Genomic DNA, 115,343 nt, shown 5'->3' on the forward strand with positions numbered 1-115,343 from the left:
AGATGCATAAAATAATTTGATTTTATTTTTATCTATAGACCTTTTTTTGCCTGTCTTATGTATTAGACTGTCATAATAAACTTCATCAAAAATGGTACATTGTATTCCAAGTTGTTTGACAGATTCTCTTATAATATCTTGTTCATGTTGTCCCATTAAATCAAGGGAAGTTTGAATTTTACTTTTGATTTTGTTTATTAAAATCTTTTTTACAGCTATGCTATTTGATAGACTAGGTCTTATTATAAAGATATCTTTTTGCATAGCATGACTTGGTGTTTCATAATTTGATTTAAGACTTGAGTTACAAGCAATTAAAATAGTTAAAATTATAAATGATATTATTTTAATAAACAAAATTTTTTTCAAAATATTCCCCCTTATTTTAATACTTACAAGCAACTTACAATCACTTATTATTGCAAATCAAACATCAGCAACATTATTATTTTATCATTATATTTACACTTTTTTTACATCTAAAATTTGACTAATTTGATATGACAGTTCTTCTGCTTTATCTGCTAATTTTTTAAATTTATATTTATACTTCATATTATTTATATAATTTTTTAAATGGATAGCATCACCATCTTTAATATTATCTTTATTATTTTGAAAGTCTTTATAAATTGTCATTACATATACTTTACCAGCATCTCTTATTTTTTGAAGTTCATCAAATTTATCTTTAAGTCGTTGCAAATCTTTTAAACTTAAGTAATAAAGATCTTTTTGTTTTTGAGATAATGGTATTAATGCAATTTCAAAATAATTGTGGGCATATTTTTTAAATGAAGTTAAAATATCTTCTATTAATACATTATATTCCGTATTAACATCATATTCATTTTGTTTATAAGTAATATTGATATTTGCTTTTTCTGCCAACTTATTTAGGATTATCTCAAAGTTAATAATAGCAAGTCGTCGATACTCCAATGCTAAATAAATTAACTTTCTGGAACTTCTGTTGTTACGACTTGCATAAACCTCGCCATTATAGTAATCTTTGGCTATCTTAAATACTTGTTGATTATCAACACCATACAAAACATGATCTTCTATCCAATCATCATTCTTTGTATATGTCTGCAATGTATATTTAGATCTTATAATTTTGTCTCTCAATTTAGCTACTATAATTTTTTTTTGTCGAATTTCATCTGTATGTGCATTTTTAGTATAAATTTCCAGATTATTTCTTATATTTTCTGCTTCCCTTAGCTCTTCTTTTAATTTTTTAAATGATTCAATATTTTGCTTGCATGTTAAAGTAGTTATTGCAATTAAATTGATTAAAATAAATGCACCAGACAAGTTATAACGCAAAATATTCTCCTTATGTTTTAAAACAAACTAACTATCAGTTATTATGATCCAAGAGCACTTGTTTCTAGGCATTATACATCTATTAAAATTTAATATCAAGAATAAAATTTATATTTTATTTTAAATTATAATTTTCAACTTTCCCAATGAACATTTTTAAACTTTGAGATATATCTAAAAATTTTTGATCATACATAATTTTTTTAATATATTCCATTAATTTCGTAATTTCACCAGTTCTGATTTCGTCTTTATCATCTTGAAAATCCTCATAAATTTTCTTTACAAATATTTTGCAATAATCGTTTATTTTTCTACGTTCATCAAATATATTGTTTAGTGTTTTGATATCATCAAGTGTTAAGGAATCAATTTCTGATTGTTGATTTTCTGATATATCAAATGCAGTGTGAAAGTATAATTCAAAATATTGATCAATATTAGATAATATTTTTTGTAATAAATTTTTCACTTCTTCATTCTGTGACACAAATTGTAAACTCATTTTAGATGGAAACTCAGACTCTAATACAATATTTTGAGCCATTTTGTTAAGAAATTCACCAAGAGATCTAATATAAGCGTCATTATAATCAAATAGTAGATAAATTTTATGCCTATATTCTTGACTTTTCTGATCAGAGTATTTTAAATATAGTGTTTCAGCCAAATCAAATGCATAACTATGATTATTGCTATCATGCATTCCAAATTGATCAATAGGTTCATTGTAATAATTATTTTTGTATAAGATTAATGATTTTTGAATATCTTGAATTTTCTGTTTTAGTTCAATTTTTGCTTCTTCAAGCTCAACTTGTTGTTGTCTTTGTTGCAAATTTTGTTTTGCTTGTTCTTCTATTCTTTTCTTTTCTTTTGTTAAATCTTCTTTGTGAGTTTTTAAATCTTGTTCTTTTTGAGTTAGTTCCTTTAATTTGCTAATTGTACTTATTGCTAATGAATCTATTTTATCTAGTATTACGTTTGTCTTTAATGCTGTGCTTTTTTGTTGTCCTGATATCTCACTCACTTCTACTTTATTTTTTCTCGTTTGTTCTATTGTTTGCAATTCTATCTCTCTTAATGCTTGTTCTAGTTTTGCAACTCTCTCAAAATTTGCCTTACAAGTCAAAATAGTAACAGCAATTAATATGAAGATAATAGGTATTTTATGACTCAAAATATTCTCCCTATTTTCAAAAACAAGTTATCTATCGATAATTATTATTTGATCAATACTTATCAAATGGCATTATACATTTGTTAATGTTTAATATCAAGATTTCAAAAAATTTAAGCAGAGTTTTATCAAATTTCATCCACAATTGTTTTGAATCTTTGAACAAGATTTCTCAGAATAACATTGATATATAACAATTGCAAAGTATGTGTAACTACATTTATTTTGAAATTGTGCAATTCATTTTTATGGTAATCAAAACGGATTTCATTCAAATAATCTTCAAAATCTTGATTTTGTTTTTCAAGATCACCAAATATTTTTTGCAATGTACTCAATTGTTCGATATTTAACAAATTAAGATTGGCCTGTTTATCATACAGTGTAAATATTGCGATTTCATAATAATACTTAGAATGATCAATTATTGCACCAAGGATATTTTGTGCAATGCTCTTATAATCAATATTTTTTAATGAATGCAAAATATCACCATATTCTTGAATATTTTGCCTATTGTACTTAAAAAGTAAGTAAATTTTTCTTCTATTATTAGAATTATGATCATCTGCAAGACTTATACTCTTATCTAAGGCATCTTCTTTGTTATAACTGATATAATTAAATGGTCGATCGTTTGTAACCTTATCTGTCATTTTAAAGTGATCATCAGGTTCAGGCCAATTGATATCTCTGTATATATTTAATAATGTCTGTTTATCTAAAATTTTAAGCTTCAACTGATTAATGATATTTTGTTTTATAATAAGGTTCTCTTCTCTTGTTGTCTCCTCTTGCTGTTGTTTTATTGTTAGTCGTATATGTTCTATTTCTTGATTTATATCATTCAATTTTATTTGTCTTAAATTTACAAGTGCCTGTTTTATGTTCTCTTCTGTTGCCTCTTCTTCTTTGGCAATTTTCTGTGCCTCTAATTCTGCTTCTGCTTCTATCGTTTTTATTTGAATGTCTAATTCCGTATTTGCTTTTATCTCTTGTGCTTTTAATGCTATTTGTTTAGCATCTTTTATTATTTTTATTGCCTGTTCCAACTCCTCAATATTCTTCAGATTCATCTTACAAGTTAAAGTAATAACAGAAATTAATGTAGATATAATAGATAATTTATGTCTCAAAATATTCTCCTTATTATAAAAAAATTCAATTCATCAATCTTTAATCAATTTAATGCTAGCAAAATAATTATCTAATTATCCCCTTAGTTATTTTTCTGATACATGCCTTAATATTCTTGATGTTTTCTATGGTATTGCAAATGTTATACTATAGACTCCTTTTGATACTTTTGTTCTTAGCTCTTCTTGTCGTCTCATTCTATCTTGTACTGTTTTTTCATCTTCTGGAATTAATGTTAGTGCCCTTTTTAATACTTCTTGTGATTCCATTTTTTCTTTTGCCTCTCTTCGCTTAAGTTCTTCCCTTACTTGACGTGCTTTTTGGTTTATATTTTCATAGGTCAAATTTGAATCACATGCAATTAAATTTATTAAAGCTAATATAATAAAAAGACTATTTTTCAAAATATTCTCCCTATTTTTCAAAATAAACTGATTGTTTATATTTAAACATTAATTAAAATCATCATTAAATGACATTATATGGCTGTTGCATCAGGATGTCAAGTTTAACTTTACACAATATTATAATAATTATCTATAGTAATTCAATAAATAACCAAGGAAGAATTTCCCTTGGTTTATGCATTTATATTTATTGTATTTAATTATTTAATTAATGTAAAATTAGTCTTTAGTAGACCTCATCCAAGACCTTCTTAATTTTTTTATAAATCTTTATAAGATCATCAAATTTAGTCTTAAAGTCTTCATTAAACGTATCTCTAAGATATGGCCATAGATCGTGTTTCGAATCTAAACTATATGGCTCATACTTCTTAACATCATTTACAAATCGTTGTATTACATTAGTTCTTAATTCTTGTTTTGCCGATTCAATTTCATCCAATTTGCTTTTTAAGAACCTTACACCTTTTAGCGATAATGCAAAATTAAGTTCACCTTCTCTACCTAATAAAAATTGATATACATCTACATAATAAGCTCTAGCATAATCTCTTAAGTTTTCAACTATATAGATTTTTTTTTCAATGATTTCATCAATAGTTTGCTTATCATAAGATGATCTATTAAAAATATCATAAGACAATTTGCCATAAACATATGCAAAAGGTTTAAAAAGATCATCATTATATTCAAGAGCTAGATAAAATTCTTTCTGTAATTCGAAGTTGTCTCTTGCTAAATATTCACTCTCAACACCGTAATTTGCCTTTAGATCACAAAATAAAGTAGAGATAACTCCCAATTTATACTTAAAATCAACAACCTGCGTTTTTGCATTACTATTAGCAAAAATCGGTATTATTAAAAAATAACCATCAAACTCTGGAATAATCAACCTCTTTCCCACCTCAGTTCCAGAAAAATAATTTTTTTTTAATATTTCTTTTACTTCTACAGGAATTTTACCTTCAATCTCTTTAATTTCTTTTTCTTTTTGCATACTTTCTTCTGGAGTTTCATTATCAGGATCCCTAAAATAAGAATCAAACTCTTCACCATCAACAGGATCAACATCATCAGGATCATCAGGAGCAGAAGAAACACCAGGAGCAGGAACAGCAGGAGCTCCAGGAGCAGAAGCAGCAGGAGCAGCAGGAGCAGGAGCACCAGGAGAGTCAACAGAAATTCCAGAATCAGTTAAACCTCTAGGTGTAACACCAAATGATGGTTTTTTAAAAGGCACATCCACTCTTCTTTGTCTCATAACACTAGCAACAGGCGCATACTTTTTTTTGGGCCCACACGATACCAGTAATACACTTATTAAAACAAATATAAACGCTATAAATAGAATAAAATTTTTGTGTTTCAAAATATTCTCCCTATTATAAAATTAAAAATTTCATCATTAATCTTTAAACAATCAACTAAAAAATTTATAATTTTATATATTATTTGATAATAATATTAAAAAATATATATATACATGTCAAATTGAAACTCTACACAATATTATAATAATTATTTATAGTAATTCAATAAATAACCAAGGAAAAATTTTCATTGGTTTATGCATTTATATTTATTGTATTAAATTATTTAATTAATTTACAATTAGTCTTTACTAGACATTATCCAAGATATCCTTAATTTGTTCAGAAATCATTATAACAGCATCATATTTAGTCTGAAAGTCGTCATTAAACGTATCTCTAAGATGTGGCCATACATCGTGTTTTGAATCTAAACTATATGGCTCATACTTCTTAACACCATTTACAAATTGTTGTATTACATTAGTTCTTACTTCTTGTTTTGCCAATTCAATTTCATCCAATTTGCTTTTTAAAAACCTGACACCTTTTAGCGATAATTTATCATTAAGTTTATCTTCTTTATCTAATAAAGATTGATATACATCTACATAATAAGCTTTAGCATAATCTCTTAATCTATCAACTATATTATGCTTTAGTTTCAATATTGCCAACAAGGTTTGTTCATCATAAGATGATCCATTAGAAACATCATAAGATAATTTGCCATAAACATATGCAAAAGGTTTCAAAAGATCATCATTATATTCAAGAGCTAGATAAAATTCTTTCTGTAATTCTAAGTTGTCTCCTGCTTCTTCTTCCAAATATTCTAAAGCATCATAATCTAAACTACCATACTGACATGCAAGGCCCCAAAATAAAGTAGAGAGAACGCCTAAATTACGCGAACCCTGGCCAAGATCCTTTTGACTAAAAAAATAACCCAAATGTTTTATTAAAAAATGACCATTAAACTCCGGCACAATCAATTTCTTACTCACATCAGTTCCAGCAAGAACATGTGTTTTTAATATTTCTTTTACTTCTACAGAAATTTTACCTTTAATCTCTTTAATTTCTTTTTCTTTTTGCATACTTTCTTCTGAATTTTCATTATCAGGATCCTTAAAATAAGAATTAAACTCTTCATCATCATCAAACTCTTCACCATCAACAAGATCTTCACCATCAGCAGGACCAGTTAAACCTCTAGGTGTAACACCAAATGATGGTTTTTTAAAAGACATATCCAAATTTCTTTGTCTCATAACACTAGCAACAGGCGCATACTTTTTTTTGGGCCCACACGATACCAGTAATACACTTATTAAAACAAATATAAACGCTATAAATAGAATAAAATTTTTGTGTTTCAAAATATTCTCCTTATTATAAAATTAAAAATTTCATCATTAATCTTTAAACAATCAACTAAAAAATTTATAATTTTATATATTATTTGATAATAATATTAAAAAAAATATATATATGTCAAATTGAAACTCTACACAATATTATAATAATTATACATAGTACTTCAATAAATAACTAAGAAAGAATTTCCCTTGGTTTATGCACTTAATATTAATTGTATTTAATTAAATAATTAAATACAATTAATATTTATTAAATTTTATCCAAGATATCCTTAATGTCTAAAGCATGCCTTATAACAACATCACACTTAGTATCAAAGTCTTCATTAAACGTATCTCTAAGATATGGCCATACATCGTGTTTCGAATCTATACTAGATAGCACATACTCCCTACAACCATCTACAAATTGTTGTATTACATTAGTTCTTAACTCTTGTTTTGCCAATTCAAGTTCATTCAATTTGCCTTTTAAGAATCTTACATTTTTTAGCGATAGTTTATCAAGTCTATCTTTTTTAGCTAATAAAGATTTATATACATCTATATAATAAGCTTTAGCATAATTTCTTAATCTTTTAACTATATTGTTTTTTACTGTAAGTATTTCATCCGTGTTTCGTTGAGCATACGATAATTTACCATAAACATATACAAAAGGTCTCAAAAGATTATCATTATATTCAAGAGCTAAGTAAAATTCTTTTAGTAATTCAAAGTTATCTCCTTCTAAATATTCCAAAGCATCATCATACGTAAGGCCCCAAAATAAAGTAGAGAGAGCCCCCACGGGATACTCAGCCCGAACAAGCCACTTCTCTTCACCAACAAAATAACCAAACGTTTTTACTAAAAAATGACCTTGAAACTGTATAATAATCAATTTATCATTTATCTCCGTTCCAACATGATCATGCATTTCTAATATTTTTTCTAATCCAAAAGGAATATCACCTTTAATCTCTTCAATTGCTCTTTCTTTGTACATTCTTTGTACTAAAGTTTCATCATCAACTAGAGAGTCAACTATAGGAACAATAGGTTTCAAAGGATCAGTTAAAGCTTTAAGAACAACACCAAATGGCAATTTTTGAGAAGCTCCATCTTCTTTTCTCTTCTTTATAACACTAGCAATAGGAAAATACTTTGTTGGTCCACACGATACCAATAATATACTTATTAAAATAAATACAAATATTCTAAATAGAATAAAATTTTTTCTTTTCAAAATATTCTCCCTATCATAAAATATAAAAATTTAATTATTAATCTTTAAAAATAAACTTAAAAAAGTGATAATTTTGATATTATTTAATAATAATATTAATCATATGCATACGTCAAGTTTGCTATATATGATATTATAATAATTATATATAGTACTTCAATAAATAACCAAATAAGAATTTCCCTTGGTTTATGCATTTATATTTGTTTCACTTAATTATTTAATCAATTTACAATTAATTTTTACCAAATATTATCCAAGATCTTTTTAATTTCATCAGCTAAAGCTACAACAACATCACATTTAGTATCAAAGTCTTCATTAAACGTATCTCTAAGATATGGCCATACATCGTGTTTCGAATCTATACTATATGGCTCATACTGCTTACAACCTTCTACAAAGTTTTGTATTATTTTGGCTTTTACTTCTTCTTTAGCAATTTCAATTTCACTCAATTTGCTTTTTAATAATCGTATCTCTTCCAAAGATAGTACATTAAGTCTATTTGCTTTACTCCTTAAAGTTCTATATACATTTATATAATAAGCTTCAGCATACTTTATTAATCTTTTAACTATATTGTTTTTTACTGTAAGTATTTCATCCGTGTTTCGTTGAGCATAAGATAATTTACCATAAACATATACAAAAGGTCTCAAAAGATTATCATCATATTCAAGGGCTAGGCAAAATTTGCGCACTAATAGAGTACCTTTATATGAGGCAAGATATTCTGTTGAACCAGTTGAATCCTCATATGTAAGTTTAAAAAATAAACTACGAGGCATGTTTAAATTATATAACCTATTATACAACAGATCTATTGCACGAAAACCAGAAAAGGCTGGAATAATATTACTCCTACTCCAAGCCTCATAATGATTTAAAAAACCATCATATGTTGACAGATGTTTTGCTACGCTAAGAATTCCACTTTTAATCTCTCCAATCTTTTTTTGTTTTTCTTTTTGCATCCTTTGTTCTGGGGTTTCATCAGCAGGATCAACATCATCAGGAGCAGGAGCACCAGGAGCAGCAGGAGCATCGGGAGCAGGAGAAACACCAGGAGCATCGGGAGCAGGAGAAACACCAGGAGCATCGGGAGCAGGAGAAACACCAGGAGCATCGGGAGCAGGAGCACCAGGAGCAGGAACAGCAGTAGCACCAGGAGCAGGAGCAGCAGGAACAGCAGTAGCACCAGGAGCAGCAGTAGCACCAGGAGAGTCAACAGAAACTCCAGAATCAATTAAACCTTTAGATGCAACACCAAATGGTGATTTTTTAAAAGGCACATCCACTCTTCTTTGTCTCATAACACTAGCAACAGGGACATACTTTTTTTTGGGACCACACGATACCAGTAATACACTTATTAAAATAAATATAAATATTATAAATAGAATAAAATTCTTTCTCTTCAAAATATTCTCCCCCATAATACAAAAATTAATTATTAATCTTTAACACCCAATCTAAAAATTGACAATTAACTTTACAATGTTAGATATTACTTAATAATAACATCTAACATATTTATATATCAAGTTTAAACTTGATATAATATTATAATGATTATTTATAGAATTTCAATTAATCCTTTACCGGAATCTTCTCAAAGATCTCTTTAATGTCAGCAGCTAAAGCTATAACAGCATCACATTTAGTCTCAAAGTCTTCCTTAAACTTATCTTTAAGATATAGCCATACATTGTGCTTCGGGCTTAAACCATATGGCTCATACTGTTTACAACCATTTACAAAATTTTGTATTACATCAGTTCTTAATTTTTGTTTTGCCAATTCAATTTCACTTAATTTGCTTTTTAATAATCGTACATCTTCCAACAATAGTAAATCAAGCCTATCTTTTTTAGCTTCTAAGGCTTTATACACATCTATATAATAAGCTTTAGCATAATTTATTAATCTGCTAACTATACTGTTTTTTAATTCAAGTATCTTATCCTTGTTTTGATAAGCATCAGATAATTTATTAGCAACATCATAAGACAATATACCATAAACATATGCAAAAGGTTTTAAAAGATCATCATTATATTCAAAAGCTAGGTAAAATTTACGCCTTGATTTTAAATCTTTACTATATTTAAGCTTGTAAAATAAATTATAAAATTCACCTAAATCATATGTATCAAAGTAATTACCTAATGGCAATTTTATAATAACACCAAGTAAGCCTGGCACAATCTTCCTACGCTCCCAATCGACAATATCATATTTATTATCATTATGTAATTTTAATACTTGTGCTACTCCACCAAGAAACTTACTTTCAATCTCTTCAATTTCTTTTTCCTTTTGCATCCTTTGTTCCAAAGTTTCTTCAACATATTGCAGCGTAGCTCCGTCCTGAGATCCATCAGTAAGCAATTCTTCCTTTTTTGGACCACACGACACCAATAATAAACTTACTAAAATAAATATAAATATCATAAATAAAATAAAATTTTTTATTTTCACAATATTCTCCCTGTTATAAAACATAAAAAATTTAATTATCAATCTTTAAAAATTTATTTAAAAAAAGAATATTTTAAGTATTATTCTTAATTAAGAATAATACTTAAAATATTCTAATGTCAAGTTTAAATTTAATATAATATCATAATAATTATTTATAATGCTTTAATGAATAACCAAGGAAAATTTTTCCTTGGTTTAGCAATTTAATAATTAATTATCTAATCAATTTATAATTAATGTTTTACTGAATCTTATTTAAGATAACTTTAATTTTCTTAGCATGAGCCATAACAACACTATATTTAGAAGCAAAGCTTTCATACTTTTCTTTAAAATATAACCACAAATTGTCAAAGCTGAGATTTCTTACTGTGGTCTCTATAGATTTAAATACTATAGTGTCAAAATTATTGCTATCTGCTGCAAGTTTTAGTATTACCTTATCTATTAATTCTTTTTGCGATGATTCAAGTTCAGTCAATTTGGTTTTTAATAGTCGCAAATTCTTAAGCGATAATGTATCAAGTTTTTTTTCTTTGGCTTTTAAAGTTTGATATACATCTATATAATAAGCTACAGCGTACCTTCTTAATCTTTTAACCATATTGTTTCTCAATAAAAATGTTTCCTTACTAAATGCTGGATTAGACGAAAGCCTATCATAGATATATATAAAAGCTATCAAATAATAATCATTATATTCAAGGGCTAGATAAAATTCTTTTCTTCGTGCTTTGTCTGTATATGGAACACTACCTGAACCATCGTTATATCTAAGTCTGTAAAATAAACCATGAGGAGTACTTAGTAAATATTTTATTTCTTGCTTACCGTTTACACCGTTTACTCTGTCTACCATTTCTACTGACGGTACCCGAAAGGACAATTTTTGATCCTCCTTATCCCAAGTTCCACGACCATGTGTGTTTAATATTTTTAATACTTTGCTAGGAATTTTATTTTTAATATCTTTAATTTCTTCTCTTTTTTGGATTTTTTGTTCTGGGGTATCTTCATCATCTGTATCTTCATCATCTGTATCAACATAATATGCATCATCATTAGCTTCAAGCTCAAAAGTCTCAGGAGGAGCAATAGGCTCAGGAGAAGCAACAGGCTTAGGAAAAGTAACAGGATTAAGAGGGGCAACAAAATCAGGAGGAGCAACAGGCTTAGCAAGGCCAAAAAGCTTAGCAACTAAATACTTTTTTGGTCCACACGATACCAATAATAACAATATTAAAATAAATACAAACATTATAAATAAAATAAAATCTTTGCGTTTCAAAATATTCTCCCTATTACATAAAATTTAATTATCATTTTTTAATAATTAATTTGAAAATTGGTAATTTATTTTATACCTTTAACTATTCTTTATCATAATAGTTGTAATATTCTAATGTCAAGTTTAAATTCTATACAATATTATAATAATTATCTATTAATAATTATATATAGGCACTTTGATAAATAACCAAGGAAAAATTTTCCTTGGTGTTTAAATTAATGTATTATTTAATATTTATTACTTGATTTATAATTAGTCTTTACTAGAGATACGTCAACACACCTACAATTTCAGACGCTATCTTTAAAATAACACCACGTTTACTGTCAAATTCGCCGCGGTGTGTGTCTTTTTGCCAATATTCTATTATTTCGTCAGGAAGGGTATCATCACTTTTTAGATTATGAGTTGGTTCTGATGAATTAATTGATGTATCTTTATTATAATCATTTATAATTAATTGTATTACGTCATATAATTCCTGTTGTTCTTTTTCAAGTTCTAAAAATGCAGTTTTCAACCATTGCAACTGTCCTAAAGTTAATGCATCAAGTTGATTTTGTTTTTCTTTTAAGACACTATATACATCATAGTAAAATCTAGCATAAGATCTTACATCTTCCAAAAACTGTTCTAATTCTGCTTCATTTTTAGCAGCTAATTCGTCCGTAGCAACTAATTTATTGACAACACCTGCAAAAGCTTTAATAAAATTAGCATTATACTCACAAGCCAGATAAAATTCTCTTCTTACTGCTTTGCTTTCCTGCGCCCTAGTTTCATCCGTTGCATCATTATATAAGAAAAATAAGAATCTATCTTCAATAAATACGTCATATTTAACTCTAGTAAATAATTGATTGGCACCTTTAAGATTATATCCTGCCGCATCCTCATCCCAATTTTCATCATCATGCGTTTCTAATATTTTTAATACCTTATCAGGAATTTTAATACTTTCAATTTCTTTTTGTTTCAAGATTTGCTCATCATTTACAGCTCCACCTCCATTTCCAGGATTAGTTACACCTTGAGGCCCTCCAGGCAATAGAGGCTTTGTCAAAGGCCCATCTACTCCGTTTCGCCTTACAGCACTAGAAACAGGAGTATACTTTTTTTTGGGTCCACACGATACCAATAATAACAATATTAAAATAAATACAAACATTATAAATAAAATAAAATCTTTGCGTTTCAAAATATTCTCCCTATTATATAAAATTTAATTATCATTTTTTAAAAATTGATTTTAAAATAAATAATTCATTTTATATTTTTAACTATTACTATATCATAATAGTTACAATATTCACATATCAAGTTTTGCCTATATACAATATAGTAATAATTATATATAGGCATTTTGACAAATAACCAAGGAAAATTTTCCTTGGTGTTTAAATTAAGGTATTATTTAATATTTATTACTTGATTTATAATTAGTCTTTACTAGATATCCTTCAACAAATTTTCAATCATAATCGCTGTATGTATAACACGACCACGTTTCTTGTTAAAGTCGCCATGGCGTGTGTCTTTTTTCCAATATTCTATTATCTCGGAAGGAAGGGTATCATCACTTTTTAGATGATGAGTTGGTTCTAATAAATTAATTGATGTATCGTTATTATAATCATTTATAATTAATTGTATTACCTCAAATAATTCCTGTTGTTCTTTTTCAAGTTCTAAAAATTTAGCTTTCAACAATTGCAACTGTTCTAAAGTTAATGAATCAAGTTTACTTTGTTTTGCTTTTAAGAAAAGATATGCATTATAGTAAAATCGAGCATAAGATCTTACATCTTCCAAAAAAAACTGTTCTAATTCTGCATTATTTTTAGCAGCTAATTCGTCCGTAGCAACTAATTTATTGACAACACCTGCAAAAGCTTTAATAAAATTAGCATTATACTCACAAGCCAAATAAAATTCTCTTCTTGCTGTTTTGCTTACCTTTGCCCTTTTGTCATCCGTTGCATCATTATATAAGAATTTCCCACTAACTACTTCATATTTAACTCTAGTAAATAATTGATTGGCACCTGTAAGATTATATCCTGCCGCATCCTCATCCCAATTTTCATCATCATGCGTTTCTAATATTTTTAATACCTTATCAGGAATTTTAATACTTTCAATTTCTTTTTGTTTCAAAATTTGCTCATTATCTCCAGTTCCAGTTCCACCGTTAAGTCCTCCATTTACAGCTCCAACTTGAGACCCTCCAGTTACACCGTTAGTATTAGTCCCTCCAGTTACACCGTTAGGTCCTCGCCTCACAGCACTAGAAACAGGGGTATACTTTTTTGGTCCACACGATACCAATAATAACAATATTAAAATAAATACAAACATTATAAATAAAATAAAATCTTTGCGTTTCAAAATATTCTCCCTATTATATAAAATTTAATTATCATTTTTTAATAATTAATTTGAAAATTGGTAATTTATTTTATACCTTTAACTATTCTTTATCATAATAGTTGTAATATTCTAATGTCAAGTTTAAATTCTATACAATATTATAATAATTATCTATTAATAATTATATATAGGCACTTTGATAAATAACCAAGGAAAAATTTTCCTTGGTGTTTAAATTAATGTATTATTTAATATTTATTACTTGATTTATAATTAGTCTTTACTAGAGATACGTCAACACACCTACAATTTCAGACGCTATCTTTAAAATAACACCACGTTTACTGTCAAATTCGCCGCGGTGTGTGTCTTTTTGCCAATATTCTATTATTTCGTCAGGAAGGGTATCATCACTTTTTAGATTATGAGTTGGTTCTGATGAATTAATTGATGTATCTTTATTATAATCATTTATAATTAATTGTATTACGTCATATAATTCCTGTTGTTCTTTTTCAAGTTCTAAAAATGCAGTTTTCAACCATTGCAACTGTCCTAAAGTTAATGCATCAAGTTGATTTTGTTTTTCTTTTAAGACACTATATACATCATAGTAAAATCTAGCATAAGATCTTACATCTTCCAAAAACTGTTCTAATTCTGCTTCATTTTTAGCAGCTAATTCGTCCGTAGCAACTAATTTATTGACAACACCTGCAAAAGCTTTAATAAAATTAGCATTATACTCACAAGCCAGATAAAATTCTCTTCTTACTGCTTTGCTTTCCTGCGCCCTAGTTTCATCCGTTGCATCATTATATAAGAAAAATAAGAATCTATCTTCAATAAATACGTCATATTTAACTCTAGTAAATAATTGATTGGCACCTGTAAGATTATATCCTGCCGCATCCTCATCCCAATTTTCATCATCATGCGTTTCTAATATTTTTAATACCTTATCAGGAATTTTAATATCTTTAATTTCTTTTTGTTTCAAGATTTGCTCATCATTTACAGCTCCACCTCCATTTCCAGGATTAGTTACACCTTGAGGCCCTCCAGGCGATAGAGGCTTTGTCAAAGGCCCATCTACTCCGTTTCGCCTCACAGCACTAGAAACAGGAGTATACTTTTTTGGTCCACACGATACCAATAATAACAATATTAAAATAAATACAAACATTATAAATAAAATAAAATCTTTGCGTTTCAAAATATTCTCCCTATTATATAAAATTTAATTATCACTTTTTAACAATTGATTTTAAAATAAACAATTCATTTTATATTTTTAACTATTACTTATCATAATAATTGTAATATTCTAATGTCAAGTTTAATTCTATACAATATTATAATAATTATCTACTAATAATTATATATAGGCACTTTAATAAATAACCAAGGAAAAATTTTCCTTGGTGTTTAAATTAAGGTATTATTTAATATTTATTACTTGATTTATAATTAGCCTTTACTAGATATCCTTCAACAAATTTAAAATCATAATCGCTGTATTTATAATATTACCACATTTCCTGTTAAAGTCGCCACGGAGTGTGTCTTTTTTCCAATATTCTATTATCTCGGAAGGAAGGGTATCAATACTCTTTAGATTATGAGTTGGTTCTGATGAATTAATTGATGTATCGTTATTATAATCATTTATAATTAATTGTATTACGTCATATAATTCCTGTTGTTCTTTTTCAAGTAATAAAAATGCAGTTTTCAACGATTGCAACTTTTTTAAAGTTAATACATCAAGTTTACTTTGTTTTTCTTTTAAGATACTATATGCATTATAGTAAAATAGAGCATAAAATCTTACATTTTCTACAAACTGTTCTAATTCTGCTTTATTTTTAGCAGCTAATTCGTCCGTAGCAACTAATTTATTGACAACACCTGCAAAAGCTTTAATAAAATTAGCATTATACTCACAAGCCAAATAAAATTCTCTTCTTAATGCTTTGCTTTCCTTCGCCCTTTTGTCATCCGTTGCATCATTATATAAGAATTCATCTCCACTAGCTACTTTATATTTAACTCTAGAAAATAATTGATTGGCACCTTTAAGATTATATCCTGCCGCATCCTCATCCCAATTTTCATTATCACGCGTTTTTAATATTTGTGATACCTTATCAGGAATTTTAATATCTTTAATTTCTTTTTGTTTCAAGATTTGCTCATTATCTACAGCTCCAGTTCCACCTTGAGACCCTACAGCTCCAGTTCCACCTTGAGACCCTCCAGCTCCAGTTCCACCTTGAGACCCTACAGTTACACCGTTAGTATTAGTCCCTCCAGTTACACCGTTAGGTCCTAATCTGTTTCGCCTCACAGCACTAGAAACAGGGGCATACTTTTTTTTGGGCCCACACGATAACAATAATAACAATATTAAAATAAATACAAAAATTACAAATAAAATAAAATCTTTACGTTTCAAAATATTCTCCCTATTATAAAAATTTAATTTCTAATAATTGATTCAAAAATTAATAATTCATTTTAAACTTTTAACTATTACTATATCATAATAGTTACAACATTTACATATCAAGTTTTGACTCTATACAATATAGTAATAATTATATATAGGCATTTTGATAAATAACCAAGGAAAATTTTTCCTTGGTTTATGAATTTCATATTTATTTTTTTAATTATTTAATCAATTTATAATTAATCTTTACTGAATCTTATTCAAGATCTCTTTAACTGAACCAGCCCGCTCTATAACTTCATTACATCTAGATTGAATTCCAGCTAACCTGCTTTGAAGAGAAAATAAGTCGATACCACGCTTGAGATAATTTTTTAATTCCAATTGTTCCTTGGTAAGTGCTGCCAATCTGACTTTCAACAACTTCAAATGTTCTAAAGATAGTGTATTAAGTTTATCTTGGTTCTTTTGTAAAAAATCATACACATCTACATAGTAAGCTTTAGCACACTTTCTTGACTTTTTAAGTAAATCTCCGAATAATCCTGTAACTAAAGGAACGAAATATAATCCCTCAAAAATACCTACAGCAGTTCTAACCAAACCAACATTATACTCAAAAATTAGATAAACTTCTTTTCTTGCTTCTATGCTTTCCTTAGAAACATCTCCGGGCGTTGTACCATCATATAAAAATTCCTTTCCACCAACTGTTTTATATGAAAGTCTGCTAAACGCGAATTTGATTTCACTAACAGAAAGGAACATCTTAGATTCATCCAAAGCCGTATTATTATAATTTTTCAATACTGCTGATATTGAAGGAGTAATTTCCTTTTTAATAACTGAAATTTCTTCTTGTTTTAGTCGTTCCTCTTCTTCTTGTTTTAGTCGTTCCTTTTCTTCTTGCTTTAGTTTTCGTTGTCTTGCCTCTTCTGCCAGTTTTCTTTGTTCCTCTTCTTCTCGCTTTAGTTCTAGTTCTCTTTCATATGCTTCTAGTTCGAATTGTTCCTCTTCCTCTTGCGCCTGTTTTCGTTGTCTTACCTCTTCTGCCAGTTTTCTTTGTTCCTCTGCTTCTCGAATTCGTTGTTTCTCTGCTTTTTGTATCTGTTCTACCTTTTCTTTCTGTATTCGTTTTGCCTTTGCATAATCAACAGTCTTACCTCTTGGATCACAAGCTATTAGTAATAAACTTATCAACACAAATATAACAAAAACTTTTTGTTTCAAAATATTCTCCTTATTATTTAATTATAAAATAGCTAATTATTGATAACCAAGGAAAAATTTTTCTTAGTGATGTTGAATGCAAAAACATTCAACATATATTTACTTAAATTATAATTAACATTAATCTCTTACTCGATCCCAATTAATATAGATCTAATTTCAGAAGATAAACTTAAGATATTATCACATCCAGAGTGAATTTTCTTTAATTTTACTAGCGCAGAGCCTAATGTTTCACCTGCTTTATCAGGTGTGACATCATTTTTCAATTTCATTTTTGCCTCTTTAAATGCTAGCAATCTGGTTCTCAACAATACTATATCTTCTAAAGATAGTGTCTTAAGTTTATTTAGGTTATTTTGTAAGACATCATATACATCTATATAGTAAGCTGTAGCACACCTCCTTATTTTTTTAAAGACCGATTCTAAAATCCCTAATGAATCAGAACCTTTAAGTTCCTTATTAAGAGCATCTGCCAAAGATTTAATCAACTCATCATCATAATCAAGAAATAGATAAATTTCTCTTCTTGCTGCTTTACTTGATGCAGCATCATCGCCAAGTGTCGTACCATCATATAATAATGACTTTCCATTAACTGTTGCATATACAACTTTGTTAAATAATTGACCGGAACCTTTCAAATTATATCCTTTCCCATCTTCATCCCAACCTGTATTATAATGCGTACTTAATACTGACATCACTGTACTAGGAATTTCATCTTTAATGCCTGCAATTTCTTCTTGTTTCTGTTGTGTCTCTGCATCATAAACAGGAATTTCTCCGTTTTGACCACAAGCTATTAGCAATAAACTTATTAAACTTATTAACATAAATATAATAAAAACTTTTTGTTTCAAAATATCTTCCTTATTATCTAATTACAAACTGGCTAATTACTGATAACCAAGTAATTTCTTACCTTGTTTATATTTAATTTAACAGTGTTTTAAATATATTTAATTGATTTATAATTAACATTAATCTCCTAATTAGCCCTAGTCAAGATCTCTTTAATTTCACCACCTAGCCTTATAATCTCATTACAAATAGAATCAAATTCAGCTGACAATGTGTTCCAATATTCTAATACTTCATCAGCGGTGATGTTAACCGGAATTATTGCGTTTGGATCAGACAAATATCTTCTAGTAATTAAATATTCATTTCTAAGTGGTCGTACTACACGAACTATTAATTTTACTCTTGCTGTTTTCACTTCTCCCAATTTGATACTCAACGATTTTAATTCTGCTGCAGAGAGTGACTCAAGGTTATCCAGTTTCTTTTCTAAGGTATCATATACATCTATATAATAAGCTTTGGCAGCATTTCTTATCTTGATAAAGAAATCTTTTAATTTGTCTTTATTTTTTGTAAGTAAGTCCACAGTCCCAATTAATTTACTAGCAAACCCTCCCAAAACCCAAATAAAATCGTTATCATAGCCTAAAGCTAGATAAACTTCTCTTCTTTCTGCTTTGCTTTCCTTCGCCCTATTGTCATCCATTAGATCATAATATAAGAATTCCGTTCCATCATTAGCTACTCTATGTGGAACTCTCGAAAATACTGAAATAATATGAGTAAAATCAGCAATTTCACCGTTCCAATTTGCATCATTATGATAGCCTAATACTTTTTTCACATCACTAGGAGTTGCATTTTTAATGATTTCAATTCTTTCTCGTCTTTCCGCTTCTTCTTGTTCTGATTGTAGTTGTGTCTCTGCATTATCTCCGTTTTGACCACAAGCTACTAGAAATAAACTAATTAAAATTATTAACATAAATATAATAAAAACTTTTTGTTTCAAAATATCCTCCTTATTATTCAATTATTATTAAATTACAAACTGGCTAATTAAATATAACCAAGAAAAATTTTTCCTTGGTTATATTTAATTTAAAAGTGTCCTAAATATATTTAATTGATTTATAATTAACATTAACCTTTGACCTTAATATTATCCAAGATTCCTTTAATTTCACCACTTATCCTCATAATCTCATCACAAATAGAATTAAATTCAGCTGATAATGTGTTCCAATATGTCTCTATTTCATCAGCGGTTAAGGTATTCACAATTTTTTTTGAGCCTGGATCAGCCAAACATTCTCCAATAATTGGATACTTATCTTTAAGTGGTTGCAATATCTTAGATACTAATTTTTCTCTTTCTGCTTTAAGTAAGGCCAAGTTGTCATGCAACGATTTTACTTCTGCTGCAGAGAGTACCTCAAGGTTACCCAGTTTCTTTTGTAAGGTATCATATGCATCTACATAATAAGCTTTGGCACAATCTCTCATCTTTTTAAAAAAATCTTTTAATGCGGCTTTATTTTTTGTAACTAAGTCCCTAGTCTCAACTAATTTCTCAATAAACTCTCCAAAAGCCCTAATCGAACCAAAAAAATAATTAAGAGCTAGATAAACTTCTCTTCTTGCTGCTTTGCTTTCCTTCGCCCTATCGCTAGACTTTGTATCATTATATGAGAATTCCGTTCCACCAACTACTTTATACGGAACTTTGTCAAACACTACACTAATAGCACGAAAATAACCGGGATGGTTTATATCAGCACTCCAATTTTCATTATTATGCTCTTTTAGTACTTCTATCACCTCACTAGGAATTCCATTTTTTTTAATGGTTGCAATTCTTTCTTGCCTCTCCTCTTCTTCTGATTTTCGTTGTGACGATGCATTACCAACAGGATCTTTTTCGTTTTGAAAACAAGCTATTAGAAATAAATTTATTAATATAAATATAATAAAAACTTTTTGTTTCAAAATATCCTCCTTATTATTCAATTATCATTCAATTACAAACTGACTAATTATTGATAACCAAGTAATTTCTTACCTTGGTTATATTTAATTTAACAGTGTCCTAAATATATTTAATTGATTTATAATTAACATTAACCTTTGACCTTAATATTATCCAAGATTCCTTTAATTTTACCACTTATCTTTATAATCTCATTACAAATAGAATCAAATTCAGCTGATAATGTGTTCCAATATGTCTCTATTTCATCAGCGGTTAAGGTATTCGAAATTTTGTCTGAGCCTGGATCAGCAAAATATTCTCCAATAATTGGATACTTATCTTTAAGTGGTTGCACTACATTAGATACTAATTTATCTCTTTCTGCTTTAAGTAAGGCCAAGTTGTCATGCAAAGATTTTACTTCTGCTGCAGAGAGCACCTCAAGGGTACCCAGGTTCTCTTGTAAGGTTTCATATGCATCTAAATAATAAGCTTTAGCACACTTTCTTATCTTCATAAAGAAATCTCTTAATTTGGCTTTATTTTTTGTAACTAATTCCGGAGTCGCAACTAATTTACTAGCAAAATCTCCAAAAGCACGAGTAAAACCGCTACTATAGCCGAAAGCTAGATAAACTTCATCCATTCCTGCCAAATCTCCATCATATAAGAACTCATGGCCATTACCATCTACTCCATTTTTATATGGAACTTTTTAAAACACTCCATTGATACCTTCAAAGATATAACCAGAGCGATAATAACGATCAAAATCACCCTTATCCACTCCAACATCCTTACGAAAATCTTTTAACATTTCTATCACCGCACTAGGAATTCCATTTTTTTTAATGTCTGCAATTCTTTCTTGCCTTTCCTCTTCTTCTGATTTTCGTTGTACCTTTACAGGATCAACAGGAGTTTTTAGTGGCACCTTTGCATTATCAACAGGATCAACAGGCTTTTTTCCATTTTGACCACAAGCTATTAGCAATAAATTTATTAAAGTTATTAATATAAATATAATAAAAACTTTTCGTTTCAAAATATTCTCCTCATTATCTAATTATAAACTAACTAATTATTGATAACCAAGGAAAATTTTCCTTGGTTATATTTAATTCAATAGTATTTATAAATATATTTTTAAATTGATTAATAATCAAAATTAACCTTTTACTGAATATTATCCAAAATATTTTTAATTTCACCACTTATCTTCACAATCTCAGCACAGTCATCATTAAATGTAGCTGACTTTGATTCCCAATATGTTTTTATCTGCTCAGGGGTGGTAGCATTACCTTTTAGATGAACACCTCCTGCTCCTGGACTACTGTTATTTAAATCACTTCTAACTTCGGCTATTACACCACTTATTAACTTCAATCTTCTTGTTTCAAGTTCTCCCAATTTGCTACTCAAAAATCTTGCCTCGTCTAAAGACAGTGAATCAAGTTTATTTAGTTTCTTTTGTAAGGTATCATGTGCATCTATATAATAAGCTTTAGCAAAATCTCTTATATTTCCAAAAAACTCTTTTAATTCGTTTTTATATTTTGTAACTAATGCCGCAGTATTAACGAATTTCTTAAAAACAGTTCCAAAATCCGAAATAAAACTTGAATAATAATTAAGAGCTAGATAAACTTCTTTTCTTGCTGCTTTGCCTTCAGCAGCAACATCGCCAGTCGCCGCTGCATCATTATATAAGACTTCAGTTACACCATCTACTTTATGTGGAACTTTACCAAACACGAACATGATATCAACAAAATCAGCGCCTTGCTCACCGTTCCAATTTGCATTATTATGATCATCTAATACTTTTTTCACATCACTAGAAGTTGCATCTTTAATATATTCAATTTCTCTTTTTCTTTGATCTTCCAATAATCCCTCTTCTCGTCTTTGTCTTTCCTTTTTTGCTTGTTCTAGTTTTTGTTGTGCCTCTGCAGTTTCTCCGTTCTGACCACAAGCTATTAGCAATAAACTTATTAACATAAATATAATAAAAACTTTTTGTTTCAAAATATTCTCCTTATTATTCAATTGATAAACTGACTAATTATCGATCACCAAGGAAAACTTTTCCTCAGTCATGTTTAATCCAATAGTATTTATAAATATATTTAATTGATTCATAATCAACATAAATTCTTACTAGATCCTACTCAAGATACCTTTAATTTGCTCACTTATACTTATAATCTTATTACGTCGAGTTTCAAAACCAGTCAACTTTTTGTTCCCATATTCCAATATCTCATCAACGGTGGTAGCAACATTTTTTAAATGATGATCTGCTGATCCTTCAACAATTGATTCATCGTTAATGTAAGCCCTAATAATTGGTTGTATTGCCTCATCTCTTAATTCCTTTTTTGCTTCTTCAAGTTCGATCAATCTGGTTCTCAACGATTCTACATCTGCTAAAGATAGTGTATCAAGCTTACCTAGTTTCTTTTGTAAAGTATCATATACATCTATGTAGTAAGCCTTAGCATACTCTCTTATCTTTAAAATCAGATCTTCCAATCTTCCTGTAGCTGCAGGAACTAAAGCTAATCTATTAATAACACTTGCAAAAGCTTTAATAAAATCACTCTTATACTCACAAGCTAAATAAACTTCTCTTCTTGCTGCTTTGCTTACATCAGCATCAGAATTAGGCGTTGTACCATCATATAAGACTGAGGTTCCAGAAGCTGATGTATATGAAATTTTGTTAAACAACTCATCAGCACCTTTAAGATTATATCCTGCAGTATCTTCATCCCAAGTTGCATTATGATGCACGCCTAATATCCTTAATACTGAGTGAGGAATTAAATTTTTAACTCCTTTAATCTCTTCTTGTTTTTTTGCATTTGCATCATCAACAGGAACCTCATTGTCTTGACCACAAGCTATTAGCACTAAGCTCAGTAAAATAAATATAACAAAAACTTTTTGTTTCAAAATACTCTCCTTATTATTAAAATAAAACAATTTATTCAAATTGTTTGCTATATGTTAATTAATAATCATTATTAACATATAGTTTATATTAATTTGACCTAGATATCAATATATTTTATTAGCTTTTTATATTATTTATTTAAACATCTTTTAAATTTTGGCTAAAATATCTTTAATATCATTACTAAGCCCTTTAATATTTTTAATTTTCATAAAATGCAATTTATAGTATTGATTTATATGAAGTATTAGTTTGATTTTATCGTTTTGAATATTATTTTTATTATTTAAAAAATCTCCAATAAGACTATTTGTAATATAATTCCAACCTTTTTTGAACATTGCTAATTGATCGAATTTATCTTTTAAAGATTGCAGAATATCAAGTTCTAAAGATTGAAGTTTATCGACTTTATTAAGCAGTAATCGAAATTCATCTACAAAGTAATTTTGAGCATAAATTATTGCCACATTTGTGATATCTCTAAGTAAATCCTTACTTTCATCATTAACTGTTTCGATTATTTTGTTGAGAATCATTCCAAAATTTTTAATTCTCGTCTCATCATACTCGAAAGATAAATAAAATATTCTTCGAATAAATAAATTTCTAGCATCATCTACTCTATAAATATTTAATTTATTGTCAAGAATATTAAATGCCTTACCATTCTCTTTCATACCAAATTGAGTGCTATCTTCAACCCAATTTTGATCATTGTGTAGATCGAGCACTGTTTTAATATAATAAACTTGTTTAATAATTTCATATATCAAAATATTTTTACGTTTTTCTGGATCCAAACTATCCAAAAAACTTCGCAAACCTACAATCCCTGTTTTTGGAAAAAAGCGTTTAATATCCGAACTGCAATTAGTTAAAACTAAAACTATAATCAAATTACTGATAAAAAAATAAATTTTCAAAATATTTTCCTTAATTTTAAAATTAAAATAATATTATCTATCATAACAAATAATATATATCTTTAAATGATATACATTATTAAAAATAATTATAGTCTTAAAAAATCTTTATTTCAAATCTAAAAAAAACAAAAGAGAGAATATATCTTCTCTTTTACAGTCATAATTTTAATTATTAATATATTTTGTATAGATTAATTTAATTCTTTTAAAATCTTATTGAGATCTCCCAATATAATGCCAATTTTTGGAATTTTATTTTTAAGTACATCTCCATATTGTTTTCTTATGTGTTCAATGAGTTTTTGACTATCAGTTTTAATGCCAATAACATCATCTTCATAATCTCTAATAATATTATTTACAGTATCTTGCCAGAGTAATCTTAACTGTGCAATTGACTTAAGTTTTATTTTTACTGTTATTAAATCTCTAAAATTTAGTAAATTAAATCTATTTTGATATTCTTTAAGTTTATCGATTGCTCTTTCAAATAAAAATTGAGAGTAAGCCCTTCCTGCATTTGTGATATCTACGTGCAATTGTCCTCTGTTAGCGCTATCGGAAGTTATTTGATTAAGTATTACTCCAAGTTGTCTAATTTTATCTTCATCATAATTCAAGGATGAATAAAATTGTCTTCTATTTTCTTGACTTTTAGGATCGTTGTAAGCCTTTTGACTAGGATTTCCTATAATAATTTTAAAAGCCCCATTTTTCATTCCAAATTGATCTGCAGGTTCATTCTCTTTAATATTGTTTTTATATAGTTCTATTAAATCAGTAACATTTTGAATCTGTTCTTTTAAAAACTTTATTATAATTTGCTTTTCTCTTTCTTCGGTCTCTTTTTTATATTCATTTTGTATTCGTGTTTGTGGTGATGCTATGTCATCTTTTTGTATTGATCTTCCATTTGATTGTTTATTTGGATCTGATTTACAAGAACTTAAAATAATGAATAAAAAAGATATACTAAAAAAATAAATTTTCAAAATATTCTCCTTCCTTTAAAATTTAACAAATGTTACTTAAAGAATTAATATTTTATCAAAAGATATCAATTCTTAATTGATAAAATATATTATATGATATTATATATCATATAAATCAAGATAGCAAAAATTTTCTTATTTCTAAATTTTATCTCATTAAAAGTGATGACATCTTAGGAAACAATTTTATATTGTTATTGAAACAAAAGATATACAGCAATCATTATAAAAATATTCTTTCATGTATAATCATTAGTAATAAAAATGAACAATCAATTTTGCTCTGAAAAACATAACTCTATTATTCCTGCTGCAGTACTTATAGAATTAGCCGCATCTTTGAGTGATGTTAAGGCTTCTTTAAGTTTATTTGGAGCTTTATCTAAATTTTCTAATAATTCCTCATGTACCCCATTAAAAAAATATCTACTTACATTTTTCATCATAACATTTATATATGTCTTCATAGGATCTTTGTCCCTAGACTCTATAACATATATTCTAAGTCCCGGGTAAGATCTATTAAACTCTTCTATTGCATCTCGTATTTCCAACTCTTTGTTATTATAAATTTCTTTTGTTGTTATATTTAATAATTGCTCTAGCAAAGATATTATTTTAACCCCACTATTTATGTTGCTATTGACCGCATTTGCTACAGGACCATTATATCCTGCACTTAATAATGTCCTAAACGCTATTGATATTTTTTCTGCAGACTCCCTAATTACTTTAATAAAATTTGGAATATCACTGACTTCTAATTTTGCTTTACCTTTAATCTTATGAAAATCATCAATATTTTTTCTAGAAATTTCAGAAGTTGCCTTTGCCTCATTAGCAATCTTAGCAAGCTCTTCTTTACTTAAAGCTTTAATTTCAGTTGTTGCCAATCCTGTAAGTTTGCTTACTTGCCCTACAATAGAATCTGCTACAAGCTTGGCATTTTCTTTTGCCAATTTCGTTTCACTCTCTGCCTTTAATTTATTATTGTTCAGCTTGCAACTTATTGGAATTATCAATACTACAACACTGATTATGCATATTGTTTGAACATACCTCATAAAAATATCTCCTTTTACAATAAAATATACTTCATAAATTTGACACTGCTAACAGATATTTTTTTATATTTTGTTTAATTTAAAAATACCAAAAAATAGTGTTTGGAAATAATAATTTGAAAGACAAACTAAATTATTTTGATTTAGATAATTGTTTAAAAAATAAATATAAAAACCCCTTAATACAAAGGGGGTATTTACATAATGTATAAAACATTGTGAGTAAACAATCTTCCTTTTGAAAAATTAAAGTATTTGGTAATTAATTATTAGTGCAATAATTAATTATTTCAAGTTTTTTCCCCAATTTTTATAACTATTTTTACATATAATTTTTAAATATAATATATTATAACACATAATAAACGAATTTTAATCTATGAAAGATAATTCATTACTCTATAAAAAAAATAATCTAAATCAACAAGTTCATTGGTATAAAGATAATAATTAACATATAATTCTTCTTTTATAGAGTTTATTGCCCTTTCTTGTTTTTTTCCTAAAGTATCTAGATCATTAAAGTTTAAAGATGAAAAGCTTTGATAAGAACCATCATTGATAGACTTTATTGTTACATGTAAATTTTTAAGAAATTGTTTAGTCTTATCATTTCCAAGTTTCCTAAATAATTGTTCCAATTTAGTCTTATTATACTTAAAGTCTAATGTCTTTTGAGGTTTATCTTTTACATCTTTCAAAAGAGCTGATTGAGCCTGTTTTAATGCATTTAAATGCTTATTATCTTGAATTAATTATTGAAAGCAAACTAAAGCCTGTTTTTGACCATCATAAAATATAATCTCATCACATTTTCCCTTCCTATTATTTCATAATGGCAGATAGACTTTTAAATTTAATCTATCTGCCATTCTATTTTAAATTAAAATTTTAACCCACTACTTTACATACCTAAAGTAGGTTTATTTACTGTTTTTTCTCTTTGCAAGCAATTCTTTTGCTTTCTTTAAAGATTCCTCTACTTCTGAGATTTTCACAAAACCTAAACCTGAGGTTTTAACATAAGCATCATAAGTACTACTTGTCTTCTCAACAGCTTTCACAAGATTGTATAATTCATATTCAGCAGTATATAAATCTTGTAATATATCAATAGCCTTGTAAAGCTCATCTTTTGTAATAAATTCAGCATAATCCTCTGATGCATCATCAATTAACTCGTCAGCAGTTTTAATTTTATCAAAAAGACTTTGAAGTTCTCTAGCTAGCTTTTCTTTACTAAATTGTTGTAGCTTTTCGTTAGCAACTTTTCTGTCTTTTTGTGTAGAATGTCCAGACATTCTCATTGTAGCTTGAAGCTCAACTTGATTTCTATCTTTTTTAATTTGCTCAATTACCTCAAGTACATAATCTATGTCTTTTTCAGCGCTATCTAATTTATCATTATATTCATACTCCGGACTATCTTCTTCTTCCACAATACTTCCACTATAAGACCCTGAGACTGTTGGAGATGATGAATAAGCATATTCAACAACAAAATCACTAAATCCACCCAAATTTGATCCTTCTTGTGAAGAAAGATATGTTGTACCGCTTAAACTGCTAGTAATAGCTTTGCCACTTAAATCACTTGTATTAGAACCTATAGTTGTACCTTTTGTCTCTTTTAATTCCTTACTAATCTCAGGAATAGAAGTGATATCAAGTGGTAGATTTTTCTCTTCTATTTGTGGGAATAAAACAGGCCCATAATTAGCAACACCATCTTGTTGTAATTGATCTAATTGTTCCTGTTGTCCTTTTTGTCTAGGCTTTCTAACAACCTTCTTTATAACCCTTTTAGTTGGCTTATCTGTCTTATCCATTTCATCAGAAAGAATCTTGTTGGTTTGCTCTTTATTATTCAATAAATATTGAACCCTATCGAGTAGACCAGCAGATTTTTTTTGAATATCTTCGTCAAATAATAAATCACAACTAATAAAACTTGTCATAATCAACATAAATAAACATTGTCTCTTTAACTTCACATTTTCCTCCTTGGTAAGAAAAATATATAGCAATAAGTATAAAAACAAAGAAAAAAGTGTCTATTTTTCAAAAAATTTGATAATTATCACTTTAATATTGAATTAAATGGTATTTACAAAAAGTAATAGTAAAATTTAAAATTATGGATTTTATAAAAATATTATATTAATTGTACTCCACTAACTTGCTTTTTGTATAAGTAATTGTGGACTCTTTTTTTAATTTTCTAAAATGCAATTCAAAAAATTCTCTCTCAGCTGCATTTATTGCTAATAAATCATTATAAATCTCATTGTGAGCTTTATATCTAGCCTCACTAATTTCTTTAAATTTGTTTACTAAATCAAGATAGATTAATTTATTTTTTTCAAATTTTGCTTGTTCTCTAGACATCAATGCTTGTTCCAAATTGTCCCAAGCTGTATTTACTGCAGAAAAAACTTCTTTTTTTTGCTCATCCAGTTTTTGCCATTTATCAAATTTTGCAGCATGCAATTGATATGCATTATATAATCTAGATTCACTCATTTTAAATTTTTCATTTATTTTATTTAAATATTTAGTCATTTGTTTTAGTTCTTTTATAAGTTTATCTTTAACTTTACGATCTTCAATAAGAATATTTCTATATTTGTTTATTAATTTATTTGAATCAACAAGCTTCAAATAAGCTTTTTTACTATTAGAATTTTCATCAAGCTTATCTCTTAATCTTCTTTTAAACAATATCCTCTTGAATGTTCTTTTTTCCTTAAAATCTTTATGGTATACCTTAGTTTCTAGCATTTCGTTATATTTAAGATTTTTTTCTGCTTCTGCTTGTCGTAATTCATCATATTTTTCAATCTCTCTCTCATTGTATTTATCCTGAAGAGTATCCATTAAATTTATTTTAACTGCATTTAGAGATAATAACGAATATTCATAAGCTTGGGTTACTTTATACAGAGTATTGATCAATTTGTAATATTCATCAGTTATATTAAAATAATCAATATACCTTTCATCTAAATGTCGACTGAGTATTTCATTATGATTATTGTCCTTAAGTCTTAATGTTTCTTGTTTCTTATCTACTGCATTGTTTAATTCACTTAAATCTTGAGACTCTACTAATGCATTTAAACTTAATATCAAGACTAGCAAAAAAATAAGAATGTTAAATCCTTTCATTTCACTTCCCTGCATAAAATAAAATACAACTTATTTTATACGTTTAGTACCATTAATGGTATCATATTATATAAATAAAATATATTATATATATAAATTACCCTGAAAATTTTATTTGAGGGTGGTCCAAGGAAATTTTATGAGAACGTATTTCATAACAGTTATTTTTACATTTTTTATTTTGTCTTGTGACAAACATAAAGTAAAAGATTTTGAAAAAAGTGACATTAAGTCTTTAACCAATCTTAGTGATGACTTATACATATCTAGAGAATATATCATGAAATACGAAGTATACAAACAATTACAAGATTTAAATGAAAAACGTCCTTTTATTGAATCTCTTGTCAAAAAATATGCAAATTCTATTGTGTTACAAATTCAAAAATTTGCAAAAGAATTTAGCAAACAGGAAGATGGTATTACGCCTACTGTTTTTGTATTTGGAGACTATGTTCAAAAGATTAACTCTGGATCTCAAATGGAATATTATGGTTCCTTTACTACTTCTATACAAGCCAAAACAATGGATTATTTAAAGATTAATTTTGAAGACACAATGATTGGAAATCCCTTATCGTTTTTACCCTCAGAACTTGATGAGAAGGGTAGATTTAACATATCATCAGAAACTAATTATCGTCCTTATTTAAGAGAAATATACGATACCGATATGTATCCAGTAATGTATAATCTTTATATATCTCATAAACAACCGTCAATTTATCTCGTAGGAAATAAAATATATAAAAAACAAAATGAAATAGGTAATAATATTTATTACAGAAAAACATTAAAACTTGATGTCATTAAAAATAGTAATGAATGGATTTTACAGCCTAAAGAAAAAGAAAATTGGGAAATAGATTTAAGCATAAATGATAGCCTGATTAACAATATACCTCCTGATTATGTTTATAAAATAAAATCTTATCACTTAGAAAATGAAATACATGAAGAAATGTTTAAATCGTATTTCACTGTACCCAATGTTTTTTTTAGACCCATGTGTCATATAAGCCAAAATGAAAAAGAACAAGTTGATAGATTTATAGAAGACAATTTAGAGTTTTTTACCCAAGAAATACACAGATATTCAAAAGATTTTTCTAAAATTGAAGATGGAATAAAAGAATTAAGGATTCTATCACGATATGAACAAGTAATACCTTTTCATGAAATTATTAATAACAATTATTTTCATATATATGCTGTCCTTTATAATATGTATTTTTTTAATGCTAATCCTAAAGTGCTTATTGTAGGTAATAAAAATCATAAAACGAAAGATAATTCTGGAACATTTTACAATAATGCTATTGTTCTAAATATTAATAAAAAATTTCATTATAAGAGCGTAAAGATTAGTCAAGAACCTCTCTTAGAGCAAGTACCAGTTGAACCTGTTAATTTAAATAATAATATTATTGATAAATGTGAATCATGCAAATTGTATCTTTCTGATGATGATTTACCTGAAATACGTCAATATTTATTTAAACAAAATATTTACCAGGAAATAAAAAATGCAAAAAAGGATCAACATATTATTGATTCTCTTATTAAAGAACAAGCAGATTCTCTACTAAGACAAATGAAAGCTATTATTGAAAAAATTTGTAAGAATGATATTGAAAAAATGTTTTTGACAATAAAAATTAATGGAGCATATGAACAATCAATCAAAGTTGCTGGACTTGAATATAAATTAAAAAATAATAAAGTACTTCAAAACCCAATTATCAATGTATCATATGAAGCAGACACATTTGGTGAACTAGGATATGCTTATATCTATCCTGTAATCTATAATATGTACATAAGTAAAAACAAACCTACTATAATATTTCTTATACCACAAAGATATTATACGGAAAATGTACGTCATATTTGGTATGCAGTATCAGTTGACAGGTCTACTTCTAAATGGACCTTACATCGCACCAAAAGGCCTTATGATAATAATTGAATGTCAACGTTAGTCAAAAAATAAGAATATTAAATCCTTTCATTTCACTTCCCTGTACAAAATAAAATACAACTCATTTGATACGTTTAGTATTATTAATGTTATTATATAATATATAAATTACCTTTCGAGATTCTATTTAATATTGATGTAAGGAAAATTTTATGAGAACGTATTTCACAACAGTTATTTTTATATTTTTTATTTTGTCTTGTGATAGACATAAAATAAAAGATTTTAAAAAAAATGACATTAAGTCTTTAACCAATCTTAGTGATGACTTATACATATCTAGAGAATATATCATGAAATACGAAGTATACAAACAATTACAAGATTTAAATGAAAAACGTCCTTTTATTGAATCTCTTGTCAAAAAACATGCAAATTCTCTTGTGTTACAAATTAAAAAATTTTCAGAAACATTTAGCAAACAGGAGGATGGTATTACGCCCACTGTTTTTATATTTGGAGATTATGTCCAAAAAATTAAATCTGGATCTCGAACGGGGTATTCTGGAACTATGGTTGCTCCTGTACAAGTCGAAATAGATGATTATTTAAAGAATAATTTTGAAGACACAATGATTGGAAATCCCTTATTGTTTTTACCCTCAGAGCTTGATGATCAAGGCAGATTTCACATATTATCAGAACCTAGTTATCGTTTTTATTTAAGAGAAATATACGATACCGATATGTATCCAATAATATATAATATTTATATATCTCATAAACAACCGTCAATTTATCTCGTAGGAAATAAAATATATAAAAAACAAAATGCAATAGGTAATAATATATATTATAGAAAAACATTAAAACTTGATGTCATTAAAAATAGTAATGAATGGATTTTACAGCCTAAAGAAAAAGAAAATTGGGAAATAGATTTAAGCATAAATGATAGATCTGTTAAAAACATACCTCCTGATTATGTTTATAAGATAAAATCTTCTCACTTAGAAAGTAAAATACATGAAGAAATGGTCAAATCGTATTTCACTCTGCCCGATATTCCTAGACCCATGCGTAATATACGCAAGGATGAAAAAGGACAAGTTGATCAATTTATAGAAGACAATTTAGAGTTTTTTACCCAAGAAATACACAGATATTCAAAAGATTTTTCTAAAATTGAGGATGGAATAAAAGAATTAAGGATTCTATCACAATACGAACAAGTAATACCTTTTGATGAAATTATTAATAACAATTATTTTCATATATATGCTACCTTTTATAACATGTATTTTCTTAATGCTAATCCTAAAGTGCTTATTGTAGGTAATAAAAACCATAAAACGAAAGATAATTCTGGAACATTTTACAATAATGCTATTGTTTTAAATATTAATAAAAAATTTTATCATCAAAGATTAAAGATTAGTCAAGAACCTCTCCTAGAGCAAGTACCAGTTGAACCTGTTACCTTTAACAATGATATTATTAATAAATGCGCATCATGCAAATTGTATCTTTCTGATGATGATTTATCTGAAATACGTCAATATTTATTTAAACAAAATATTTATCAGGAAATAAAAAATGCAAAAAAGAATCAACATATTATTGATTCTCTTGTTAAAGAACAAGCAGATTCTCTACTAAGACAAATGAAAGCTATTATTGAAAAAATTTGTAAGGATGATATTGAAAAAATGTTTTTGACAATAAAAATTAATGGAGCATATGAACAATCAACAAATGTTGCTGGACTTGAATATCAATTAAAAAATAATAAAATACTTCACAATCCAATTATAAATGCATCATATGAAGCAGATACATTTAGTGGACTAGGATATGCTTATATCTACCCTATAATTTATAATATATATATGAGTAAAAACAAACCTACTATAATATTTCTTATGCCACAAAGATATTATACGGAAAATGTACGTCATATTTGGTATGCAGTATCAGTTGACAGGTCTACTTCTAAATGGACCTTACATCGCACCAAAAGGCCTTATGATAATAATTGAATGTCAACGTTAGTCAAAAAATAAGAATATTAAATCCTTTCATTTCACTTCCCTGTACAAAATAAAATACAACTCATTTGATACGTTTAGTATTATTAATGTTATTATATAATATATAAATTACCTTTCGAGATTCTATTTAATATTGATGTAAGGAAAATTTTATGAGAACGTATTTCACAACAGTTATTTTTATATTTTTTATTTTGTCTTGTGATAGACATAAAATAAAAGATTTTAAAAAAAATGACATTAAGTCTTTAACCAATCTTAGTGATGACTTATACATATCTAGAGAATATATCATGAAATACGAAGTATACAAACAATTACAAGATTTAAATGAAAAACGTCCTTTTATTGAATCTCTTGTCAAAAAACATGCAAATTCTCTTGTGTTACAAATTAAAAAATTTTCAGAAACATTTAGCAAACAGGAGGATGGTATTACGCCCACTGTTTTTATATTTGGAGATTATGTCCAAAAAATTAAATCTGGATCTCGAACGGGGGTATTCTGGAACTATGGTTGCTCCTGTACAAGTCGAAATAAATGAATTTTTAAAGATTAATTTTGAAGACACAATGATTGGAAATCCCTTATCGTTTTTACCCTCAGAACTTGATGAGAAGGGTAGATTTAACATATCATCAGAAACTAATTATCGTCCTTATTTAAGAGAAATATACGATACCGATATGTATCCAGTAATGTATAATCTTTATATATCTCATAAACAACCGTCAATTTATCTCGTAGGAAATAAAATATATAAAAAACAAAATGCAATAGGTAATAATATATATTATAGAAAAACATTAAAACTTGATGTCATTAAAAATAGTAATGAATGGATTTTACAGCCTAAAGAAAAAGAAAATTGGGAAATAGATTTAAGCATAAATGATAGATCTGTTAAAAACATACCTCCTGATTATGTTTATAAGATAAAATCTTCTCACTTAGAAAGTAAAATACATGAAGAAATGGTCAAATCGTATTTCACTCTGCCCGATATTCCTAGACCCATGCGTAATATACGCAAGGATGAAAAAGGACAAGTTGATCAATTTATAGAAGACAATTTAGAGTTTTTTACCCAAGAAATACACAGATATTCAAAAGATTTTTCTAAAATTGAGGATGGAATAAAAGAATTAAGGATTCTATCACAATACGAACAAGTAATACCTTTTGATGAAATTATTAATAACAATTATTTTCATATATATGCTACCTTTTATAACATGTATTTTCTTAATGCTAATCCTAAAGTGCTTATTGTAGGTAATAAAAACCATAAAACGAAAGATAATTCTGGAACATTTTACAATAATGCTATTGTTTTAAATATTAATAAAAAATTTTATCATCAAAGATTAAAGATTAGTCAAGAACCTCTCCTAGAGCAAGTACCAGTTGAACCTGTTACCTTTAACAATGATATTATTAATAAATGCGCATCATGCAAATTGTATCTTTCTGATGATGATTTATCTGAAATACGTCAATATTTATTTAAACAAAATATTTATCAGGAAATAAAAAATGCAAAAAAGAATCAACATATTATTGATTCTCTTGTTAAAGAACAAGCAGATTCTCTACTAAGACAAATGAAAGCTATTATTGAAAAAATTTGTAAGGATGATATTGAAAAAATGTTTTTGACAATAAAAATTAATGGAGCATATGAACAATCAACAAATGTTGCTGGACTTGAATATCAATTAAAAAATAATAAAATACTTCACAATCCAATTATAGACGTATCATATGAAGCAGACACATTTGGTGGACTAGGATATGTTGATATCTACCCTATAATTTATAATATGTATATGAGTAAAAACAAACCTAGTATAACATTTCTTATACCACAAATACATTACGTAGAAAATGTACGTCATATTTGGTATGCAGTATCAGTTGACAGATCTGCTCCTAAATGGACCTTACATCACACTAAAGACCCCTATGCTAATTATTGATACGTTATAATTAGCAATGCAACTTATCAAGTATTGCCTTTATCTTTTCAATTAGCACGCTATTTTTAACTATCACATCAATAAAGTTGTAAATATTAAATTATTAATTTATAATATCAATTTATTAAAGAGTCATTAATTTATGACTTACTAATTATTTGTGTACACTTAACATTGCATAGTATACATACTATTAAGTAATGCTTATTGAATAAAAAGGAGATATTTTAGGTATGAAGAGTTTTTATATTAAATTCGGGTCGTTAGTTATTTTTATAATAAGTTGCTCCCAAGCTACTCAAGAAAATTTAGCTTGGAAGAAAGCATTTAGTACACAAAAATCAACAAACAGCACCTATAGTTTAAAGGTAAACAGGATGAATTAAACAAGCTAAGAAAAAGAACAAGAAACACAACAGAAACAATAAAAGAAAAACAATTAGAATTAGAAAAGAAAACACAAGAAGCAAAGAAACAAGACAAAAAAGCACAAGAAGCACAACAATTAGAATCAGAACTAGAATTAGCAAGAAAAAAACAAGAAGCAGAACAAAAAAGAAAAAAACAAGAAGAATTAAAGGAACAAATAGCAAAAAGGGGAATAATAGCAATAGAAGAAAAAATAGAAGAACTAAAATCAAAATTATTAAAAGCTCAAGAAGAAGAAGCATTAGCAGAAGAGGCATATAACAAGGCATATGATAAATTAGAAGAAGCAGAACAGACAGAAAATGAAGAAGAAAAAATACAAGCAAAACAAGAAGAAGAACTAGCATTATTAAAATACGAGGAGATGGAACATGCAAAATCTACAATAGAGCAAGAATTACAAGATACAGAAGAAACATTAAAAAATGAAGAGGAAATAAAGGAAAAAGAGACAATTTTGAATGAACTTTTTCAATTAACTTCACAAATTAGTAGTGATGATAACCCAAACAACAGTATCACGGACTCTAATATGCATGAAAAGTTTTATGCTTCCTATGATCATGGCATGGGAAGACCTTTGGTTTCTTTGCAGATTTTAAAAGTAAATCACTATTTCCTGCGTAAACGTTTCAATGACGAAGCTATCGTTACTGTTTTTAACTATAACAAAGATAGGCTATATCCAATATTATTGGGTGTAACTAGAATATATAATGCTTATCAAAAATTAAAGCAAAAAGGCTATTATACTAAGCAGGATGAAAATTATAAAAAAATGAAAGAATATGCAGATGTTACTAGTAATTTCCTATATAACATAAATTCAATGATACCAAACCTTAGTGGTTATAAGGCTACATTATCTAATGTATATCGCAATATTCACAAAATAAAAATAAATGCAACAATAGAAGAACTTTCAAATATAAAGGATCAGGTTGAGAAATATATACAAAAATTACTTGAAACAGCAAATAAAATACATAGACGTGTAAATTCTGTGAAATTTCAAGAGTTTAATGTATTACCAGAAACAGAAGAATATTATAAAGTCTTTAAGAGTATCAATGATGATGATGACCTTCAAAAAGAAATTAAGACTACAAATGATTATTTTTATAAATGTATGGCATATGTTAGGTCACTAATAAAAGAGTAATCACTCAAGAAAGTTAGACTACAGAAATGCTATAAATATTTTTTATAAAAATAACATTTAATGAATAAATTATGAACAAAATATAAAAGTACAAATTCTTTTGTACTTTTATATCAAATAGTATCTATAAAAATCAAAACATCTATTATCAAAAATCAAATTAATCAAACTGTATTAAAAAGCAATCAATAATATATTATCCGATATTAATATCATTAATTAAAAAATATTATTTAATTTATAATATTAATTAATCGTGATATATAATTTTCTATTGTAAATTACTGATAGTTTTAATTTGTAATTAAGAAAGTAGTCTTTTAATTAATTTTAATTAATTTAGATGGTGAGATACTTTATTTCATCTATATGTCATAAAGTATAAGCAATATTTGTCTAATTTTAAGTATTGGGTAATGAAATTAGGTCTTTATAGAAAGTAATGGATTTATATTTATTTAAACAAAATATTTACCAGGAAATAAAAAATGCAAAAAAGGATCAACATATTATTGATTCTCTTATTAAAGAACAAGCAGATTCTCTACTAAGACACATGAAAGCTATTATTGAAAAAATTTGTAAGGATGATATTGAAAAAATGTTTTTGACAATAAAAATTAATGGAGCATATGAACAATCAATAAATGTTGCTGGACTTGAATATCAATTAAAAAATAATAAAGTACTTCAAAACCCAATTATCAATGCATCATATGAAGCAGACACATTTGGTGAACTAGGATATGTTGATATCTACCCTATAATTTATAATATGTATATGAGTAAAAACAAACCTACTATAATATTTCTTATACCACAAAGACATTATATGGAAAATGTACGTCATATTTGGTATGCAGTATCAGTTGACAGGTCTACTTCTAAATGGACCTTACATCGCACCAAAAGGCCTTATGATAATACTTGATACGTTATAAATAGCAATGCAACTTATCAAGTATTGCCTTTCTATTTTCAATTAGCACGCTATTTTTAACTATCACATCAATAAAGTTGTAAATATTAAATTATTAATTTATAATATCAATTTATCCAAGAGTCATTAATTTATGACTTGCTAATTACTTGTGTACACTTAACATTGCATGGTATACATACTATTAGTAATGCTTATTGAATAAAAAAGGAGATATTTTAGGTATGAAGAGTTTTTATATTAAATTCGGGTCGTTAGTTATTTTTATAATAAGTTGCTCCCAAGCTACTCAAGAAAATTTAGCTTGGAAGAAGGCGTTTGGTATACAAAAATCAACAAACAGCACCTATAGTTTAAAAAGTAAACAGGATAAATTAAACAAACTAAGAAAAGGAACAAGAAATACGACAGAAAAAATAAAAGAAAAACCATTAGAATTAGAAAAGAAAACACAAGAAGCAAAGAAACAAGACAAAAAAGCACAAGAAGCACAACAATTAGAATCAGAACTAGAATCAGCAAGAAAAAAACAAGAAGAAATAAGGGAAACAAAATTACAAAAAGAAAAAACACAAGAAGCACAACGATTAACATCAGAACTAGAAACAGAACTAAAATTAGCAAGACAAAAACAAGAAGAAATAAGGGTAGCAAAAGCACAAGAAGCAGAACAAAAAAGAAAAAAACAATTAGAATTAGAGGAACAAATAGCAGAAAGGGGAATAATAGCAATAGAAGAAAAAATAGAAGAACTAGAATCAAAATTATTAAAAGCTCAAGAAGAAGAAGCATTAGCAGAAGAGGCATATAATAAGGCATATGATAAATTAGAAGAATTAGAAGAAGCAGAACAGACAGAAAACGAAGAAGAAAAAATACAACAAGCACAACAAGAAGAAGAACTAGCATTATTAAAATACGAGGAGATGCAACATGCAAAATCTACAATAGAGCAAGAATTAAAAGATACAAAAAAAACATTAAAAAGTGAACAAGCAAAATTATTATATGCACAATCAGGAATATTACAAGACGAAATAAAGGAAAAAGAGACAATTTTGAATGAACTTTTTCAATTAACTTCACAAATTAGTAGTGATAATAACCCAAACAACAGTATCACGGACTCTAATAGGTATGAAAAGTTTCCTGCCTCCTATGGTCATGGGCTGGGAATACCTTTGGTTTCATTCTCCATTTTAATGGAAGTAGATCGCCATTTCTTTACTCAATATTTCAATGACCAAGCTATTGCTGCTACTTTTAAATATAATAAAGATAGAATATATCCAATATTATTGGGTGTAACTAGAATATATGATGCTTATCAAAAATTAAAGCAAAAAGACTATTATACTAAGCAGGATGAAAATTATAAAAAAATGAAAGAATATTCAGATGTTACTAGTAATTTCCTATATAACATAAATTCAATGATACCAAGCCTTAATTATCAAAATATGTTAGATGATATATATCGCAATATTCACAAAGTAAAAATAAATGCAACAATAGAAGAACTTTCAAATATAAAGGATCAGTTTAAGAAATATATACAAAAATTACTTGAAACAGCAAATAAAATACATAGACGTGTAAATTCTGTGAGATTTCAACAGTTTAATGTATTACCAGAAACAGAAGAATATTATAAAGTCTTTAAGAGTATCAATGATGATGATGACCTTCAACAAGAAATTAAGACTACAAATGATTATTTTAGTGAATGTATGGCATATGTTAGGTCAATAATAAAAAGAGTAATCCCTCAAGAAAGTTAGACTACAGAAATGCTATAAATACCTTTTACAAAGATAACATAATATAATGAATAAATTATGAACAAAATATAACAGTACAAATTCTTTTGTACTGTTATATCAAATAGTATCTATAAAAATCAAATTAATTAAACTGTATTAAAAAAGCAATCAGTAATATATTATCCGATATTAATATCATTAATTAAAAAATATTATTTAATTTATGATATTAATTAATTGTGATATATAATTTTCTATTGTAAATTATTGATAGTTTTAATTTGTAATTAAGGAGGTAGTCTTTTAATTAATTTTAATTAATTTAGATGGTGAGATAATTTATGACATATAGATGGCATAAAGTATAAGCAATGTTTGTCTAATTTTAAGTATTGGGTAATGAAATTAGGTCTTTATAGAAAAAGGAGGAATTAATCTTGAAAAACATGATGATAAAGATATTAGTACTATTATTAATGGGACTGTTTGGGAGCTGTCATTTAAAAGGATTAGTGGATATAAGTACCGAAGAAGATGGAGAAGATATAAAATTTAAAATTCGCTTCAAAGAAAGTAATGAATTTGATCAAAATTCAAATAATAATAACGAAGAACTTACAAATTTGTTGGTTAACAAATTTGGATTGTCAGCTCAACAAATAAAAGCAATTCAACATTTACGCAGAATAGTCGTTGATTTTGATAAAGAAGATAAATATACTAATAATGAATTTTATCAATTTATAGACTGTCTTAAAGGATTAGAGCTAAAAGACTTAGCTGATAACATTTTATGTATTATGAATGAAATAAAAGAAGTGATTAAATTTATTGGGGCTGTAAAAAATGACAAGAAAAAACAAGAATTATTTCTAGAATTTAAACAAATCGAAGATGATTATATGTCAATAATAAGGGATTCTTATAGTAGACCTGTAATTAATAGAGCTGAAATTATAAAGATTTACAACCTAATTCAAAAAAATAAGTTTGAGACATTTAAATATCAACGTATAAGAGCAGTAGATTTTGCATCTACAAGAGAAAATAAAGAACTTATACGATATATAAAAGAAATCATTGATAATACCCAGCCTTCTGAGGAAACTGCTCAAATAAACAAAGATAGACATTATACTCGACTTATATTCAAAATAATTGAATCCGTTTATCTGAATGAAGATTTTTTAACATCTTTTAGTAAAAAGATTTCAGAACTTCGTAAAATAATAGATTCGGTTATGTTAGTAATTGATAATGAACAAGATACAAATAAGAAACAAGAGATGGAGACTCAATTTAATAACGCTAAGGAACAATATGAGTCTGATGTAGTAAACATATATATGAATTTTGATCATATGAAAGATCGCCCAGAGTGGTCACAATTTTTGGGACTACAAGAGCGTATTCTGCTGCATAAAAACGCTTTTAACAACATTATTACTTCTTCATAATTGATGTTTTAAATAATTATTAAAAAAATAAAGTCGATACATCAAAGCTGAATGCTGGTGTATCTGACTTTTTTATTTGTATTATAAGAGTTTATCACTTATGCTTTACAAAGTTAATGATATTATTAAAATTTATTACATTGGTATAAATCAATTTGTTATTCAAATTCATATAATACAATAATCTCATCGGTTATATGTTCAATCGATTTAAGCAGTTCTTAGTGTTGAATGCTAAATGCAGAAATATTGTTATTTTTAACTCATTTTTTTAGTTACATATTCAATTGATTTGCGTATTTCTTCAAGTTGAATAATAAGTTCAGCAATACTATTATCCATATCATTAATATCAATCATGTCCATTGAGGAAAAATATTGTTTTTTTGTTTTTCTATATATCTTTAATACCTCGCCTATATCCTTCATACGTTTATCAAGAACTTGTACACCTTTAGTATTGTATATGTACCAATTATCATATTCTTGTATATCTCCAAAACTCCCAGCCACATCCTTCATTGTACGTATGAGATGTATTACTTTGGCTGGATCTTTCCTTTTGAGCACTTTAAGAAAGTTATATGTTTTTGCAAACAAAGGTTCATATTCTTTTCCAAAATAACCATCTGGTGGATAACATTTAGTAGTATCAAAAATAACTTCACAATAAACTCTAAAATCTGCCTCAGCATATATATCACGTGAAGGGGTATATATTCCTTCAGGTAGAGATTTAACATATTCGATTTCTTTTATAAATTCTGGATCACTTTTCAATTCATTTAATTTATTTTCCCATTCTGTCACTATTGGTAATTTTATCTTTACTTTATCTTGTGCAAATAGATGAATTAAAGATGTCATATATAAAATAATCAATAAAGATATTTTAAGATTTTCCATTTCAATTTTATTGTATTTTATATATTGATTTATTACAATAGTTTAAAGCATAAATGCCTCACATATAAAATGCATAAATTTTATAATTAAAAAGCCCAAAAATTTACTGTAGGCCTAAATGTAATTCCAATATATAATTAAATGTTTATATATAACGCATCACATAAGTAGCTTTTAACATTAGTAATATTATAAAAATCACTTCTCTTTTTTTAATTTACTCACATTATCCTCAATTTGATTACTTAAACTTTTAAGTTCATTATTAATCACACAAATTCGATTAGTACTACATGCAAGACCAGTAGAACCTAATGCCAAAGTGGTAATTGGTCTCAAATTCTCTTCAATTCTATCTAAAGCATCAATACCAAATATTGCTGCTGAATTTATTATATTTTGAAGTAATCTTACAAGCTCTTCTCTAAGTTCAAGCATATGCTCTAAAGAAACTCTAATATCATTAATAATTTCTGTATTTGAACTACTCTTAATCATAATTAAATTAGCATCACTTAAAATATAACCTCTTCTAGCCAAAACACTATCGATACTACTTGCAATATCCCATAACCCTATAAACAAATCCGAAACAACCGACTTTAAATTCTTATCAAAAGAACTTGACAAATTTGTTACTATTGTATTTAAGTTATTTAAAGTTCCAATATCTCGCTTTAATACAGAATAAATTCCATATTTAACTCTTTTAATAGTAGAATTCCATTGAAATATGCTATCAAACTGTGCCTCATCAAATCCTACAGGTGTATAAATATAAGAATCTCTAAGTTTCACAAAACTTACCTGTAATGCAGAATAAGCATCCAAAGTATTCAATCTATTTTTTTCATTCAAATTATCAAACGAATCTAAATCACCATTTAATAAAAAATCATTATTATTTGTTATCTTTCCCAATGGACATTTTAAAATTACAATACTAAGCACCAATATCATCACACATATAAAATATTTCCATTTCACTAACATTCCCCCTTTATATTTTTGAATTACAATACTGATTAAGCATCATCATACTACTTAAAGTAATATATTTTCATATCCATTATATTATAATAATAAAACTATATTACAATAATATAATATAGTTTTATTATAAATTTATACATAATATAAAAATTGATAATAATTTCTAATATCTATCTAAAGTCAAAACTAAAAGATCACTTTAATAGTAAACCTACATATTATAAGTTTACTATTAATTTTTATCAATTTATTTAATTATTTGTTATTTAATAAATTTAAATCCAAAAGGATTTACAAATACATCAAGACTATAACCATAAATATATTTCACGTATCAATTGCTCAACCTTACGACCAAGCTTGACTCGCAATACATTCAAATCATTCTTAACAGCACAAATTCTAGTATTACATTGTTGATTAGAATTTAAAGGTATAAGGCTAGTAATTGTTCCTAATATTTGCAAAATATCATTTTTATCTTTTGATTTTGCCATATCATTAATGACATCTTGTACTAATTTTGTCATTTCTCCCCATTTTGCACAAAACTCATCTAGCCCATTTTTAAGAAAATTAAAACCTGCAATATCTTTACTAATTGCCAGTTTAGATAAATTATAATTACTAAAGTCACCCCAATGCCCATTTATAAGTTTATGGATAATATGATCCGAAATATCTTTTAATTTAGAAATTAAAGCATGAGATTCATTTTTAGATAAATATTCTTCCAAAACCTTCTCTGGATGACTATTAACCACTATCTTTTGTAGATTATGCAAAGTTTTAATATCACCTTTTAAAATAGCATAAACATTATTTTTAAAAGGTAAACTATACTCAAAATTAAATTCACTCTCAATATCACTTAGCATATAATCATTAAATCCCTCAGGTCTATAATAATACAAAGCTTTAACCCTATCAAAGCTTGTCTTAAAGGCATCATAAGATTCCTCTTCTAGTGTTTTGCTTTTTTTATCCTGACCATCTCCCTTATCACCCACAACTACAATACCTTGATCAACTACATTATCTTGAACACCACCACCTGGCAAATCTTTTCCTAATGTAGCCCCACCTCCTTGATTATCTAATGTAGACCCCACCAATGAATCATCTGTTTTTCCTATTCTATCAGAATTAATTGTCCTTACAGATCTGTCCTTAGAGACATCTCTTTTACTTCCAGTATTATCAATTTTTCCCCCACCTTGCTTACAACACAATATTAATAAAGCAAATACAAATGCCAACATATAAATTCGCTGCATAAATCAATATCCTCCTTTGTGTCTTTACTCCATCAACCTTTAAAAATTAGAAAATATCTCTATATTCTAACGTAATACATTCTACCCCACTATTACAAAACAACACATAAATCATTAACAATTTTAATTAAATTTTATTAATTAAAATTATAATCTAATATATCTAATAAAAAAGCCTGCCTTAAGTGCAGACTAATTAGTGAACTGCTATTTCTAAATCAAAGATTATAGAAATAGCTTCTTGTTTCATCCCATGATAGTTTTTTAGGTTCTATAAGAACGGTCATCCACTAGAGCATGGTCCACAAGCTTTACTTCAGGTAGTTCCTGCCTTAGTTTTTATTTCCTTATAATAATAAGCTTTAAGATTTAGAGCTGCATTTATATCTCTATCATGCAAAATATTACAACCGATACAAGTCCACCTAGTATCACTTAATTTCAGGGTTGTATTTTTAATACCGCAATTGTTGCATAGCTTGCTTGATGGGAAATATCTATCAACTTTATGTAAATAGGCTCCGCACCCCTCTGATTTATATGATAATTGTCTTACAAACTCATGCCATCCTAAATCATTAACACTTTTGCCAAACATTCCTTTTTGCATGCCTTTAATTGATAAGTTTTCTATTGCTATATTTTCATAATTAGCTACAAAATAATAAGATAATTTATGTAAAAAATCTTTTCTTTGATTTGAAATTTTCCTATGCAACTTGGCAACTCTTAACCTAGATTTAGCTCTATTCCTAGAGCCCTTTTGTTTTTTTGATAGTTTTCTTTGGCATTTCTTAAGTTTGCGTTCATTTTTTAGTAAATATTTAGGATGATTGATTTTCTCACCTTCACTACTTACTAGAAAATGCCTCATACTCATATCAATACCAACTATCTCTTTTTTATTGTTATTGCATTTAGTTTTATCGTTATTTTTAACATCTAAGCACTCAACTGCTACTGAAATATAATATTTATCATCAGTATCTTTTTCTACTACTACATTTTTAATAACTTCATTGCTTTTAATTTTCCTATGTAGAACCAACTTTACAAATCCTATTTTAGGTAGCTTTATATAATCATTTTCTATTCTTATTGAGTTTTTTTGATTATTAGTTCTAAAGGTTTGCCTATTTTTCTTACTTTTATATTTAGGAAATCCTTGCGTTCTATTTACTTTTTTAATTTCCCTAAAAAAATTACTATACGCAGAATTTAAGTCAATCCATGCGCTACAAAGAGCCAAACTATCAACTTCCTTTAAGAATGGAAATTCATTTTTATAATTACTTGGATTAACACTAAGACTTTTCTTATTTTTTTCATAATAATCTTTCTTATCACTTAACATTTTGTTATACAAAAATCTTACACATCCAAATACTTTTGAAAAATATTTCTTTTGATTGGTGGTGGGATATATTCTGTACTTATAAGCTTTATTAGCACTCATTATTTTTTAAAATCATTATATTATATTTTAACTTACGTTACAAATTCATATCCACCTAAATTTCATAGAAATTATAGGTGGAGTATTCTTTTTAATTTTTTGATAAATTAACACATACAATAATTATAACTATTATAATAGTGAATTACTCCTCGGCTTTTAATTTATAAACTTGAGTCTCAACCTGTTCGATTAAATCTAAAATCTCATCTTTAATCAAACGTATTGGATCATTCTTATAATTATCAGAACGCACAAATAAATTAACAATAGGAGACAAGTGTTTAATAAGTTCGTCTTTGTGATAAAATATTGATGCTTGCACAATTTGATCTTTAATAAGCCCTACTAACCTATTCCATTTTAAACATATAGAATCTAAATTACTAACAAGCTCCTTAAGACCCAATACATCTTTACTAGACTGAAGTGCAACTAAATTAGATTTATCAAAAATAGAACCATTCTCATTTATAATTCTAAAAATAAGAGACATCGAAAGATGTTGCAAAACATTAAGTAAATCACGAAAATAAGTATAACTACCATCCCAAACTAAAAACAAATATATGAGCATTAAATCCAGTTTACTTAAAATCTCCATATCGCCTTGAATAACAGCATAAATATTATTTTTATATAATTCACTATAACTAGCATCTAACTTACGTTCAATATTATTTAATATATTCTCATCAAACATTCTAGGCCTAGAATAATACAAGCCCTTAAGCTCTTCAATTTTTGCCTGCAACATAGCATAATTTTTCTTCAATATTTCTGTTTCTTCTTCTACTTGAACCAACTCTTCTTCTTTATTAACTTCCTTATCTTGTGAAGGATTCTCAACATCTTTGTCTAAAACATCACTACCCAATGAATCAACCACATTGGTCTTTAAATTTGGTTTATCTGAATCTGTTGTTCTTACTTGATTTATGACGAAATGACCACTTGGAGTTAAGCCAACTTCTAAATCCAAGTTCAACTTTTTATTTTCAAAATCATCCACTGCAAATTTTGATTGAACATTTTTTACAGTTGACGACGAGATTGACTCAGGCCTAGCCCTAACCAAACTCGAATGCAATACATGGTTAGTACCATGAGTCTCATCCCCCCAATGTTTACAACATAATATCAACACACTAAATATCAATACACTAAGTAAAAATATTAACCTATAAACTCGTTGCATTAATATCCTCCTTTTTTTATATCATAATTATCACATAAGCATTAAAAACATATTTATGAGATATAGATCTCAATAAACTCTATATCAATTAGAATTAAATAACATGCAATTATTAATTTATTTAATTAAAAATTAAATTATCAACAATATTATTTAATAAAAACTCTCTATCTCATATCAAATTATTCCCAATTTTTACTATCAAAAACTCCTTAAAATAATAACTACTACAAAATAAAAAACATAAGTCTACATTTAAATGCAAACTTATTTACAAGTTATTTATAAATTATTTACAAACAAGCAGATACAATAACTATAAAATTATATTAAATTCTCAGTGTTGTCTCCTAGTTAATTCATAAACCTTATCTCTAAGAGAAGAACGCAAATTTGTCAACTCATCCTTAAGAATACGTATTTTTACTTCTTCAAAATTCTTAGGAGTATCATATACATCAACAATTAACGACAAGTGTTCTACAATAAAAAATACAGAATCAAGATTGGATGCTTCAACAATTCGATCTTGAACTATCTTTACCAACTCACTCCACTTTTTATGCACAACACTTAAAGTATCTGTCATAACATCAATACACCCAAAATCTTGACTATTCTTCAATTTACTTAAATTCTCATCACTAAATATCTCACCCTTCTCATCTATAATTTTAAAGATAAGACCCCCAAGATTGTTTAAAATTCTAAAAAAATAATGGGGGTAATTATATTCTGAACTCCAAGATCCAACTGAATATCTCATTATAATTTCCAATCTACTTAAAATATGCATATCGCCCTTTAATACAGCATAAACATTATTGTTAGAAGTCCTACTATAATGCAGCTTGACATCACTCATAATCTTATCAAGTGTATATTCGCTAAATTTATCAGATCTGTAATAATACAATGTTTTAAGATTGTCAATGCTTGTCATTAATGCATCATAAGATTTCTCAAATGTCCTTTGTTTTTGTTCTGTATGATCAGATCCCTTCTCCTCATCAACAACATCAGGTGTCTTCTCCCCATTACTTGGCATATCAGGTAAACCATTACTTAACACATTAGGTGGTGGGGTTAAAGTATTTGCATCCTCACCATTTTCTGTTCGTCTTGATGCTGATAAATCACCCACTGGTTTTATGTTAATTGACAAATCTACACCTAACTTATTATGTCGTAAATCACCTGTACCTGAAGTCTTTGTTTCTTCCAAGTGAGTATTATTTAACACAGTAGCTGGCATTGATCCATAGATCTTCCTATCTCTATTCATTAATTGACCATTACTAATATCGCCTCTATCCTGCCTACAACATAATATAAATACACTAAATACAAATATTATTCTATAAATCTGATGCATTAAATCCTCCTTTTTCTATTTACATCATAATTTCCATATAAGCATCAAAAACATATTGATGACATATAAAACCCACTACAGTCTACACCCATTATCATCAAATAACATGAAATTATTAATTTATTTAATTAAAAATTTATTGATTAATAAAATTGCTCTATAAAACATAATTTTAAACAAATTAATTATATTTATCTTGTCTATATAAATCCTATTTTTTCATTCATAAATAAAACTAAGCCTGCACTTAAGCAGGCTCAGAGAATATTTATACGTCTACTTGCACTCTTTGAAACGAATACAAGTCCTTAATAAACAAATACTATTATCTACTATTATCAATTTGATTTCACAAGCCCAAGCCTTAGTTTTCTAACTTGCTCTTCAATCTGATAGCACAAATCTAGCAACTCATTTTTAAGTGAACATAATTGACTAGTAGATTCCTGATCACCTCTTAGAGTATCTAAATCAATAATAGGTTGTAAATTTTGAATAACATCCTCTTGGGTTGCAAACCTTGCTGCATTGTTAATTATATTTTGAAGCAACTTCACCATTTCTCTCCATTTTTCTCGAATATCATCCATCTTATTTCCAAGATTATTAATACCATCTACATCCTGACTATCTTGCATTAAAGCTAAATTATCCTTACTCAAAATAGCACCTGTTTCATTCATAATTGCAAAAATAGAGCTCCCTACAATACCACACAACTTAATAAGCAAAGGTCTAGAATTAAGTTCAACACTATATGCATCCCCAGACCCTTTTGTAAGCATTAATATTTTTTCTAAGTTATTAAGAGAAATAATATCTCCATTTAAACTTTCATAAACACTATCCTTAAAACCTTGTTTCTCATCAACACCAAATTTTTTCCTTATGCTATCAAATAAAGACACATTAAAATTCTTAGGTCTACGATTATAAAATCTTTTAAGTTTGTCATAACTTCGCTTAAATTTGGCATAAGCCTTCTTTGGGGTTTTTGGTACTCTTTTGGTTCGATTATTAAATCTCTCTATAACTTCCACCTGGGCATCTGATGTTAAACCTGAATTACCTGATTTCACTTTAACATCTGGCGTAATTGTTGGGAATGAACGTATTTTTCGCATTCCATATTTATCAGGAGTTATAACTCTATCTTGACCACAAGATAACACGCATACACTAAACAATAAGATTATAACGCGCATTCTCTGCATTAATATCCTCCTTTTGTGATTCAACCTACACAATAATATGTAATGTAATTTCAACTTCTATGTTTATAACACTATAAAACATGCTGATACACTACATAGAATGACATACATTTTACACCCACTATAACCAAATAACACAAAAACTACTAATTATTTTAATAAATTTAATTAATTTAATTTGTTACTCAACAGATTAAAACTCTGATGTTGTCTCTTTCTCGGGATATATTATTTTAAAAACTTTCTCTGTAATTCTTGTTCTTAAATTTATCAAATCATTTTTAAGTTTACACATTTTAAAGCCAATTCCTAAAACATCAGCTCCACCTGTCACACACTTTTGTTCATATATACAATCTAAATTAATAATTGGTCCTAATCCTTTGATAATAAGATTTTTAGCATTAAGTTTCGCTACATCATTAATAACATATTCTATCAACTTCATAATATCATTAAATTTATTATACATATCACTCAACATAACAGAAATTTCATTCAAATTTTCCACATTCCCAATAGATTTAATTTTTGCCAAATTAGCAACACTGAAAATTTCAGATCCATTATATTTAACTATAACTGCATAAATGGTACGCCAAAAAATCTTCCTTAATGTATCAATCAAAGGTTCAGCATTTTTTTCATACAAATAATCAGATTTGTTTTCAACAGAAAACAGTACTATTTTTTTTAACTTATTAATAATATTAACATCCCAATTTAATACAGCATAAAGACTATCCTTCAAAGCTTGCATTTCCTCAACTCCAAAAGCCTCTTCAAAATCATCAAAAAAAGATACATAAAATCCTTTGGGTTTCTTATATAAAGCTTTAAGTTTTTCAAGATTTACCACAAGTGCCTCATAAGCTTGATCAGGAGTTAATAAAATTTTTTTCCTATCCACATTATCTTCAATAAACAAGACTTTACCTACGTCAAAACCATTTTCTTTATATTCTGCAACACCTGTTACAACTTGATTTGGTTTGATTTTACTTTTTCTTACAATCGAACTACTAACATTCTCACTACTCCCTTGTCTGCAAGATAATACCAATACAAATGAAAAAATTACCACACATATTTGTTGCATCAATATCCTCCTTTTATTTATTCAAAAAACAATTTTTATGAATAAAATATTATCAAAAAACAATGCATAAATACATTCTATATGCATTTTCATAAAATTAAACTTATTACACAATAACTTATGTAAATACTTATATTCAATTTCAGTTTAATTTAAATACCATTTTTTAAGCTAATTAAGTTAACAACAAAAACAAAATACATTATTAAATTAGAAAAAAAGATTAATATACTAAAGATTTATCATAATATAACGTTAATATATAACTCGAATCAATTCATTACTTTTAACTTCAATTTGATAACGCAAATTTATCAAATCATTTTTAAGTTCACAAATTTTATAATTGTCTTTACAAAATTGATTCTTATCTATAAAATTCATATCTCTAATTTTTCTCAATTGCAACAAAATCTCGTCTCTAAAAAAATTATTATAATTTTGAATATCATTATAAAAAAATTTTGATAAATTATTAATGAAATTTTTTAATAAAATCGAAAACTCTGTCCATTTCAAATGCATATCATGTAACATATTCTTAATCTCATTTATACCCGTTATATCTCGACTATATTTAAGCTTGTTCAATTTATAATTTCCAAAAACATCATTTTGCTCTAAAATCGCAGACAAGGTGTTTATTACTAAAGTATATATACCTAAAAGTAACAACACACTATCACTTAAAATATGATTTTTACTATCTCCATCAACAAAAATAACATCAGGACCATTCCAAGCATTAAAAAGGAAATAATTTCTTCTTAAAATAGCATAAATCAAATCAATATGAAATTGTCTATTAGTAATATTAAATTTACTTTTAAAATCATTAAGAAAAGGAATATTTAAAATTTCAAAACTATCATGATATAAGGATTTAAGCTTATTAAAGCTATGTTCTAATTCAGAATAAGCTTGTTTTAATTCAAACTCAGTTAACGATTTTGATACGCCTGTAACTATTCCTTCTCTTACATTTGCCAAATTAGTTACAGATTGAGCACAAGAAAACGATAATATATTAAGTGCAAATATTATCGCACATACTATCATTTATTTCTCCTTTCTTTTAGACATACAATAAATTTTTACATTACAAATCTAATATCACATACTAATAAAACATGTATTACTACATATGTAAATCATTCAATATGTTAATTGTATTCAATACATAAATGTAATATGTTTTTTTATATATATAAAATATAATATAACATAATTAATCTATCTAATTAATATGTTTACAATAAAAACCTTATCTAACTACATGATTTTTTAGAAAATTTAACATTTATTTTGATTTTGAATATATTTTTGATGATATCAATAGAGGCTCCTCCAGTAGAAATCAGACAATAACTTCTAGACCAAAAATAAGGTTTCCAATAATATTTATCTAAATGAGTAGAATATTTTTTCCTTATAAGCCTTGAAGCTACTGTTTTTAGAGTATTGATAAATTTAGAAGGTTCAATATTGGGGGTAAATTCTAGTAATAAGTAATAAATGAATATGATCCTTGTCATGGTTGAATTCATTAAGGGTTATTTTCCATAAAGAACATATATTAAGTATTATTTGGTAAAAAGAAGATGAAAGCTCGGCTTTTATGCCTATATTTAGTAACTAATACTAGGTGATAATTAATAGAATATACGCAGTGATTATTAAAAGTTAGCTTGTGTGACATATACACTTAAGTATAAAATATTATAAAATAATAAAACATATGAGTGCTAATAAAGCTTATAAGTACAGAATATATCCTGACGCTAATCAAAAGAAATATTTTTCAAAAGTATTTGGGTGCGTAAGATTTTTGTATAACAAAATGTTAAGTGATAAGAAAGATTATTATGAAAAAAATAAACAAAGTCTTATTACTTATCCAAGCAAATATAAAGAAGAATTTCTATTCTTAAAGGAAGTTGATAGTTTGGCTCTTTGCAATGCTCAACTTGACTTAAATTCTGCGTATAGTAATTTTTTTAGAGAAATTAAAAAAGGAAATAGAACACAAGGATTTCCTAAATATAAAAGTAAGAAAAATAGACAAACCTTTAGAACTAATAATCAAAAAAACTCAATAAGAATAGAAAATGATTATATAAAGCTACCTAAAATAGGATTTGTAAAATTAGCTCTACATAGGAAAATTAAAAGCAATGAACTTATTAAAAATGTAGTAGTAGAAAAAGATACTGATGATAAATATTACATTTCAGTAGCGGTTGAGTGCTTAGATGTTAAAAATAACGATAAAACTAAATGCAATAAAAAAGAGATAGTTGGTATTGATATGAGTATGAGGCATTTTTTAGTAAGTAGTGGGGGTGAGAAAATCAATCATCCCAAATGTTTACTAAAAAATGAATGTAAACTCAAGAAATGCCAAAGAAAACTATCAAAAAAACAAAAGGGCTCTAGAAATAGAGCTAAATCTAGATTAAGAGTTGCCAAATTGCATAGGAAAATTTCAAATCAAAGAAAAGATTTTTTACATAAATTATCTTATTATTTTGTAGTTAATTATAAAAATATAGTAATAGAAAGCCTATCAATTAAAAGTATGCAAAAAGGAATGTTTGGCAAAAGTGTTAATGATTTGGGATGGCATGAGTTTGTAAGACAATTATCATATAAATCAGAGTGGTCTAAATCTTATTTGCATAAAGTTGATAGATATTTTCCATCAAGCAAGCTATGCAACAATTGCGGTATTAAAAATACAACCCTAAAATTAAGTGATATTAGGTGGAGTTGTAGGAGTTGTAACACTTTGCACGATAGAGATATAAATGCAGCTCTAAATCTTAAAGCTTATTATTATAAGGAAATAAAAACTAAGGCAGGAACTGCCTGAAGTAAAGCTTGTGGACCATGCTCTAGTGGATGACCGTTCTTATAGAACCTAAAAAGCTATCATGGGATGAAACAAGAAGCTATTTCTATAATCTTTGATTTAGAAATAGCAGTTCACTCCCATAATTTTAAATTATTCGCAACTCTTAATTACTCTATATAATAAAATTGATGAAGTCCAAATTTATATGAACTTCATCAACGATTAATTAATTAAAAAGCAACTAATTTAAAATTTTAAACAAATTTCATTCAACACTTTTTTCTTTAATTTGAGAATATAAATCCATAAATTCATTCTTAAGCTTACAAATTACACCTTTACATGACTGATTCGCATCTAATGACTTTAATTCGACAATTGGTTCTAATTGTGCTATCATTGCCTCTTTATCAGCAACATTTCTAGTTTCAATATATTTAGAAGCAAATACAGAAACATTATTAATTGTATTTTGAAGCAAGCTCACCAACTCATCCCATTTGACACGCATATCATCTAACATGTACTTAACTTCATTAAATAGTGCAATATCTTGCCTATCTCTAATTTTAATTAAACCATCATTTCCAAAAACACTATCATTATTCAAAAATAAAAAAAGAATATTTCCCAGTTCATTTAACCTATAAAGCAAAGGCCTACCATTAAGTGCAGACATATATTCGTCCTTAGTCTCAATTGAATCTGCAACTATCTTTTTTAAGTTATCAATAGTTGCAACATCTCCTTTAAATGCAGCATAAATGGTTTCCTTAAAATTTTCATAATAGGTATTTCCAAATTTATTCTTAATGTCATCAAACAGAGAAACATTAAACCCTTCCGGTTTATAATCATATAAGGCTTTTAGATCATTAAAACTTGCAATTAATGCAGAATAAATTTGCTGTTGTTCAGATGTCAATGATTTCATATCCATGTAATCACCTGCTTGATCATTTATCACATTATCCTCCTTTTCCTTACATGATAGTAATAGTATACTAGATGCAAAAACTACCATAAATATTCTTTTCATTAATATCTCCTTTTTCTTTAGTTACACAATATCTATTAATTCAAACTTTACATCACACTATAAAACATATTTATGCAATGTAGCATGACATAAATTGATTCAATATTAATTTGTGCCCAATATAATATAATAATTATTTTAAATAATGGCAATATAATTATTACTTAAGTTAAACATTTAAATAATAAAAACGTTTATACAATATAAAATCTACAATAAAGACTTTATATGTAAACTTTGTCATTATCAACTATACATAAATATCATAATGGCTAAATGAAAACCATATTATAATTATAAAAATTAAGATTTTGGATTTTTTAAGATAGACCTCTACCAAGGTACGACATTCACATTTAACTTACAAAGATGAATATAACAAATAAAATAATACAACAGATATTCTTTAAATTTATTATCGTTTTTTTAATTGCAATATCACACACTTTAAAACATATAAAAAACAAAACCCAAACATGGGCTTCGTTTTTCAGTGAATGAATATTACTATATCCTGATATCAGCAAAAATTAAATAAATATAACAACACATATAATATTATGGTATTGAATTTTGTGGTTGCAATGCATTCAATAAATCATCACCTTTATCCAAAATTTGATTAGCTAACCTCACCAACTCATTCTTAAGTTTACAAATCAAACTATCCGAACATACCTGATTAAAATTGTTTATATCTAAAACAGCAATTGGTCGTAATCCATCTTCAATACTTTTCATATAAGAAATTTTCTCATTATCTTTAAAACGATCATTTTTGATCTTAATATATGCATCAGCAAATACTGCAACATCATTTATTATTTTTTGAACTTCTGCGACTAACTTTGCCCACTCAACACAAAAATCATCGATCATCAATTTAATTTTTTTAAGCCCTTCTATATCTTTACTATATTTAAGCTTCTCTAAAAGCTGATTACCTTTAACATCATAATATGCTTTCATAATAGCAAAAATAGTAAACTGTGAAATATGATCCAGTTTAGCAACCAAAGAATGACCATTGAAATTCTTGTACATATATGAAGATTGATCTTCATTAAGATCTATCACTATCTTTTTTAAATTTCCAACAACATCAATACTCCCATGTAAGACAGCATAAACATTGTCATCCATAATGAATATATTATCTTTAATCCTAAATTCATCATCAATATCCGAAAACAAAGATATGTTAAACCCATCATCTCTATAATAATATAACGATCGAAGATTATTTAAACTTGTACTCAATTCATCATAAGCCTGCTCTAAAGAATTCAAGTCATAATAACCAAACCTTCCTCTTTTATTTTTCTTTCTTTCTTTTGTTTCTTCAAAATTTGAATCTTCCAAATCTTCTGTCATAATATTTCCTTGTCTACAACATAGAAATAAAACAGCAAAGAAACATAACATCACACCCACTTTTGTCATCTTTTCTCCTCTATGCTTAAATTAAAAACACATTTATTACAAATTCAATACCATATAAAAAATAAGTACTACAAAGCATGCTTATATAATAAAAACTATATATGTACAATATAATCATTATTTAAAATAAAACAATATTATTATTAAATTAATTAAAAAAATTAATAATAATACCAACATTTCCTTCAAATAAACCTATTAATTATTCAATTAATAGTTCACATTCTCTCTACACAAGAATAAAAAAATAATAAATATAAATACTAAACCACTCACAAATAATTTCATTAGTAATCTTTATATCTTATCAACTTATTCATTTTCTCCTTAAGCTGTCTGCATAATACCCTTAGATTATTCTTTAGTTTGCAAATATGCATATCATCATCTGGCAAATTACAATCACAATTCTGATTATATTTAATAACCTCCAAATCAGTAATTGGTTTCAATCTTTCCATAATTTCATCTTTAGTAGTAAATCTTGAAGCATCGTTAATAATACCTTTAACTAAACTCACCATATTTTCCCATTTCAAACAAATATGCTCTAAAATACTTGCAAGTTCATTTAAACCTTCTATATCTTTACTATCTTGAAGTTTTAACAAATTATCATCATTTAAAATATAACCATTTTTATGCATAACTATACCTAAAAGATAATTTGCCATCTTACTAAAATGAAAAAGCAAAAAATAAGCATTACTCTCAAAAAGATAATCTTGACTTACTACCTCATTTTTTCCAAAAGAATGCATTACTATTTTTTCCAAATTCTTTAAAACAGCAACATCTCCCTTCACCATAGCATAAACACTGTCCCTAAAGTCTTGCTTCTCATCAACCCCAAATTTAGTCTTAATGTTTTCAAACAAAAAATCACTAAATTCGCTAGGTCTATAATGATATAAATCCACAAGCTTAGATAAATTTGTTCTTAATGCAATATAAGCTTTTGTTCTCAATGAATCAAATGTTTCTGTCTCTTCATCTTCAACATGCCCATCTTCCCCATTTCCTTGAAAATCTTTAACACCTGTTGGTTTTAACCCATCTGTTTTTTCTGTTCCTATATCAGATACAACTGGTGAGAATGGAAAATTTGACACACTTCCCAATTTATTCTTAGTCTCTTCAGTCCCTTTAATGTTATGTCTATCATTTCTCCATTGTTTACAACATAACATTAACATACCAAATAAAAATACTAAAATGTAAATTCGCTGCATTAATATCCTCCTTTATATTCCATATCACACAACTAAAAATACTGTGGTGACATATAAAACGTAATGCATTCTACATCTATTATCACGAAACAATAAATTAATTATTAAGATTATTAATTAATAATGAATTAAACATTCAGCACAACCCCATATAACAAAAATTTATCGAATCTATATCCTTTTATTTCAAAACCATATCAATCACATACATCATAACTTGATACAAAAAATCTAATATTGTAGATAAATTAAACCGTTAAATATATTAACGATGTTTTTCTAATTTTTTGCATTAAATTTTAAGTTAAAATATCATGTGTCAACTATTAATAGGTTAATTGGTAAATTAAAATTATTCTTCAGCTAACTTAAACCAAGTAAATAGGATAGACAATGTTATAAATCACCACAATTTAAAATTTATTTCAATACGGAATTTATAAATAATTAAACACAATTAAAATTGTTATATTTTTATTTTGATTTTTAATATTGCAATTAACAATATTAAACCGCAATTATAACATTTAGGTAATGTATGGTATGAAAAATCACAAATTTAAGAAACATTAAAAAAATATCTACGTAAAGGAGTATATTTGATGAGATTAATATATAAAACAATATTGATACTAAGCACATTTTTTATATGTTGTTGCAAACAAGACAAAGGTGAACAAAATGCAAGCACAATTAAAACCGACAGCAACAAATCTAGGCACACTGATGCATGGAAAGAAAAAATGAAATTAAAAAAAGCAAAACAAATACCAAAAACACCAGAAGAAGCTTATGATGCATTAATTGAAAACTATAACGAACTTCAAGTTTTACTTAATACCCCAAAAGAATTCAATAGTTCTTTTATTACAGAAATTGGAAATTTCTTTGGGGTAGATTATGAACTATTTGTAAAAAATAATTTTTATCCTAGTGTAGGATTTGATATTACTACTATTAATAATTTGAAAAAGATGATAACGACTTTTAATCCAACTAAAAAACCTGATATTCCAGGGCTTGATGTTGCGTCTATCCATCAATTAAGTCTTTTTACCAAAGAACTTATTCGTCCAATTGATAATGCTTTCAAAGAAAACAATCAAATAAATATTCTTAAAAATAGTAATGATGTAAAAGCTTTAAACGAGCTTATAAATATGTTGGATAATTTATACGAAAAATGGGATACAATTGTAAGCCTGATTCAAACTACAATAAACGAAGCAGCAAAATTAAATAAGAAAGATGATGTTACAAAAAAATTCAAACTGTTAAATGATTTACATCTTGGTAATTTTAATCAAATATGTAATGAAAATGGTGTTAATAATGAAGTTTGTGAACTTAAAAATGAAATGGGCAAATTATCTAAAAATATTAAAAACAAAATTGAAAGCTTGATTGAAAGCTTGGTTGACAATTAAGGTAGAAATTTCGAGATATTTATAATTTTATATTTCTATACATAATTTGATATCATTTACAGTTACAATCAATACAAAACTTCATAAAAATAAAAGCCCACAAAGGTGTGGGTTTCTTTTTTCCTAAAATTGTTAAATTAAAAGTTACCTGATTTGAATCAAAATAATTAATATCTTTAAAAAATCTAACATTAAAAAACAAATAAATTGTTTATTTATTATTTATTAATAATGTTTTCTAATTTTTTTGCATTAATTTTTAACTTAGGGTATTGTATGTCAAATATTGATTATTATGATGAGTAATTTGACAAAAAAGTTACAAGAATTTAAAAACATTAATTATTAATAATATTATTAATGATACAAATTATTACACTTGTGTGATGTAGAGTATGAAAGTTGAAATTTAAATATTACGAAAAATGTTTAATATGAAGGAGTATATTTAATGAAAATAATATATAAAACAATATTTGTGCTAAGTACATTTTTTATATGCTGTTGCAAACAAGATAAGGGTGAAAAACCTAAAATTCAAGATGAAACCAAGAATTTTGCATCTGGTCACACTGCTACAAATGAAGAAACAGAAAGTTTTGAAGAAACTGACAATATCCCAAATAAATCTCATAAGCAATTACTTGAAAAGTATAATAAAATTCAAGCTTTATTTAAAAAACCAGAAGGATTTCAAAGTTCTTGTATTGAAGAAATTGAAGGTTTCTTTAATACAGACTATAAACATAGTGTTAATGACAATTTGTACTATACGCTAAATTTTGACACTACTACTATTGATAATTAAAAAAAAATAATAACTACTTTTGGTTCAAAGAATGATTATCATAATCCAGCAATTGGTGAATCATTAGTCCGAAATTTAAGTTATCTAATAATAAATATTATGCGTAAGATTGATAATTCATTTAGCAGAGATAATCGTATGAATAAACTTAAGAACACTAAAAATTTAGAAAGTCTAAATGAAATTGCAAAAATGCTAGATGATGCATATATAAAATGGAATATGTTTGTCAGCCTAATTCAAAAGACAATTAACAATGCAGCAAGCTTAACGAATAAAAAAGATGTTATACATATATTCAAAATGTTAAATGAGTTGAAGTCTTATAAAACTGAAACATGTTCTACCAATAATGCTGAAATTTGTAAACTTAAAAATGAACTGATAGTATTGTCTACAAATATTGAAAATAAGATTACAGAATTGATAACTGGAAAAGTACAGCATTAATAACTGGAAAAAATTAAAGTAAAGATTCCAAAAAATTTTATGTTTACATTAAATTTTTATAAATAATTTGGTGCGAGTGATAATAAAATAGTGATAATCAAATATAGTAACTAATATAAAATTATTAAACTAAGTCCATAAATATGTGGACTTAGTTTACCAACATCGTCTAACTAACGGGTAAAAGTCAAATATTAAAATTGAATCTGCAAATCTATTTTTTTAATTCTCTAATTAAATATGATATTGATAAATAACTATATTGAGATAAATATAAAGGATTTATATTAACAAGATATTTTCATTAATGGTATTAAAATTGTAATTTAGAGGAGGATATTTAATGTTCAAAGTATATTTTTTAATATTTATTTTAAATATATTATTACTGTGTTGCAAACAGGTAAGTAACGATCTGATAAATACAAGCACTCCTTTAGCAATTAAAACAAATTCAATCAACAAAAGAAATTTAAATAAAAATAAGTTACAAACATCAAAATTAACAAAAGAGACAGAATATACCACACTCATAAAAAGCCTTAATAAATTTAAGGCACTATATAATTGCATGCCCACAAAATTTCATGATCCTTTATTTTTTGATATTAATAAAAAATTTAATGTTACTTACAATAACAGAGATCATAAAAACCCTATCTATTCTTTGGTTAAAGGAGATACTAATACACTTCACAACTTAAAAAAAATAATAATAAAATTCAATACTCCTGCAGAATATGATACCTCAATGATTGGCGATAAATTAATTGACAGATTAAGTCTACTTGCTTTTAATATTATTTTTAATACCATAGATATAAACAATGGTGTTTTTAAAAATACCAATATGCTTAAGCTTCAATATAGTAAAGATGAAAAAGGTTTAAAGGAGCTTGCTGTGATGTTAGATGACGTATGTGTCAAATGGGATATGTTTGTAGAGCAAGTAAAAAATATAATTAATGAAGCATCAAATTTAAACATAAAAAGTAATGTTATACATAAATTAATACAATTTTACGACTTAGATTTAAATAATCCTAATCAACAATGCAAATATGATGATAAACTTTGTAATCTTAAGAATGAATTTTTAAATTCATATTTAAAAACTACAAATAAAATTAAAAGCTTAATTTAAGATATAAATTCAATACTGTAATATTTAATATCAATATTTATATATATAAATATATGTAAAGCAAATAAACAAATTAAATACCAAAAATTAAAAAACTTCCATTTTAATACATAATTTATTTTAATTACTAAACTTAATTAATAATATAAATTTTTTGATTTTTATTACAATAATGTATATACTATTAACAATGTAAAATAACATAGTTAATTATATATTTGTAATATTTTTGCAATATATGATATAAAAATTAAATTTTAAAAAATAACGGAGGATATTTAATGAAATTAATATATAAAATAATATTTATACTAAGTGCATTTCTTATATATTGCTGTAGTCAAAACACGAAAAACCCTACAGATGATACTAGAGCCAATGCTCCATTTAATCAATTAAGTTCAAGCCCAGAAGAGGAAGAAGAGGAAGAAGAAATACTAACAGATACACCAAGAAAAGTTAAAACACCAAAGGAAGTGGCTTATGATGCATTAACTGCTAGCTTTAATGCGCTTGAAACATTGTATCATCATAAAGATGAAGGATTTGATATATCTTCACTATTTGAAGAGATTAACAAAAAATTTAATAAAGATAGTCACAGGCTTCACATTCAAGATGTTCAAGATAAAGTTACCTACAGTATATCTGGAAATATCAATTGTTTAGAGAATTTAAAAAAAATAGTACTACATTCCTCAATTACCAATAAAGATGAGTATATGAAAGAACAAAACGCTAAGCCTTTAATTTATAAATTAAGTGATATTGCAAAACACTCTATTAATATAATATTAAAGGATGACAATAAATTTGGAAAGGGCAAATTAGAACAACTACAACAAAGCCAAAATATACAAGGTATCAACACACTTAAAGATATGTTAGATGATATGCATTCACAATGGCAAGAAATTGTGAAATCAACACAAGATATAATCGAAAAGGCTGCACAACATGACAGCAAAGATAATATTATTGAGGAATTAAAACCAATACTCACACTAGAGACTCTTAAAGACGATCAAGTATATAGTGCTCAGGAAAACGGTGATCCTAAACTTTGCAAACTCAAAAATCACTTTAAAACATTATGTTCTAAAGTGATAGATCAAGTGCAAGAATTACTTAACGAAATAAATCCAGCACCATAAGTTTTATATTTAATGTGCTTCTGAGCTCATATGCATATTGCATTTAAGTTATCAACAAACTTAAACCACAGTTTATGAGATATGCATAAAAACCGTAAGTCTCAAACAATTCGAAAAATAAAAAAGTCCACAAATATGTGGACTTAACTAATAACTAATTTTGCTCTGTTTAATTATTAATTTTTATTATCAATAACATCAAAAAATCGCAAATCCCTACTCCTTACCTACATCTTTTACCAACTCTAACACTTTGTCCTTAATAGAAATAAACAACTGCAACAATTCATGCTTAAGATCACAAAGTTCATTCTTAATACCTTGAACATCAACACATATTTGATTAGGATTCTCAATCTCCAAATTATTCAAAATTTCTAATTTATTTATAACAGCATTTTTAACGGTTAAATTTGATGCTTCATTAATTGCATTTTTTACTTGACCTACAAACATACCCCATTTGACACACACATCATCTAACATCAAAGCAAGCTCCTTTAAACCTTCCATATTATTACTATCCTTAAGAACACCTATATTATCATTTTTCTGAAGCAAATTATTAATCGGAACAATAAGCTTTAGACTAAACTGTCTTAACCTATGAACAAACGAATTACCAACCTCTGTATTATAATAATATCTATTAAGATTAAAAGTAGTTATTATACGTTTTAAATTATCAATAGCAACAGCATCAAACCCTAAACTAGCATAAAAATCATTTTGAGCATATTCTTCAACATAAGCATTAAATAATCTCTTCATATCGTCAAAAAAGGAATTACTAAATCCTTTTGGCCCATTAATTAAACTTTTAAATCTATTATAACTATTAAGCAATACAATATAAGCTTCCGTAAAATCACCACTTATATCTTGCTCACCATCCTGTTTAACAACTTCCGTAGATTGCTCACCATCCTGTTTACAAGAACACACAAACAATACACCTAGTATAAATATTATTTTATATATCACATTCATTAAATATACTCCTATATATATAAATATATTTTTTATGTTTATTAACCTTTAACCTAAACGTAACAAACCACAACAATAATATAAATTGTTTATTTTTTATATTATTTTTTTATATTTTAATAATTTTTATATTTTAATAATTATTAAAAATAATATCATAAATTAATCTCAATAATCAAAAAAATTTTTCATAAAAATAAAACTATTAAAATATATCAACTTACCTACAAGGTTATTTAATATATTGACAATAAAGATATAAAAGAATCAATAAAGATTGTATACATATTAATGATATACATATATAAAATAAATAATTTGTATATCAACCTTTTAATTAATTACTTTTTATATTATTAATTTTCTTTCTTTGACTTTTGTTTATCTGAATCTCCTTTTAATTTTGAATAAATACGGAACTTACGAGCCCTTTGTTCCTTCAGATCAACAATTTTTTCTTTAATTATTTCTTTAAAACCAAACAAACCACTCTTACTATCAACTTTATTAAAAATATCTCCATCATTACCAATAATAAGATCCAACTCATATTTAATGGAGGCAATTTTTTTTAAATTCACTATATTTTCTATATTATCTATAAATAAATTAAAAACATATTCCTTTTGTTTAAACAAGTTATCTAAAGCAACACTAATAGAATTAATAGAATCTAAGTCATTATCCTCCTGCAACATATCTAAATTAGAGTTACTCAAAATTTCACCATTCTCTTCTACAACATCCAAAGCATATATCCCAATATCTTGTAAAACTATCAACAAATTCAAAGCTGTATTCTCATATTCAGAAACTATTCTAGGATCATCAATCTTAACAGAAATCAATTTATTTACAATACTCTTTACTTTTTCAAGATATTCCACATTATATTTCATAGCAATATAAACACAATTTTTGGAATAATCATCTTTAAAATAATGATTAAAACCATGAAACATGCCATCAAATTTGGATTTATCAAAACCTTTAGAACCAACATCTAATGAAATCCTAAATTCCTGAACTTTTCTTTTTAATGATTCATAAGGTGTTATTGGCAAGGGAAGATCTCTATATAGATCTAAACTTTCTGTTGTATATGAATCTAAATTTAGTAGGTCAAAATTATCTAAATGTTTTGAAAGAACAACTTTGTGTACATCACCAAAATTATCTTTTCTAACAGCTGAACAACTAATGAATAAATTTAAAGCAACAATTATCAATACTCCCATACCTATTCTTGACATATATTCTCCTTATTAAAACTTAATCAATTATAACATCCCTCTACTCAAGAATAACAAAACTAAAAAATTAACATTCAAAATAACACCTACTAATCTTATATCAACACAATAAATACTTAAACATTTTAAATTAGCAAAAAAATACATATAAAACTATTTGGTCAATTCTTCAACTTTCTTAATAATTGCAAAGTTTAAGCTCTGTAAACTCAATTTATTAGCACCAACAGGAGCATCAAAAGGATTAAAAATCCTATTATAAATATCACTATCCCTACTAATCATACTGCTAAGATAAACGCTTATTGCTCTAGCCTTACTCTGAGGGTCTGCTAAATCAGAATATATTCCCATTGAACGTTCCAAAATTGCACTTAATTTACTTACTAAAACATTATGTTGCAATAAAACACTATCCAATTTAGATTTAAGATCTCTTAAACTAGCCACATTATCTCTCCTTTTCAATATATTTAAATTGGCTACATTTAAAATAACCCCTTTCTCATCCACAATATCACTTATATATTGAGTACTAATACTTAAATATCTAAGCAAATTAACAACTAAATCACAACCCTTCTTTTCACCTGAATTTACCAAACTTTTTATTATTGTCTTTAAATTACCTAAAGAATCAACATCATAATTTAAACTAGCATAAATTTCTCTTTTAACTTTTACATCATACCCAATTTTATAACCATATGAAGAACAAATTTGAAACATATCATCAAACTGAGCTTCATCAAATTCCATACAATCAAACTTTAATGTCCTTTTAATATTGTTAATACTTTGAAGTAACTCAGAATAAGCCAGAGAACCTTTATTGCCTTGGCCTTGCTTTTGCAATATTATATCTATACCAAAACTTGATAAAGCAGCAGTTCCCTTATTACTCTTACTCTTAGCATACCTCAAATATGGGTAACTTTCACCACTTAATAACGGTCCATCAGATGAACACCCTATTATCATCAAACAACTCAAAATAAAAAATATTAGACATATTATTTTCATCAAATAGCTCCTCTAACATAGAAATATTACAAAACAATACCCTGACATATGTAATGAAATATATTAAAACATTATATTTCATTATTATTAATTAACAAAGATTAAATTAATAATAATAAATATTTTTAATTTAATTAAAGATATTAATCTCTTTTAATCAAAAGAGTAACATCAAATACACAACTTTAAAAAAACATTAAAAAAACAATTATTTTGACATTCATAAACACAATTTTAAATTATCAAGTTCTTCTTCAAGTGCAACTCTTAAATATCTAAGACTTTTTAAACCATTAATCATTTCTCTAATATATCCTTGCGAACCAGTAATCAAATTTAACTTAAGTAAAAATTTATCATTATCATTAATAACATCTATTGCACCACTTAGCATATTTTTAACTTCATCCACAATAGTATTTCGTAGTTTCAGCATTTCATCTAAATAAGACTTAATTAAATTAATACCTGCTATATTATTACTACATCGCATCATACTCAAATTATCCTGACTAAAAATTCCATAATCTTCATCTATAACTTCTCTTACATAAATAGCACTAGCTCTCAAGCGATACAATAATATTAAAGCAATATCTTTATGATTAGCAGATATTAAAGTTTCTATCACCCTTTTCAAATTTGCAATAATCAAAGAATTATACTTTAAACTACTATAAACATCATCTTTTGCCTCATCATCACTAAAATCCATATCATATATACCAAAAATACCATTGTCAAACTGCAATTTAACTGACAAAAAAGCATCACGATTTTCACTATAAGAAGACTTAAGAGCATGCAAACTTTTCATTAATTGATCATAAACCACATTTGCTTGAGGATATTTATATCTAATCGGAGGTAATTGTGATGGAGCTGACGTGTTGCCACTTTGTGACAAATCATCAAAATTCATCACAACAACATCATCTGCTGAATCATTATGTACTTTACACGCCAAAAATAAATTTAGGATATAAAACATAAAAATTAATACATAAATCCTTATCATTAAATACCCTCCCTTAGCATTTCGTATAAATCATATAGAAAAGCCATTAAATGTAATTATACTACTTTTAAAGAGAATATCCCAAATATATAAATACATCTAGAATAAAGAACAATAATTTACTGTAATTCAAACTCATTGTAGCCATAATGTTTCTTTTAATTCCTCTAATTTTTTTATAATATCATTCTTTAACCCTAAAAGACTCTCATCACCCACATGAATTTTTTTATAAATAATTCCCGTATTCGAACCAATTATCCTTATATTACCATTAATACTTGATATACGATCAGCAGAAGCAACTTCCATGAATTTTTTTATGCTACTAAAAATATTCCTAATATCTTTAATTACACTTGCCCTTCTATATAATAATTCACCAAACATAGCATTAAGTGAACTAACAATATCCATATTATTCCCCTTCTTAATATTAACAAGATTAAAATCACTAATAACAACATCACTTGCTGTTATAACAGCAGAAACATATTGATCAATATCTCTTAAAGAAAATAATAAAGCTTTAATATTTTGTTTCCTATCCTCATCAATAAAGTCAAATAATCTAGCTATGAGATTTTTTAAAATCTCAATATCTTCAACATTATAATCTAAACTAGCATAAACACTATTTCTTTGACTTTCAGTTTTAAATTCATTATCAAATATAATATTGTCAAATGGAATTTCTTTATCAAAATCTTCCTTTTTTAATTTAAATGACTCATAATTGGAATGAAACATTCTTTTAAATTTTAAGTAATTTACTTTAAGTAACTCAACATCACTTCTTCCATCATGACCACTAAGTCCATCTTTACCATTATGACCCACAAATCCAGCTAGACCACGCTCCCCTATTTTACATCCAAATACTAACAACATTAAAATAAAAATTACTACATAAATTTTTTTCATAAAAACTCCTTTTAGAGCCTCAACATACTAGACATTGGTATTTATTTTCTTAATAATTAGATCTCTCAAACTTTTCAAGCTATCATTGTCTCCATAAATTTTTTCATAAATATTACCACCAACATCAATAATTGGAGCTAACTCAACTTTAAGATTTGAAGGACTTGATGAACCCAATGTTGCCAAATTTGGATTTTTCAGTAATACTTTAATATCATTAACAATACTTTCTCTTAAACCTAACATACCCATCAAAAGAAAATTAAGTTCAAAAACAGCAGACCTGTCAAAACTACGCAACCTATCCAAGTCAAAATCAGGAGTAAATAAATTTAAGTTTATAACCTCATCAATATAACTGGCACTATCTAATAGAGAATTCAAAAAATTTTTAGCAACATTATGATCTTGCGAAGTAGAACTACGACCTCCTACCAATAATCGTAAAATATGCAATACATCCTCAAAAACCAATTCATTACTCTTTACTGCAATACAAATATAATCTTTATTTTTATCTGATTGGAATTTATCCTCAAATGCAACATGTGAGAATATAGAAGACTTTTCAATAGAATCCTTAATTTTCTTAACATCACCAAGATTATAATTATAAGAACTCTTAAGGACTAAAAAGGCTGACATTAACAATTCAACATCACCATGATGATCTTGTCCCTTCTCTCCATCTCTTCCATCAGGACCCCTAAGACCCTGTATCCCAGTAGGCCCAACACATCCCAATATCACTAAAAAATTTACAACACATATTAATACATTCATTCTTTTCATAAAAACTCCCATTCTAAGAATCTATAAAAACTAAACTCTTCGTTTTAAATTTTTTATTTTATTTAAAATTGCCTCTTTTAAACTAAACAAACTATCAACACCTAAATTAACTTGTTTATAAATATTTCCTGATGAAGTAATAATTACATTTAATGAATTCATAATATTACGCATACTTGGGTTTCCAACATCGATATATCCCTTTAACATACTAAACAACAATCTAATATCATCTATTATCTTTTCTCTCCCCATCCACATCATCATTAACATAACATTAAGGTCACTAATACCTGCAACATCATCAATTTCATTTAATAAATCCAAACTAGGTTCCAATGCAGACAAAACTAATTTTACATGTCGAGCACTATCAACTAAAACATTCAATACATGTAAAGCATTACTCCTAATTATTTCATCCTTACTATCCACCAATATCTCTACAACCTTTTCTACTACCTTAATATCCTCAATGTTATATTTTAAGCTAGCATAAAAATCATTTCTTTGCTCAACATTGCTACCCGAAAATTCATCTTTAAATACACTATGAGAGAAAAAAGCTTCAGCATCAAAATTATTAACTTCAGAATCAAATTTTTCTCTATTAGCAGTATACGACCTATAAAGATTAAAAAAATTCATATACAAAATCGCAAGATCACCTCGTCCAGCCTTACCCGGTTTTCCATCAACCCCATCACTTCCTGCAAGCCCCATCCGACCTGAAGGGCCTTTAGCATCACAACCCGTAAATAACAAAACACCAAATGTAATACTCATTACCATACATATAAATTTCATTCAACCACTCCTCACTTCTCCTTCATAACTAAAAATACATTAAGATATCAATACTTATTATCTAAGTATAATTAGTTTCAAACAATAAGAAGTATTAGTTTATAATCATTATAACACAAATTATTAAAATAATTAAAACAATATATTAAATGACATTTATGTATATTTTTTACTATAATCAATATTAAAATATCCAATTAATTAATCAACTAATTGGATATATTATATTAATATACATAATGATCAATTGGCCTATCTTTAATACCATACCCTCAATATAAATAAGTAGTAATAGATATAATCAAATAGGATTTCAAACTTTAGAATATCTAAATAAATGTCTTATATTCTAATTTTAAGATAACTCATAAGAACGCTTCTTATTGTTAGTTAAATTTAAATTCATTTTGTTTAATCTCAATATGTTCCTGTTGTAAGTTCTCAGCAACATCCTGTTTACAAGACAAAATACTTAGCATACATAACACATACAGTACACATATTATAAATAACAAAACGCCTATTCGTTTCACACAATTCTCCTTTTCTAAAATTACATGATAATAATAATAGTAATAGTAATACTATATAATTAATAAGTTTTAATATTGATTATAATATAAAATATTATCACAAATAAAAAAACAATTTAAACTTTAAAAAAATAAATTTTATAGATATCAATCTAATATAAAAGACAATATATATCAAAAAAAGCAGACAACAGGATACTTATTTTAAAAATATAATTAATTATAAATTTTAACAAAAAAATTCATAAACTTAATAAGTTAATAATAACTACCTCTAAATTAGAAGTAGCTATTATTTATATAGAATATTGAAGAATTATTTTACTAAATATGCTATGCGAGTTACCATTCCTATAATAGAATAAGATGCATGCTGAATCTCTCTACTAGAATTATTCTCAAGCCCAATAGTTTGTTTTAACCCCCTCAACACTTCTTTTTTATTTTTCGATGCTAATGAGAGTATTTGTTCTTGAATTATCTTTACTGCATTGTCTCTTTCGATCATAAATTTTTCTAAGAGATCATTAAGTGCAATTATATCTTCCACGCTCTTACCATTTTTAATTCGATCTAAATTTGCAGTATTTAAATGATTATTGATAAGTTTTCTTGTATAATTTGAAATATTTAATAATAGATTAAATAAATGAGCTGCAACTCTTGTATCACCATAAGAATAAAGAGCAGGATATTTTAAATCCAAATTATTTAATATTTTCTCTAATCCCGTAATAACTTTAACATCACTCCCCAAAGCAGCATAAATATCTGATTGTTGCTCTGCAGAAGTAAAAATTGGCGACACCTTTTTAAAAGGAATACTTAATGAATAATGCCTTGGATTAAATCGTCTGCGTTCATGTATAAGTTTTGATTTATACTTTAATACTCTAGATTCAAATGCAGCATAAACTTCTTGTGCTGTTTTTTTAGGAATTAATAACTTAACTTTTCCATCAATCTTTAAATTTGACCTAAACTTACTTTTACTTTCAAGTTGCCTAGCATCACTCTTTTCATTTTTTGCAGATTTATTATCTTCAAACACTCTATCCCCAACTCTCTTGTTTGAAACATCCTTCTCTAAAACCTCCTTACCCAAATCTAGAGATTTTGCAACAACTTTGGTTAAATCTCTATCTTTTGCTACAATCTCTTTTGATTCAAGTTTTACTTTATCCAAAATTAAAGATTTTTGATCCTTTAAATCCGTTTGTTCAAGTGTTTCTGTTTGTTCAAGTGTTTTTTCACGTGAATAATTCTTTAAATTATCTTTTGATTGATGCATATCTAAAAAATTAGTAATTTCTGACAATTTAAGCTGCTTACAAGATATCATACCAAATGCATATAAAATTATGCCCAATCCTTGCATAAACTTCTCCTTTATCTTAGCGTTTACACCAACCAATATTTAAACTCAATATAACGCAATATAATGATATTTACTAAATGATTTATATAAAAAAAGAAAATTTTGCTAATATTTTTTTTTACTTTTTGTTATATGGTTTTTAATTATAATATTTAAAAAAATCTTGAGATTCCAATTCACAATCTCAAGATTTTTCTTTAATTTAACTATTCTTCAATCTTAATAATTGTTCTTCTAATGAGACGATTTCATAAGATAATGACTTAATATTGTTGTCATAACCGTCAACTAAACCAAGTGTTGCTCGCAATTTATTTAAAAATTTTTCTGTCTTCACTAATGATTTTAATAATGTCAATTCTTTTTTCATAGTTTCTACAGCACGAGATCTAACTTTAACAAACTCATCGAAAAACACTTACTAATTGACAAAAGCTTTTCTTTATTTTTATCCCTATAAATTTTACTAAGGCTTGCATTATCTAAATGATTCATAAATTTTTCAGAATAATGCCCAACTTGCCACACAAGAATAAGTAAATTATTAGCAAGCATCCACTCATCATTTTTACCTTCAGCAGATCTGTCATGCGAGGGCATTGCTTTTTCTAAATTCAAATTATTGAATATCAAACCCACATCCTTAATAGCCTGAACATCATATCCTAATCCAGCATAAAAATTTGATTGTCGTTTCAAATTATCATATTGTAAATCTATTTTTCTAAAAGGAATATTGTATGGATTACCAGCTAAATTACTTAAAGAAGCCTCATCTACAAGTGTAGCTTTATAACGATCCGTTTTATTTACAAGCACATTATAAAGCTCATCTATTACGCTTTGTTCTGAACCATTAATCGTAACCTCTACTGGACCAGGATTGCCACCATTTGTTGACCCATTAACTGTTGTACTACCTGATCTAGCAACACTACCGTTATTATCTACTTTCCCCAAAACATAAACAGATCTACCTCCAACATTCAATTGCCCCTCAACCCCCGGATTTTTCCTTAAAGTATCTAAGAGATCTTTACCACAAGATACCATAATAAAGCAAAACAAAAAATAAATTCTTATTACTCTCATAAATCATCCCCCTTTTCTTAAGGATTATTATATTGTAATTAATATAATATAACATCATCTACAATATAACATAAATTACAAAAAAATAATAAGTATAAAATTATCACATAATAACAAAAAAAGATTAAAAATTAACAGAATAACAAATAAAATGTATGATATACACGATATTCATTACATAAAATTTATATTTAATAAATATAAATTTTTAACACCAATAAATCAACTTTTAACTAAGACTCCAAATCGTAATTGCAATTGTGCTCATTAAATTTATATCTTGCCCAATTTCACCCTCATAAGCAACCATTTCCTTTATCCCTGTCAATACGGACTCTCTAGTAATTTTTGATTCTAAGTATGCTATTTGTAACTTGATTTTAGACATACAATTTTCTCTTAAAGTAATAAAGTCCTCCAAATGATTATAAATCTCAGTAATGCGCAATTTATCTTTGCTAGATTTAATATGAAGTAAAGTTTCATCACTCAAATAATAATTAACAAGTGTCTTAGCATAATCTGTAATATTATTTAAAAATTTTAATAATTTATAAGCAACATCAGCATCAATATTAATGAAATGAGGACTATTAAAATCAAGCTTATTTAATACATTTCCTAATTGTTTAATAACCTCCATATCGTATCCCAAACTAGAATAAATTTTATACTGCTTATCTGAATCGGCAAAATCTGATGAGATTTTCTTAAAAGGAATATTTAACAAAAATTTACCTGAATTAAATTGAGAATATAAACCATTAATTTCTTCTCTATAAGCAATCACTCTTGTCTTTAGAGTATAAAAAACCTGCTCTTTATCACTAATATTAAAAGACCCTTGTACACGTACATTACCACTACTTGTATTACGTTTTAAATCAAATACCTTTCTAACAGGTCGATTTTTTGCAATACTTCCCACACTATAAACCAAAGTACCTGTCAATAAACCAAATAATTTCATAAGTCTCTTCTCCCTATTACAATTAATATACTATATAGTAATCAATATAATAAAATACACAATATATATTTATATATAAAACAATATTGCAACAACTCAGTCCATGCATAATTTCATCACAATTCAAGGAATACTATTCACTTTTAATGTAAAAAACTAAAGAAAATTTTTAACATTCCTTAAATAATAAAACAAACAAAAACATTAAATGAGCTTATAAGCCCATTTAATGTTTAATTTATAACCAAATTTGAAATTAGCATAGCAAACTCTCTTAAAACACTAATTTTCATCTTATATTTACCCTCACCAAAATCCTTTTGTAATAAAGATATTATCTCACTCTCATCATCAATAGAGCCCAATGATTCTATATTATCCCTAATATCCTCAACAAGTTCTTCTTTTAATTGAACAATATTATCCAAAGCATCACTAATACGCTTAATGTCAATATCTCGTTCTCTAATATTTGCTAGAATTTCTTCATTTAAAAGCTCTAAAGAATCTTTGGGATATTGTGATAGTTCACTTAAAACTGATAACACATCATCAAAGACCTCTAAAATTCCATTAGAAATATTTGTTAACAATAACTTATCAAATAAGTTACCCAACCTTGCAATAAGACCAACATTATATCCTAATCCTGCATAAACTTTATCCTGTTCCTCCTCAAAACTAAAATCTGAAGAGATTTTATCAAAAGGAATATTAGAAAATAATTTAGTTAAATAAAACTGATCACGTTCATTTAAAAACTTTGCCTTGTAAGTTTGTACCTTCTCCAAAAGAGAATCATAAACTTTTCCCTCACCACCCAAATCGCTATCATCATTCTCAAAATTATCTCTAAATTCAACTTCCCTTTCTTCCAAAATTTTATTTCCATCAACCCTATCTGTCTTCTCTAAATTATCTTTATCAATTTCATCTCCACCATTAACACCCTCTCTAGCATCATTAGTTTGAAAATCATCTATCCTTTGTTGTTTTTCTATATCTAACTGAAAATCAAATTCATTTTCTGGAAATACTATTTGCTCCCCATCATCACTACTCTTAACACTATCTTCCGGATGATTAAAAATTTCATCCCATAAATCTGAACTTATAAATGACAGATTTGTCACTTCTGACTGGTTTAATTTATCCACTTTTTTTAAATTACGTGTACCACCAACCTCATCTTTTTGGTTAAAATCTTTATCCATTCTCTCCTCTAAAGACCAATATCTACAAGAAATCATATTCATTACACACAACAAATAAAATATCAAACCTAATATTTTCATATGCTTCTCCTTCCTTAAGATTGTATATCTTTAAATTCAATATTTAATAATACCAATACAATTTAATACTTATTATTATATAATATAATTATATTTATTCAAGAAGATGTTATAAATCACATCACAACTTTAAAACATTCTTATCAAATGAATCAAAATCACTCCAAGTTAATAACACTAAGACAAATAAAAACTCAAATATTAACCAACATGTAAACAAAAAATAGTCTCTCTCATGTAAAAATACTTAAAAATTACTTATTATTATAAAATTTCAAATGTTATTAAATAAGTTTGATAATTAAAGACAATACCTGTAGTAAAGAATAAATCACATTTATTTAATCAAACATTTAATTATGGTTAATGGTCCACTTTTTAGGTCCTCAAAATCTCTAATAAGTCTAGTATTTGATAGACCTATCGTTAATTCACCGTCAGGAAATTTTAAAAAAACATTCACAATACTATTATTAAAAACCTTTAACATAGTCTCTCTATCAGCTCCTTCAGCTACCAATTTAATTAATATGGCTTCAAGATCCTGATCCAAACTTGCTTTTTTCTTTATAAAATCAACTAAATAATAATAAATTAAAGCAAGTTCTTTATCTGTCTTAGTAGTCTTAAGTCGCTCTAAAGTTTCATCATTAAAATCATCATTAACAAGCCTTTTTAAAACTTTTGAATTTTCGTCTAAATAAGATAAAAAAATAGAAAAACGCGATGCATCTCCCAAAATACTACTATAAGTCGGTAATATTAATGTATGAAACATATATTCCAAACCATAAATAGCTTTAACATTATAGTTTAAGCTTTCAAAAATAAAATTTGCATCACTATAAACTGGAAATATCTTTGATAAGGGAAACTTAAACTCAGGCTTAGACTCACCCTCTTTTAATTTAAATGTCCTACCATTAAGTTTATCTCTATACTCTTTGACTAACCTATGAATCTTATAAAAAGTCACATAACGAGGATCAATGACTACAAGCCTTATAAATGATAAATTAGAACACACATCTTTATCATCTGCATCATTCACATTTTCACTTGACTTATCAACATTCTTTTCACTACAAGATAAGATGAACAATATACATAATATAATATTAATTCTTCTCATAAATATTCCCTTTTTCATATATAAATATATAAACATATATACACAAATTTCAACAATAATATTCAAAAAATATAATTATATTTGCATAAACAATCATATTCTCCTTGCATTTATATACATATCTACCTTGGGCAAATCCTTTACGATTTCAATAACTAATTCTTGAATAGTTTTTGCAAAATCAGAACTATCAGCAATTTTCTTCTGAATCCCTCCATCTCTAATAATCTTACCAAGTTCCGCCTCCATTAACCTTCTGTAACGTTTTAAGTTTGCCGCACTATTTATAACATTTTTAAAATCCGATATCAATTCATCTCTTAATTGCATAAACAATAATAATAAATTGGTGATACTCGAAACATTTTCCACTGTAATCTCATTACTCATCTTAATTTTTTCTAATACTTCATCACTAAAGAGATTAACAACAAAATTAATATGATATGCAAGTTGCTCTAAATTAAATAATAAAAGAGATGCAATTCTTACATCCACCTTATCTATATTTCTCTCTGAAAGCGGTATATCAATAAAAGTTAATCCCACATTTAATGTATTGAGTATCTCTCTTAATGCATTAATGCAATCAAGATCATATCCTAAAACCATATAAATATTGCGACTCTTATTAACTCCATCACAATAAGTATCAAATTCCAAATTTCCCTTTTGAAGAGCTGACATCTTACCATAACATGACAACTCTTTAACAATATCCTTGCTATATTGATTAATAACAGAAATAGAACTCTTACTCAAACCACTATTTCTATATTCATAATCAATCAACAATTTAAAAAAAGAAACTAAAGATTCTAAATCATTATAAGCTCTACTTACTGAACTTCTAAAAAATGGAATCAATTCAAATGTTGAAAATGCGAATTTATCATTATTAATCTTCTCTCCATCATTCAAAACAGCATCAGATCTGCATCCTAACACAAAATTTAACACACATAAGACAATAAAAAACCTTATCATAAATTTCTCCCCTAATATTATCAATATTTTAACAAATAGTAATATACTCTATAACGATATGTCAAATTACTATATATATAAATATATAGATTAGAAATACCTAAATTTATAACATCAAACCAATTATAAAAGATCAACCAACTCTATAATATCAAATAAAATATAATGGATATTGCGCATTTCCTTATTAAAATTTGAATCTGAACTAGCTATAACTTTCTGTAGTTCATTTAATATATCATCCTCATTGGTCTTTGATGCAACAACAACAATAACATCTCTAAACTTAGACATTAAATCTTTAACAGCATCTATAAATTGAACTAAATACTTAGTAATTTTTTCAAGATCATCTTCATCTCTAAATTTAAGCATTTCTAATTTAGCTTTATTTAAAACATCTTCAAAGAAAATTTGAATTGAATGAGCAACGTACATTAAACCATTTAGCAAATTAGTAACAATTCTTGTATCTCTATCTCCCATATTCTTAAAATTCAACATTTGAAATACTCTACCCAAACTAAGAATAATCTCAATATCATATCTTAATGCTTCATAAACCTCATCCAAATCTGAAGGATAATAAATGTCATTTAAAATCCCTTTAAAATTAATACTTATCCTCTCTTCTTTGGAAAAAAATGCAACTCGCTTACTTTCAAGCTCTTGCTTAAATTTCATCAATAAGTTACTCAAAATACCAAAAGAAGATTTCATTTCATCCATATATTACTCCTTTTATAACACTATTTACCAATATAAATACACACTATTTACAGTATACATACATAAACATCAATTAATTAAGATGAATTAATAAATAACTATTATTTAAAATTTTTTAATTTCATATTCAAAACAAAAAAACACAATATTATTTAATAATTTACTACTTTTACAAAAAATCAACTAACTCTATAATATCAAATAAAAGATAATGAATATTACGAACACCTTTATTAAATTTTGAATCTAACTTAGCAACCACTCTACTCAACTCTTTTAATATGCTATCTTCATTAATTTTTGATGCAACAGATACAATGATAGCCTTAACTTGCAACATCAAATCTTTTATTATTTCTATAAACTGTTCTAGATAAATAACAATTTTTTTAATATCCTCATTATCTCTTAACTGGAGCAAATCCAATTTTGTTTGATTAAAAATATCTTTAAAGAGAGTCTGAATTGAATGTGCGACCCGCATTAAACCATTTAATAAATTCATCACAAGTCTTGTGTCTCTATCATAAACATGCTTAAAATTCAATTTACTAAAAATCAAACCTAATCTACCAATAATTTCAACATCATATCCTAACATAGTATAAATTTTATCTCTATCTGATTGATAATAAATAATATCATCTAATACCCCCTTAAAATTAATATCCAATTGAGACTGTTTAGAAATAAATGCATAACGCTCATTTTCAAGTTCTTCTCTAAAACCAATCAATATTTCTTTAAGCTCATCAAAATTTTGCTCCCTTAAATCCATATATTTATACTCCTTTGTGCAAGCTATCTATTATTAGAACGCATACATTATACTACCAATCACATTATAAAAACAATATAATATAATAACAATATCACTAATTTATTGAAAAAAATTTTACTCTTTAGCTTATATTAAACATAAAATGAAATTGACTTTAAAAAATGAAATTTTTCAAATTAAAATTATGATTTAAATATTTCATTCAGTTTATCTTCAATTTTAAACACATTATCTACAATGCCAATCAAAATTCTATTTGACAAAATACCATCATCAATTAAACTCTCTAAATAATTTATCATCATCAATTTATCACCTCTTCTTGCAGCTGCCTCATTAACAAAATGCTTAATATCTGAGATTAACTCTTCCCTTGCCTTCATAAAGTAATCTAAATGAAACATAATATTATCAATAAAAGTCACTAAACCTTCTTCAAACTTAAAATAGTCTTTAATTTTAGCCAGATTCTCATTGTTTAAATGCCTATTTAATAATATAATTCCGTATTTTGTAACATTTTCCAATTCTTTTAAAAACCTAATAGCAACATTAACATCATTATCATTTAAATTACCAACATCCTTATTAAAACGTAAATCTAATGTGGATAATATATCTATAAGTCTTTTAACAACTCCCAAATCATCTCCCAATGTAGCAATAATAACACGTTTGGTAGTATCTTCATTAAAGTACAACAATTTATCTGAATAAGCTTATTTATCACCAGTAAAAAAAGAAATTTTTGAATCAATAAAATTGAGAAGAGTATCAGATCTCGATAAAAATGTTATTTTACAATCCTCAACCTTATTTTTAAAAGCCTTATAAACTTTTCTTGCGTCTGGATCTAAGAATCCCGAATATTCTGATACACAAGATATGAATATCATTAAAAGCAAAAATACAATATTCACCCTTAAAAATACCATAATAACTCTCTTCATATATTCCCCTTTTTACAATAAAGCAACACTTACATAAAAGTTAAATAAGATAATACTACTACAACTAATATATTTAACTCAAGTAAAAATTAAATCATAATAACAAAACCACAATTCCTATACAAGATGCTGCATTTAAAGTAAATACTCCATAACTTTTTCTTAGAATACTGAAATTATTAAAATATTACGGATTAGTTTGCACATTAACCAAATTTCCAATTGATTGTGAAATAAACATTATTTTTGCAATCAATCTCCTAATATCCCCATTTTGCTCAATAATTTTTCTCAGTACAGCTTCCATTTCCAATTTATCTGTTTTTGATTCTGCTAATACAATATATCTACCCAATTTCAATGTTAAATTTCTCCTCAGATGCATTAACGTATCAATAAGAACATTAATAGAAGCAATATCATCTGCTGTTATTAAACTACTAGTCTTAATATTACCTAAATTAAACAAATTTAAATGATTATTTATCACAACTTCTCTAACATAATAAGTAACATTATATAAAACATCCAATAATCCAGAAGCAATTCCCTTATCTAGTCGACTTAAATAAGATGGAACATTTGGATCTACCTTATTTATCAATGTTTCTAATTTTCTAATAACATCAACATCATACCCCAAAGATGAATAAACGATATCCTTTTTATCATCACCATCAAATTTAGCAAATCGTTCAAAAAAAGGCATACTAAATTGATGCTTACCACTAGCAAAACGTAAACTTCTATCTAAAAACTCATTCTTAAACTCTCTAACTTTATTTTCAAGTTCATCATAAGCTTGTTCTCTGGTTTTATGAGAATCTGGCACTTCCGACAACAAATTTTCATCATCCAAAGTCTCATCGCTATTATCTTGCACAGTTGATCGCTCATACTTTGAAATTTTATCTTCTATAGATGAATCTTTTATCTCACCTGGATTTAGGGGACGTATTCCTGAACGTTCTAATTCTCTTTGAAATTCTGAATGATACTTAACTCCTGAATCCCAACCAAACATTATGAACAAAATCAATAATAAACATAATACACATACCAATGTCATGCTAAAATTTTTCATACATTCTCCTCTAAAAAATTAAAAATAAATTTATTACACAAGCTTTATTTTGTACTCCATGCATGCAAATCAATATTTACCCATCATATATTTAAATATGATTACTTAAAAATATTTATTTTTAAGTAATATTTTAAATGCAAAAATATTAATACAATTTCTAAACTAAATAAAGAACAACCAAAAGAAAAATAAAAAACTTCTATCTACTATTAAAATAAATTTCTCCATTCTTTATTTGCAAATCGTCAATTTTTTATCTAAACATTTTTTAATAACCCAACAACCATTACCACAAAAAACTTTATAACATTTTCTATCATGTAAAAGAGAAATCAAAAATCAAGTTGAATTAATTAATAAGGTTTATATTTAAGAAATTATTTAATATTGCTAAATATTCATCAAGTTATAAAAAATTTTGAATAATATTTCGATATATGACTAACTATTTACTAACAAAAGTATTTTATTTAAAAATTAAGTCACCTAAATTTATAACTTGCCTCTTAAGCAAAAACAAACATCCCCACATGCTATTTTGCTTTTAAAAACCATCTAATTGAATCAAAACCAATTATTGTTTCTTATTGACCACTTGTAACTAAATGATTACAAATCATTCATCAATACGATCAATCAAATAACAAAGGCATTAAAATATGACTTTTTAAATATACCTCCTTGTATAAAAAATTAATGTTTATTTCTATTAACAATAATTATACTAATAAATAATGCTTATATACAAATAATAAAATTAATTTAAGAAAATTATAATTTAATAAACAAACATCTATCTCAAAACAAAACCAAAATAAACAATACATATATAAAAAATGCAACCACAATAACATAAGTTAAAGTAAGCTGCATTGTAAAACACAAAAGAGAATATAGATTATTTATACTAAACAACAAACTAAGATTATATTTATAATAATTGTATTTTTAATTTTCTATGCTATCTCCTTTCCTAAAACCACAAGAGCAATTATACATGCAAAACTACAACACTCAAAAACAGTTAAATATAAAATACAAATGAGAAATAAAGACTTAACAAGTCTCTATTTCTATCTATTTCAATTAATACTTAAAGGGCCTTTAACAAACTTCTAAGATTTTGTACACGATCTTGCATGCCTTCAAAAACACTCAAAAGTACATTATCATTCCCAACAAGTTTATTAAATGTATTTAAAACATATTCTTTATCTACAGACTTAGCTTTAAGACTATCCATATTTTCTACAAGATCATTAATAATAAATTCAAATGAATTTAAAAGCAGTTTTCTTATTTTCATAATACTCATTAAACGCTTATAAATAACAAAAACTAATTCTCGGTCTGTAGAATTCTTAAGTCTGTCTAAGCAAGCTCCATTAAAATCTTCATAAATCAATTGCAAAGTCAGATCTGATACTTTCTCTAAAAGCAATACAAAGTTGTTTGCAAGCATTGCTTCATTCGAACTAGAATCATCTAAATTTAACATCTTTAATATATCTATCAAGGAATATAAAAGTTTACGTTTATATTGCAAGGAAGCAATAACATTATCACGTGTAGCTATACTATCTTTTAACAAAGACATTTTATGAAAAGGAAACTTAAAAACATCTATATTTTTAACTAGCCTCTTCAAATTTAATTTACGATTTCTATCATCCATTTTATAATTTTCTAATATCAATAATATATCTGATATTCCAGAAAAACCTTTCTTAGACCCTGCACCATGAACAGATCCAAACAATTCATTCAAAGGAAAACCGCTCTTGCAATCAGAACTATATCTCCCTCCTCCTTCTGCAAGACCAGTCTTACCTGAATGATTACAAGATATCAAACCGACAGCAACAACAATATTAAAAATATTAAATCCCATTTTTTGCACGCTATATCTCCTTTATTTAAAATAATTAAAAAAATCAATATTCTATTAACCAACCTTTTGAAATTTCAAGAATTATTGAAATTCGACAATTAGAAATTATAACACAACTATTATATTAATCAATATAATTATATAAATATGATTAAATTAATATTTAAAATTAAATATTATTAATATCAAAACTCAATTTAAGCAAATTGACTAGATAATATTTCAATTTGCTTAGATATATTACTGATCAGATTAACTGATCGTTTAATATCTCTATTTTCATCAAAAATATCACTAAGTCTACTTAGTATATCTGGATCATTATTTATTTCTGATTGAATCTTTTTCATCGCTTTCATAATCTTTAAAATCACATCCTTTCTCATCCTCATCATATTATCTAAGAGTAATTCAATCTTAGAAACAATATTTATCCCCTTTTTGCTCCTTCCAAGTCTTACAAAAAATGCTTTATTTAAATACTCATTTAATATTACTTTAACTGAATCTGTAGCATCCCTTAAGAGCGCCAACAAATAAATAGCAACAGCAGTATCCTCATTCTCAGCAGGAGGATCTTCTAATAGCAATTTACCAAATAACATTTCTAATATCTTAATAGTATCAAAATCATACCCAAGGCTTGCATAAATACTATCTTGTACATCTCCATTTTCACTATCAAAAGCTGCAGATACTTTAAAAAAAGGAATATTAAATTGATAAGCAGCCTTTTGAAACTTAATCTCTTTATCAGATAACGACATTTTATACTTAGCCACTTTTTCTGACAACTGACTATAGAGAGGCTCTCTCAAGACAACTTCAAACTTTGTTAAAGTCTCAACTTGTCCAAAATCCCCCGAATAGCAAGAAAGTATGCTAAAAAGCACACACAAAATAAAAACTATTCTCATAAATATTCTCCTTTCCCAAAATTCAAGTTATATGCATCAAACAAACAAAGAAATATTTAATAAAATACACATTACCCAATTCAAAACTGTATTTACACATACACTTATACCTTTTAATAACAATTAAAGGACCATAAAGGTCCTTTAATCTATAAATTTTTTACGACATCGTTAATATATGTTCCATTATTTAAAGAACGTTCAACTTCATTTTTATCAACAAAATTTTTCTCATTAATCTTATTCAATTGATCTAAAATTTCATCATTATTGCCATTTAAATCAATCTCTAATATAACCTTATTGTTAGCAAACATTAGTTTTTCTTTTGAATCTAAAAATTCCCTTAAAGAAGAAGTAAATTTCTCAACATCCTCTATTTTTGCAAGTTTATCTAAATTCTCATCACTAAAATTTTGCTTTACAAAATCACTCAAAAATCTTGCATCTGAATTTAGGTTATCTAATAACAAATAAACAGATAGTAAATACTTTTTATCATCACCCTTATCATCTTTATCAGCATCTTTATCATTATTCTGAACAACATCTTCCTTAGGAACAACTTTTGCATCAAACTTCTTTACAATAGCATCTATATGTTTTAAAACATCAACATTATAACCCACTGCCTCATAAACATAATCTTCATTAAACTCATTTTCTATCTCTAAACCTTCAACTACTTTATTACAAAAATCAAATTTATGCCCAGATTTTTCAAAATTATCTTTTGCATCCTTAACTTTATCTTTATATTCTTGTAATAAAACCTTAAAATCACTTAAATTTTTACCATCCTCAACAAAACTAGCATCTTGAGGAATTAAAGTTTTCAAAGAAGCCTGTAGCTGACTTAAATCAACTTTAGAATCTAAATTACAAGACGTAACACCAAACAACAACACATAAAATATAAAATTACTTTTTCTCATATAATTTCTCACCTTTTAAAAATTTCTCAAAATCCCTGAATCTCAAATAAGAATCATTATATTTTGATAATATATTTTATACAATAAAAATTACATTTTTGCAATATCTCTAAACAAAAAACTTGAAAAAAATTAGAATGTAAATTTTGGAAAAAATATGCCTAAAAAAATACCTAAAAGATACAAATTTTAGTATGCTTCTTCTAGGCATATATAAACTAAAGGAGAACAACAAAGTAAAGGACAAAGTACTTCAATCAAACACTAATGTGCTTGAAAGGACTTTATAAAACATCAAAGAGTTAGATTTTCTTAATAATCAAATTAAAATCATCTAACTGCCCTTGAAATTCTTCTAGCCATTTCTTTTATAAAGCGAATATTTGCATTAATATTTCCATCACCAAGAATATCCCTTATCTGTATCACAATCACTTGCTTTATACCAGCTGGATCTATTGCCAATATTCGTTCCTTAATCTTAAATACAAGTTCTCTCTCCTTAGTTATTGAATCTCGTAAAGCAACGGTAATTACAGAAATAGAACTTGCACTCCTAGTGGTGCTAATTCTACTTAAATGTTCATCTCGCAGATGTACATTAATAATTTCATCAATTGGCTCTGCAATCTCTTTTAAAAGATATAATAAATCATAAATAAGTTTGTATCTGCATCCATCATATCAGAAGTGATATCAAACTTTTCACAAATCTTGACCAATCTTTCTAGAGATGCAACATCATACTCAAAAGCAGCATAAACATTATTGCGAGAATCCGGAAGAGAAAAAACTGGAATAAATTTCTCAAAAGGAATATTAAATTCATAACCTAATTTTTGAAAATCATCAAATAAACTAATAACTCTTTTTTTATATGTTAGTACAGTGTCTCTCAAAATTGCATAAGCCCTATCCCTTGACTCCATCTCTTTAATAAACACCATTGGATCACAAGCTAAGATAACAAAAATAAGGGACATAACACACATACTAAACATTAAAGCCATTCTTTTCAAAAAAATCCCCCTTCCCCAAGATCAATTAAAATACAAACATTAATATTACTTAAAATATTATTCAATATTAATATCTATTATTATATAATAAAATTATATTGATAAATCAATTTAATTTAAAAATATTATTAAAAAATAAAATATAATGCTATTATTTTTTAACATATTAATAAAACTTCAAAAAAGCAATATTTTAAAGAAATTTTTAATAACGAAAAAATAAAAAAATTACCAAACAAATTGAAAAAAATAAAATAAATTAAAAAATTTTAAAAAAAAATAAACAATTGTTTATATAAATTTATATAAACAATCAATTATAATCATCAAAATATTCACATAAAATCATCATCATGCAAAGGCTCAACACGCATAGGCTTTATATAACCATTACCTTTAGTAGAGAAAAAATCATGAGTTTTAGTATCAGTTCTAAGACCATTTAAAACTAAAGGATTAACATCAGTATCTTTAATATTAAATTTAGTATCAAAACCCAAATTCATCAATGCTTTATCAGCATTATACCTCACAAAAACATCAACAGCAGATTCAAGCCCCACACAAGAATAAAGCTCTTTAGTATATTCTCTCTCAAGAGAATAAAGTTTTTCTAAAATTAATAACATTTCTTTATATGCAAGCTCTTGTTCTTTCATTGTCATTTTATCAAATTCTTCTTGAGCCAAAAGACCCACAAATACACCATGAACAGATTCATCACGCAATATTAAATTAATAATCTCACCACTATTAACCATCTTACCTTGTCCTGCAAGATACAATGGATAAAAAAAGCCTGAATAAAATAAAAATGTCTCAAGAAATACGGAAGTACACAATGCTTGATATAAACTCATTCTATCGTGTATGTTATTATATTTACCCAAAATCAATTCTAACTTTTCTTGATAATTTCTATAAGTTTTAACCCAATCAAATATATAATCTATGCGATCGATATTAGAAAGACTTGAGAAAATGCTACTATAGCTCTTAGCATGCATATGCTCCATAGCACCCATAAATCCAAGAATTGGCTTATAATCTAGATTATCTATAGCTAAAGCTATACGTGGCATACCAACAGAACCTTGTTCTGTGTCTAATAATGTAAGTCCACCTAAAACCTTCTCATAAACATCTCTCTCATCAACAGACAATGTATTCCAAACCAACTTATCATCAGAAATTGGAATCTCCTCATCTACCCAAAATTGTCTTATATTTTGATCCCAAAACATCTTAGTATAGCCATTATTAAGCCTATTCCAATTGATGGCTTCTCTATTTTTTCTCATTAATAATACTCCTCAACTTAAAGTACACTTAAAAAGTTAAACATCTATATTGCACAAAGAATACACTCATCTACTGAGAGATTTTTATTACGTGTATAATACAAGCTTTTAAGCCCCTTATTCTTTGCATAAATATAAAGTTTTACAAGTTCTCTAGTACTAGTTTCATTTGTAACATAAAGCAAAGTACTAATTCCTTGATCAACATGTCTTTGTGCTTCACTTACAAGATCAATCAATTTTCTCATATCCATATAATATGCAGACTTAAAGAAAATAGCATTTTCTCTGCTAAGATATGGCATTGGATAATAAGTTGTAGAATTTCCATAAACTCTAGCCTCAACAGGCTCAACAATAGGCATAAGAGATGTTGTCGCATTCTGAATATAAGATATACTCTGAGTTGGAGCTACAGCTAGTCTATAAGCATGGTAAAGTCCATATCGTTGAATATCTCCTTTCAGATTGTTCCAATCACTCTTAGAAGGAATTTGAAGACAGCTAAATATTTCCCTTACAACTTCACTTCTTGGAGAGAAATCTTCATTAAGATACATATTAAAATAATTACCATTATAATATTCACTCTGCTTAAAATCTTTAAAAACAGAATTTCTCTCTTTTGCTATATTCATGCTGCTCTTTAGAGAATAAAAATTTAACAACATAAAAAATGTGCGAACAAAATCCAAAGCCTCATCACTCTCATAAGGAATTTTATTTTTAATTAAAAAACCATGCAAATTCATAACACCAAGACCAACAGCACGATAATCATCATTAGCTTTACGTACACTTGGAGCATTATTAATACAAGACTTGTCAACAACAGATGTCAAAGCTCTCATAGCCAAGTCAACAGTAAATTCAAAATCACTATTAATGACATTAACAATATTTAATGAACCCAAAATACAACTAACATCATATCCAATAACATCGCCCTCACCATAATTGCCAATAACAGAAGGTGTTTGAATCTGAAAAATTTCTGTACAAAGATTAGACATCTTAACACGTCCAACTTCTTTTAATGGATGATTTAAATTACATGAAGTTTGATACATAATATAAGGGTATCCTGATTCAAACTGAAGCTTTGCAATACGAACAAGCATATCTCTAGCCGATATTTCTTTTTTTATAATACGAGGATTACTTGCAAGTAAATCATAATCTTTATCAAAATCAATATCATTCATCATAAGCCCAGTCTCTTTATAAACTGAATATGGGGCTAATGCATAATAATTTTTATCTTGCTTTGCAAGTTCAAAAAATTTATCTGGAATTATTACTCCCAATGACAATGTCTGAACACGACTCTTCTCATCAGCATTAATCTTTTTTGTATCCAAAAAATCTTCTATATCATAATGAAAAATATTTAAATATACAGCACCAGCACCCTTTCTCTGCCCCATCTGATCTGCATAATTAAACCCATCTTCTAAAAGCTTCATAACGGGAATAACACCTTTTGCAACATTACAAATTCCCCGTATCTCTTCACCCCTAGCTCTAATATTTGAAAGATTTAAAGCAACACCTCCACCAATTTTAGAAAGCTGCATAGCAGAAGAAATATTAAAAGTAATGCTATTTAATGAATCACCCACCTCTAATAAAAAACAAGATACAAGTTCACCTCTAACATACTTACCAGCATTTAAAAAAGTGGGAGTTGCAGGCTGATATCGCTGCTTTATCATATCTAAAGCAAGTCTCAATGCAAAATCAAAACATCCATCAGCAAGAAACAAACTAACTGCAATAATTCTATCTTCATAAGACTCAAAATAAGTATCTTTTACTTTAAGTGCATAATCCTTATAAAATTTTGAAGCACTCATATAAGACTTAAATTTAAATTCCTCTCCCTCAACAGCTTTATATATTTCAAGTATTTGATCTTCAGAATATTTTTGATAAAAATCTTCATATAAATTGTTATCAATCAAATAATGCATTCTTTCATTTGGATTTTCAAATTTTAAAGATTTACTTTTAATTTCTTCCAAAAAAACACTCAAAGCCTCAAGATCTTTCTCTAACCTATAAAACCCGTCTCTTAAAACCATCATCTCATTATTTAACTCTAAGTGTCTCATCACTAATCCTTTCCATAAAATTCTTAACATCATGTGATGTTCCAGATAACTCAAATTTCAATATTTCAGGAACACCATATTTATCTTTTATTAAATTAACAGCATTGCAAAATGAATCACCCCAATTTTTATTTCCACTACCAGCAACACCAATCATCAATTTAAAATTATGCTCTAAAAATTTATCAACTTCAGATGGCACTTTTCCAAATGCAATAGTATAAGTAAGCAAAACATAAGGTTCCTCAACAATCTCATCACCTGTAACAATACGAAAAATATTACCAAGTCCTGTCTTTGAGATAAAACGCCCTATGTTCCCTGTTTTTGAAGCATAAACCACTAAAATATACTCACCTCTTTGTAAAGATTACAATATTGATAAAAAAATAATTCATAAATATTATAACCAAATTAACTATAAATTAAGTTTTTCTTTTAACCTATCTAAACTTTTTTGTGATAAATTAAGTTTTGTTAAATCTAATGCCTTTCTAATCTCACATACCTCTTCACTTGAAAGCATTACACCTTCTAAAATATGCTTTTTAAAACTACTAGTTGCTAATGGTACCACCAAATTAACAATATCCAATAAAACATTAGAATATTCTCTTATCTCTTTTTGTGCATGACCTGATGATCTTAGTTTAATGAAACGAAATAAATTATTAAGATCAATCTGCCAATACCATTCGGTATATAAACTTAAAGGCAAAGTTATTCTTGCAAGCTCCCTGGAGACATCTTTTTTAATCATATCATCATAAATTTTATAAGCATTTTTATAACTCTCATCAAGACCATCTAAAAAAGATATAGCAACATCAATGTCAATCTCCTCATCCGATCTACCCTGTTTATTTATCAAACTTTGTGTCTTAATATCTTCTCTTAAAGGCACATAAAACTCTTCTCTCATAAGACTATAACGTCCTGAGACTTCATTAATTCTTGAAGTTCTATGTCTCATCCACTGTCTTGCAACAAATATTGGAGCCTTAACATGAAAAGTAAAAACCACTTGCTCAAAAGGACTTGTATGCTCATTCCTGATTAAATAGTCAATAAGAGCAGCACTATCTCTTTTTGCTTTAGAATCTCTATAAGAAACTCTAGCAGAATTAACTATTCTCTCATCACTGCCCATATAATCAATAAGTCTCAAGAACCCTTTATCTAATACTTTATATTCTCTGTCCAATATTTCTTCTGCTGCATCTACATGATCATGCATAAAACCATCCTACTTAATTAAAAATTTTTTTCAAAAAACAAATTATCGTCTGCGTATCAAAGCCACAAAAACAAACATCAAAATATAAAAAAACTAATCAATGACTCTACAAACACCTTACGAATCACCCATCACACAATAAGTTTATCTTACCTTTAAATACCACAATACACCCCAAACACCTTAACGATTTATAAAAAACTTAATCACTACAATCAAAGTAAAAATTAATAAATAAATGTTAACACAAAACTATTCAATATTAAACAAGCTATTTTGCCCAAAAATGCATATTTAATTTATACACAATTAAGACAAGAATAAACTTGAAAATAATAACATATAAAATATAAATTAAATTTAAAAATAATAAAATTGCTATAAAAACATATTTTTATGATACAATGCAACTTTTGGGAGGATTAAAAATTGAAAAAAATAATTATTTTATTAGCTTTATTTATAATAATACTATCTATGGCATCTTGTTTTTTAGATGATCAAATAGATTACTCAAAAGTTCAACTTGATCAAGCATTAAGTAATATTATAAGTAAATACAATCATAATAAATTAAAAGATTTACAAAAAGAAAATGTTGAAGAAGAAGAAGAACAAACCACATTTGAAGTGATTGAAGGGCAAAAAGAACAATGCATGTGCATAAGCTGTTGGTTATGGTGTAGTTGCCCAAAACCTAAATGTTATATTACTTGGATGAAAATTAAAGCCAAAGAAATTGTTGACCAGGATAAAAAGGTAATAGCAGCGCTTAAAGACAAACTTAGGTATTCATATTCAGTATCGCCCATCAAATACAATAATAATTACAGCAATTACGTTATGCCTTTAATCCTATTTGAAAGTATGGACGAAAACATTGAAGTTACATCATTTAATTTAACAGACCATAAAAACCTAGACTTTAATAATAAGGGTGTTCTTGGTGGTTGGATTCAAGGAATACCAAAGGTAGAAAAATCATCTGAAGAGGGATATAAAAATGTATACCCTTATGGAATACTAAACGCAATAAGTCCAAATGGTGGGGAAGAATTGATATCTGCTTTTAAATCTCTATACAAAAACGGAAAATGGGATTTCATGAAGGCAGAAATTAAAGTAAAAGACAAGACAAACAATCAAGAATCAACACATAATATACTGCTTGATGGGAAATTATTTAATGAATTTATAAAAACAGTAATAAATAAACATAAAGGCACAACTACTGCAAATACCAAATTCCAAGTTCCCATTAACAATTAAAAATATAAAAAATTCTACAATTAATACTTAAGATTTCAGTAATTCTTATATTAATTGTAGAATTACTCAGACTTATTAAACAACCTCAAACAAAAGCAAATAACCCTAGATACACAATTCTCAACATTTTTTTAAAGTATCATTTTGATAATGACCCTTAATTTATATTTCAATTCATAATATTTAATATACTTAAACAATGAAAAAAATTTTTATTGATATAATTTATATTATACTAATTAAAAAAACCACTGTATCAAATACAAAATTTAAAAAACCAAACAATTAAAGGGGGTAAAAAGTGATAAGAATCATAATAGCATTATTAGCCATCGTATCATGCAGTGTCCAACAAAACCACAACTTAGAAAAACAACATAAACGATTTATTCAGCCTACATATAACAAATTTAAACACAAGAGAACTCCAGGAAACATAGACCCTGACAACGATATAACTAAATATCAATCAGAACAATTACAAATAGAAGAAGGAAGCTTAGATGTATGTTTACAAGTAACACCTCATTCGTGGTGGCCTTTTTCTTCAAACAATTGCAAAATTACTTGGATAAAAAACAATTTTCAAAAAATTATTGAAACAGATACACAAAAAGAATCAAAACTATTGCAAGGTAAATTGCATTACACATATATAGTAGCACCAATTAAAAGCCATGATGAATACACCAAATATGTTATGCCTTTAATATTATTTGCAAGCCTGGTTGACTACATTGAAATAATTTCATTTAAATTAAAATGTCGCCCAAATTTAAATCTGGATTTTGAAAAAGGTTCCATGCAAAATCTTAGAAATCGGGTAGCTGATCAAGTAAATAAAGCAGTTAAAGCCCAAGGTTATAAAAAAGCATATCTTTATGGAACAATAAATATGCTCTACCCAGAAGGTGGAAAAGACTTAATAAATGCATTTAAAAGTCAGTATAAAAATGGTAATTGGAGCTTTATGGAAGCAGAAATAACCATTAAAGACACACTTGATCACAAAACAACAACTCAATCAATACTTTTAGACAGCATAATGTTTAACGAATTTTTAAAATTAGTTATAAAAAAGCATCCTGACATAAAAGAGGCAAATAATCAATTTAGGGCACCTGTTGATTAATCTGATCATTCCTAATGATCAGATTTTAAATATCAACAGTTTTTAAAAACTTTAAAATGAAATATCCAAACTAATACGAATGCAAAACATCATACACCTGCCTCTTTAATGACGCAAATATCCCTGCATGATTGGCCAATTTAAGCGCCAAATAAGCCCCATTATAACCACTATCACCACAACAAGCAACTTTTAAAGTTTTTAGATATTCTTTTTCTTTTACATTAAGTTGTATTTCAAATGTATCTTTTCTAGGATTACCATCTGCAAATTCATATATAGCATCAAGTATTTCATCTCTAACTTTTAATGTCAAAACTATATCAGCAACTGCCTCTTTTACCTTATCAGCATTAAGAATAACTAAAAATTCATAAAACTCATCATCACTATAAGTACGTATATGAGACATATCGTCCAAAATAGTAGAATCTGTTAATGCACTCCTTAAAAATCTAACTGCCTGCTTTTCTTCATTTGATAAGTCAAAATCTGAAATTAACTTTTCTAACGAAACATTATCAAAATTAACACCAATATCAAAATCACTATCAATAATATCACGAAAAGCAACATCATCAGAATCATAAACTAAATCAAAATTACCAGAATACTTTTCATCCTTACAACAAAAAAATAAAACAAAAAACAAGAGCAAATTACCAAGAACTTTCATATTTTTAATATCTCCTTCTAATTGAAAAAGATATCTCATTAATATTTATTTAAACAAAAATTAATAAAATTAATTAATTAAACTTCAATATATAATGTATAAATATGTAAACTGACAATAAAAAGACTTAATTTTAGATAACTTTGACTACAAATTAAATTCAGGAAAGAAAATAATACAATATAATACCTAATTAAATACTATCTATAATACTCAAGATACACCCGCAGTACTGCCACTTGCAAGAGTAGGAGCTCCACTGGCATTTATATAAGTTATGGTTCCAGAAGAATGTGTATGGCTTTCAAACAATCTGCCATTAATATACACATTACCTTTAAGTTCAATATTACCAGCTTCAATAACCAAAGACTTAAGAGAAATTTTGGAATGTTCGCCATCACAAGTTATATTCTTTAAATTCAAAGAAGAATCCTCACTAGTAACATCAAGTTCCTTTGTATCAATTTTAAATTTCTCTACACTTATTCCCACATTTCTAAGAGTTAGAGCATTTAAAATATAAAAATAATGCTTATCAAAATAATTATTATCACTCTCATTAAAAATATTTATGCTGCTTTGAAGCAAAACCACCCTATCACCTTCTACAAGCTCAAGTTTTAAATTTGAAATATTACGACTTATAATATTTAAATCTTCATATTCTTCAATTACAACAATTCCCTCTTGTTTTTCAAAATCAAATTTCTTAACAATTCCAATCCTACAGATAAATACATTATCTTGCAAATATCTCTTAGCATCCTCAAATGCCAAACCTTCACTCAAATTTCCAAGTCTTCTTGAAATTTCATAATTGCTTTGCATAAATCCTACCTATAAAATATAAATTACAAATACTTATAAAACATTAGATTCGTCATAAAGACTTAACCTTAATACACACTTACCTACATTATTTAACTCAGCACTGGTTCTGTGAACAACAGTCTTAACAATATTTCCATACCTATCAATAAACTGAAACGGATCTCCTACCTTAATTTTATCTGTAAAGAGAAGTATAGCATCCCAAAAATTAATAGTAGATTTACCCACAAACCTAACCTCTCTTTGAGGACTAGAGAGAGGTACAAAATTTTCAAGTTTGTTATAATTTTGATTACTGCTAAATCCATTAAAATTAATAAATACAAATTTAGTATCAACTTTATAATCTAAATCCCCAATATCAACAAAAATTAATTGAACATATTTCCCAATAAGTCTTTCTATAAATTCTCTTAAAGTAGAGGCATAAAAACTCTGATATATGATACTCTCCCTATCTTGTTCACTCATATAAATAATTGCTTGCCCTGGACATGCCAAATTAATTGCATCTTTAAGAGATTTACCAGTATAATCTTTAATATCAAGTTTTTTATTGAAAAACGTATCTTGAGATAAAAGATAAACTTCATATTGAGAAATAAAATCGCCATTCTGACACTCAAAATCAACAGGAGCACCCAAATACCCAGAAATAATAAATTTATAACCTAAATCATCATCACTAGCAAATTTCTTATAATATATTCTAACAATATCTCCCTGTCCTAAAGATTTGCTAAAATTCAAAGGTACATTAAACAATCTAATTTGTGCTTTTTTCCACTGCAAAGAACCTACACAAGAATATTCATTACTAATTACAATATTAACAACAGGCACTCCATTTTTTGTTTCTACTACCAATTTAGGTCTTTGATCTCTAAATGCAACATCATCATAAAATTCTATTTTAAAGTCATACTGAAATAACAACATACAATTCCTTATCATTGCAACCAAAATTATCAATTACAACCTATAATTAATCTCCAATTAAATCAATACTTACAAAGACCTACAAAATTTAAAAATTAAATTTAACTAAAAAATTCAACATCCAAATCAATCGCCAAATTGCAATTACTCATCACCACTATCTTTACTGCCTCTCTTATAAGTCACAGGTTTCTCACCAAGTGGCCTTACAATAGGTCTTACAAAATTTGGTCTAATATCACTACCAGGTCTCCTAAGACTAGGTCTTATGCTACTTGGTCTAAGGTTGCCTCTCTTAATACTACTTGGTTTTACAACTTTTGACCCTGAAACATTTGGCCTTCCACTTGACTGTCTTGAAACAACAGATCTTGGCATTTCTTGTCTTGGAACAGATTGTTGCACACGACTTTCACGATCATAATTTGGTCTTTGACTTCTATTTGCAGAGTAATTCTCACGATCATAATTTGGTCTCTGGTCCTTATTTGCAGAATAATTTTCACGATCATAATTTGGTCTTTGTCCTCTACTTACAGGACGACTTGCACGATCATAATTTGGTCTTTGTCCTCTACTTACAGGACGACTTCCACGATCATAACCTGGCACTACCGCACCTCTTCTTTCCTGCGAAGCATCATCATATTCATTTTCCATAGAATTATTACCATATCTTTGATCATTTAATTGATGATTTACCTTCTGACCATTTGCACCCAATTTAATACCAAGTCTTTGTTTAATATAATCTTCAACAAACTCAATCTCTTTAAGTTGCAATTTAATAAATAACTTGGTATAGTCTGGATTTTTAATCCAAGTTTTATTGCTAAAAGTTAAAACTCTATGTCTATACATCCCAAATGTATCTTCCATAGGAATTTCTATCAATTGCTTAAATCTATTATCAGTTTCTGTAAAAACATCATCATCAAAATATTGACCATATTCTCTTAAAAACTCATCTTCTACTTGTAAAAAAATATTATCTCGTATCACATTTACAAGACATTTATAATAACCTTCAAGCTCTGATATTCTAGATAAAATATGCTTTGATTTAACATTTTTATTTGGATCATCAACATTTACCAAAATACCATCTACAACTTCATAACTTGCCTCATAAGCTTCCTCAATATCTCGTTCAAAATTCCAACTACCAAAATCAAAAGGTCTAACTAAAGGTGATGATGGACTTGCAACTGAATTAAGATTTGAAAATAAAATGAATAAAAATACAATATACCGAACTTTAACCATAAACATTCTCCTAAATAAATATAATTATATTATATAATTATATTTTAACCTTTATAAGTAGAAATATTAAAAGTTTTTAATATTTTAATTTGCAAACTAACATTAATCTCTTCAATAAATGCAGCATCTCTAAATTTTAAAGAATTAATAATAGCCAATTCATGAAATCCAATCATAGGACCATAAACAGAATAATAAGAACCCATCTTAAATCGTTCTCTAAAGTGCACTTTAACAAAATTAACATTAAACTCTAAAACACTATTTGCATAAGATGTTTTTTTTAAATGTTCGATCAAAAACTTATCATGTATGGAAGACAAAATTCCATTAGAAACATTAATTATCTCTGGATTTGACACAACATTATAACTTAAAATTTTACCTTCCTTTAAATTAACATTAACAGTTCCCTGCTCACTACTGGCATTGCTAAAACTCTCCTCGGTTGGTTTTGATTTTGGAAATATAAAAAACAACTGTGGCACATACACAAATCCCTTAAAATCGGGACGAGGAAAAAGGACAATAAAATTAGATGAGGCTGAGAGACTTAAAATATGATTTACAATATCCAAAATCATTGATGTTACATTTTTCTTATCTAACATATAAATATCCTCATAAATAAAATTTTAAGGAATACGCGAGATTGCATTACCAATCTTACTATCATTTATATTACTCCCAAAAGACCCACCTTGAGAATTACGAGTTATTGCATCCGACAAAGCATTAATAGCATTCTCAACATTATTAAAATAAACACTTAAAGGATCTAAAACATTCCTCTCAAAATCCATACCACAAACCTGCTTTATTGAATCTCTAATTTCTATTAAAATCACATTTAAATCATTACAAACATCATTAAATTTTAAACTATCCAAGTCTAAATTGGTTCCCAAATTAGCTTCTGGTTCTATTTTTAAACTGGTTTTATCCACTACATCTTGCTCTGCATCTTCAGATTTCTCTTCATCACTATTCCAACCAATAATTTTCTTTAAATTGAAATCTTTTAACATTACATCTAACTTCGTACCAAATTGTGACATCAAAGTAGAAAAAAGATCTGAAGCTGAACCTCCCAAAGGTACTCCAAGAGAATTACCAAGAGAACCTTTGATATAATCTGTTCTCTTTTCTTTAATAGTAGCAAAACTTTTTGTTAATTGATTCTTAAGAGAAGACAAAATATCATCATTAAATAATTTATAAACAACAGAAACAGCATCATCATTATCATTTGGTTTCTGTTTACCCTTAAAATTACTTGCCAAATTAACCATTTCAAAAAACATTTTGGGTATATCTGTTACACTTTTCTGTTGATCATTAAACAATAGAGATTTAAAACCAGCCGTTTTGCGAATAAAATCATTAATATCCACCTGAGTATCAAATTTACCCGTACTTGCAAGCATGCTTTTAATTTTTTGAGTTTCAGATTTGTTATAAGTCACATCATTAATTCCCAATACAGAATCACCTTTGGTTTTAAAATCAAAATCACCAGGAAGCATATTTAAACGTGGCTTAGAAGCTGCATTTACATTTAAATATTTAAAAATATCTGAATATAACATATTTGATTTTATATTTGCATTTGAAACCAAATCTAAATTTGAATTTAAGCGTGGCAAATTATCATATAAGTTATTAGACTCCATAGGTAATAAAGGTATTAAAAAAGAATTTGAAACTAAAGGTTTAATTAAATTAAAATTATTTTCTTGATTGTCATTCTTTTCTCTAGACCTAAAAGGTTTCATACTTAAATCTTTAAAATTTAAATTTTTCATAGATTTTGGTGATTCAATTAAGTCAAAATCAATATTTGGTAATTTAGATTTTGATAATTTGGGCAAATAACTTATAAAATCATCACTAAAATCTTTGGCAAAGACTTTACCAAAATCTTTAGATTTAAAATCATTAGAGTTAGATATAGAAAAAAGAGAAGCTATTTGTTTTTTAAAAAAATCATTACTACCCATAAACTTTGATTTAAATTTTGATTTCAAATATTCATCTAACTCAATATTAAAATTAGAAAGATAGGTTAAATCTTTCTTTGTAGCATCAATGCCCAAACCCATAAAAAATCTCCCATTAACCTAATAACTTTGAAACCAAAAATTTTTCATACACTTCTTTCTTAAGTTTAAAATTAGCAATTTTGTTAATTTCCATAAGTTCATCATATTTAAACTTCTTAACATCATTAAATGTACAAACCTCCATTAAAACGGGGAAATAATACTTACAAGTTTCACTTCTTAAATACTTTAAATAATTTAAATATTCATTTAAAATTTCACTGCGATTCATAAATTTTCCTTAAATTTTTTAAATCTAACCAACTTCTCTTAACACTAAGTCATCATAATTCCACCTCTCATCAATATATGAATACTTAACAAAAGTCCCATCAGAATCTTGAAAACTCTCAATATAAACCAGACTAGGCTTTTGCAATCCCGATATTTTTTCAACTAAAGAATACTCAATAGCAAACAAAATAGTAGGAAGTGGATATTTATACAAAAATGAATGCTCTTTATTATCATTAATAATGTCATAAAATTCATCAAAAAAAGATGCAGATATCATTAAAGAACTTATTTTTTTCAAAGTAGATAAATTATTTAATTCTCGTCTTAAAGTTTCTTGACTCGAATCAAAACCTAAAATAGAATCCCAATCATACATAGGAATATCTCTTATAACATATTCATAAGCTTTATGCTTAGTTAAAATTTTAAGTTTATATCTCATTCATCAACTCCTCTCAACTTCACAATTAATTGCATGAATTACAAAATTTACAGTATCACTGCCACTTGCATAAGTTCTACTTGGAATTTCAGAAAAAAATGCACTATTAGAAATAATCTTAAGTCCCATCTGGTCATTAAAAACCAATGATTTTAATTTGTCTCTCTTATAGCTAGAACCATAAAATTGCTCATTACTAAGTTTAGTTAACACCTTATAATCAAATGATCCTTTGGTAATCTCTAAATTAAATATGTGAATAATAGTTCTAGGATCTCTAAAACTTGGAATTGGAACATTTCGCTCCTCAGTACTGGCAGTTGCCATAACATTTGGAGAAGTTGAATATTGCAATTTGCCCCTATCAATAAGCACACCTGAGAAACTAAAGAACACTAAATCTAATGAATAATAATCCTTCATCAATCAACCTCCCGTCTTAAATAATCATTAATATCATCACTACTTATGTTTAACACAACACTCTTAAAACTATCATTATATTTAACACGAATAGACAAATCTAAACCCAAAACATTATCTCTCTTAAGTCCAAACTTAATATCACCAAAAGACACAATAAGTCCCCTCTCTTTAAATTCTTTAAATAAACACTCAAGTCCTGCTGTATAAGCATTTGGTTTCCCATCAGCAAATTTTAATTCACTAAGCTTACTATTTTGCCTATGATTTCGATTCCAAATACGAATAAGTTCATGTGTTGATTCATTCTTTAAAAGACAATAAGTGAATGCCTCATCAATTGGCATTGATGAACAATCTACCGCTTCCTTAAATGCCAAAACACCATCTCTACCGGTTTCATTTAAAAGCGAATAAAAATTAATATTATTACGTCTTAAATTATTAATCAAAGTTGCATCATAAATTGGACTTGCTCGTAATGTAATTCCATAAGGATTTACAGAATGAAACATGCTAGCTTCATATAAATATTTAGCTACAAATTTAAGATGTAAATTATCAGCACCATTATCATAAACCAAAATAACACCATCCCTCTGACTTACTGGTAACGCTTCCAAAAATTCAGGCAGTCTATTAAGATTTGTTGAGAATACTACAAATTTAACAAGACCTTTAATCATATTCCATTCTGCTCCAAAATTTTCTTCTAGATTAGCAACAAATATAACAACTACATGTATATTTTTCTTTAAAAACTGAACAACATCTTCTATATTTTCGTAGATATAAAAATCAAAAGACCTAAGCCCCTCCTCATTAAAAAAATCATTGCTACTCTTTATTAAAAACTCAATCTGATCGGCAGCTAATTTAACCTTTCCTACATCTGTTTTAACATCATCTCTTACACTCATAGAAGTTAAAAAATCTCTAAAACTTCCACTAGCCAAGACGAAATGCCCTTTTTCTAAAACATCACTCTTATAAATAAGCAAAGGATTATAATAACCAATATTATTCAACTTCACTTTATCTTCAATTAAATTGACATTAATTGTATCTTGTGGCATATTATCTCCTATTTTTAAATTTAACTTTTAAGTTTAATTTATTTTTTAATCTATTTTATTTTCAACAATTTGTATATTTGCCCTGTAATTCTGACTAAGTCCCAAAACACCTTTTAATCCATTACAAGAAGTCTTAACAAACCCTCCATTTATTAAATCACTTGTGGATTTTAAATAATAATTCAAAGATAAATCATATTCCTTTTCTAAAGGATTTTGTTTTAAAAACTTAAATTCAAATGCATTCTCATGCAAAAATTCTAAAAAATATTCATAAATAGTATGCAATCCAACATATATCTTAAGTTCTCCAACCTCTCCCACAAATCCCAAAAAGAAAAGTATAAATTTAAATCCAAACTCATTAACATTCTCATAAAAACTCCCACTTCTAAAATTCCTAACATCCAAAGAATCAAAACCTTCAGGCCTTATTACTAAAAGATAAGAACCATTAATTTCTAGATCATTTAAATATAAAGGATTATAAGAATTGATAATCTTCACTTTTAAAGAATGTTTCTTTAAATAATCTTTAAACTCAAACAATATTTTTACTAAAAAAGTTTGAGATTCATATAAACTCAGTAACACAAATATTCTCCAAATAAACGTAAAAATTTAAGTTAAAGTTTTCTAAGCATCAAAACAATATATCTAAATCTTTGATTTAAAGAAAAATTTAAATGCCTACTTACACTTAAAATTTCCATAATATCATTACCCACTAATAATTGCTCTCCTGAATTAAAATCAAGAATATCTAAAGTATAAGTCTTTGCATGAATTTCTTTAACAAATATATTAGAACCAAAAAGCTCAATATTACTCTCACCACTTGGTAAAAACACTCCATCAAATTTAATAGGAGTTGTCTTATCAATCTTAATTTCATAAGAAAAATTGGTCCTGTTTTTAATTAAATTTTTCTTAAATAAAAACATTGGTTGTGTATACCTTTTCATATTGCGAACTATGGTTAAATTAATAGCATCCATCATACAACCCCTATTAAAACTTTTCTATTAGTCTTAATATCCTCTACAAGATTATTAAAAGCAGAACAAAAATTATTAACCAAAACTTCACCACGCAATGCATCATCAAAATACTCAACTGATACTTCACCTAATCTTTCTGATTTAATTTTACCCAAATCAAAATACAAAAGTTTTCCTCGCTTTTTAAGTTCACATCCAATAAAATAATAAATAAGCAAAAATACATTACTTGAATTTAAATCTTTAAGTCCTAAACCCCTGCTAAGTAAAACATCCTCAAGTAACCCTATATACAAATTAAATTCTTCAAAATTAAAATCTAAACTCTTAATCATAAGTAAATTCAATATTTTAGAATAAATTTTATCTAAATCCTCATTACTATCCATTATTATGTCCAACTTATCTTAAATCTAAGTATTGATTTTTCACTTGCAAGAATACTTCCAATAGAAAAATCCAAAAAACTAGTTCTAAAATTACTACTTGACATTTGTGTATATGCATTTAAAATTGGAGGATGTCCATCTTTTAGCAATAAAAGCTTAGAACTTTTTGGATAAATTAACATCTCATCATCCAATAAATTGGTAGTCTCAAGCTCAATATCAGCATCATTATTTATTGCTCTTAGAGAATCAAACAACACATCTTTATATGAATAATTATTATTACTCAATCTCTCAAGCAATATCGCTTTAATTTTAGGAGTTGTAAGTACTCTAAAAGGCACTCCTCGCTCATCTTCTACATTAATATTACCAATCTCATCATTACAAGCCTTTATTAAATCAGAAGCTTTAGTAATTTTAATATTTTTATCTATTTGTCCTGGAATATTAAGTAATCCATACATAGTTTCTCTATTAGAATCATCAACCAAAAGTGTTCTCTCTCTAGAACCAGAAAAACACAAACCACCCCTTAAATAATGTGAACTTAAAAGTTTATGTATTTGTGATAAGGAATACCTAAGTCCTTCTCTCATATTAATATTATTAACTGCTTGAATATCCAATCTGCCATCAGGTGCATAATATGTAAATGCATATTGAAAAGGTAAATAATTAACAAGAACAACTTGTCTTTTAAACTTAATAGTAGCAACCGTACTAAAATCATTTACTTTCAGTGTTGGTAAATCCACGATACTAGAATTCCATTTAATAACTCGCTCACTTGTAAGTGATGCATCATTAGTTTCTATTTGTTCATTATCAAAAAAATGATAATATTCAGGGATTGGCCTATCAACAAAAAGAGAATCTCTAAGAGTATTTACAAATTCTTCATTATTAAATAAACTTTCACTCAATGTTTAATATCTCCTTAATTTTAACTAATTTTTTCAAATTTATTTTTAAAATTGAATTATTAATTCAATTACTATTTAAATTACCATATCATTTACTTATAAAGGCTTACTGATAAGCATTACCTTTGCACCATAAAATCCTGACTTATCTTTAAACTCTAAAGCATCACTTAAAGCCAAAGCTTGCATATAAGTACCATTGGCCTTCACCTTTGAAAGTACTCCCATATCATCAAAAACCAATTTATCACCAGACTTAACATTCATATCTGACAACAAAATACATTCAAAACTATTTGCAATTGAGATGACTGTTGCTGTTCGTGTCAAATCATCATAATCTATGCAAATTCCATAAAGATCACTCCCACCACCACGTGTCACGCAAGTTGACATACCATTTTGCACAACAAGTTTAACTCCACGTTTATAGCAAAACCCAATATCTTGATAATTTTCAAATTTATCTGCCAAAGAATACTGCAAGCCCCCTCTATGAGCAAAATAAATATCTAGAGATCCAAACTGAACCTCTCTATCAAAAACTGCTGGATATGTGGTATGATCTTTTAGTCGCATCAAAACTTCTGATTGCTTGCCCAATTTTAAAGATGCAAGTTCACTCTCAAGTCTATCCTTTTCCCTAGTAAGTCTCTCGACACTGGCCTCTAATGCACTCTTATCTGCCATAAATACTCTCCTATTTTAAATTTATATTAAACTTAAATTAACTTAACTTAAAGATTTAAACATTATAAAAATCTTGCCTAATTTGCATCCACTCATTAAGCATTGCCTGTTTTAAATCTTTATAATCTTTTATTTTATGACTTGCATTTCTTAAATTTAACACCTCCTGAACATTGCCTTTAGTAAAAGTCATAAGACCATATGAATTATTACTATTTTTAAATGAATCAATACTCACACTTGCAAGTCTTAGCAATATATCTTTAATCTGACTATTTAAATTTAAAATATCAAGACTACCTGCAACTGCCAATATTTGCTTCTCATCAACATATTTTTTAATGAGTTCACACACTTGAATATCTAAAACTTCACCAAGTGCATGACCTGAATTAATAAGTTCTTTTGTATTATAACTTAAACTCAAGTTATCATCAGCAAGCCTAGTAATCCAAACAGCTCTAGTTAACAATTCATTATTATTAATATCATTACTGATATTATGTTCAAATTTATTATTAAGTTTATTATCAATATTTAAATCTTGATTTACATCAACAGTTTTATCACCATCTTCAATGTCATTCTTTAGATTAACACCAGAAGCCTTTATCATTCACTAAACCTCCTAAAATTAAAATGTAATTTACTATTTAATATTTCTATCTCATCATCACTTAAAGAATTCGATCTTACAATATCTAAATACTTAGAATAAACATCAAGAAACATCTTATCTTCCTCCAATCTTTCTTTATCACTAAGTACAATTAGATCATTAAAACACATATTAAGCCTATAATACTTATTAAGCTTAATATTAACTGAGAGTGCTACTGCTTCCTGAACGGTATGTAAAAAATCAATATAGTTAGTCCTATCTCCCTTACCATCACTCCCCAAACCCTTTACCTGCTCATTAAAATTTCTCGTCAATGGTTCTTTACTATCAGCACCTATTTTTGCTTTTACAAGTTCAAATGCATCCTTTAAAAAAGAGAGATCATATTTTATAACCTGCAAACTTGCTCCCTCATCAGCACTATAAAATACTCCATCATTACTCAATCCACTCTTTAATCTCTCAATCACACGGCTAAGCTCATAATCGACTGTTTCCAAATTTTTTTGATTATCATCATTTTTAAAAAATGTAGAAAATAAACCTCTGCCCTTACTACTAAAATGACTTATTTGATTCTTAGCATCCTGTAAAGCATCCATAAGACCAACCAATTGTTCGTCCTTGTAAAATAAAAAATTATATTGCCCAATACGTTTTTCTATTTCTGTATATATCTGCTCTAACAAACAAATATCTAAAAGTAAACTTTGAGTGTAAACTGGTGTATGTTCATTCAATACATAATCAAAATTCTCATAAATTATAACTCTACTTTTATGCACAATAATAAAAGTACCATCATCTTGAAAATACTTTAAATAATCACTATTGTGATCATCTTTTATTCGATTATAATCTAAATACTTAAATCCAAATGGCAATTCATCATTAACACTTTTACTTAAATCTTCATACAAATCTTTAGGTCTAATTAAAATATATCCAGCACCATTAAATCTATAACTTATAATTGCTTCAAGAAGTGCATTTGAAAGTTCTAAATTTAAAAATTGCAAACTACTATAATCAAGAGAATCTTTGAAAGATTCTAATTTAATTCCACACTTCAATGCATCTTCTGCTGAATTTTCTATATAATTCCTAAAGAATAACGAATATTTATAAAGCTTTAATGGATCTATTGAATATCTTTTAAATAACGCATGTTCAAAATCATTCACATTTTTTTTAAATATCATAAATTAATTATATCATTGATATTTAACTTTGTAAATTAAATATCAAAAATATCAATCAAATTTACAAATAATTATACATATACATCTATTTTTTGAGTCTTAATTTATTTAAGACTTTAAATAAAATTTATCAACAATAAACATTATCAAAAATATAAATAAATTTACCTTAAGACCCAAAAGTCTTAAGGTAAGTAACTAAATTTATAAATATTTATAAATCCAAACAATAACCAAAATAACTAAACTTATTTATTATTGTCCAAAAATACCTCGTTTTAGTTGAGCCAAATCAGAACTATTAGAAGCGTGAAATTTAGCTTCCATCATCCATATTAAGTCTTGAGTATCTGCAGATTTATCAGAAGAATCAGCATAGTACCACAAAGTATCTGCCACATTTTCAAAGAATACTCTTATAGAACTAGAATAATCCTTATAACAAAGAGCTAAATCAATCAAAGCTGCAACATGATCATAATTTTTAATATCACTAGAAGACTTAATTCCAGCTTTCTCTAAAATATCACTGTTATCTCTGACACCATTCTCAATTAAAGATTTAACTTCTGCTGAATTTGCAGCATTTTCCTTCATAAAGTCATAAAATTTTTTCACAGAGCGTCCAAGTTCCCATCTTCTTATATCACCAGCAATAGTATCTTCTTTGGACATACGCATTAATTTTTCATATTTTGTTTCAATTTTCTCTTTATAATCTTGACGGTTTTTAAGTCCACTAGAATAGGAATTTTTATCTATAAGAGCAATAACATCTTTAAGATGTTTTTCTAAAAAATTAAACATCTTTTTCTCATCATCAGAAATATACATTTTTGTAGCTCTTTCTCCTGGACGAACCTTGTAAGTTTGACAGTAAACTTTAGGACGTGATTCATTATTCATTTTGTGTCCAGAATAATTTGTAGGCTTTTCATATGTATTTTGCTTAGTAGAAACAGAAACAGGTTTTCTGGTTTTTACAACAGGAGAAGCAACTACTTGTTTAATTGCACCATTAACATCTCCTTCTAATTTAGCAACCAAAGATTTAAAATCTGAACCCTTAGCAACAACCTCTGATACATTAGCAACTAAATCTCCTTGCACCTCACCTGGCTTACCAAAAACTTCTGCCTTAACATCAGCAACCAATTTCTTAGCACCATCAAGAGCAACAACCATTGCCTCCCCAACAGCAGAAACATCAATCTTACCATCTCTATCAACATTAACAGAAATTGAGCCTTTACCTTCAGCACCAATAACAACATCTTTATCTTTATAAACAAAAGTACCATCTTCATTTAGAACAACAACATTACCATGTTCATCAAAATAATTACCCTGATCATCAACATAATAATATTCATATTCAACATGTTCCTCGATAAGATCACCCAAGAAACGTTCTGCACCTTCAATAATAGTTTGCAACCTATCTTTCCCTTCATCATCTTTACCAAGCAATCCAGTCAAATCACAACCAAATGATAAGATGATTAAGAGAGTAATAAAAATTTTATAAATCTTCATTATTTTCCTCCTTACATAAGTTAAATAAATTTTTAAATACTAAGTTTAACAAATATACACCAATAAATTAAAATTTAAAGAACAAATATATAAAAATGATTGTAAGCCATCTTCTATAACAATTATTTTGAAACTGTTTACATAAAAGCAAACATGCTCTACATTTCAATTAATGCCAATCGCAAATACAGATAAAAATATAAATATATTTATCCCAATATAATTAAAACAATATTGTTATATTAATTTAATTATGTTAGTTTTTAAAATACGTTTAAATAAATGGAGAATGTTTATGCAAAAATTATCACAAATATTTATTATTTTATGTTTATTAACAAACTGCGATCTTAAAACAAAACAAAGGGTTGATGATGGGGGGGGTTGATGAGCAAAATCCTAAATCAACACAACAACAAACAGAGCCAACAGAGCCAGAAATAACATTTAATCAAGAAGCTCAAAAAATAATACAAAAACTAAATCCTGAAGAGAATGAAGCATTAATGTTTGTAATCAATGCTTTATACAATAAAAAAACAGATAAAGACAACAAAGCTTATACAATCAAACAAATTAATGACTTTATAATACATTTGGATGCAGAACAAATTAGAGAGATGATTGCAAATACTATAAAAGTATTAAAAGAAACAAATATAAAAGTATTAAAAGATAAAAAAGAGACAAATGAAGGATTTGAAAACATTAGGCATTACCCCCACGGCAAAGAGCTAAATAAACGACTAAAGAAAATAATAAATAAATATATGGAAGATATTCAACAAGCTGCTAATCAAGTTTCTTTTGATATTGCAAAAATTAATATCCAAAACACACTTATAGATAATGATGAAATAAAAAAAATATATGATGAGGAAAACCGAGCCATAGAGGTTCAAAGAATGCACGACAGAGCAAAAAAAGAAGACAAAGATTCATGGTATCCATATTATGCCTTCCTACATTTTGTAATAATACCTGAAAAAAGTTGCACACATGACCAATTCAACCAGTTTATATTAAATAGGGGACCAAATAAAATAAAAACCATATTTAAAAAATTGACACCAGCTCTAAAAGCTGAAAAAAGTGCAAAAAAAACGATTTTCCAAATTGCTGATAAGTGTCAACAAGATAAACTATATTCGACACTATGCTTACATGCTATAAATTCACGCAAAGCAATGATACAAGCTATTGCTAATGGTAATCTTGACTTTGATCAAATTGAGGCAAATTTGATGCAACTTCCTTCTTACTTAGATCAAATTAAAGCACTTCAAAAACAAGCAGAAGATATTTTAAAAGATCAAAAAGAAGAAACTAAATGAATAAAACCAACAAAAATCATGCTTAGCAAGCTTTAGCAAAGCTATACATATAATACAAAATTAAAAGAAACAATCTCCATCAATATACGATGGAGATTAATATTAATTCATATTTAATTAAATCTAAAAACAAACTCTAAATAAACTAATTAAGTCTAAAAAAAGAAAATCATACTGCTTAAACAACTATTTAATTTATAATCTTCTTGATTACCCGACTTAAAAATAAATACATAAATCATATTTTACATTTGTATATATCTTGAATATTTCTATACATGATAAAATAAATTAAAAGCGAGGATGCATAATGCAAAAATGGTTAATATTATTTATTATTTCATATTTATTAATAAGTTATAATAATCCCCAAAAGAATACAAAAACTGCCACATCCAACAATGATTATCATTTAAAACAAACAGCAATACCAAAAACAACAAACAAAGACCAAATAGCAAACAACATTTATGATCAAAATAGTCAATTCCATAAATTGATATTAAATACAACTCCAAAAAAAACTAAATATACATTTAAAAATATTGTAAAAAATTTTGACAACCAAAATATTGCAAACAAAAATATTCATAAGACCACTGCAAAACAAATTGCAGACTCTCAATCTTCAACACCAGATTTTATATCAAATTCAACAGCACAACTAAATTCAAAAGAAAATGAAGCATTAAATTTTTTAACAGAAACTTTAAAAGACAATAATATCGTTAAAGATAGCAAAACTTATATGGATAAAGAAATTAATGATTTTATAATATATTTAAAACCACAACAAATTAAAAAAATGATTGCAAATATTCAACAAGCATTAAAAGAGATAGAAAATATAGAAAGCAATATAAAAAAGGTCTATGATTATAAAAAACAAAAAACCGAACTAAATAATCGATTAAAAGACGAAATAAATAATTATAAAATAGCCCTTAAACTAGCTGCCAATCAAGAATCTTTCGATACTATAAAGACCAATATTCAAAACACATCTATTAATCTAACCGAAATTACAAATATACAAAATGAAGCAAAACGAGCTATTGACGTTCAAGAGATATCTTTAAATCTAACTGATGATGAACTTTGTGCATTATTTTTCTTCGTAGAACCTTTACAAGAAATAAATTACAAAACCTCTAATAAACATTATACATATGACCAATTTAATCAATTTATATTATATCTAGGAATAGATAAAGTTAAAGATATGCTTAAAAATATTGTAAAAGAATTTCATAAAGAAAAAGCTGTAACATACTACATTAAGAAAATCATCAAGAATAGAAACCCCAAAAATAATTTGAATAATTACTTAGAATTCATCAAACAAGATTACAAAAGATTGCTTCTAGAAGCTTTTGGCAATAGTACAATTTCTCCTGATGTTATTATACAAAACATTAAAAAAATCTCTTTTGATAAATTTGACAAAATCAGACAGAAAGCAATAGGTATTATCAAAAACCAACTATATAAATAATAAAATATAAATTTATTATTCTTAAATTAAAAGTAATTACCATTATAGACTTAAAAAATTGATTATATTATTTTAAAAATATCAATTTTTTGATATTTTTTTTATTTAAAAAATATTGATATATATTTAAAGTAGCAAACACAAAAATAATTTTAAAACTGGAGGATATTTATTTATGCAAAAATTATTACTCTTAACAATTATTTCATACTTACTAATGAGCTGTAATCCACAGGCAGGACAAGATACCAATAATAAAAAGACCAATAATAAAGATTCCAGATTAGCCCCAGCAAAGGATCAAACAAAAGTAAATGAAGAAGTTGCAAATATAACAAAACAATTGCCTCTTGAAACACAGGAAGCACTAATCTTTTTAACAAACATTTTAAATAATAACACTATAGAACCAAACATCAGCATCTACACAGATGAGGAAATGAACAATTTCATCATACATTTAGGACCACAAAAAATTAAAGATATGGTTATAAATATTGTACTAGCATTAAAAATCATAAAAAATATAGAAGCCAAAATTCAAGAAATAAATGTAAATAATCTAAACAAAAATGTATTAATTGATGAGCTAAGAGATGAAATAAATAAGTACAAAATAGCTCTTAAAAGAGCTGCCAATCAAGAATTTTTTGATATTGCAAAAATCAACATTCAAAACACACCTATTACTGAAATTATAGATATGCAAAAAAAAGTAAAACGAGCTGTAGATGCTCAAGAAAAAATAATAAAAAAGCTTGCAGAGTATAAACATAGACCATTAAATTACTTAATAAAAGCTATAATAAATGAAAACACTAATAAATATGATAACTATAATAAATTTAATAAATTCTTATTATATATAGGCGTAAAGAAAGTATCAGACATGCTTATAAACATTAAAAAACATATTATCTATGCAGAAAGTGCAGCAAGAAAATCTGGTATCATAAAAGATGAAACACACAAAACTAACTTAAATAATCAACTATCAAAAATTCACACAGATTTCAAAAAATCACTAAGAGAAGCTTTTGAGCATGATGATTTTGATATTATTGAGCAAAGCATTAACAATGTTTCTTATCTAGATGAATTTGAGCAAATAGAAACTGAAGCAAAAAGAATTTTCAACAGCCTATTAACATCTACCCCCATGAAAATCGATTATGACTCCGTTAAGATTGATTTTTAATATATTATTTATTTAAGTGTAAAATTTTTAAACTTTAATTTTAACTATGATTGTAGATTAAAATTAAAGTTTTTTTTATTTAACCAAAATAAATTTTTTAAAATTTTAAATTAAAAATATTGTTATATATTGTTGGATACTGCGCACAAAATAAAATGCGTTTAAAAACAGGAGGATATTTATTTATGCAAAAACTACTACTATTGCTAATTATTTCTCATTTAATCACAAGCTGCAATCAACAAACTAAAACTCCCACTCTTGCTCAAGACAAAGATGACCAGGATTTAATACAAACAACACGCACAAAAAGAAAGTTAAAAACAATACTAAATACAGAAGCTCAAAAAATAACAAAACATCTAACTATTGAAGAAAATGAAACATTGGATTTTATGATAGATATTTTACAAGATGACACCATAGCCAAAAACATTGAAATTCATACAGATCAAAAAATTAATGACATGATAATATATTTAGGAACACAAAAAATTAAAGATATGGTAGGAAATATTAACCAAGTATTAAAAGCCATCAAAAACGCAAAAATCAAAATTCAAGAAATTAATGACAATAATCCCCATAAAACTGAATTAAATAATCGATTGGAAAAAGAAATAAATAAACATAAAGTAATCATTAAAAATGCTGTTAATTACAAATCTTTTGATATTACAAAAGACGACACTCAAAACGCAACTATTGACATTATTGAAATAATAGACATACAAAATGAAGCAACACAAGCCATAGATGCTCAAACAAAAGAAAATGCCCTAAAAGACGATCATAAAAATGCATTACGTTATTTGCGAAGTGCCTTAACAGAAAACAATGCTTATACACACAAACAATTTAATTACTTAATATCAAATCTCGTTCTAGATGAAATTAAAGACATGCTTACAAATATTGCAATGGAACTTGAACATAAAATAAATGCAATAAATTATATTACTCAAATCAATGATACTACACAAAAAACTAACTTAAATAATGAAATAGAAAACGCTGACAAAAATTTCAAAGACTTACTTAAAATAGCCTTTAATTATTGCATACCTTCTCCTCATGTTACTAAACAAAACATTAAAAAAATTCCTCCTAATAACTTTATAGCAATCAAAAACAAAGCAAAACAGGCCATAGATAATCAAGGCTCTCTATCTGCAATAACAAAATTACTAGACACTCAACAAAAGAGAGCACTAGAATTTATAATAGATATCTTACAAAACGAAAAAATATACCCATATCAAAAAACTTATACAAGTGAAGAAACTGATAACTTGATAATATATTTAGGAGAACAACAAATTAGCGAAATGGTAGAAAATGTTGTAAAAGCATTAGAAGAAATAGAAAAGGCAGAGCTCAATATTCAAAGAATCAATGATAATAATCCACAAAAAATTCAATTAAACAAACAATTAAATGAAGAAATAAAAAATTATCAACAAGATATTAAAGAAGCTGCCAATTATATGTCTTATGATCTTGCAAAAATTAATATTCAAAACATACCTATTACTTATATTATAGAAATAAGACGGGCTGCAGAAGTGCAAAATACAATAATAGATCATATAACTCCTTATGATGAGTATGCTCAAAATACATTCAATTACCTAAAAAACGCCGTAGCAGAACAAAATAATTCTAGACATGACGAATTTAATCAATTTATATTGCAAATAGGTCCAGAGAAAACCAAAGAACTAATTATACCTTTTGCAAAAAAAATGAAAGCAATAGGATATACAAAAATATATATTAACCATATAAGAGATCGAAATACAAAAGACAGGTTAAAAAGCGAATTAGAAAATGCTCATCAAATCCTAAAAAAGTCAATTAAAAATATCTTTCAAGATAATAAGCCTTATTTTAATAATATTAATCAAAAACTCCAAGCAATTTCTTTTGATATATTTAAAAAAATCGATGAGCAAGTACTCCAAATTTATAGAAGTCAAACTGGATAACAAATACTATATGATCAATATGCTTAAAATTGCCAAAAACAAATCTATAAGCATATCCAATTGGCACAATGTAAAATTAAAATCCCTACCTGATTATACAAAATGGGGATTTTAATTATCTTATCTAATTAAATTTACATTCAATCAAATTTTAAATAAACTTTAGGTACAATATATAATAAAATAAATTTTAAAGGTTAAAGAATATCCATGCAAAAATGGTTAAAGTCAATAATTATTTTATGTTCACTTATAAGCTGTAATACACAAGGAAATAAGCCAGATAATAAAACTAACTTCAATTCAATAATGCCAAATATAAAAGCTAAAGCAACAACAAAAAAACTCAATCTTAATATAAATGAAGCATTAATTTTTTTAATAAATATTTTAAAAGACAATACCATAACCAACAATATCAAAATTTATACAGATGAAAAAATTAATGAGTTTATAATACATTTTAACTCACAACAAATTGATGAAATGGTTACAAATATCATAAAAGTAATAGAAATTAAAAAAAATATAAAAGACAATATCAAAATACTAAATGATGATAATCATATGCCAACACATCTCAAAATGTCATTAATAAATCAATTAAATGAAAAATTAGAAAAAGAAATAAATAATTACAAAATAGCCATTAAAATAGCTGCTAACCACGAGTCTTTTGATATTGCAAAAATCAATATTCAAAACATATCTATCACCAACATTACAAAAATTAAAGATGAAGCAAAACGCGCTGTTGATGTTCAAAATACAATTATAATAAAGGCAAATGCAAAAGCTATAGAAGCAAAGCTAAATCCTAGCGAAAAAGATGCATTAAAATTTATAACAGAAACTCTACAAGATACAACTATAAACACAAATAACACAATCTATACAGATACTCAAATTTATAAATTTATAAACTATTTAAAAGAGCAACAAATTAAAGAAATGGTCGCAAATACTCTAAAAGCATTAGAAGAGATAGAAAATGCAAAAGCCAATATCAAAATACTACATGACTATAAACAACAGAAAGCTGAATTAAGTAAGCAATTAACAGAAGAAATAAATAATTACAAAATAGCTATTAAAATAGCTGCTGATCATAAATCTTTTGATGTTACAAAAATCAACATTCAAAACATACCTATCACCAACATTACAAAAATTAAAGATGAAGCAAAACGCGCTGTTGATGTTCAAAATACAATAACAGCACATCTTCCTAACAATAATGAAAAGTATGCATATGCATTAATTTATTTAACTAAAACTTTGCCAAAAGGAAACTCTTACACATATGATAAATTTAACATATTTATATTAAACATAGGTTTAGATAAAACTAAAGACATGCTTACACATCTTGCAAAAGAATTTCCTAAGGTATCAACTACAGAAAACACTGTTATGAGTTATATTAAAGATATTTCACAGAAGTCTAAATTAAATGCTGATCTACAAGAAGCCCACAAAGATTTACAAAAATCACTAATAACAGCTTTTAGCAATGGTACACTGCCTTTGGACACTATTAAACAAAACTTTAAAAAAATCAATTTTCACAAATTTGAAGAAATAAAAGCTCAAGCAGACCTAATACTTAAAAATCAATTTCCATAACAAATACTAAAAATCAATATTATTTGTGTCAATAAAATAAACAATTGTCCTATATCCCAAATCTATAAATTTGGAATGTTTGCTCATCTGTGATAGCATGATAAATGTGTTACACGCAAATAAGATTGAAAAGAAAAAGTATTTATGCAAAAATGGTTAAAGTCAATAATTATTTTATGTTCACTTATAAGCTGTAATACACAAGGAAATAAACCAACTAATATAACTAACTTCAATTCAATGAAGTTAAACATAAAAGACAAAATAAAAACAGAAAATTTATATATTGATGCAAGTGAAGCATTAATTTTTTTAATCAATGTTTTAACAAAAAATACTGTAGCCAACAATATTAAAATTTATACAGATGAAAAAATTAATGCGTTTATAATATATTTTACCCCGCAACAAATTGATGAAATGGTTACAAATATTATAAAAGTAATAGAAATTAAAAAAAATATAAAAGACAATATCAAAATACTAAATGATGATGATAATCATATGCCAACACATCTCAAAATGTCATTAATAAATCAATTAAATGAAAAATTAGAAAAAGAAATAAATAATTACAAAATAGCTATTAAAATAGCTGCTAACCACGAGTCCTTTGATGTTGCAAAAACCAATATTCAAAACATATCTATCACTAAAATTATAGAAATCCAAGATGAATCAAAACGCGCTGTTGATTTAAAAAATGAAATTACAATGATCACGAATGCACAAATTATAGAAAACAATCTAGATCCTAGCGAAAGAAATGCATTACAGTTTATAAAAAAAACTCTACAAGATACAACTATAAACACAAATAACACAATCTATACAAATAATAAAATTTATAAATTTATAAACTATTTAAGAGAGCAACAAATTAAAGAAATGGTCGCAAATACTCTAAAAGCATTAGAAGAGATAGAAAATGCAAAAGCCAATATCAAAATGATTGTCTATATGAGCCAGCAAAATCACTCATATGAATTATTTCACAAATTAGAAAAAGAAATAAATAATTATAAAATAGCTATTAAAATAGCTGCTGATCATGAGTCTTTTGATGTTACAAAAATCAACATTCAAAACATACCTATCACCAACATCACAAAAATTAAAGATGAAGCAAAACGCGCTGTTGATGTTCAAAATACAATAACAGCACATCTTCCTGGTCCTGATTTACAATATGAGGATACAATATTTTACTTAAAGAAAATTTTTCCAGAAGGAAACTCTTACACATATGATACATTTAACAAATTTATACTAAATATACATTTAGATAAAGCTAAATACCTACT

At 26.7% G+C, this 115,343-nt stretch carries 109 protein-coding genes and 2 pseudogenes (1 of these 111 running past the window's edge); 22 read left to right on the forward strand and 89 right to left on the reverse strand.

What is annotated here, in order from left to right; translation table 11 throughout:
• The 29 genes and pseudogenes from BDU_RS04415 to BDU_RS04555 all read right to left on the reverse strand — a co-directional run.
• A pseudogene (locus BDU_RS04415) lies at positions 1-369 on the reverse strand (complement regulator-acquiring protein); the annotation flags it as partial.
• Between the two features lie 93 nt (positions 370-462).
• Positions 463-1,332, reverse strand: coding sequence for a virulence associated lipoprotein (locus BDU_RS04420; protein WP_041177807.1), 870 nt, complete (start codon positions 1,330-1,332; stop codon positions 463-465).
• Positions 1,333-1,447: 115 nt separating this feature from the next.
• Positions 1,448-2,512 (reverse strand): virulence associated lipoprotein, encoded by a 1,065-nt coding sequence (locus BDU_RS04425; RefSeq protein ID WP_012539345.1) that lies wholly within the window; start codon positions 2,510-2,512, stop codon positions 1,448-1,450.
• Between the two features lie 128 nt (positions 2,513-2,640).
• Positions 2,641-3,648 (reverse strand): virulence associated lipoprotein, encoded by a 1,008-nt coding sequence (locus tag BDU_RS04430; protein WP_012539346.1) that lies wholly within the window; start codon positions 3,646-3,648, stop codon positions 2,641-2,643.
• 126 nt (positions 3,649-3,774) lie between these two features.
• Complete coding sequence (locus BDU_RS04435) at positions 3,775-4,053, reverse strand: hypothetical protein (protein ID WP_143705842.1); 279 nt, start codon at positions 4,051-4,053, stop codon at positions 3,775-3,777.
• Between the two features lie 229 nt (positions 4,054-4,282).
• Positions 4,283-5,428: a virulence associated lipoprotein gene (locus BDU_RS04440; protein WP_012539348.1), complete on the reverse strand. Its 1,146-nt coding sequence runs from the start codon at positions 5,426-5,428 to the stop codon at positions 4,283-4,285.
• 252 nt (positions 5,429-5,680) lie between these two features.
• Positions 5,681-6,751, reverse strand: coding sequence for a virulence associated lipoprotein (locus BDU_RS04445; protein ID WP_012539349.1), 1,071 nt, complete (start codon positions 6,749-6,751; stop codon positions 5,681-5,683).
• A 250-nt stretch (positions 6,752-7,001) separates the two neighbouring features.
• The gene (locus tag BDU_RS04450; protein ID WP_012539350.1) at positions 7,002-7,979 is read right to left on the reverse strand and encodes a virulence associated lipoprotein; all 978 of its coding nucleotides are present in this window, start codon (positions 7,977-7,979) and stop codon (positions 7,002-7,004) included.
• A 242-nt stretch (positions 7,980-8,221) separates the two neighbouring features.
• Positions 8,222-9,403: a virulence associated lipoprotein gene (locus BDU_RS04455; RefSeq protein ID WP_143705845.1), complete on the reverse strand. Its 1,182-nt coding sequence runs from the start codon at positions 9,401-9,403 to the stop codon at positions 8,222-8,224.
• A 169-nt stretch (positions 9,404-9,572) separates the two neighbouring features.
• A complete protein-coding gene (locus BDU_RS04460) occupies positions 9,573-10,463 on the reverse strand; it encodes a virulence associated lipoprotein (RefSeq protein WP_041177808.1) in 891 nt (296 codons plus the stop codon).
• A 244-nt stretch (positions 10,464-10,707) separates the two neighbouring features.
• Positions 10,708-11,754, reverse strand: coding sequence for a virulence associated lipoprotein (locus tag BDU_RS08240; RefSeq protein ID WP_012539353.1), 1,047 nt, complete (start codon positions 11,752-11,754; stop codon positions 10,708-10,710).
• 265 nt (positions 11,755-12,019) lie between these two features.
• Positions 12,020-12,955: a virulence associated lipoprotein gene (locus BDU_RS04470; protein ID WP_012539354.1), complete on the reverse strand. Its 936-nt coding sequence runs from the start codon at positions 12,953-12,955 to the stop codon at positions 12,020-12,022.
• 251 nt (positions 12,956-13,206) lie between these two features.
• Entirely contained in the window at positions 13,207-14,145 is a 939-nt protein-coding gene (locus tag BDU_RS04475) for a virulence associated lipoprotein (protein WP_012539355.1), read from the reverse strand.
• A gap of 265 nt (positions 14,146-14,410) precedes the next feature.
• Positions 14,411-15,343: a virulence associated lipoprotein gene (locus BDU_RS04480; protein ID WP_012539356.1), complete on the reverse strand. Its 933-nt coding sequence runs from the start codon at positions 15,341-15,343 to the stop codon at positions 14,411-14,413.
• Positions 15,344-15,607: 264 nt separating this feature from the next.
• On the reverse strand, positions 15,608-16,585 hold the full coding sequence (locus BDU_RS04485; RefSeq protein ID WP_012539357.1) for a virulence associated lipoprotein: 978 nt from the start codon (positions 16,583-16,585) through the stop codon (positions 15,608-15,610).
• Between the two features lie 243 nt (positions 16,586-16,828).
• Complete coding sequence (locus BDU_RS04490) at positions 16,829-17,812, reverse strand: virulence associated lipoprotein (protein ID WP_012539358.1); 984 nt, start codon at positions 17,810-17,812, stop codon at positions 16,829-16,831.
• A 128-nt stretch (positions 17,813-17,940) separates the two neighbouring features.
• Positions 17,941-18,678, reverse strand: a complete 738-nt coding sequence (locus tag BDU_RS04495) for a virulence associated lipoprotein (protein ID WP_012539359.1) — start codon at positions 18,676-18,678, stop codon at positions 17,941-17,943.
• A gap of 128 nt (positions 18,679-18,806) precedes the next feature.
• Complete coding sequence (locus BDU_RS08530; protein ID WP_012539360.1) at positions 18,807-19,655, reverse strand: virulence associated lipoprotein; 849 nt, start codon at positions 19,653-19,655, stop codon at positions 18,807-18,809.
• A gap of 110 nt (positions 19,656-19,765) precedes the next feature.
• Complete coding sequence (locus BDU_RS08455) at positions 19,766-20,611, reverse strand: virulence associated lipoprotein (RefSeq protein ID WP_318250788.1); 846 nt, start codon at positions 20,609-20,611, stop codon at positions 19,766-19,768.
• 131 nt (positions 20,612-20,742) lie between these two features.
• Complete coding sequence (locus BDU_RS08535; RefSeq protein WP_049752262.1) at positions 20,743-21,240, reverse strand: virulence associated lipoprotein; 498 nt, start codon at positions 21,238-21,240, stop codon at positions 20,743-20,745.
• A 69-nt stretch (positions 21,241-21,309) separates the two neighbouring features.
• Positions 21,310-21,639: a hypothetical protein gene (locus BDU_RS08540; protein WP_012539363.1), complete on the reverse strand. Its 330-nt coding sequence runs from the start codon at positions 21,637-21,639 to the stop codon at positions 21,310-21,312.
• A gap of 131 nt (positions 21,640-21,770) precedes the next feature.
• Positions 21,771-22,625, reverse strand: a complete 855-nt coding sequence (locus BDU_RS04520; protein WP_318250789.1) for a virulence associated lipoprotein — start codon at positions 22,623-22,625, stop codon at positions 21,771-21,773.
• Between the two features lie 132 nt (positions 22,626-22,757).
• On the reverse strand, positions 22,758-23,555 hold the full coding sequence (locus tag BDU_RS04525) for a virulence associated lipoprotein (RefSeq protein WP_041177809.1): 798 nt from the start codon (positions 23,553-23,555) through the stop codon (positions 22,758-22,760).
• A 150-nt stretch (positions 23,556-23,705) separates the two neighbouring features.
• Complete coding sequence (locus BDU_RS04530) at positions 23,706-24,482, reverse strand: complement regulator-acquiring protein (RefSeq protein WP_012539366.1); 777 nt, start codon at positions 24,480-24,482, stop codon at positions 23,706-23,708.
• Positions 24,483-24,676: 194 nt separating this feature from the next.
• Positions 24,677-25,477, reverse strand: coding sequence for a complement regulator-acquiring protein (locus tag BDU_RS04535; protein ID WP_012539367.1), 801 nt, complete (start codon positions 25,475-25,477; stop codon positions 24,677-24,679).
• 272 nt (positions 25,478-25,749) lie between these two features.
• On the reverse strand, positions 25,750-26,541 hold the full coding sequence (locus BDU_RS04540; RefSeq protein ID WP_012539368.1) for a hypothetical protein: 792 nt from the start codon (positions 26,539-26,541) through the stop codon (positions 25,750-25,752).
• 377 nt (positions 26,542-26,918) lie between these two features.
• Positions 26,919-27,242 carry a hypothetical protein gene (locus BDU_RS04545; RefSeq protein ID WP_041177810.1) on the reverse strand — a complete coding sequence of 108 codons (324 nt, stop codon included), beginning with the start codon at positions 27,240-27,242 and terminating at the stop codon, positions 26,919-26,921.
• 222 nt (positions 27,243-27,464) lie between these two features.
• Positions 27,465-28,535, reverse strand: coding sequence for a hypothetical protein (locus tag BDU_RS04550; RefSeq protein ID WP_049752265.1), 1,071 nt, complete (start codon positions 28,533-28,535; stop codon positions 27,465-27,467).
• Positions 28,536-28,701: 166 nt separating this feature from the next.
• The gene (locus BDU_RS04555) at positions 28,702-29,709 is read right to left on the reverse strand and encodes a hypothetical protein (RefSeq protein ID WP_041177811.1); all 1,008 of its coding nucleotides are present in this window, start codon (positions 29,707-29,709) and stop codon (positions 28,702-28,704) included.
• Positions 29,710-29,848: 139 nt separating this feature from the next.
• On the opposite strand from BDU_RS04555, the gene BDU_RS04560 reads away from it, so the two are divergent.
• From BDU_RS04560 to BDU_RS04590, 8 genes are all read left to right on the forward strand, one after another.
• Positions 29,849-31,678, forward strand: a complete 1,830-nt coding sequence (locus BDU_RS04560; protein ID WP_041177812.1) for a hypothetical protein — start codon at positions 29,849-29,851, stop codon at positions 31,676-31,678.
• 164 nt (positions 31,679-31,842) lie between these two features.
• Positions 31,843-33,669, forward strand: coding sequence for a hypothetical protein (locus tag BDU_RS04565; RefSeq protein ID WP_012539371.1), 1,827 nt, complete (start codon positions 31,843-31,845; stop codon positions 33,667-33,669).
• A gap of 164 nt (positions 33,670-33,833) precedes the next feature.
• Entirely contained in the window at positions 33,834-34,226 is a 393-nt protein-coding gene (locus tag BDU_RS08545) for a hypothetical protein (protein WP_318250790.1), read from the forward strand.
• Positions 34,147-35,661 carry a hypothetical protein gene (locus tag BDU_RS04570; RefSeq protein ID WP_318250791.1) on the forward strand — a complete coding sequence of 505 codons (1,515 nt, stop codon included), beginning with the start codon at positions 34,147-34,149 and terminating at the stop codon, positions 35,659-35,661. Before BDU_RS08545 ends, BDU_RS04570 begins: the two co-directional genes overlap by 80 nt.
• Positions 35,662-36,454: 793 nt before the next feature.
• The gene (locus tag BDU_RS04575; RefSeq protein ID WP_012539373.1) at positions 36,455-37,252 is read left to right on the forward strand and encodes a hypothetical protein; all 798 of its coding nucleotides are present in this window, start codon (positions 36,455-36,457) and stop codon (positions 37,250-37,252) included.
• A 442-nt stretch (positions 37,253-37,694) separates the two neighbouring features.
• Entirely contained in the window at positions 37,695-38,183 is a 489-nt protein-coding gene (locus BDU_RS04580; protein ID WP_012539374.1) for a hypothetical protein, read from the forward strand.
• 233 nt (positions 38,184-38,416) lie between these two features.
• Positions 38,417-39,973, forward strand: a complete 1,557-nt coding sequence (locus BDU_RS08550; protein WP_318250792.1) for a coiled-coil domain-containing protein — start codon at positions 38,417-38,419, stop codon at positions 39,971-39,973.
• Positions 39,974-40,401: 428 nt separating this feature from the next.
• Positions 40,402-41,412: a BTA121 domain-containing protein surface lipoprotein gene (locus BDU_RS04590; protein ID WP_318250817.1), complete on the forward strand. Its 1,011-nt coding sequence runs from the start codon at positions 40,402-40,404 to the stop codon at positions 41,410-41,412.
• 258 nt (positions 41,413-41,670) lie between these two features.
• Here BDU_RS04590 and BDU_RS04595 read toward each other — a convergent pair whose 3' ends face one another.
• From BDU_RS04595 to tnpA, 10 genes and pseudogenes are all read right to left on the reverse strand, one after another.
• Complete coding sequence (locus BDU_RS04595) at positions 41,671-42,318, reverse strand: hypothetical protein (protein WP_012539376.1); 648 nt, start codon at positions 42,316-42,318, stop codon at positions 41,671-41,673.
• 198 nt (positions 42,319-42,516) lie between these two features.
• Complete coding sequence (locus BDU_RS04600) at positions 42,517-43,311, reverse strand: hypothetical protein (RefSeq protein WP_012539377.1); 795 nt, start codon at positions 43,309-43,311, stop codon at positions 42,517-42,519.
• A 308-nt stretch (positions 43,312-43,619) separates the two neighbouring features.
• On the reverse strand, positions 43,620-44,588 hold the full coding sequence (locus BDU_RS04605; RefSeq protein WP_012539378.1) for a hypothetical protein: 969 nt from the start codon (positions 44,586-44,588) through the stop codon (positions 43,620-43,622).
• Between the two features lie 316 nt (positions 44,589-44,904).
• On the reverse strand, positions 44,905-46,044 hold the full coding sequence (locus BDU_RS04610) for an RNA-guided endonuclease TnpB family protein (RefSeq protein ID WP_012539379.1): 1,140 nt from the start codon (positions 46,042-46,044) through the stop codon (positions 44,905-44,907).
• A gap of 145 nt (positions 46,045-46,189) precedes the next feature.
• Entirely contained in the window at positions 46,190-47,242 is a 1,053-nt protein-coding gene (locus BDU_RS04615) for a hypothetical protein (RefSeq protein ID WP_012539380.1), read from the reverse strand.
• A 337-nt stretch (positions 47,243-47,579) separates the two neighbouring features.
• Positions 47,580-48,617, reverse strand: a complete 1,038-nt coding sequence (locus tag BDU_RS04620) for a hypothetical protein (RefSeq protein WP_012539381.1) — start codon at positions 48,615-48,617, stop codon at positions 47,580-47,582.
• Between the two features lie 338 nt (positions 48,618-48,955).
• Positions 48,956-49,831, reverse strand: coding sequence for a hypothetical protein (locus BDU_RS04625; RefSeq protein WP_318250793.1), 876 nt, complete (start codon positions 49,829-49,831; stop codon positions 48,956-48,958).
• 193 nt (positions 49,832-50,024) lie between these two features.
• Positions 50,025-50,930, reverse strand: a complete 906-nt coding sequence (locus BDU_RS08555; RefSeq protein ID WP_041177813.1) for a hypothetical protein — start codon at positions 50,928-50,930, stop codon at positions 50,025-50,027.
• Between the two features lie 255 nt (positions 50,931-51,185).
• Positions 51,186-51,989: a hypothetical protein gene (locus BDU_RS04635; RefSeq protein ID WP_012539384.1), complete on the reverse strand. Its 804-nt coding sequence runs from the start codon at positions 51,987-51,989 to the stop codon at positions 51,186-51,188.
• Between the two features lie 209 nt (positions 51,990-52,198).
• Positions 52,199-52,629 (reverse strand): annotated as a pseudogene (gene tnpA / locus BDU_RS09095) (IS200/IS605 family transposase).
• Positions 52,630-52,668: 39 nt separating this feature from the next.
• Between tnpA and BDU_RS04645 the strand changes: the two are divergent.
• Positions 52,669-53,802: an RNA-guided endonuclease TnpB family protein gene (locus tag BDU_RS04645; protein ID WP_012539385.1), complete on the forward strand. Its 1,134-nt coding sequence runs from the start codon at positions 52,669-52,671 to the stop codon at positions 53,800-53,802.
• A 247-nt stretch (positions 53,803-54,049) separates the two neighbouring features.
• On the opposite strand, the gene BDU_RS04650 is transcribed toward BDU_RS04645, so the two are convergent.
• From BDU_RS04650 to BDU_RS04660, 3 genes are all read right to left on the reverse strand, one after another.
• Positions 54,050-54,823: a hypothetical protein gene (locus BDU_RS04650; protein ID WP_012539386.1), complete on the reverse strand. Its 774-nt coding sequence runs from the start codon at positions 54,821-54,823 to the stop codon at positions 54,050-54,052.
• Between the two features lie 558 nt (positions 54,824-55,381).
• Positions 55,382-56,266 carry a hypothetical protein gene (locus tag BDU_RS04655; protein WP_012539387.1) on the reverse strand — a complete coding sequence of 295 codons (885 nt, stop codon included), beginning with the start codon at positions 56,264-56,266 and terminating at the stop codon, positions 55,382-55,384.
• Between the two features lie 287 nt (positions 56,267-56,553).
• Positions 56,554-57,498: a hypothetical protein gene (locus BDU_RS04660; protein ID WP_012539388.1), complete on the reverse strand. Its 945-nt coding sequence runs from the start codon at positions 57,496-57,498 to the stop codon at positions 56,554-56,556.
• A 602-nt stretch (positions 57,499-58,100) separates the two neighbouring features.
• On the opposite strand from BDU_RS04660, the gene BDU_RS04665 reads away from it, so the two are divergent.
• The 5 genes from BDU_RS04665 (at position 58,101) to BDU_RS04680 (ending at position 62,481) form a co-directional block, all read left to right on the forward strand.
• The gene (locus BDU_RS04665; RefSeq protein ID WP_041177814.1) at positions 58,101-58,925 is read left to right on the forward strand and encodes a hypothetical protein; all 825 of its coding nucleotides are present in this window, start codon (positions 58,101-58,103) and stop codon (positions 58,923-58,925) included.
• 451 nt (positions 58,926-59,376) lie between these two features.
• The gene (locus BDU_RS08570; RefSeq protein WP_318250795.1) at positions 59,377-59,733 is read left to right on the forward strand and encodes a hypothetical protein; all 357 of its coding nucleotides are present in this window, start codon (positions 59,377-59,379) and stop codon (positions 59,731-59,733) included.
• A gap of 99 nt (positions 59,734-59,832) precedes the next feature.
• Positions 59,833-60,183, forward strand: coding sequence for a hypothetical protein (locus tag BDU_RS08575; protein ID WP_318250796.1), 351 nt, complete (start codon positions 59,833-59,835; stop codon positions 60,181-60,183).
• Between the two features lie 343 nt (positions 60,184-60,526).
• Positions 60,527-61,327, forward strand: coding sequence for a hypothetical protein (locus BDU_RS04675; RefSeq protein WP_012539390.1), 801 nt, complete (start codon positions 60,527-60,529; stop codon positions 61,325-61,327).
• Positions 61,328-61,608: 281 nt separating this feature from the next.
• The gene (locus BDU_RS04680) at positions 61,609-62,481 is read left to right on the forward strand and encodes a hypothetical protein (protein WP_012539391.1); all 873 of its coding nucleotides are present in this window, start codon (positions 61,609-61,611) and stop codon (positions 62,479-62,481) included.
• 216 nt (positions 62,482-62,697) lie between these two features.
• Here the strand turns inward: BDU_RS04680 and BDU_RS04685 are convergent, their stop codons facing one another.
• From BDU_RS04685 to thyX, 29 genes are all read right to left on the reverse strand, one after another.
• Positions 62,698-63,471: a hypothetical protein gene (locus BDU_RS04685; RefSeq protein ID WP_012539392.1), complete on the reverse strand. Its 774-nt coding sequence runs from the start codon at positions 63,469-63,471 to the stop codon at positions 62,698-62,700.
• 356 nt (positions 63,472-63,827) lie between these two features.
• Entirely contained in the window at positions 63,828-64,724 is an 897-nt protein-coding gene (locus BDU_RS04690; protein ID WP_012539393.1) for a hypothetical protein, read from the reverse strand.
• 153 nt (positions 64,725-64,877) lie between these two features.
• A complete protein-coding gene (locus BDU_RS04695) occupies positions 64,878-65,747 on the reverse strand; it encodes a complement regulator-acquiring protein (protein WP_143705848.1) in 870 nt (289 codons plus the stop codon).
• Between the two features lie 220 nt (positions 65,748-65,967).
• Positions 65,968-66,765 carry a hypothetical protein gene (locus BDU_RS04700; protein ID WP_012539395.1) on the reverse strand — a complete coding sequence of 266 codons (798 nt, stop codon included), beginning with the start codon at positions 66,763-66,765 and terminating at the stop codon, positions 65,968-65,970.
• A gap of 135 nt (positions 66,766-66,900) precedes the next feature.
• Positions 66,901-67,689, reverse strand: a complete 789-nt coding sequence (locus BDU_RS04705; protein WP_012539396.1) for a hypothetical protein — start codon at positions 67,687-67,689, stop codon at positions 66,901-66,903.
• Between the two features lie 27 nt (positions 67,690-67,716).
• Positions 67,717-68,481: a transcription antitermination NusB family protein gene (locus BDU_RS04710; RefSeq protein ID WP_318250797.1), complete on the reverse strand. Its 765-nt coding sequence runs from the start codon at positions 68,479-68,481 to the stop codon at positions 67,717-67,719.
• Positions 68,482-68,511: 30 nt separating this feature from the next.
• Positions 68,512-69,288 (reverse strand): hypothetical protein, encoded by a 777-nt coding sequence (locus BDU_RS04715; RefSeq protein ID WP_012539398.1) that lies wholly within the window; start codon positions 69,286-69,288, stop codon positions 68,512-68,514.
• 386 nt (positions 69,289-69,674) lie between these two features.
• Positions 69,675-69,821: a hypothetical protein gene (locus BDU_RS08245; protein ID WP_014683145.1), complete on the reverse strand. Its 147-nt coding sequence runs from the start codon at positions 69,819-69,821 to the stop codon at positions 69,675-69,677.
• A gap of 316 nt (positions 69,822-70,137) precedes the next feature.
• Entirely contained in the window at positions 70,138-71,199 is a 1,062-nt protein-coding gene (locus BDU_RS04720) for a hypothetical protein (RefSeq protein WP_049752268.1), read from the reverse strand.
• 202 nt (positions 71,200-71,401) lie between these two features.
• Positions 71,402-71,569: a hypothetical protein gene (locus BDU_RS08580; RefSeq protein WP_318250798.1), complete on the reverse strand. Its 168-nt coding sequence runs from the start codon at positions 71,567-71,569 to the stop codon at positions 71,402-71,404.
• A 5-nt stretch (positions 71,570-71,574) separates the two neighbouring features.
• Positions 71,575-72,291 carry a hypothetical protein gene (locus BDU_RS04725; RefSeq protein ID WP_012539400.1) on the reverse strand — a complete coding sequence of 239 codons (717 nt, stop codon included), beginning with the start codon at positions 72,289-72,291 and terminating at the stop codon, positions 71,575-71,577.
• A gap of 229 nt (positions 72,292-72,520) precedes the next feature.
• On the reverse strand, positions 72,521-73,261 hold the full coding sequence (locus BDU_RS04730) for a hypothetical protein (protein ID WP_012539401.1): 741 nt from the start codon (positions 73,259-73,261) through the stop codon (positions 72,521-72,523).
• Between the two features lie 233 nt (positions 73,262-73,494).
• Positions 73,495-74,475 (reverse strand): hypothetical protein, encoded by a 981-nt coding sequence (locus BDU_RS04735; RefSeq protein WP_318250799.1) that lies wholly within the window; start codon positions 74,473-74,475, stop codon positions 73,495-73,497.
• Positions 74,476-74,893: 418 nt separating this feature from the next.
• Complete coding sequence (locus tag BDU_RS04740) at positions 74,894-75,688, reverse strand: hypothetical protein (protein WP_318250800.1); 795 nt, start codon at positions 75,686-75,688, stop codon at positions 74,894-74,896.
• 93 nt (positions 75,689-75,781) lie between these two features.
• Positions 75,782-76,675 (reverse strand): hypothetical protein, encoded by an 894-nt coding sequence (locus tag BDU_RS04745; protein ID WP_041177815.1) that lies wholly within the window; start codon positions 76,673-76,675, stop codon positions 75,782-75,784.
• A 123-nt stretch (positions 76,676-76,798) separates the two neighbouring features.
• Positions 76,799-77,404: a hypothetical protein gene (locus tag BDU_RS04750; RefSeq protein WP_012539405.1), complete on the reverse strand. Its 606-nt coding sequence runs from the start codon at positions 77,402-77,404 to the stop codon at positions 76,799-76,801.
• Positions 77,405-77,573: 169 nt separating this feature from the next.
• Positions 77,574-78,182, reverse strand: coding sequence for a hypothetical protein (locus BDU_RS04755; RefSeq protein ID WP_012539280.1), 609 nt, complete (start codon positions 78,180-78,182; stop codon positions 77,574-77,576).
• A gap of 185 nt (positions 78,183-78,367) precedes the next feature.
• Positions 78,368-78,886, reverse strand: coding sequence for a hypothetical protein (locus BDU_RS04760; protein ID WP_041177816.1), 519 nt, complete (start codon positions 78,884-78,886; stop codon positions 78,368-78,370).
• Positions 78,887-78,904: 18 nt separating this feature from the next.
• Entirely contained in the window at positions 78,905-79,135 is a 231-nt protein-coding gene (locus BDU_RS04765; RefSeq protein WP_012539407.1) for a hypothetical protein, read from the reverse strand.
• 187 nt (positions 79,136-79,322) lie between these two features.
• Positions 79,323-80,219, reverse strand: a complete 897-nt coding sequence (locus BDU_RS04770; RefSeq protein WP_012539408.1) for a hypothetical protein — start codon at positions 80,217-80,219, stop codon at positions 79,323-79,325.
• Positions 80,220-81,315: 1,096 nt separating this feature from the next.
• On the reverse strand, positions 81,316-82,113 hold the full coding sequence (locus tag BDU_RS04775) for a hypothetical protein (RefSeq protein ID WP_318250819.1): 798 nt from the start codon (positions 82,111-82,113) through the stop codon (positions 81,316-81,318).
• 197 nt (positions 82,114-82,310) lie between these two features.
• Positions 82,311-83,030, reverse strand: a complete 720-nt coding sequence (locus BDU_RS04780) for a hypothetical protein (protein WP_012539410.1) — start codon at positions 83,028-83,030, stop codon at positions 82,311-82,313.
• A gap of 149 nt (positions 83,031-83,179) precedes the next feature.
• Positions 83,180-83,965, reverse strand: coding sequence for a hypothetical protein (locus BDU_RS04785; protein ID WP_318250801.1), 786 nt, complete (start codon positions 83,963-83,965; stop codon positions 83,180-83,182).
• A gap of 330 nt (positions 83,966-84,295) precedes the next feature.
• A complete protein-coding gene (locus tag BDU_RS08585; RefSeq protein WP_318250802.1) occupies positions 84,296-84,430 on the reverse strand; it encodes a hypothetical protein in 135 nt (44 codons plus the stop codon).
• 170 nt (positions 84,431-84,600) lie between these two features.
• A complete protein-coding gene (locus BDU_RS08590) occupies positions 84,601-84,984 on the reverse strand; it encodes a hypothetical protein (RefSeq protein WP_318250803.1) in 384 nt (127 codons plus the stop codon).
• 335 nt (positions 84,985-85,319) lie between these two features.
• A complete protein-coding gene (gene nrdF / locus BDU_RS04795; protein ID WP_012539290.1) occupies positions 85,320-86,285 on the reverse strand; it encodes a class 1b ribonucleoside-diphosphate reductase subunit beta in 966 nt (321 codons plus the stop codon).
• 44 nt (positions 86,286-86,329) lie between these two features.
• Positions 86,330-88,399: a class 1b ribonucleoside-diphosphate reductase subunit alpha gene (gene nrdE / locus BDU_RS04800; protein WP_041177817.1), complete on the reverse strand. Its 2,070-nt coding sequence runs from the start codon at positions 88,397-88,399 to the stop codon at positions 86,330-86,332.
• Positions 88,377-88,742, reverse strand: a complete 366-nt coding sequence (nrdI, locus tag BDU_RS04805) for a class Ib ribonucleoside-diphosphate reductase assembly flavoprotein NrdI (protein ID WP_012539292.1) — start codon at positions 88,740-88,742, stop codon at positions 88,377-88,379. The genes nrdE and nrdI overlap by 23 nt, the downstream gene beginning before the upstream one ends.
• Before the next feature lie 75 nt (positions 88,743-88,817).
• Complete coding sequence (gene thyX / locus BDU_RS04810) at positions 88,818-89,636, reverse strand: FAD-dependent thymidylate synthase (protein ID WP_012539413.1); 819 nt, start codon at positions 89,634-89,636, stop codon at positions 88,818-88,820.
• 429 nt (positions 89,637-90,065) lie between these two features.
• Here thyX and BDU_RS04815 point away from each other — a divergent pair, with 429 nt between their 5' ends.
• Both BDU_RS04815 and BDU_RS04820 read left to right on the forward strand, forming a co-directional pair.
• Positions 90,066-90,905 (forward strand): S2/P23 family protein, encoded by an 840-nt coding sequence (locus BDU_RS04815; protein ID WP_012539414.1) that lies wholly within the window; start codon positions 90,066-90,068, stop codon positions 90,903-90,905.
• 301 nt (positions 90,906-91,206) lie between these two features.
• Complete coding sequence (locus BDU_RS04820) at positions 91,207-92,037, forward strand: S2/P23 family protein (protein ID WP_012539415.1); 831 nt, start codon at positions 91,207-91,209, stop codon at positions 92,035-92,037.
• A 70-nt stretch (positions 92,038-92,107) separates the two neighbouring features.
• Here BDU_RS04820 and BDU_RS04825 read toward each other — a convergent pair whose 3' ends face one another.
• The 18 genes from BDU_RS04825 to BDU_RS04910 all read right to left on the reverse strand — a co-directional run bounded on the left by BDU_RS04825 (position 92,108) and on the right by BDU_RS04910 (position 106,398).
• Positions 92,108-92,713 (reverse strand): BTA121 domain-containing protein surface lipoprotein, encoded by a 606-nt coding sequence (locus BDU_RS04825; RefSeq protein WP_231439728.1) that lies wholly within the window; start codon positions 92,711-92,713, stop codon positions 92,108-92,110.
• 213 nt (positions 92,714-92,926) lie between these two features.
• Positions 92,927-93,544, reverse strand: a complete 618-nt coding sequence (locus BDU_RS04830; protein WP_012539417.1) for a DUF777 family protein — start codon at positions 93,542-93,544, stop codon at positions 92,927-92,929.
• A gap of 33 nt (positions 93,545-93,577) precedes the next feature.
• Positions 93,578-94,501: a DUF693 family protein gene (locus tag BDU_RS04835; RefSeq protein WP_318250804.1), complete on the reverse strand. Its 924-nt coding sequence runs from the start codon at positions 94,499-94,501 to the stop codon at positions 93,578-93,580.
• Positions 94,502-94,630: 129 nt separating this feature from the next.
• A complete protein-coding gene (locus tag BDU_RS04840; protein WP_318250805.1) occupies positions 94,631-95,752 on the reverse strand; it encodes a hypothetical protein in 1,122 nt (373 codons plus the stop codon).
• A gap of 44 nt (positions 95,753-95,796) precedes the next feature.
• On the reverse strand, positions 95,797-96,363 hold the full coding sequence (locus tag BDU_RS04845) for a DUF792 family protein (protein ID WP_012539420.1): 567 nt from the start codon (positions 96,361-96,363) through the stop codon (positions 95,797-95,799).
• A gap of 24 nt (positions 96,364-96,387) precedes the next feature.
• A complete protein-coding gene (locus tag BDU_RS04850) occupies positions 96,388-97,854 on the reverse strand; it encodes a hypothetical protein (RefSeq protein ID WP_012539421.1) in 1,467 nt (488 codons plus the stop codon).
• Positions 97,855-97,867: 13 nt separating this feature from the next.
• Entirely contained in the window at positions 97,868-98,086 is a 219-nt protein-coding gene (locus BDU_RS04855) for a DUF1322 family protein (protein ID WP_012539422.1), read from the reverse strand.
• A gap of 24 nt (positions 98,087-98,110) precedes the next feature.
• Positions 98,111-98,533: a DUF1473 family protein gene (locus BDU_RS04860; RefSeq protein WP_012539423.1), complete on the reverse strand. Its 423-nt coding sequence runs from the start codon at positions 98,531-98,533 to the stop codon at positions 98,111-98,113.
• Positions 98,534-98,536: 3 nt separating this feature from the next.
• Entirely contained in the window at positions 98,537-98,956 is a 420-nt protein-coding gene (locus BDU_RS04865) for a DUF1463 family protein (RefSeq protein WP_014683171.1), read from the reverse strand.
• Complete coding sequence (locus tag BDU_RS04870) at positions 98,956-100,032, reverse strand: DUF787 family protein (protein WP_012539424.1); 1,077 nt, start codon at positions 100,030-100,032, stop codon at positions 98,956-98,958. Before BDU_RS04870 ends, BDU_RS04865 begins: the two co-directional genes overlap by 1 nt.
• A gap of 45 nt (positions 100,033-100,077) precedes the next feature.
• A complete protein-coding gene (locus BDU_RS04875; RefSeq protein WP_012539425.1) occupies positions 100,078-100,626 on the reverse strand; it encodes a DUF764 family protein in 549 nt (182 codons plus the stop codon).
• A 32-nt stretch (positions 100,627-100,658) separates the two neighbouring features.
• Positions 100,659-101,033: a hypothetical protein gene (locus tag BDU_RS04880; protein WP_012539426.1), complete on the reverse strand. Its 375-nt coding sequence runs from the start codon at positions 101,031-101,033 to the stop codon at positions 100,659-100,661.
• Positions 101,030-101,422, reverse strand: a complete 393-nt coding sequence (locus BDU_RS04885) for a DUF3890 domain-containing protein (protein WP_318250806.1) — start codon at positions 101,420-101,422, stop codon at positions 101,030-101,032. The genes BDU_RS04880 and BDU_RS04885 overlap by 4 nt, the downstream gene beginning before the upstream one ends.
• A 2-nt stretch (positions 101,423-101,424) precedes the next feature.
• The gene (locus BDU_RS04890) at positions 101,425-102,348 is read right to left on the reverse strand and encodes a hypothetical protein (RefSeq protein ID WP_012539428.1); all 924 of its coding nucleotides are present in this window, start codon (positions 102,346-102,348) and stop codon (positions 101,425-101,427) included.
• Between the two features lie 96 nt (positions 102,349-102,444).
• The gene (locus BDU_RS04895) at positions 102,445-103,038 is read right to left on the reverse strand and encodes a DUF228 domain-containing protein (protein WP_012539429.1); all 594 of its coding nucleotides are present in this window, start codon (positions 103,036-103,038) and stop codon (positions 102,445-102,447) included.
• A 55-nt stretch (positions 103,039-103,093) separates the two neighbouring features.
• Positions 103,094-103,654 carry a DUF1357 family protein gene (locus tag BDU_RS04900; protein ID WP_012539430.1) on the reverse strand — a complete coding sequence of 187 codons (561 nt, stop codon included), beginning with the start codon at positions 103,652-103,654 and terminating at the stop codon, positions 103,094-103,096.
• Complete coding sequence (locus tag BDU_RS04905; protein WP_012539431.1) at positions 103,651-104,862, reverse strand: anti-CBASS protein Acb1 family protein; 1,212 nt, start codon at positions 104,860-104,862, stop codon at positions 103,651-103,653. Before BDU_RS04905 ends, BDU_RS04900 begins: the two co-directional genes overlap by 4 nt.
• A gap of 255 nt (positions 104,863-105,117) precedes the next feature.
• Complete coding sequence (locus BDU_RS04910) at positions 105,118-106,398, reverse strand: hypothetical protein (protein WP_012539432.1); 1,281 nt, start codon at positions 106,396-106,398, stop codon at positions 105,118-105,120.
• 371 nt (positions 106,399-106,769) lie between these two features.
• On the opposite strand from BDU_RS04910, the gene BDU_RS04915 reads away from it, so the two are divergent.
• The 6 genes from BDU_RS04915 to BDU_RS04940 all read left to right on the forward strand — a co-directional run.
• Entirely contained in the window at positions 106,770-107,732 is a 963-nt protein-coding gene (locus BDU_RS04915) for a hypothetical protein (protein ID WP_318250807.1), read from the forward strand.
• Between the two features lie 310 nt (positions 107,733-108,042).
• Positions 108,043-109,227 carry a BTA121 domain-containing protein surface lipoprotein gene (locus tag BDU_RS04920; protein ID WP_049752269.1) on the forward strand — a complete coding sequence of 395 codons (1,185 nt, stop codon included), beginning with the start codon at positions 108,043-108,045 and terminating at the stop codon, positions 109,225-109,227.
• Between the two features lie 175 nt (positions 109,228-109,402).
• Positions 109,403-110,425, forward strand: a complete 1,023-nt coding sequence (locus BDU_RS04925; protein ID WP_012539433.1) for a BTA121 domain-containing protein surface lipoprotein — start codon at positions 109,403-109,405, stop codon at positions 110,423-110,425.
• A gap of 185 nt (positions 110,426-110,610) precedes the next feature.
• Positions 110,611-112,413 (forward strand): BTA121 domain-containing protein surface lipoprotein, encoded by a 1,803-nt coding sequence (locus tag BDU_RS04930; protein WP_318250808.1) that lies wholly within the window; start codon positions 110,611-110,613, stop codon positions 112,411-112,413.
• A 309-nt stretch (positions 112,414-112,722) separates the two neighbouring features.
• A complete protein-coding gene (locus BDU_RS04935) occupies positions 112,723-114,039 on the forward strand; it encodes a BTA121 domain-containing protein surface lipoprotein (RefSeq protein ID WP_318250809.1) in 1,317 nt (438 codons plus the stop codon).
• A gap of 240 nt (positions 114,040-114,279) precedes the next feature.
• Positions 114,280-115,343, forward strand: the 5' portion of a protein-coding gene (locus tag BDU_RS04940) for a BTA121 domain-containing protein surface lipoprotein (protein WP_318250810.1). It continues 274 nt past the right edge of the window; only the first 1,064 of its 1,338 coding nucleotides appear in the window; the start codon lies at positions 114,280-114,282; its stop codon lies off the right edge, out of view.

Origin of the sequence: Borrelia duttonii Ly, assembly GCF_000019685.1 — a bacterium.
GTDB classification, from domain to species: domain Bacteria; phylum Spirochaetota; class Spirochaetia; order Borreliales; family Borreliaceae; genus Borrelia; species Borrelia duttonii.

Coding starts and splice junctions, on each gene's coding strand:
- BDU_RS04840 (WP_318250805.1), bottom strand. CDS start 95,752: ATGGTTAAAGTTCGGTATATTGTATTTTTATTCATTTTATTTTCAAAT.
- BDU_RS04855 (WP_012539422.1), bottom strand. CDS start 98,086: ATGAATCGCAGTGAAATTTTAAATGAATATTTAAATTATTTAAAGTAT.
- BDU_RS04845 (WP_012539420.1), bottom strand. CDS start 96,363: ATGTTAGATAAGAAAAATGTAACATCAATGATTTTGGATATTGTAAAT.
- BDU_RS04925 (WP_012539433.1), top strand. CDS start 109,403: ATGCAAAAATTATTACTCTTAACAATTATTTCATACTTACTAATGAGC.
- nrdF (WP_012539290.1), bottom strand. CDS start 86,285: ATGAGAAAAAATAGAGAAGCCATCAATTGGAATAGGCTTAATAATGGC.
- BDU_RS04610 (WP_012539379.1), bottom strand. CDS start 46,044: ATGAGTGCTAATAAAGCTTATAAGTACAGAATATATCCCACCACCAAT.
- BDU_RS04860 (WP_012539423.1), bottom strand. CDS start 98,533: ATGAGATATAAACTTAAAATTTTAACTAAGCATAAAGCTTATGAATAT.
- BDU_RS04705 (WP_012539396.1), bottom strand. CDS start 67,689: ATGAAAAAAATTTATGTAGTAATTTTTATTTTAATGTTGTTAGTATTT.
- BDU_RS04715 (WP_012539398.1), bottom strand. CDS start 69,288: ATGAAATTTATATGTATGGTAATGAGTATTACATTTGGTGTTTTGTTA.
- BDU_RS04625 (WP_318250793.1), bottom strand. CDS start 49,831: ATGCAGAGAATGCGCGTTATAATCTTATTGTTTAGTGTATGCGTGTTA.
- BDU_RS04565 (WP_012539371.1), top strand. CDS start 31,843: ATGAGAACGTATTTCACAACAGTTATTTTTATATTTTTTATTTTGTCT.
- BDU_RS04635 (WP_012539384.1), bottom strand. CDS start 51,989: ATGATAGTATGTGCGATAATATTTGCACTTAATATATTATCGTTTTCT.
- BDU_RS04685 (WP_012539392.1), bottom strand. CDS start 63,471: ATGAATGTGATATATAAAATAATATTTATACTAGGTGTATTGTTTGTG.
- BDU_RS04930 (WP_318250808.1), top strand. CDS start 110,611: ATGCAAAAACTACTACTATTGCTAATTATTTCTCATTTAATCACAAGC.
- BDU_RS04850 (WP_012539421.1), bottom strand. CDS start 97,854: ATGGGTTTGGGCATTGATGCTACAAAGAAAGATTTAACCTATCTTTCT.
- BDU_RS04935 (WP_318250809.1), top strand. CDS start 112,723: ATGCCAAATATAAAAGCTAAAGCAACAACAAAAAAACTCAATCTTAAT.
- BDU_RS08535 (WP_049752262.1), bottom strand. CDS start 21,240: ATGGATGAAGTTTATCTAGCTTTCGGCTATAGTAGCGGTTTTACTCGT.
- BDU_RS04680 (WP_012539391.1), top strand. CDS start 61,609: ATGAAATTAATATATAAAATAATATTTATACTAAGTGCATTTCTTATA.
- BDU_RS04900 (WP_012539430.1), bottom strand. CDS start 103,654: ATGATAAAGGCTTCTGGTGTTAATCTAAAGAATGACATTGAAGATGGT.
- BDU_RS04880 (WP_012539426.1), bottom strand. CDS start 101,033: ATGATGGATGCTATTAATTTAACCATAGTTCGCAATATGAAAAGGTAT.
- BDU_RS04675 (WP_012539390.1), top strand. CDS start 60,527: ATGTTCAAAGTATATTTTTTAATATTTATTTTAAATATATTATTACTG.
- BDU_RS04645 (WP_012539385.1), top strand. CDS start 52,669: ATGAGTGCTAATAAAGCTTATAAGTACAGAATATATCCTGACGCTAAT.
- BDU_RS04910 (WP_012539432.1), bottom strand. CDS start 106,398: ATGAAGATTTATAAAATTTTTATTACTCTCTTAATCATCTTATCATTT.
- BDU_RS04735 (WP_318250799.1), bottom strand. CDS start 74,475: ATGGATAAAGATTTTAACCAAAAAGATGAGGTTGGTGGTACACGTAAT.
- BDU_RS04540 (WP_012539368.1), bottom strand. CDS start 26,541: ATGAGGTATGTTCAAACAATATGCATAATCAGTGTTGTAGTATTGATA.
- BDU_RS04575 (WP_012539373.1), top strand. CDS start 36,455: ATGGAACATGCAAAATCTACAATAGAGCAAGAATTACAAGATACAGAA.
- BDU_RS04720 (WP_049752268.1), bottom strand. CDS start 71,199: ATGCAAGGATTGGGCATAATTTTATATGCATTTGGTATGATATCTTGT.
- BDU_RS04745 (WP_041177815.1), bottom strand. CDS start 76,675: ATGATAAGGTTTTTTATTGTCTTATGTGTGTTAAATTTTGTGTTAGGA.
- BDU_RS04780 (WP_012539410.1), bottom strand. CDS start 83,030: ATGAGAATAGTTTTTATTTTGTGTGTGCTTTTTAGCATACTTTCTTGC.
- BDU_RS04835 (WP_318250804.1), bottom strand. CDS start 94,501: ATGATAAGGAATTGTATGTTGTTATTTCAGTATGACTTTAAAATAGAA.
- BDU_RS04825 (WP_231439728.1), bottom strand. CDS start 92,713: ATGAAAGTTCTTGGTAATTTGCTCTTGTTTTTTGTTTTATTTTTTTGT.
- BDU_RS04765 (WP_012539407.1), bottom strand. CDS start 79,135: ATGAAGAGAGTTATTATGGTATTTTTAAGGGTGAATATTGTATTTTTG.
- BDU_RS04655 (WP_012539387.1), bottom strand. CDS start 56,266: ATGACAAAAGTGGGTGTGATGTTATGTTTCTTTGCTGTTTTATTTCTA.
- BDU_RS04710 (WP_318250797.1), bottom strand. CDS start 68,481: ATGAAAAGAATGAATGTATTAATATGTGTTGTAAATTTTTTAGTGATA.
- BDU_RS04865 (WP_014683171.1), bottom strand. CDS start 98,956: ATGAAGGATTATTATTCATTAGATTTAGTGTTCTTTAGTTTCTCAGGT.
- BDU_RS04650 (WP_012539386.1), bottom strand. CDS start 54,823: ATGAAAAGAATATTTATGGTAGTTTTTGCATCTAGTATACTATTACTA.
- BDU_RS04620 (WP_012539381.1), bottom strand. CDS start 48,617: ATGCATCAGATTTATAGAATAATATTTGTATTTAGTGTATTTATATTA.
- nrdE (WP_041177817.1), bottom strand. CDS start 88,399: ATGAGACACTTAGAGTTAAATAATGAGATGATGGTTTTAAGAGACGGG.
- BDU_RS04665 (WP_041177814.1), top strand. CDS start 58,101: ATGAGATTAATATATAAAACAATATTGATACTAAGCACATTTTTTATA.
- BDU_RS04905 (WP_012539431.1), bottom strand. CDS start 104,862: ATGATATTTAAAAAAAATGTGAATGATTTTGAACATGCGTTATTTAAA.
- BDU_RS08575 (WP_318250796.1), top strand. CDS start 59,833: ATGCGTAAGATTGATAATTCATTTAGCAGAGATAATCGTATGAATAAA.
- BDU_RS04660 (WP_012539388.1), bottom strand. CDS start 57,498: ATGCAGCGAATTTACATTTTAGTATTTTTATTTGGTATGTTAATGTTA.
- BDU_RS04740 (WP_318250800.1), bottom strand. CDS start 75,688: ATGAGAAGAATTAATATTATATTATGTATATTGTTCATCTTATCTTGT.
- BDU_RS04700 (WP_012539395.1), bottom strand. CDS start 66,765: ATGATAAGGATTTATGTATTAATTTTTATGTTTTATATCCTAAATTTA.
- BDU_RS04915 (WP_318250807.1), top strand. CDS start 106,770: ATGATGGGGGGGGTTGATGAGCAAAATCCTAAATCAACACAACAACAA.
- BDU_RS08555 (WP_041177813.1), bottom strand. CDS start 50,930: ATGCAACAAATATGTGTGGTAATTTTTTCATTTGTATTGGTATTATCT.
- BDU_RS04580 (WP_012539374.1), top strand. CDS start 37,695: ATGGATTTATATTTATTTAAACAAAATATTTACCAGGAAATAAAAAAT.
- BDU_RS04770 (WP_012539408.1), bottom strand. CDS start 80,219: ATGAAAAATTTTAGCATGACATTGGTATGTGTATTATGTTTATTATTG.
- thyX (WP_012539413.1), bottom strand. CDS start 89,636: ATGCATGATCATGTAGATGCAGCAGAAGAAATATTGGACAGAGAATAT.
- BDU_RS04755 (WP_012539280.1), bottom strand. CDS start 78,182: ATGGATTTAAGGGAGCAAAATTTTGATGAGCTTAAAGAAATATTGATT.
- BDU_RS04605 (WP_012539378.1), bottom strand. CDS start 44,588: ATGCAGCGAATTTATATGTTGGCATTTGTATTTGCTTTATTAATATTG.
- BDU_RS04615 (WP_012539380.1), bottom strand. CDS start 47,242: ATGCAACGAGTTTATAGGTTAATATTTTTACTTAGTGTATTGATATTT.
- BDU_RS04690 (WP_012539393.1), bottom strand. CDS start 64,724: ATGTCAAGAATAGGTATGGGAGTATTGATAATTGTTGCTTTAAATTTA.
- BDU_RS04730 (WP_012539401.1), bottom strand. CDS start 73,261: ATGAAATTATTTGGTTTATTGACAGGTACTTTGGTTTATAGTGTGGGA.
- BDU_RS04570 (WP_318250791.1), top strand. CDS start 34,147: ATGTCCAAAAAATTAAATCTGGATCTCGAACGGGGGTATTCTGGAACT.
- BDU_RS04595 (WP_012539376.1), bottom strand. CDS start 42,318: ATGGAAAATCTTAAAATATCTTTATTGATTATTTTATATATGACATCT.
- BDU_RS08580 (WP_318250798.1), bottom strand. CDS start 71,569: ATGAAAAAAGAATTGACATTATTAAAATCATTAGTGAAGACAGAAAAA.
- BDU_RS04695 (WP_143705848.1), bottom strand. CDS start 65,747: ATGAAAATAATATGTCTAATATTTTTTATTTTGAGTTGTTTGATGATA.
- BDU_RS08550 (WP_318250792.1), top strand. CDS start 38,417: ATGAAGAGTTTTTATATTAAATTCGGGTCGTTAGTTATTTTTATAATA.
- BDU_RS04920 (WP_049752269.1), top strand. CDS start 108,043: ATGCAAAAATGGTTAATATTATTTATTATTTCATATTTATTAATAAGT.
- BDU_RS04830 (WP_012539417.1), bottom strand. CDS start 93,544: ATGCAAAGCAATTATGAAATTTCAAGAAGACTTGGAAATTTGAGTGAA.
- BDU_RS04555 (WP_041177811.1), bottom strand. CDS start 29,709: ATGAAAGGATTTAACATTCTTATTTTTTTGCTAGTCTTGATATTAAGT.
- BDU_RS04590 (WP_318250817.1), top strand. CDS start 40,402: ATGATGATAAAGATATTAGTACTATTATTAATGGGACTGTTTGGGAGC.
- BDU_RS08570 (WP_318250795.1), top strand. CDS start 59,377: ATGAAAATAATATATAAAACAATATTTGTGCTAAGTACATTTTTTATA.
- BDU_RS04885 (WP_318250806.1), bottom strand. CDS start 101,422: ATGGATAGTAATGAGGATTTAGATAAAATTTATTCTAAAATATTGAAT.
- BDU_RS04870 (WP_012539424.1), bottom strand. CDS start 100,032: ATGCCACAAGATACAATTAATGTCAATTTAATTGAAGATAAAGTGAAG.
- BDU_RS04775 (WP_318250819.1), bottom strand. CDS start 82,113: ATGGGATTTAATATTTTTAATATTGTTGTTGCTGTCGGTTTGATATCT.
- BDU_RS04560 (WP_041177812.1), top strand. CDS start 29,849: ATGAGAACGTATTTCATAACAGTTATTTTTACATTTTTTATTTTGTCT.
- BDU_RS08545 (WP_318250790.1), top strand. CDS start 33,834: ATGAGAACGTATTTCACAACAGTTATTTTTATATTTTTTATTTTGTCT.
- BDU_RS04750 (WP_012539405.1), bottom strand. CDS start 77,404: ATGGATGAAATGAAATCTTCTTTTGGTATTTTGAGTAACTTATTGATG.
- BDU_RS04895 (WP_012539429.1), bottom strand. CDS start 103,038: ATGGCAGATAAGAGTGCATTAGAGGCCAGTGTCGAGAGACTTACTAGG.
- BDU_RS04725 (WP_012539400.1), bottom strand. CDS start 72,291: ATGAGAGTAATAAGAATTTATTTTTTGTTTTGCTTTATTATGGTATCT.
- BDU_RS04785 (WP_318250801.1), bottom strand. CDS start 83,965: ATGAGAAAAAGTAATTTTATATTTTATGTGTTGTTGTTTGGTGTTACG.
- BDU_RS04600 (WP_012539377.1), bottom strand. CDS start 43,311: ATGTTAGTGAAATGGAAATATTTTATATGTGTGATGATATTGGTGCTT.